At 41.9% G+C, this 115,343-nt stretch carries 88 protein-coding genes (1 of these 88 cut by a window edge); 32 read left to right on the top strand and 56 right to left on the bottom strand.

Annotation, left to right across the window (positions count from 1 at the left end; all coding sequences use genetic code 11):
- Nucleotides 1–148: 148 nt before the first annotated feature.
- Both FAM09_RS10935 and FAM09_RS10930 read left to right on the top strand, forming a co-directional pair.
- On the top strand, nucleotides 149–1,714 hold the full coding sequence (locus tag FAM09_RS10935) for a hypothetical protein (RefSeq protein WP_136577126.1): 1,566 nt from the start codon (nucleotides 149–151) through the stop codon (nucleotides 1,712–1,714).
- A 143-nt stretch (nucleotides 1,715–1,857) separates the two neighbouring features.
- Nucleotides 1,858–3,420 carry a hypothetical protein gene (locus tag FAM09_RS10930; protein WP_136577125.1) on the top strand — a complete coding sequence of 521 codons (1,563 nt, stop codon included), beginning with the start codon at nucleotides 1,858–1,860 and terminating at the stop codon, nucleotides 3,418–3,420.
- A gap of 94 nt (nucleotides 3,421–3,514) precedes the next feature.
- Here FAM09_RS10930 and FAM09_RS10925 read toward each other — a convergent pair whose 3' ends face one another.
- The 3 genes from FAM09_RS10925 to FAM09_RS10915 are packed head-to-tail and all read right to left on the bottom strand — an operon-like array spanning nucleotide 3,515 to nucleotide 7,372.
- On the bottom strand, nucleotides 3,515–4,189 hold the full coding sequence (locus FAM09_RS10925; RefSeq protein WP_136577124.1) for a hypothetical protein: 675 nt from the start codon (nucleotides 4,187–4,189) through the stop codon (nucleotides 3,515–3,517).
- Nucleotides 4,190–4,207: 18 nt separating this feature from the next.
- Nucleotides 4,208–6,412 (bottom strand): hypothetical protein, encoded by a 2,205-nt coding sequence (locus tag FAM09_RS10920; protein ID WP_136577123.1) that lies wholly within the window; start codon nucleotides 6,410–6,412, stop codon nucleotides 4,208–4,210.
- Nucleotides 6,413–6,457: 45 nt separating this feature from the next.
- The gene (locus FAM09_RS10915) at nucleotides 6,458–7,372 is read right to left on the bottom strand and encodes a hypothetical protein (protein WP_136577122.1); all 915 of its coding nucleotides are present in this window, start codon (nucleotides 7,370–7,372) and stop codon (nucleotides 6,458–6,460) included.
- A 277-nt stretch (nucleotides 7,373–7,649) separates the two neighbouring features.
- Here FAM09_RS10915 and FAM09_RS10910 point away from each other — a divergent pair, with 277 nt between their 5' ends.
- From FAM09_RS10910 to FAM09_RS10895, 4 genes are all read left to right on the top strand, one after another.
- Nucleotides 7,650–7,919: a hypothetical protein gene (locus tag FAM09_RS10910; RefSeq protein WP_136577121.1), complete on the top strand. Its 270-nt coding sequence runs from the start codon at nucleotides 7,650–7,652 to the stop codon at nucleotides 7,917–7,919.
- 84 nt (nucleotides 7,920–8,003) lie between these two features.
- A complete protein-coding gene (locus FAM09_RS10905; protein WP_136577120.1) occupies nucleotides 8,004–8,339 on the top strand; it encodes a serine hydrolase in 336 nt (111 codons plus the stop codon).
- A gap of 680 nt (nucleotides 8,340–9,019) precedes the next feature.
- The gene (locus FAM09_RS10900) at nucleotides 9,020–9,667 is read left to right on the top strand and encodes a hypothetical protein (RefSeq protein ID WP_136577119.1); all 648 of its coding nucleotides are present in this window, start codon (nucleotides 9,020–9,022) and stop codon (nucleotides 9,665–9,667) included.
- 535 nt (nucleotides 9,668–10,202) lie between these two features.
- A complete protein-coding gene (locus tag FAM09_RS10895; protein WP_136577118.1) occupies nucleotides 10,203–10,802 on the top strand; it encodes a hypothetical protein in 600 nt (199 codons plus the stop codon).
- 327 nt (nucleotides 10,803–11,129) lie between these two features.
- Here FAM09_RS10895 and FAM09_RS10890 read toward each other — a convergent pair whose 3' ends face one another.
- From FAM09_RS10890 to FAM09_RS10880, 3 genes are read right to left on the bottom strand one after another with little or no spacing between them, the layout of a single operon-like run.
- Nucleotides 11,130–12,206, bottom strand: a complete 1,077-nt coding sequence (locus FAM09_RS10890; RefSeq protein WP_136577117.1) for a hypothetical protein — start codon at nucleotides 12,204–12,206, stop codon at nucleotides 11,130–11,132.
- A gap of 21 nt (nucleotides 12,207–12,227) precedes the next feature.
- Nucleotides 12,228–12,488, bottom strand: a complete 261-nt coding sequence (locus FAM09_RS10885; RefSeq protein WP_136577116.1) for a helix-hairpin-helix domain-containing protein — start codon at nucleotides 12,486–12,488, stop codon at nucleotides 12,228–12,230.
- Between the two features lie 33 nt (nucleotides 12,489–12,521).
- The gene (locus tag FAM09_RS10880; RefSeq protein WP_208025536.1) at nucleotides 12,522–13,007 is read right to left on the bottom strand and encodes a hypothetical protein; all 486 of its coding nucleotides are present in this window, start codon (nucleotides 13,005–13,007) and stop codon (nucleotides 12,522–12,524) included.
- 613 nt (nucleotides 13,008–13,620) lie between these two features.
- Between FAM09_RS10880 and FAM09_RS10875 the strand changes: the two genes are divergently transcribed.
- Nucleotides 13,621–14,250: an alpha/beta hydrolase gene (locus FAM09_RS10875; RefSeq protein ID WP_166437095.1), complete on the top strand. Its 630-nt coding sequence runs from the start codon at nucleotides 13,621–13,623 to the stop codon at nucleotides 14,248–14,250.
- A 115-nt stretch (nucleotides 14,251–14,365) separates the two neighbouring features.
- Here the strand turns inward: FAM09_RS10875 and FAM09_RS30670 are convergent, their stop codons facing one another.
- From FAM09_RS30670 to FAM09_RS10860, 5 genes are all read right to left on the bottom strand, one after another.
- Complete coding sequence (locus tag FAM09_RS30670) at nucleotides 14,366–14,539, bottom strand: ABC-2 family transporter permease (protein ID WP_153825448.1); 174 nt, start codon at nucleotides 14,537–14,539, stop codon at nucleotides 14,366–14,368.
- Between the two features lie 148 nt (nucleotides 14,540–14,687).
- Nucleotides 14,688–15,002 (bottom strand): ABC transporter permease, encoded by a 315-nt coding sequence (locus FAM09_RS10870; protein ID WP_136577113.1) that lies wholly within the window; start codon nucleotides 15,000–15,002, stop codon nucleotides 14,688–14,690.
- Nucleotides 14,999–15,157: a hypothetical protein gene (locus FAM09_RS30665; RefSeq protein ID WP_153825447.1), complete on the bottom strand. Its 159-nt coding sequence runs from the start codon at nucleotides 15,155–15,157 to the stop codon at nucleotides 14,999–15,001. The genes FAM09_RS10870 and FAM09_RS30665 overlap by 4 nt, the downstream gene beginning before the upstream one ends.
- 198 nt (nucleotides 15,158–15,355) lie before the next feature.
- Nucleotides 15,356–17,278, bottom strand: a complete 1,923-nt coding sequence (locus FAM09_RS10865; RefSeq protein ID WP_136577112.1) for a T9SS type A sorting domain-containing protein — start codon at nucleotides 17,276–17,278, stop codon at nucleotides 15,356–15,358.
- A gap of 692 nt (nucleotides 17,279–17,970) precedes the next feature.
- Nucleotides 17,971–18,606, bottom strand: coding sequence for a hypothetical protein (locus tag FAM09_RS10860; RefSeq protein ID WP_136577111.1), 636 nt, complete (start codon nucleotides 18,604–18,606; stop codon nucleotides 17,971–17,973).
- A gap of 564 nt (nucleotides 18,607–19,170) precedes the next feature.
- On the opposite strand from FAM09_RS10860, the gene FAM09_RS10855 reads away from it, so the two are divergent.
- From FAM09_RS10855 to FAM09_RS10845, 3 genes are all read left to right on the top strand, one after another.
- Nucleotides 19,171–19,665 carry an RNA polymerase sigma factor gene (locus tag FAM09_RS10855; protein ID WP_136577110.1) on the top strand — a complete coding sequence of 165 codons (495 nt, stop codon included), beginning with the start codon at nucleotides 19,171–19,173 and terminating at the stop codon, nucleotides 19,663–19,665.
- The gene (locus tag FAM09_RS10850) at nucleotides 19,649–20,293 is read left to right on the top strand and encodes a hypothetical protein (protein ID WP_136577109.1); all 645 of its coding nucleotides are present in this window, start codon (nucleotides 19,649–19,651) and stop codon (nucleotides 20,291–20,293) included. The genes FAM09_RS10855 and FAM09_RS10850 overlap by 17 nt, the downstream gene beginning before the upstream one ends.
- Nucleotides 20,294–20,825: 532 nt before the next feature.
- Nucleotides 20,826–22,919 carry a zinc-dependent metalloprotease gene (locus FAM09_RS10845; RefSeq protein WP_136577108.1) on the top strand — a complete coding sequence of 698 codons (2,094 nt, stop codon included), beginning with the start codon at nucleotides 20,826–20,828 and terminating at the stop codon, nucleotides 22,917–22,919.
- Nucleotides 22,920–23,002: 83 nt separating this feature from the next.
- Here FAM09_RS10845 and aac(6') read toward each other — a convergent pair whose 3' ends face one another.
- Entirely contained in the window at nucleotides 23,003–23,440 is a 438-nt protein-coding gene (aac(6'), locus tag FAM09_RS10840; RefSeq protein WP_136577107.1) for an aminoglycoside 6'-N-acetyltransferase, read from the bottom strand.
- Nucleotides 23,441–23,538: 98 nt separating this feature from the next.
- Between aac(6') and FAM09_RS10835 the strand changes: the two genes are divergently transcribed.
- From FAM09_RS10835 to FAM09_RS10820, 4 genes are all read left to right on the top strand, one after another.
- A complete protein-coding gene (locus FAM09_RS10835; protein WP_136577106.1) occupies nucleotides 23,539–24,102 on the top strand; it encodes a Crp/Fnr family transcriptional regulator in 564 nt (187 codons plus the stop codon).
- Nucleotides 24,103–24,196: 94 nt separating this feature from the next.
- Nucleotides 24,197–24,664 carry a RidA family protein gene (locus tag FAM09_RS10830; protein ID WP_243751648.1) on the top strand — a complete coding sequence of 156 codons (468 nt, stop codon included), beginning with the start codon at nucleotides 24,197–24,199 and terminating at the stop codon, nucleotides 24,662–24,664.
- Nucleotides 24,665–24,902: 238 nt separating this feature from the next.
- Nucleotides 24,903–25,673: a M57 family metalloprotease gene (locus FAM09_RS10825; protein ID WP_136577105.1), complete on the top strand. Its 771-nt coding sequence runs from the start codon at nucleotides 24,903–24,905 to the stop codon at nucleotides 25,671–25,673.
- 339 nt (nucleotides 25,674–26,012) lie between these two features.
- Nucleotides 26,013–28,694, top strand: a complete 2,682-nt coding sequence (locus FAM09_RS10820; RefSeq protein WP_243751647.1) for a T9SS type A sorting domain-containing protein — start codon at nucleotides 26,013–26,015, stop codon at nucleotides 28,692–28,694.
- A gap of 133 nt (nucleotides 28,695–28,827) precedes the next feature.
- Here FAM09_RS10820 and FAM09_RS10815 read toward each other — a convergent pair whose 3' ends face one another.
- From FAM09_RS10815 to FAM09_RS10710, 22 genes are all read right to left on the bottom strand, one after another.
- The gene (locus FAM09_RS10815) at nucleotides 28,828–29,424 is read right to left on the bottom strand and encodes an HAD-IB family hydrolase (protein WP_136577103.1); all 597 of its coding nucleotides are present in this window, start codon (nucleotides 29,422–29,424) and stop codon (nucleotides 28,828–28,830) included.
- Nucleotides 29,425–29,472: 48 nt separating this feature from the next.
- A complete protein-coding gene (locus FAM09_RS10810) occupies nucleotides 29,473–31,212 on the bottom strand; it encodes a hypothetical protein (protein WP_136577102.1) in 1,740 nt (579 codons plus the stop codon).
- A complete protein-coding gene (locus tag FAM09_RS10805) occupies nucleotides 31,193–32,086 on the bottom strand; it encodes a UbiA prenyltransferase family protein (RefSeq protein WP_136577101.1) in 894 nt (297 codons plus the stop codon). Before FAM09_RS10805 ends, FAM09_RS10810 begins: the two co-directional genes overlap by 20 nt.
- Before the next feature lie 286 nt (nucleotides 32,087–32,372).
- Nucleotides 32,373–33,722 carry a glycosyltransferase family 25 protein gene (locus tag FAM09_RS10800; RefSeq protein ID WP_136577100.1) on the bottom strand — a complete coding sequence of 450 codons (1,350 nt, stop codon included), beginning with the start codon at nucleotides 33,720–33,722 and terminating at the stop codon, nucleotides 32,373–32,375.
- A 33-nt stretch (nucleotides 33,723–33,755) separates the two neighbouring features.
- Nucleotides 33,756–35,933, bottom strand: a complete 2,178-nt coding sequence (locus FAM09_RS10795) for a peptidase domain-containing ABC transporter (RefSeq protein ID WP_136577099.1) — start codon at nucleotides 35,931–35,933, stop codon at nucleotides 33,756–33,758.
- Nucleotides 35,934–35,935: 2 nt separating this feature from the next.
- Entirely contained in the window at nucleotides 35,936–36,814 is an 879-nt protein-coding gene (locus FAM09_RS10790) for a hypothetical protein (RefSeq protein ID WP_136577098.1), read from the bottom strand.
- 9 nt (nucleotides 36,815–36,823) lie between these two features.
- Complete coding sequence (locus FAM09_RS10785; RefSeq protein WP_136577097.1) at nucleotides 36,824–37,702, bottom strand: hypothetical protein; 879 nt, start codon at nucleotides 37,700–37,702, stop codon at nucleotides 36,824–36,826.
- Between the two features lie 11 nt (nucleotides 37,703–37,713).
- A complete protein-coding gene (locus FAM09_RS10780; protein WP_136577096.1) occupies nucleotides 37,714–38,547 on the bottom strand; it encodes a hypothetical protein in 834 nt (277 codons plus the stop codon).
- Nucleotides 38,538–39,803, bottom strand: coding sequence for a radical SAM protein (locus tag FAM09_RS10775; protein ID WP_136577095.1), 1,266 nt, complete (start codon nucleotides 39,801–39,803; stop codon nucleotides 38,538–38,540). The genes FAM09_RS10780 and FAM09_RS10775 overlap by 10 nt, the downstream gene beginning before the upstream one ends.
- 122 nt (nucleotides 39,804–39,925) lie before the next feature.
- Nucleotides 39,926–40,147: a hypothetical protein gene (locus FAM09_RS10770; RefSeq protein ID WP_136577094.1), complete on the bottom strand. Its 222-nt coding sequence runs from the start codon at nucleotides 40,145–40,147 to the stop codon at nucleotides 39,926–39,928.
- A 19-nt stretch (nucleotides 40,148–40,166) separates the two neighbouring features.
- Nucleotides 40,167–40,388, bottom strand: coding sequence for a hypothetical protein (locus FAM09_RS10765; protein WP_136577093.1), 222 nt, complete (start codon nucleotides 40,386–40,388; stop codon nucleotides 40,167–40,169).
- 130 nt (nucleotides 40,389–40,518) lie between these two features.
- The gene (locus FAM09_RS10760) at nucleotides 40,519–42,981 is read right to left on the bottom strand and encodes an outer membrane beta-barrel protein (protein WP_166437094.1); all 2,463 of its coding nucleotides are present in this window, start codon (nucleotides 42,979–42,981) and stop codon (nucleotides 40,519–40,521) included.
- A 123-nt stretch (nucleotides 42,982–43,104) separates the two neighbouring features.
- Nucleotides 43,105–43,830 carry a hypothetical protein gene (locus FAM09_RS10755; protein ID WP_136577091.1) on the bottom strand — a complete coding sequence of 242 codons (726 nt, stop codon included), beginning with the start codon at nucleotides 43,828–43,830 and terminating at the stop codon, nucleotides 43,105–43,107.
- Between the two features lie 46 nt (nucleotides 43,831–43,876).
- A complete protein-coding gene (locus FAM09_RS10750; RefSeq protein WP_136577090.1) occupies nucleotides 43,877–44,776 on the bottom strand; it encodes a polysaccharide deacetylase family protein in 900 nt (299 codons plus the stop codon).
- Nucleotides 44,773–46,638, bottom strand: coding sequence for a biosynthetic peptidoglycan transglycosylase (locus FAM09_RS10745; RefSeq protein WP_136577089.1), 1,866 nt, complete (start codon nucleotides 46,636–46,638; stop codon nucleotides 44,773–44,775). Before FAM09_RS10745 ends, FAM09_RS10750 begins: the two co-directional genes overlap by 4 nt.
- 34 nt (nucleotides 46,639–46,672) lie before the next feature.
- Nucleotides 46,673–48,886 carry a peptidase domain-containing ABC transporter gene (locus tag FAM09_RS10740; RefSeq protein WP_166437093.1) on the bottom strand — a complete coding sequence of 738 codons (2,214 nt, stop codon included), beginning with the start codon at nucleotides 48,884–48,886 and terminating at the stop codon, nucleotides 46,673–46,675.
- Nucleotides 48,867–50,174: a radical SAM/SPASM domain-containing protein gene (locus FAM09_RS10735; protein ID WP_136577087.1), complete on the bottom strand. Its 1,308-nt coding sequence runs from the start codon at nucleotides 50,172–50,174 to the stop codon at nucleotides 48,867–48,869. Before FAM09_RS10735 ends, FAM09_RS10740 begins: the two co-directional genes overlap by 20 nt.
- A 90-nt stretch (nucleotides 50,175–50,264) precedes the next feature.
- Complete coding sequence (locus FAM09_RS10730) at nucleotides 50,265–50,459, bottom strand: hypothetical protein (RefSeq protein ID WP_136577086.1); 195 nt, start codon at nucleotides 50,457–50,459, stop codon at nucleotides 50,265–50,267.
- 88 nt (nucleotides 50,460–50,547) lie between these two features.
- A complete protein-coding gene (locus FAM09_RS10725) occupies nucleotides 50,548–53,019 on the bottom strand; it encodes an outer membrane beta-barrel family protein (RefSeq protein WP_136577085.1) in 2,472 nt (823 codons plus the stop codon).
- 392 nt (nucleotides 53,020–53,411) lie between these two features.
- Nucleotides 53,412–55,394: a RagB/SusD family nutrient uptake outer membrane protein gene (locus tag FAM09_RS10720; RefSeq protein ID WP_136577084.1), complete on the bottom strand. Its 1,983-nt coding sequence runs from the start codon at nucleotides 55,392–55,394 to the stop codon at nucleotides 53,412–53,414.
- 11 nt (nucleotides 55,395–55,405) lie between these two features.
- On the bottom strand, nucleotides 55,406–58,525 hold the full coding sequence (locus FAM09_RS10715; protein ID WP_136577083.1) for a SusC/RagA family TonB-linked outer membrane protein: 3,120 nt from the start codon (nucleotides 58,523–58,525) through the stop codon (nucleotides 55,406–55,408).
- A gap of 574 nt (nucleotides 58,526–59,099) precedes the next feature.
- A complete protein-coding gene (locus tag FAM09_RS10710) occupies nucleotides 59,100–59,318 on the bottom strand; it encodes a hypothetical protein (RefSeq protein ID WP_136577082.1) in 219 nt (72 codons plus the stop codon).
- 259 nt (nucleotides 59,319–59,577) lie between these two features.
- Between FAM09_RS10710 and FAM09_RS10705 the strand changes: the two genes are divergently transcribed.
- Nucleotides 59,578–60,408: an adenylate/guanylate cyclase domain-containing protein gene (locus tag FAM09_RS10705; protein WP_166437092.1), complete on the top strand. Its 831-nt coding sequence runs from the start codon at nucleotides 59,578–59,580 to the stop codon at nucleotides 60,406–60,408.
- A gap of 112 nt (nucleotides 60,409–60,520) precedes the next feature.
- Here FAM09_RS10705 and FAM09_RS10700 read toward each other — a convergent pair whose 3' ends face one another.
- From FAM09_RS10700 to FAM09_RS10690, 3 genes are all read right to left on the bottom strand, one after another.
- Entirely contained in the window at nucleotides 60,521–63,073 is a 2,553-nt protein-coding gene (locus FAM09_RS10700) for a TonB-dependent receptor (protein WP_136577080.1), read from the bottom strand.
- A 628-nt stretch (nucleotides 63,074–63,701) separates the two neighbouring features.
- Nucleotides 63,702–65,141: a SusD/RagB family nutrient-binding outer membrane lipoprotein gene (locus tag FAM09_RS10695; protein ID WP_136577079.1), complete on the bottom strand. Its 1,440-nt coding sequence runs from the start codon at nucleotides 65,139–65,141 to the stop codon at nucleotides 63,702–63,704.
- Nucleotides 65,142–65,151: 10 nt separating this feature from the next.
- A complete protein-coding gene (locus tag FAM09_RS10690; RefSeq protein WP_136577078.1) occupies nucleotides 65,152–68,334 on the bottom strand; it encodes a SusC/RagA family TonB-linked outer membrane protein in 3,183 nt (1,060 codons plus the stop codon).
- Nucleotides 68,335–68,822: 488 nt separating this feature from the next.
- On the opposite strand from FAM09_RS10690, the gene FAM09_RS10685 reads away from it, so the two are divergent.
- Together FAM09_RS10685 and FAM09_RS10680 are read left to right on the top strand one after the other, a co-directional pair.
- Nucleotides 68,823–69,125: a YbaB/EbfC family nucleoid-associated protein gene (locus FAM09_RS10685; protein WP_136577077.1), complete on the top strand. Its 303-nt coding sequence runs from the start codon at nucleotides 68,823–68,825 to the stop codon at nucleotides 69,123–69,125.
- Between the two features lie 231 nt (nucleotides 69,126–69,356).
- Nucleotides 69,357–71,432, top strand: a complete 2,076-nt coding sequence (locus tag FAM09_RS10680) for a S9 family peptidase (RefSeq protein ID WP_136577076.1) — start codon at nucleotides 69,357–69,359, stop codon at nucleotides 71,430–71,432.
- A 121-nt stretch (nucleotides 71,433–71,553) separates the two neighbouring features.
- Here the strand turns inward: FAM09_RS10680 and FAM09_RS10675 are convergent, their stop codons facing one another.
- The 9 genes from FAM09_RS10675 to FAM09_RS10635 form a co-directional block, all read right to left on the bottom strand.
- Nucleotides 71,554–73,419, bottom strand: coding sequence for a phosphoenolpyruvate carboxykinase (GTP) (locus FAM09_RS10675; protein ID WP_136577075.1), 1,866 nt, complete (start codon nucleotides 73,417–73,419; stop codon nucleotides 71,554–71,556).
- 53 nt (nucleotides 73,420–73,472) lie between these two features.
- On the bottom strand, nucleotides 73,473–74,771 hold the full coding sequence (locus FAM09_RS10670) for a CitMHS family transporter (RefSeq protein ID WP_136577074.1): 1,299 nt from the start codon (nucleotides 74,769–74,771) through the stop codon (nucleotides 73,473–73,475).
- A 43-nt stretch (nucleotides 74,772–74,814) separates the two neighbouring features.
- On the bottom strand, nucleotides 74,815–76,308 hold the full coding sequence (locus FAM09_RS10665; RefSeq protein WP_136577073.1) for an amidohydrolase: 1,494 nt from the start codon (nucleotides 76,306–76,308) through the stop codon (nucleotides 74,815–74,817).
- Nucleotides 76,309–76,375: 67 nt separating this feature from the next.
- Entirely contained in the window at nucleotides 76,376–77,785 is a 1,410-nt protein-coding gene (locus tag FAM09_RS10660; RefSeq protein ID WP_166437090.1) for a SusD/RagB family nutrient-binding outer membrane lipoprotein, read from the bottom strand.
- Nucleotides 77,786–77,803: 18 nt separating this feature from the next.
- Entirely contained in the window at nucleotides 77,804–81,298 is a 3,495-nt protein-coding gene (locus FAM09_RS10655; protein ID WP_166437089.1) for a SusC/RagA family TonB-linked outer membrane protein, read from the bottom strand.
- Between the two features lie 152 nt (nucleotides 81,299–81,450).
- Nucleotides 81,451–82,638, bottom strand: coding sequence for a FecR family protein (locus FAM09_RS10650; protein ID WP_136577070.1), 1,188 nt, complete (start codon nucleotides 82,636–82,638; stop codon nucleotides 81,451–81,453).
- A gap of 156 nt (nucleotides 82,639–82,794) precedes the next feature.
- The gene (locus tag FAM09_RS10645; protein ID WP_136577069.1) at nucleotides 82,795–83,382 is read right to left on the bottom strand and encodes an RNA polymerase sigma-70 factor; all 588 of its coding nucleotides are present in this window, start codon (nucleotides 83,380–83,382) and stop codon (nucleotides 82,795–82,797) included.
- A 138-nt stretch (nucleotides 83,383–83,520) separates the two neighbouring features.
- The gene (locus FAM09_RS10640) at nucleotides 83,521–85,254 is read right to left on the bottom strand and encodes a hypothetical protein (RefSeq protein ID WP_136577068.1); all 1,734 of its coding nucleotides are present in this window, start codon (nucleotides 85,252–85,254) and stop codon (nucleotides 83,521–83,523) included.
- A gap of 185 nt (nucleotides 85,255–85,439) precedes the next feature.
- Nucleotides 85,440–86,087 carry an NAD(P)H-dependent oxidoreductase gene (locus FAM09_RS10635; RefSeq protein WP_136577067.1) on the bottom strand — a complete coding sequence of 216 codons (648 nt, stop codon included), beginning with the start codon at nucleotides 86,085–86,087 and terminating at the stop codon, nucleotides 85,440–85,442.
- A gap of 47 nt (nucleotides 86,088–86,134) precedes the next feature.
- Between FAM09_RS10635 and FAM09_RS10630 the strand changes: the two genes are divergently transcribed.
- The 3 genes from FAM09_RS10630 to FAM09_RS10620 all read left to right on the top strand — a co-directional run bounded on the left by FAM09_RS10630 (nucleotide 86,135) and on the right by FAM09_RS10620 (nucleotide 88,954).
- Complete coding sequence (locus FAM09_RS10630) at nucleotides 86,135–86,557, top strand: secondary thiamine-phosphate synthase enzyme YjbQ (protein ID WP_136577066.1); 423 nt, start codon at nucleotides 86,135–86,137, stop codon at nucleotides 86,555–86,557.
- Between the two features lie 249 nt (nucleotides 86,558–86,806).
- On the top strand, nucleotides 86,807–87,766 hold the full coding sequence (locus FAM09_RS10625; RefSeq protein ID WP_208025535.1) for a glycoside hydrolase family 5 protein: 960 nt from the start codon (nucleotides 86,807–86,809) through the stop codon (nucleotides 87,764–87,766).
- A gap of 87 nt (nucleotides 87,767–87,853) precedes the next feature.
- On the top strand, nucleotides 87,854–88,954 hold the full coding sequence (locus FAM09_RS10620; protein ID WP_136577064.1) for a Gfo/Idh/MocA family protein: 1,101 nt from the start codon (nucleotides 87,854–87,856) through the stop codon (nucleotides 88,952–88,954).
- 23 nt (nucleotides 88,955–88,977) lie between these two features.
- On the opposite strand, the gene FAM09_RS10615 is transcribed toward FAM09_RS10620, so the two are convergent.
- On the bottom strand, nucleotides 88,978–89,412 hold the full coding sequence (locus FAM09_RS10615) for a hypothetical protein (protein ID WP_136577063.1): 435 nt from the start codon (nucleotides 89,410–89,412) through the stop codon (nucleotides 88,978–88,980).
- A gap of 218 nt (nucleotides 89,413–89,630) precedes the next feature.
- Here FAM09_RS10615 and FAM09_RS10610 point away from each other — a divergent pair, with 218 nt between their 5' ends.
- A complete protein-coding gene (locus FAM09_RS10610; protein WP_166437088.1) occupies nucleotides 89,631–90,215 on the top strand; it encodes a Crp/Fnr family transcriptional regulator in 585 nt (194 codons plus the stop codon).
- Nucleotides 90,216–90,321: 106 nt separating this feature from the next.
- Entirely contained in the window at nucleotides 90,322–90,765 is a 444-nt protein-coding gene (locus FAM09_RS10605) for a DoxX family protein (RefSeq protein ID WP_136577061.1), read from the top strand.
- Nucleotides 90,766–90,788: 23 nt separating this feature from the next.
- Here FAM09_RS10605 and FAM09_RS10600 read toward each other — a convergent pair whose 3' ends face one another.
- A complete protein-coding gene (locus FAM09_RS10600; protein ID WP_136577060.1) occupies nucleotides 90,789–91,808 on the bottom strand; it encodes an amidohydrolase family protein in 1,020 nt (339 codons plus the stop codon).
- A gap of 164 nt (nucleotides 91,809–91,972) precedes the next feature.
- Between FAM09_RS10600 and FAM09_RS10595 the strand changes: the two genes are divergently transcribed.
- Entirely contained in the window at nucleotides 91,973–93,358 is a 1,386-nt protein-coding gene (locus tag FAM09_RS10595) for a hypothetical protein (protein ID WP_136577059.1), read from the top strand.
- Between the two features lie 24 nt (nucleotides 93,359–93,382).
- Nucleotides 93,383–93,757, top strand: coding sequence for a hypothetical protein (locus FAM09_RS10590; RefSeq protein ID WP_136577058.1), 375 nt, complete (start codon nucleotides 93,383–93,385; stop codon nucleotides 93,755–93,757).
- Here FAM09_RS10590 and FAM09_RS10585 read toward each other — a convergent pair.
- From FAM09_RS10585 to FAM09_RS10565, 5 genes are all read right to left on the bottom strand, one after another.
- A complete protein-coding gene (locus FAM09_RS10585) occupies nucleotides 93,754–96,027 on the bottom strand; it encodes a hypothetical protein (protein WP_136577057.1) in 2,274 nt (757 codons plus the stop codon). The two genes, FAM09_RS10590 and FAM09_RS10585, sit on opposite strands and share 4 nt — an antisense overlap.
- Before the next feature lie 3 nt (nucleotides 96,028–96,030).
- Nucleotides 96,031–97,680, bottom strand: a complete 1,650-nt coding sequence (locus tag FAM09_RS10580; protein WP_136577056.1) for a PP2C family serine/threonine-protein phosphatase — start codon at nucleotides 97,678–97,680, stop codon at nucleotides 96,031–96,033.
- Nucleotides 97,681–97,696: 16 nt separating this feature from the next.
- Nucleotides 97,697–98,656: a vWA domain-containing protein gene (locus tag FAM09_RS10575; RefSeq protein ID WP_208025534.1), complete on the bottom strand. Its 960-nt coding sequence runs from the start codon at nucleotides 98,654–98,656 to the stop codon at nucleotides 97,697–97,699.
- A 360-nt stretch (nucleotides 98,657–99,016) separates the two neighbouring features.
- Nucleotides 99,017–100,468, bottom strand: a complete 1,452-nt coding sequence (locus tag FAM09_RS10570; protein WP_136577054.1) for a RagB/SusD family nutrient uptake outer membrane protein — start codon at nucleotides 100,466–100,468, stop codon at nucleotides 99,017–99,019.
- Between the two features lie 38 nt (nucleotides 100,469–100,506).
- On the bottom strand, nucleotides 100,507–103,554 hold the full coding sequence (locus FAM09_RS10565) for a SusC/RagA family TonB-linked outer membrane protein (RefSeq protein WP_136577053.1): 3,048 nt from the start codon (nucleotides 103,552–103,554) through the stop codon (nucleotides 100,507–100,509).
- A 322-nt stretch (nucleotides 103,555–103,876) separates the two neighbouring features.
- Here FAM09_RS10565 and FAM09_RS10560 point away from each other — a divergent pair, with 322 nt between their 5' ends.
- The 8 genes from FAM09_RS10560 to FAM09_RS10525 all read left to right on the top strand — a co-directional run bounded on the left by FAM09_RS10560 (nucleotide 103,877) and on the right by FAM09_RS10525 (nucleotide 109,946).
- Nucleotides 103,877–104,590, top strand: a complete 714-nt coding sequence (locus FAM09_RS10560) for a polysaccharide lyase family 7 protein (protein WP_136577052.1) — start codon at nucleotides 103,877–103,879, stop codon at nucleotides 104,588–104,590.
- A gap of 294 nt (nucleotides 104,591–104,884) precedes the next feature.
- Nucleotides 104,885–105,958, top strand: coding sequence for a right-handed parallel beta-helix repeat-containing protein (locus tag FAM09_RS10555; RefSeq protein ID WP_136577051.1), 1,074 nt, complete (start codon nucleotides 104,885–104,887; stop codon nucleotides 105,956–105,958).
- Nucleotides 105,959–106,037: 79 nt separating this feature from the next.
- Nucleotides 106,038–106,604: a hypothetical protein gene (locus FAM09_RS10550; RefSeq protein WP_136577050.1), complete on the top strand. Its 567-nt coding sequence runs from the start codon at nucleotides 106,038–106,040 to the stop codon at nucleotides 106,602–106,604.
- Nucleotides 106,601–107,221, top strand: a complete 621-nt coding sequence (locus FAM09_RS10545; RefSeq protein ID WP_136577049.1) for a fibrobacter succinogenes major paralogous domain-containing protein — start codon at nucleotides 106,601–106,603, stop codon at nucleotides 107,219–107,221. The genes FAM09_RS10550 and FAM09_RS10545 overlap by 4 nt, the downstream gene beginning before the upstream one ends.
- 199 nt (nucleotides 107,222–107,420) lie before the next feature.
- Nucleotides 107,421–107,795 (top strand): helix-turn-helix domain-containing protein, encoded by a 375-nt coding sequence (locus FAM09_RS10540; protein WP_136577048.1) that lies wholly within the window; start codon nucleotides 107,421–107,423, stop codon nucleotides 107,793–107,795.
- Between the two features lie 227 nt (nucleotides 107,796–108,022).
- The gene (locus FAM09_RS10535; RefSeq protein WP_136577047.1) at nucleotides 108,023–108,505 is read left to right on the top strand and encodes a MauE/DoxX family redox-associated membrane protein; all 483 of its coding nucleotides are present in this window, start codon (nucleotides 108,023–108,025) and stop codon (nucleotides 108,503–108,505) included.
- Between the two features lie 110 nt (nucleotides 108,506–108,615).
- Nucleotides 108,616–108,834 carry a hypothetical protein gene (locus FAM09_RS10530; RefSeq protein WP_136577046.1) on the top strand — a complete coding sequence of 73 codons (219 nt, stop codon included), beginning with the start codon at nucleotides 108,616–108,618 and terminating at the stop codon, nucleotides 108,832–108,834.
- Between the two features lie 65 nt (nucleotides 108,835–108,899).
- Nucleotides 108,900–109,946: a hypothetical protein gene (locus FAM09_RS10525; protein ID WP_136577045.1), complete on the top strand. Its 1,047-nt coding sequence runs from the start codon at nucleotides 108,900–108,902 to the stop codon at nucleotides 109,944–109,946.
- On the opposite strand, the gene FAM09_RS10520 is transcribed toward FAM09_RS10525, so the two are convergent.
- The 3 genes from FAM09_RS10520 to FAM09_RS10510 all read right to left on the bottom strand — a co-directional run.
- Complete coding sequence (locus tag FAM09_RS10520) at nucleotides 109,927–111,207, bottom strand: redoxin domain-containing protein (RefSeq protein WP_136577044.1); 1,281 nt, start codon at nucleotides 111,205–111,207, stop codon at nucleotides 109,927–109,929. The two genes, FAM09_RS10525 and FAM09_RS10520, sit on opposite strands and share 20 nt — an antisense overlap.
- Before the next feature lie 117 nt (nucleotides 111,208–111,324).
- Nucleotides 111,325–112,695 (bottom strand): RagB/SusD family nutrient uptake outer membrane protein, encoded by a 1,371-nt coding sequence (locus FAM09_RS10515; RefSeq protein WP_136577043.1) that lies wholly within the window; start codon nucleotides 112,693–112,695, stop codon nucleotides 111,325–111,327.
- A 56-nt stretch (nucleotides 112,696–112,751) separates the two neighbouring features.
- Nucleotides 112,752–115,343 carry the 3' portion of a SusC/RagA family TonB-linked outer membrane protein gene (locus FAM09_RS10510; RefSeq protein WP_136577042.1) on the bottom strand. Its footprint extends 1,002 nt past the window's final position, so the window shows 2,592 of its 3,594 coding nt (coding positions 1,003–3,594); the start codon falls outside the window, past its right edge; it ends in the stop codon at nucleotides 112,752–112,754.

Genomic DNA, 115,343 nt, shown 5'->3' with positions numbered 1-115,343 from the left:
TTTGTGAGAAGGGGGGGCGCAAAACATTGTATAGCAATGCATATGTACGTTATTGGCTTGGTATTTGCCATTAATTGCACTCACATGCTATATGATATGAATTTATAATCCTGCACTCATTCACATCATAACAATAAATATATCCGCTATGAAACGTAAGGAATTTTTAAAGAAAGGGGTAACCGGTATCATCGGCCTTTCCTCAATGACCGCACTGCTGAATGCATGTACCAAAACAAATGAACCTGTTGACAAGGATGAGAAAGGTGGCGACGATGATGATGAAGGTGGCGATCCCGTCCCAAATCCCAACCCAACTGGTAAGGTACCTTTAGTAGCAACGCATTGGGTTAGCGCAACGGCTACCGGTTCAGGAAATGGTACTCAACAGAATCCATATACGCTTGCACAGGCATTACGATTAGCCCAACCTGGCTGGCGGGTTTGTTGCGGCCCGGGTGATTATATAGGCGTTAATACAAATCAACGATTCGACCCTTCCTTTCGAATTGCAGCTAATGGCACTGAAACCAATCCCATCATATTCTTTGCACAGAATTATGCTGCATTGAATACTACAGGAAGAAGCACACTAAGACACAATGGAACGCAACAAGGTTATGGATGCCCTGTTTTGGGATTAGAGACCGGTCACCATTGGTATGGATTCTATATTACTGAATCGCTTGCACCAACAACCCCCGATACAGGACCCATCGTATGCACTGGCAAATACAATAGAATATCTTACTTTAGAATTGATCGTGGCCCTACCACCTGGCCTCAGGCACGCGCCGATAATAACCATGCCGCTATTCGTTTTGAAAGCACGAATGGCTGCCAGAACAACCTGGTTAGTGATTGCTGGATTGAAAATTATAGCCGGGAGAATGCATTTGGTAGTGAACAGGGTATTCAACTGTTTAGTCCGCAAGGCGCCAATACAACAACATCTACAGGACGTCTTACAATAGAGAATTGTTATTTTGATAATGTTCAAACTGCTTTAACATCTAAGGGAGCAGGTTCCCTGAGGCCAATACTGGGTGGTATTGTGTTCAGGCGCAATTTAGTAAGAGCCAGCACATTTAATAATGTTACCGGATCTGTTAACTTCATGGATACATCCGGAGAATTAGGAAGAAACCAGGTATACCAGAATATTCAGGTTGGTGGGAATTATCTTGTGATTTGCATGGCTCAGGCAGGTTATCCCCATCGTGACATTGATATTATCAACAATACAATAATCAATGCAGCGATGAACGGGGAAAGAGAAGGTATTCACACCGCATCAGGTGGAGCGGGTACCAGGGGATCGGGTTGGAGAATACACAATAATATAAAAACGGGAACTGCTCCATTATTCAATTTTGCTTACGATGGTCAATCTGACGCAGCAGTACAAAGCCGGTCTCATAATTTAAGTTTCGGACACTCCAGATGGGGCTTTGTAGATTCTCGCGGAACCGGCGTGCAATCATTAGCTCAATGGCAGGCCGCTACCACATTTGATGATTTTTCGTTGCAATCTGATCCACTGTTGGTATCCTCTGTATGGAATAATGCTAACCTGGGTAAATTGCAGACAACATCTCCGGCCAGAAATGCGGGAATTGATCTATTAAACTTAAACGGTGGCGGCACAAGTGCTACATGTCATTTGGGTGCCTATTCAAATGATAATGTGGTCATTGGTATTCGTCCATTATAATGATCAGGTTTAAATTCGCCAACTGGCCGGTCACGAATACAGAAACCCTTACACCGTAAGGGTTTCGTTATGCACATCCACACGTGATGATATGAATTCATAAACCTTACTGATTCACATCATAACAATAAACAATATCCGCTATGAAAAGAAAGGAGTTTTTAAAGAAAGGGGTAACCGGTATCATCGGCCTTTCCTCAATGACCGCACTGCTGAATGCATGTACCAAAAAAACAAATGATCCTGCCGACAAGGATGATAAAGGTGGCGACGATGATGATGCAGGTGGCGATCCCGGCCCAAATCCCGGCATGGCGCGTTTATCAGCAACGCATTGGGTTAGCGCCACTGCTACCGGTTCAGGAAATGGCACTCAACAGAACCCATATACGCTCGCACAGGCATTACGATTAGCCCAACCTGGCTGGCGGGTTAGTTGCGGTCCGGGTGAGTATACGGGTGTTAATACCAGTACAGGATGGGAGCCTTCCTTTCGAATTGCGGCTAATGGCACTCAAACCAATCCCATCATATTTTTTGCACAGAATTATGCTGCATTGAGTACTACAGGAAGAAGTATATTAAAACACAATGGAACACAACAAGGTTATGGATGCCCTGTTTTAGGATTACAAACCGGTCACCATTGGTATGGATTCTATATTACTGAATCGCTTGCACCAACAATGCCAGATACAGGACCCATCGTATGCACTGGCAGTTATAATAGAATTTCTTACTTTAGAATTGATCGTGGCCCTACTACATGGCCACAGGCACGATCCGACAATAACCATGCTGCCATTCGTTTTGAAAGTGTGCATGGTTGTCAGAATAACCTGGTTAGCGATTGCTGGATTGAAAATTATAGCAGACAGAATGCATTTGGTAATGAGGGGGGCATTCAGTTGTTTAGTCCATCAGGTTCAAATACAACAACATCAACAGGACGTATTACCATAGAGAATTGTTATTTCGATAACGTTGAAACAGCATTAACCAGTAAGGGAGCTGGCGCCGACAGATGGATATTAGGCGGAATAATATTCAGGCGAAACCTGGTTCGTGCAAGCACGTTTGAACGTGCTACCGGATCTGTAAACTTCATGGATACATCCGGAGAATTAGGAAGAAACCAGGTTTACCAAAACATACAGGTTGGCGGAAATTTCCTCGTCAAGTGCATGTTACAGGCAGGGCATCCAATTCGTGATGTTGATGTTATTAATAATACATTAATAAATGCAATAGAGAACAGAGATACAGAAGGTATTCATACTGCAACGGGCGGAGCGGGTAATATTGGATCGGGTTGGAGAATACACAATAATATAAAAACGGGTACAGCTCCATTATTCAATCTGGCTTACGATGGTCATTCGGATGCAGCGGTGCAAAGCAGATCTCATAACCTGAGTTTCGGACACACCAGGTGGGGCTGGGTTGATTCCCGTGGAACCGGAACGCAATCATTAGCTCAATGGGTAGCCAACACACCATTTGATGATCTTTCGTTGCAATCTGATCCGCAGTTGGTATCCTCTGTATGGAATAATGCCAACCTGGGTAAATTGCCATCAGCTTCTCCGGCCAGAAATGCAGCGATCGATCTACTGAACTTAAACGGTGGCGGTACAAGTGCTACATGTAATATGGGCGCCTATTCAAATGATAATGTAGTCATTGGTATTCGTCCATTAGCATAATTGACGGCGTTGGAACGTTCCTGTAAGTTTGAATGTAATAAAGGGGAGCCTCAAATAACCATTGAGGCTCCTTTAATTTTCAACCAACCTGTTATTATTGTTTCAGGTAAATGGTATCTTTTTTTATGCCTGAAGCTGGTACACTTGTTGAATCGAACAACTTATATTCAGTTCCTGCAAAGGTGTTTTTGGCTACAAAATAATATTTAACAGATTTTACATTGAAGAGAATAAATGCTCCCTGATCGCTGGTAACGGTATCATGGGTAGCGTATTTGGCAGAGTCTGCCATTGCGGCTACTTTGCTTGTGTATACTCTGAATGGCTGTTTGGGCAAGGGCCCTCCCAGGTTATCTACAAACAGGACATACATTCCATTCGTGTAGGAAGGAACAACTTCCAGTTTTATTGTTTCTCTTTCATCCTCCAGTTCGCTCTTCCCTACTCCTTTAGCTCCTTTGTATTCAATTCCTTCTTTTATAGAACGTGTAAATATGGTGTAATCTTCCTTATCAGATAATGCATTAAAGGTGAAAAATCCTACTTCATCTGTTTTTACCTGGAACAGGTAGGTAGAAGTATCTGTTCCTGTATTGATATAAATTGTCTGATTGGTAAGTGGTACGGGTAGTGCTCCTGAAACGTTGTCTACAAGGTAAGCATGTCCGCTAATTGTCGATTCTCCGCTAAATGCCTTGTACTTGTTGCAGGCCGCCACCGTGAAACAAGTCAATAGGATGCTGTATATGTATGTTTGAATGGATTTCATGTCTCTGGTTTTAAGGGGTTAAAAATTCAGGAATTTGCCCAGTTCAGTAAACATAGACAGGTCTGTAGAGAGCCCGAGATAGAATCCCGGTCTGTATGGCTTTTTATCCTGGAATACTTCTCCGTTTTTATAGTTCTTATAGGTGTATTTGTTGAATACGCACCCAAGGTTCACGCAACAGCCCGGCCATATATCCAACCCCAATCCAGTATACACATTATCCAATGGTTTTCTTGCATCAAAGGCCAGGTTAAAACTGGTCCTGGAGGGCCAAAGTTGTTTTCCGGTGTGGTCTTTTTTTGTAAATATCTTACCGTTCCGGATATCCGTTTTCCGAAGGTAAACTTTTACACCCACTATAAATTTAACGGCTGATTCCTCGTTTATACTAAATTGACTTGTTGAATCCTGGGAGACATTGGTAAATTTAGCGGGGGTCCATGTAATTCCTGCCATTGGAAATATCCTGTACAGCTTATTAATGCGGTAGCTGAATGTATCGGCAGGCAGTTTGTTGATCCTGGCCGAATCGGGGCTATTCTTATCCACCAATTCTGTTTTGAGGTAATAGGTAGCTTTCTTTGGTCCTTTTATCTTTTTAACCGGGTTGGTAACTTCTGAATGGTAGGCCAATGATCTATCTATCCGTTCTTCGATTTCCAATGGCGGGTTGGTTTGGGCCAGGAGGTAATCGATGTATTTATAGTATTCCCGCAATGCTTCCATTTTCGCGATCAATTCCTGCATGCCATCTTCTGCCGATTTGATCAGTTCATCCAATGTAACTGCTCCTGATGAACCTACCCCTAATAAAGCCCCGGATAATTCAGTTATTACCGGTGTCAGTTCTTCAGTCAGCAGAGATGCATCGTTGGTAATCTCAGTCAATGTCAGATGTAGCGATGCGATATCATTAACTTTGAGGTTGTGGGCCAGTATAACAACGCGATCCTTTTCGAGGTATTCATCATTTTCCTGGTCATTTATGAGCTGGAAATTTTCTGCTGCATTGTGATGCCGCATCCAATATATGGTACGCTTTGTGTCGCCCACGAATAATATTCCTTTATTCAGGTCCTGGCTGGTGGTACGGAAAGCAATGGCCGCTTCTTCATTTTTTGCCTTGTTTTCGTCAAACTGTTTTGCTGTCTGTTGTATATCATTCATCCTTTTCTTTATAGAGTAGATCACTGTAAGTAAGGAATCGGCCTGGGTTGTTTTTTCAATAATGTTCTTTAGGTACAATTCCCTTACTTGTAATTTGGTTCTAAGGATGTCAAGTTCTGTGGTATCTGGCCTGTTACCTAATTCAGAAAATCCAAACGGATTGATGGCTGGTATCAGGCTGTTCTGATACCATAACCATTTAAGCATCCAGTCTTTTTTGGCACGCTGGTTAACTGCCGCTGACCTGTTGTTGATCAGCGCATCTATTCTCAAGTTGTAACTGGAACATTTTTGTGCTATATCCTCCAATATGGGGTTGTATTTTGCTATTATTCTATTTTTTTCTCCGCCCTTTGCTTCTGCCTTCAGTTTTGTCATTTCGTGGCGGGCCTTTTCTGCAAAGGGGCTTATTTCCTCTGCCATTTTTTTTATCTCCGCCCTAAACTGGAGCAATACCTGATAATCGATCATTCCCTGATAATCACCTTTTGTTGCATCCAACCAATCTACCACGAGTTTTTTGAAGGGGTCTTTTTTGGTCAGCGCAAAGTTGATCCGGGTTTCTGATCCAAACGGAAGAACTGGAAATGACCTCGATACGTCGTTTGGCGCTATATTTATCGAAGATGTGCCAACTGCTGTATTTTCAACAGTAATGGCAAAGTAATTTTTATCTGCGATCTCAAACCTTGGTACGTTGGTGGTATCTGCTCCATAGAGATCGGTAGTTACCTTAATTAGCTGGTTAATCACTTTGTCTATATCTGCTACATCAATATCATATACCTTTTTCATTATATCTAACTTCTCTCTGTCTGTTTTCAGCTTTGTTAGTAAGCCCTGGGACTGCTTTAGTTTGGCTGTATATTTTTTCAGGTATTTATCGAACGTTTCTTTGGAATCGGAGACGCTGAACTTTACTGCATCGTTCTTGTCGAGCTTTTCAGGTAGTGTAGATTTGATCTTGCCAGCTCCATCAAATTGAATGATGGGTGTTTGTTGCGCCCATCCAATCGAACAGTACATCAACGCTGCACAAAAAATAATAGGCTTCATAACAGTTAATTTGGGGTCTTAATAAATAGTAATTCTGTAGGTCTTTCAGAAATGGATAATAATTTCATCGGGACTCCCCGTCATTTGTCTCAATTCGACATGTTCGCCAATGTTGCTTGCTCCTCCAATTTGCCAGGCGGGTGTAATAATGCTATTTCTATTCCGGACGATGACCTCGGTAACCTCTATGGAAGGATCGGTAGGGTAATGTTGCCGCGTCTTTACACGGGCTGCCTCCAATGTAATGCAGCAATTGGTCAATTCATCGATCGCATTGGTGTCTATGCGTGATGATTCTATGCCTTCAAAGAAACAACTGTAGCGGAATCTATTCCTGTCATTACTCAACAGATTAATAACGGCCATTACGCTATCGCCTGGGTTGACACGGGTTAACACGGATGCTTCCTCAAGCGTAAACTCATCCATTGCCAGGCAACATCCTACTGTCCAAAACGGACCTCCACCTGTCATTTGGGAACGCCCCCACTGTAATATCGGTTGCAGAATACGCCGTCCTAACTGGAGGCCATTAAAGATCATGATTGTTTGTCCTGATTTGGTATCAGGGTTTTCAGGCACTATCATCCTGCACGTGAAGGAAGTAATGGGACTTCCGCCATCATTATCAAATTGTGCTGTAGCCTGCCAATTTGGATTGACCACTTCCAAGGATAAGCGCTCTTCAAGCCGGAATGCCGTCAGATTATTTAATGGCTCAAAGAGTTGTTTTTTTGCGGCCTTTTTACGGGCTGGCATTTTAGCTTTCTTCACTACCTTTCTACTGACAGGCTCTTTGGTTTTCTTCGCTGCCTTTTTCTTTTTAGGTGTTTTTGTTTTAATGCCGGAAGGTTTGGCAACAGTTTTCTTGATCGATTTCTTTTTTAATGCTGCTTTTTTTTGAGGCGCTATGCTGCTTTTTTTCTTTCCGGTCTTTTTTTTCTTCGATTTTGTTTTCATAACATTTTATTGAAGAACTGTATGTAAAAGTTCTTAAAGGAACTATGTAACACTTTGCCATCCCAATGTACCTTATGTAGCAGAAATCTGTATACCAGAAAAACACCCTTTTTGAAGAATAATCTGACCTATATTATAAGTATTTACCTTGGTAAACATTGATTACCGCATCACCGGGGTGTTGTTAGTGCTATTCCAATAATTTATTCAATTTGTAATCTCCACTTCTACCCCGTCGTTTGATACTGTTATTTGTATGACGCTTTTAATTATCAGAATGAATTTTACCACCGTTCGTCAAGCTTTATTTGTATGCCTGCTTTTCATCAGGGCCAGTGTCTTTGCTCAAGAAGAGAAGGAACAATATGATAGTGTAATAAACATCATTCAACATGCGGTGAATGCCGGACAACCGGAAAAGATCTATGGAATGACATCCGAGACCTTTGGATCAAAAATGATTGCTAAACAATTTGCGACCGTCCTGAAAAAGTTTAAGGTCAAGACCGGTGAGAGGAATGGTTTCATATTTAAAAATTCCGATTAAAAAGGGTGGAATTATATAGCAGCATTTGAATTAGCTAGGCAACTGTTCTCGGTTAAATTGGATGAACTGCAGAAAATAGAAAGAATGAATTTTGCGGCGATGCCGGTATCAGTGAGTGAAAAAGATTATGCTGTGCCGGGCAACAATCCGCTTGCAGACACTCTTGATCAACGAATAGAACAGCTTGTACGGCCTTACATTCAAAAAGGGAATACCGCTGGTCTTGTGCTGGCAGTCATCGATCATGGCAAAATCAGGCGCTATAGTTACGGCACAACAGATAAAAATAAAAACGAGTTGCCTGATCTCAACAAAACTATCTTTGAAATAGGATCGGTGACAAAGACCTTTACTTCCCTTTTTCCGGCGGTATTGGTGGGTTCAGGTCATTTGTGGGGTTTAACATCGAACGTCAATTAGCGGTGGTTATATTATCGAATGCGGCAGAAGAGGTTACGCCATTGGCGGGGGAATCTTAAAATAACCAGAGGGTCTTTCAATCAGGCACAATAAGCAACCAATTATTTTCACTACGTTTTTACGTAAAAACGATACATAAATAATTATTTTCCCTACTTTTTTACGTAATAATGGTATCAAAATAATTAAAAACATACTGATTTTACGTAAAAATGGGGCTCCATTAATTATTTTCACTCTGTTTTTACGTAAAAACGATACATAAATAATTATTTTCACTCTGTTTTTAATTACAAATCATGCTCGCTTTCCGCTGCTTGAAATCATAACCAGTTGAAACACAGGAATGAATACAATGCGTACCATTAACACCGTTACTTACTCATTGACTTTCTCACCTCACTAACTCTTATGCGTACTTCTTGTTTTTGATCAATTTCGCATACCCGCAAGATCATTTTTCTAGAAGCGCGCTTTTTTAAATTACCTTTACTATTCCTGCAATTGATTCTCCTGAGTTAGTAAATGGCTTTCCTGATTAGCAAGCTGCAAAAAATCGGAACGCAAGATAGCAAAGCATGCTGCAAATTGATTTACATACCCTCCGTTTTATCCTATTACAACTGAAGTTATTGAAGGCTGCTGATTAGTATTAATCTTAAAGATTAAATACCAGCCATATGTCTACCAATCATCACGAAGTTTATCCTACACTAACAGACAGGGAGCGTAAATTACTTTATAATAAAATTCAGTATCGCCATAAGTTAAGCTGTATGCTCCGGCGTTTTTTGCACAAGGAAACGAGATCACACGGAAAAAGGATGGTTGCCAAACGCGTACGCGCCCTGCTGTATAAGCGGTCCCTTGATCCGCGTGGCGAACCAATGTGTAAAAGACCTGCACCCTGGCGATGTGTCATCAAGGTAAACGATATAGCCTACCTGATGCGTATTTGTGAGCGCTATGCGCAGGAGAAACTCAAAGATTTGAAACGAAAGTTGGGAAAAAGATATGTGACTGTAAAAGAATTTTGCGATGCTTATATGTTCGACGAAGAATATGTGCAACGCCTGTTGAATGATGGAGATGCCAGAGAAATGAACGATCCCAAATGGCAAAAGAAAATAGATGCTATCAACAGGTACTGGGAAGAGGAAATGAGAAAGGTAAAGGAAGCTATGAAAAAAGAGCAGGAAGAGGAAGCGCAAAAGAAAAATGGAGCTGATGAAAAAAAAGAAGCCCCGCAAAAAAAAGATGACAAAAAGAAAAAAAGCATAAAGCCCAATAAACGCAAATCCTTCGATGGCCTTGATGAGGATGAATAGTTATTGATGGTCAATATAAAACCTCTCCCGGGAAGGGGCGCCTGCATTTGGCGCCCCTTCCCTGCTTCCTGCCCTTTATCATATACGGGCCAGTCCTGGCGCCGGTTTCAAACCAGCATTAAAGTATGTAGTTACGATTATTACGTCTATTATGGACAAATACGCCGTTTTGTAGAAAATCCGAGTATTAGTGAGTATTCCCGAGTATGCATTTGAAGGGGGTGTTTGAAGCCTGTATATTTGTTCTTGTAAGGCAGCGATGAATATACCGGTTACACGTAACTGCTTTGCAACTTGATCCACGTATTTGGCTAATCCCGCGCCGGCGCGGGATTCCCATCCGGCCTTGAATCCACCAACGTTCAATGACTGTTCGTCACTCGGCTTTGGCAGTTGAACCAAAGCAATATTACCGGAACACCGGTGGTGAAAGGCAGGTCTTGCCTGGTGTAAGCTGTGCGAGACAATATGAACTGGTTACAGGTTTTGATAGTAGCGCGTACAAACCATTTAATAACTTTTAAAACTTTCTATCATGAAAGCTAAATACCAAAAACGCGAAGATGAATTAGCAAAAATAATTCAACGCGTATTAGAAAACATGGAAAACAACGCAGTTTTCCCCAATCCACCCGCAGCCCTGGCGGATCTTAAAAAGTTGCTTCCTGAGTTACAGGATGCGCTTGTGAAAGCCGAAGGACGCGATAAAAAAATGGTGTCCATTAAAAACGACAAGAAGGCAAAAGCGCTTGATCTGCTGCAGGTAGTGGCTAATTATGTAACGGAAACCGCTAAAGGAGAAAGGACCCTGATCCTGGAAAGTGGTTTTGATGTTACCACCGACCACAGCCGCGGCACCGAGCCCCCTTCGATCGTAACACTGGAAGTTGAACTGGGCCAATCCGGTGAGGCTACCACCCGCGCCAAAAATGTAACGGGCGCCAAAGCCTACGTACACCAGTACACCAAGGAGCCGGCCGGTTCAAACACCGAATGGATTGGGATAGGTAGTTCATCGATCAGCCACACCTTCGAGGGATTAACATCCGACAAGCGATACTGGTTCCGTGTTGTAGTAATTGGCTTTAACAAACAAAAGGCCTATTCGCCGGTTGTTTCGAGAGTCATACAATAACATATCAATCTGTCTTCCTGAGCGCCTTCAGGAATAGATCCAAACGGAGCTGCCCCGATTTATCGGGCCGGCTCCGTTTTAGTGCCTGATACAGTTTAAGGGTGTTGGTTCGAAGGCAGCCGCCCCGACTGTTAAGAAAATGTAAAAGCTCGCTTGAATAGCGAGCGATCCTGGTATTGCGTTGAAAAGGGATTTTCTTTTTAGTTTGACCCGAACAGCCAAACAATTTGAATTTTGCTGAAAGCATTGTCAATATTATTAAAGGATGAAGCCGTTTCATAAGAATAAAATTGGGATTATTATTCAAACGCTTATAGCTTCTCGCTGTTACTGACCTAACGGCCTAGTGATCTCAAAAACTACTGTGTCGTCTATGAATCTTAATGTATTGTTGTTAAGGATGGCACGTTTTCCGAGCGCAAAGTCCAGTTTGATATCTAAATCGATAGTGTCTTTTATAATGGTATACGAGCCTCTATAAGTAGTAAATAGCCAGTGGTCGCTCCTTTCCGCCATCAGATAACCGTTTTCTTTAAAATAAAAACTGGATCCACCATCGCTGCCAATATTAAAATTGCTGGCTGTGAATATTGTTGGAGATTTATCCAGTTTTTCAATGTGTTTGTAATGCCATACAATGAATCCCAGACAAATAGCCGCAACAACCAGAGATGCCAGTATCGCCCTGACAGCATTAGTTTTATAATATAGAATTAGTCGAACCAGCTGAGTGACAGATAGCCCGCAAAGAGCAGTCAGGGGGATATAGTCGATAAAATCAAAGTAGATTGTTTTCTGTGTGATTGACCTGTTCTTAATGTAAATTGCGACAGTTCCAAATATCAGTATGAGTATGAATAATGAAGATCGCAGCCAGCGAGCGGGACTTGTTCTTGTTATGTTTTGTCCCCAAATCTTCTCCGTCAGGTTATTGTTGTGAATGTATTCAGTTGTGACAGCACCACCTTCAATAACCAGTCCAGTCTTGTTGTTTATTATAATTTGACGCTTGCGTACTATGTTCTTATTTAGTTTGAACTGATCAGCGCTTAAATCAACCTCCTTTAATTTATTGTCGGCATCTATAACTTTGATGCTTCTTATTGTATTTAATTTATTCAGGAACGCAAAGCTCTGGTCTATTACACTCGAAGGACTTAAAATGGAGAATCGTAGTGAGAAATTTGTCACAACCCTTTTTTCTGGAGCCAATAGAATATATAGTTCTGTCAGACCGAGATCCGATCTTATTTCAAAATAGAAATTTCGATATGTGTCAATTGGTTCAGTATTGGATTTTCCGGCGAGAAAACTAGCTCCTGCGCTCTCAATAATGTCTTTTATGTCTGTTTGGGGAACAGGGTTTTTAAAACAGACTTCTAGTAAATATGATTCAAGTCCCATTATAAGTTATCTTTTATCCTTTCAATTCCACCATTTCAATTGCTCGCTGTCCTGTTCATTCGCCGGTGTTACTGCAAAATACACAGCACAGCGAAAAACATACAGTACGCACCTGTCCTGAACGCAATCAGCATATTGGTTTGACTTGTCATATAATTGTTGCGGGTCTTTGCCTTTTAAGTCGTCAATACACCTGACGCCAATGTTGTACAGGTCGGTTGCAATAGATTGTCCAACACCTGGTATTCGTGTTAATTTTTTTATTGTTTGTGCGATTGTCATTGCTGCAAAATTGCTGTTGCATGCGTTATCATTTTATGAATTGCCAGTCATTAATTTCGAGATTTGTTCAGCATTTACTATTCCCATTTCCTCAAGTGTGTGTCGAATCCTAAATTCAAAATTGTTTTGTTGTTCTCGAGCTTTTCTTAATTCGGTCTCTAGCTCCAATTGAGAAACTCTAATTAGTATTTCATTTTCTTTAAAGTCTTCAGGATTTGATTCAGCGTAGTTAGAAAATTCAATGATTTTGTTGTCTTTTCTATAGTAGATCCAAGGATGTCCTATCCATAGTTGATTCCATTTAGTTAACTCACTTTCGAAAATACTTTCCCATTCTTTAATATTACCAATATCTCCACAGCAACTTGGCTCTATGTATATCGTGTTATTTTCTTCTAAAACTATTCCACCACATATTCCAATAACTTGTTCATCATAATCCGATAATTCGACGTCTTTAAGCTCACTCTTTAAAATTTCAACAAGCTCATTGTCATTGACTGTTCTAATATCAACCAAATAAGAACCTTTTCTAATTGACTCTAAACGTCTAAATTTTTATCTGAAATGCACTTTTTCCAAAATTGATTCCACTCGTCTGGAAATTTAATCGAACTACCATTAGGATAGTCATATTCTTTGTTAGAGAAATCATACGGGCTTATCTCAATTGTATTTATTAGTTGCATTTCTTCGTGACTTGGTTTTATTCTACCAGTTTTCGAGATTACAAAAATTTGATGAAACAATAGTGAGTATTTTTCACAAATTTTAATTTGGGGCATTGAAAATGCCGAATCGCATAGATATTAAATTTATACAATAAAAATTGCGTTTCACCGGATTACATTCCTGTTTGCCATATTGGCAGCTCATTTAACATTTCATTTCCTAATTGTACATTCCTTCATTGAAATTTACAAACTCCCTTAATGCCTTCAAATCCTTTATTAGCAGGTTCGAAATCCGTCCAGTTGTCCCGACTATTAAGAAAATGTGAAAGCCGGGCGGCCTGTCCTCCGCCCTCCTGATCAGACAAACAATGCCCAAATAGTGTGTTCTATCAGGTTACCAATGTCAAAGGCGTATTGCGAGCTGCAATTACCCTTAATTTTATATTTTTATGGGTACTATGAAATTAATCACCTTATTTCTCATCGCCTTTATTCTCCCCACTATTGTTTTTGCTCAACGTTACCTGTTTTATCTGCATGGGCGAATTATAGAAGAGCAGGGCATTCATGCTGTTGATACTGTTAACGGCTATGGAGCTTATAAATACGAAGAGATCATTGACGCTTTCAAAAAGGCTAACTTCATTGTGTTAAGTGAAGCCAGACCAAAAAGTACCAATCCTTTTGATTATGCTCATAAAATTCAGCGCCAGGTTGATAGTCTCTTAAAAAAAGGCGTTAAACCCAGCTACATTACCATCGTCGGCGCTTCTAAAGGTGCAATTATTTCAATGTTTACTTCATCTTATCTTAAAAACAAAAACGTAAACTTTGTTTTCATGGGAGGATGTGATGATGAAATCCTGAATACATTTCCTGAGATACAATTTTGTGGTAATATCCTTTCCGTTTATGAGAAGACAGATGTAGAAGGCACATGTATAAAGTTCAGGCAAAGAACAAATTTATCTATACCGCATTATAAAGAAATTGAATTAAATACTGGGTTAAAACATGGATATCTTTACAAACCTTTAATTGAATGGATCAATCCTGTAATAAAATGGGGAAAAGGAATATATAAATGAGCTTTATTGAGGGCTGCAGGTTATGATTGTCATGAGGTAAACTCGCTTTTTATGATCTGGCCCGCAATCGCTATAATGGAGTGAAATATACAGTTACTCTTCGATTTTCGGATTATTATTTCTCGTAGTAGGTTTCTTCTGCCCTGCCCTGGTATAAAAATACCCAAACAATACAGCATACTACCGCAATGGCAATAGGTATGATCATGTTCTTAAAGCGGATGCTTAACCAAAAATGAATGGCAAATATTCCCAGTGAAGCTATAAACGAATGAAAGCATGTACTCATCAAAGATAGATAATCGGGTTCATGTGTTGTTAATTGTAACTGAGGTTTAATGAACCCAACAAAGTAGCCGCAGCCTATCCAAACAGGCATATATATCATATAAAACAAAGCAATAAATATAAGTAAGGTCAGTTGCTTGTTTATGTAATTATTGCTCTTTAGGAATAGGTAATGTAAAAATATGTTTCCAGGTATTGTTTTTGTGTTCAATATTTAATGACAAACAAATTAGCAAAACCACAAAGAAAGGCAAGTACATAAAAGTCGTTCCTTTCCATGACATTTCACTGAAATCGTCCCATGGGTTGTGGCTGGGTTGAGGAATCAGCCATTTCCATTTACTTAAAAATACAAATGAAATAAATAGCGGCATAAAGGCTGCGCCGCAAATCACCAGCCACCATGCGAATGTTTTCTTTGATTTTATAAACTCTGTGCTAATGTTTTGAATAAATTGGTTCATTTAGTTTTTGTAATTTCAAAGAATATATTTTCCAGGTCTTTTTTCTCTAATTGTACCTGGTAGATGTCTATATTCTCTTCTACCAGTAATTTGCATATAGCGGCAACCTGCTGTTCATTTTGATAATTAATTGTTATAAGAGCACGCGGGCTCATAGATGTGGTAAACTTTGTGCGGAGAACTTCAAGAGCCCTTTGGTTATTATTTGTGCTAATTTGAATGATAGCCGATTGCTGCTGTAACGCTTTAAGCTTGCTGTAAGGTCCCTGAAAAACTAGTTTTCCATGACTCAGGATTCCCAAACAATCCGCTGATGAAGGCCCGGCACATGGCGGACGGGTTCGTCCTTACTCCTATTTCATTCCAGTGGATTTTACGAAGACTAATGTTTCGTAGCCATGACCGCCATCAAGTCGAAGGAAATAGAGTCCTTTCCCTAACCGATGTATATCCATTGTCAACAAGTTCTCTCCCGGCGCCACCGACCAGATCCGTGTGAGTTGCCTGCTGCCGGAGGCGCTGAATAGAGAAACGATCACCGACTCACTTGCCGACGCATGGAATTGCAGTTTCAATTCTCCGCCGACCACAGGATTGGACAGTATCTTCAGCCTCTGTGAAGCCGATATCCTGACCGACCGGATCATACTGTAGTTTTCAGCCCCGTCTTTTAGCACTGCCCGTAACCGGTAGAAATAAGTGCCCGCGCCACGCTCGGACACCACATACGACATCCCTGCCGGCGGCATTACGGTTGTAAGGGGTAGCTGCGCGATCGGGATAAAAGTAGTGCCATCGGTGGAATGATACACATTGAAATAATCGATGGGAAGATCAGGTGCCGTATTCCAATGAAGGGTTACACTGCTGCCCGCCGCCGAAGCCGTGAACCCCTGCCACCTGTCGGCAAGAACAAACACCGTCGAGGGAACGGTTATCAGGGTAAAAACCACTCCATTGGCCAGTGCACTGGTGCCGGAGAAAGAAATGAGGCTGCCGGTGATACCGGACGCCGGCACATAGGTTTGAGTGCCTGTTGTAAAATTTCCATCCCCATCGTTGTCGATAAGGAGGTAATAATTTGTCGCCACCGAGGCGCCGGACAGCGTCAGCCCAGTCATGTCAAAGCTGAGATTGACGGAAGAAACAGCTCCGGTGTTCTGCGCTTTCCAGGTGCGCACCAATCGCTTGGAGCCGATGGCCGCCGCCGGGCCTATGGCTGCCGTGATCGTTTCCTCCGTCAGCGCCGCGGAGTCCGTGCCGACCATCAGGAATTGACCATTTGTCAATGGGGATAAAGTCTTCAGTACAAGGTTGCCCAACCCGCTTTGTCCTGTCCCGTCGCCGCTGCCCGAGTTGACGCTATTGGAACTGGTTTGTACCAGCCCCGATCCATTATCTGTTCCGATGCCGAAAATGTTATGCTGGTATGCAGCCAGGCCTGTCCAGAAAACGGCGCCCGCCGAAGAGGTATAGCTGATGGGAGAGGTTGCATTCCCAAGCGTAATGCCATACTTAAGGGCTAAGTAGGATTCTACTTTATTTCGAAGCGTAGTCGAATTGGCCGCACTATAGACGACGATCTCGGCGATGTCGCCATTCATCTTGGAGTCCGAGGAAGATCGGTCGGCAATCTGGGGAATATCGGTCATTGTGGTGGAAGTATACCCTCCTCTGACACTGCCTGTACGGGCATCCAGTCCATTCATGTTTAACATGCTGCCGCTGCCGGTACCGCTGGCCGTCAGGACGACAGGAACGTTTGAATCCGGCGAGGTTGCCATTACATAACCCGGGCCGGAGTTGGCCGGCCCGAATCCGACCCACAACTGGGTTTTGGAGGCCGACCAGAAATAATACCGGGAATTACCGCCCCCGCCATTATTGATAGGGGAAAAGAAAGCACCCCGGTTATTCATTACGTTCCCGGTCCAACTACCGGCTACCGAGGCCTCCGACATCGTAATCGACGTATTTCCCAGCAGGCGATAACCGTCGGTTCCTGATCCGGTAAAACGAACCACCGGATTGAAATTAAGTCCGTTGAGAACGACTACGGGCGCCGTTAACCCCGTGCCCGTGGACGTCAGGGAAAAGCTGTTATTGCCTGTCATGTCCGTCCATCCTGTAAGGGTGCCCCCCGAAGATGGGGAAGCTCCACTACCGGCCTTTATCCATAATGTCAGGTTTGAAGCTACCCCGCCGGGACTCTGACAAAAAACCATCCGTCCCCTACATTGCAGGAATACTACCATCAGGCAGAAAATCTTTTTCATAGCCGATTTCAGGGATTGCTGCGACTGGGCTCTTACAGTCCATTTGACAATGTATTTTTGGAAAACGGGTCTCATCAGGTAACGGATTTTTGTTATAAGTATCAGATCATAAACATGCAAATTTGGGCCGGCCGGGGAAATTATTTCTTAGTATTACTTGGATAAGGATTATTCGTTAATTGTATGTTGTGCCCCCTGAATATTCCTCAGTGAGTCCATAGAGGGCTTCTATGTTTCAAGCCGATAGTAAGGAATAAGACAAAAGTTGCCATATCATGTTTAAGTTGCCCGTTATCATAGAAATCTTTTAATGTCCCTATCTGATAAATGCGTGAATTTTGCTATTCTTTTTTTCTAGATAAGGCTGGATGTATTGTTCTTTTTGGCGCCAGTTTTTAAGTATGTATTCAATATGACATGGGTATAAAACTTCTATCAGGTCTTCGATATTAAACGTTATTTCCTCCCTCATTGTAGGGTAATGGGTTATTGTAACAAATCGGGGGAACAATTTTAAATTATGAATCTGGACGGTTTATCGTGCATCTGCTTCTTGTTTGAAATACAACTAAATAAAAATTTAAATGATAGACAATGTAAGAGCCTGAAATATGTGCGGTCCTTCGTCTTGTTGATACGAAGGGTAGCATTTTTCATTCACGGCCGAGGTATGGGGTTACAATGAAGAGGTATCACCCTGCCATTTGCAGTTTTTTGAGCTTGATCTTTCCATTGGGTAAAATAGCGAAGATATAAATGGTGCTACCTTCCCCTGATTCGTATTCTCCGTTACCAATGTCAACTCTGGAGTTACTGTTTAAGTTAAGCGTTAAAATGTTGTCCGTTTTGTCAACAGTGCAATATAGTACGTAGGTGGTAGTACCGTCTTTTATCGACGGGGTTTGATATTTTCCGCTTTTATATAATTCTTCCGTTTTAACTTTCAGCAAACAATTGACGAATTCTTTAAAGAACAGTTTTGAGTAATGCTTTTCAAAGTCCTTTTCGGTAAAGGGTATGCTTTCATCTGTTTGTACATTTGTTTTACTATCATCGCCCACGAGGTACCATATTTCATGGCTTGCTATAGGAAACTCAATAAATGGCTTTACTTTTTCCTTTTTGCGCTGGTAAACCGCATCCCTGAACTCCCGAAAGCTGTTGATCCATTTTGCGGTATCGCTGGTGGCCTGAGCCAGTTGGGCCGTCTCAACTTGGGTATTTCCTTTCATTGCCGGTTGGCCCGTGGGAGCCGGTTGGGTTGCGTTGTTGCCGCATGAAATAATTAGGCAGGAAACGACGAACGCTTGCAGGTGTTTGATTTTCATTTTCAAAGGGGTTAAACAAGAGATAAAGATAGGTATTAGCCTGATTTTATTAAGAAGGAATGTTCCTCTTTTTCTCCTGCCTTGGCCATATTGTAAAAATATACCCTACATAGTTAGGTGCCTAAAAACGTAAATTCCGAAGAAAAACTCAATTCATTATCCGCAACTTTCTCCAGTTCTTCTTTTAATTCCTGAGATACAAAAATTCAGCCTCTTTAGAAATAATTTAATATGTTTTCAGATAGAAGATTAGATTTTGTGACCGCTTAAAGTTAAACAACTAGTTACATGTGATTATTTCCCAATACAAAATGTGCCTTATTTTGACTGACAGTGTGTTAACTGGTTCGAATAACAAACGGGTAACAAACAAGCCGTCTTATTAGTTCCTGCCTGTTTTTTAGGAATAAGATTCATTTATTATCAAATAAATCCCCACTTACTAAAAAAAATCAGGGAGGTGTAATGTTCTTTTAATTTAGCCACTAAATAAAGAAGCAACAGAATTATGAAGAAGTGCTTATTCCTTGCCTGGCGCAAAGGTTAGGTACTAAAACAAACAAAGTGAGTAAAGATTTTTACCCGACTTCGATTTTACCGTTTGCAGCAATCATCATCAAGATTTGCAGGGCATATACCAATTCGCAAGAAGATTTTGAGGACTACTACCAGGAGGTTTGTCTGCAAATTTGGAGAAGCAAAGATAATTTTCGCGAGCAATGCAAATGGTCAACATGGGTTTATCGTATTTCTCTAAACGTGTGCCTAACGCTACTCAAAAAAAAGAAAAGTAATGGACAAACGTATTTCACTTCGGATGTTTTACCTGATGTGATAATAATTGAAAACAGGGCCTTTGAAGACGAGTCCCTGAACCAATTGTATGTTGCCATCAGACACTTGTCAGAAGTTGACAGGGCATTGATCATCCTGTATTTGGAAGAAAATTCTTATCATGAAATTGCCGATATCCTTGGTACAAATGCGAACAACATACGTGTTCGAGTGAACAGAATTAAAGAACGTTTAAAAAAAATACTCGATGAAAAAATCAATTGAAGAAATTTGGAAAGAAGGCTTTTTGAATGAAAAGAGCTTAGTGGCTCCAAAAATTAATGCCTTGTACAACCAAAAATCAAAGGGCCTGGTTGATAAAGTGAAAAGGATGTACAGGATCAACTTAATTGCTATTGTCAGCATGTCAATTGTTTTTCCCATTATGTATTATTTCCTGGATGTCATCTGGCAAGGAGTTGCCGTATCTATACTGCTCCTTCTTACAGCCTGGTACAGCGAACGGCAAAAGCGAAGCATCAAAACACTGGATCACGGAACAACCAGTCTTGACTATCTCAAGTCGTTGGACCGATGGCTTAAAGATAACATCTCGAAGAATGCGAAAATATTAGGTATTTCGTACCCACTTTATTTTCTGATTGTCATAAGTGCTATGTGGTCTGCATGGAATAAAGGCCCAATAACCTCGAAAATGTATCAAAAATACCCGGACGTAATTTTTATTGGGAGTGTTCCATTATTTGTATGGATCATCACGGGAGTGGCTACCCTGCTGATACTTTATTTTTCAGGTAGAATTTACAGATGGGAGGTACGTTTGATGTATGGTCGTGTACTCGACAAGCTGGAAGAAACAATTGCCGAAATGGAAAAGTTGAAACAGGGATAGGTTACACTAATTAACAATCCAAAATTAGAAACTAGAAAAATGAAAATTCAATGCATCGACAGAAAGACATTTGAACTTACTGATAGTTCAAAGAGTTGTTTATATGTTTAGGCCAGCATTGGGGAGGTTTTGCTTTATGGTAATAAAACCTTGCCTGAAAAAAGCATCCCGCTATCAAGATTATTAAGTTCTTGTTTTGTAAATTTTTCTGCTTCTTTTTTCAAAGTTCCAAACCACGATGTATCTGCAGCATCCAGGTATTTTCTTCTCTTTCTCGTAAAATGAAAAAATTGGTCGGCATTCTTCGGATCAGAAGTGCCAATTTTATTTAGTTCGTCTAAAAATATACTGTCATTTGATTCAATGGCTTTGCTTTCCTAAACCATTGGAAGTGCCCATCCAGTGAATCTTACATTGAAGAACGGCATACATTGACGTTATTGATAATCCATTTAATACTAGAAAACAGCTTCCCCAAACACTCCACTTTTGCACGGTTATAATCTACACATTAACAAAAATCCGATACCTGATGAAATTTATTCATTTAAGCTTTATTTTTTTAACCTGCTTTATTTCCCGGTCCTTTGCACAGGATTGCGGCTTTGATGGTTTACATAAGAATTTACTGAAGAATGATCCTCAATACCGGCAACAGGTAATTGAAGCTGAAGCACAGATCCAAAAAGCCATAAAAGAACAGGAGACCCGCAGGTCCAATGCACGTGCGGAGAGTACAATGAGTACCCTCTATTACATACCGGTAGTAGTACACGTAGTGCATACCGGTGAACCGGTAGGAAGCATTAACAATCCTTCCGAGGCGAGGATCATCGGAGCTATTAACTACCTGAATGACGTTTTCGCGGGTACGCATCCCGGCCTGGACCCTTCCGGAGCAGGAAATATTCAGATACAGTTTGTACTGGCTAAAAGCGACAGGAACTGTGAGGCCTTCAATGGTATCGACAGAATTGATTTTTCGGGCAATGCTACTTATGTAGCAAGCGGTGTACAGGACCCGAATCAAAACAGTAAAAACGGTATCTCTGACAACGATTTAAAAAAGGGCACCTTATGGGATCCTCCTTTCTACTATAACATTTGGCTGGTGAATAAAATAAGCGGCAACACTTTGGGTTATGCCACTTTTCCTGGTTTTAATGTATCTAATGCTAATGGTGTGGTTATGGTGGCCAGGGAAATGGACAGCTTAAAAATGGTATTGGTTCATGAAATTGGTCATGGTTTGAACCTGTACCATGTGTTTGAAGGCTCTGCTAACAATACGCAATGCCAGAACAATACAGATTGTACCCAGCAGGGCGACGGAGTTTGCGATACCGATCCCATCACCTTCGAGCGTTCCTCCTGCCGAACCGGTATCAATCCCTGTACAGGCACAAACTACAGCAAGAATACAGAATACAATTTCATGAGCTATTCCCGGTGCAATACATTATTCACCCCCGGGCAAAAAGCCAGGATGCTGGCAGCAATGACCTTACCAAGCCTGGCCGTTCTTGCCAGATCCCCGGCACTTTTGGTTCCTGGGATAAGCAATTTTGCTGAACCACCCCTGCTATGTACTCCCTCCTTCCCTAAACCCCTTCCTAACGGCTACGGAGTTACGAGTGTTTCGGTCAATGACATTCGGATGGAATCCGGTAACGCCCGCTTTGACGGAAACGGATACCTTAATTTTGCGGCTAATTGCAATAGGAGGTTTACCCTGCAACCTGGCGGCACTTATACTTTCACCGTTAGTACATCTGGATATGCTAATGAACAGGTAAGGGCCTGGATCGATTATAATAAAGATGGCGTGTTTGATAATGCAACCGAACAGATCATTCTTGCAAATACTTTATCAAACTTTAGTGGTAATCCTCCTTACCCGGCAGTTTCCGCCATGTTTACCATACCGCCGGGAGCAAAGAACGGAGAAATGTTACGCATGCGGGTAATAGCTGAACCGAGTAATTCGTGGAATGTGAGTCCGATAGGCGATGCCTGTTTTATCCCCAGTTTCGGCCAGGTTGAAGATTACGCCGTCTTTATTTCAGCCTCGGTACTGCCGGCCGTCATGGAATATGTGAAGGGTGAAATGCTTAACAACGCCGTTCGTATCACCTGGAAAACGTCTTCAGAGATCAATACCGATGCGTTTGAAATAGAAAGAAGCTATACCGGTAAAGAATATTCTTCCATAGGCACTGTTCCTGCTTCGGGCCATACAAACGGCGATGCATATGCTTACTCCGATAAAACCTATACCGGCAACGTTATATATTACCGTATTAAACAGGTTGATAAAGGGGGGCAGTTCAACTACAGCACCGTTGTGACCGTTAAGAGAGAAACAGCGCCGGAAAATGCGATCACCATAACAAACAATCCATTTGCCGATAAATTCGGCATCACCGTCGCTACTCCGGTACAATCGAAAGTAAAGATCAACCTGCTCGATATTACCGGTAAACTGCTTTATACCCGATCCGCTGAAGCGTTGGGTAATACAACAATATCGATTACCCCCGATACCCGTAAATTATTGGCAGGCATGTACCTGGTACAGGTAACGATCAATGGAAAAACCACTACGCGGAAAATAATAAAGCAATAACCCCCATTGTTAGCTCTTACTATGTGACTGCCATTGGGCCGGTGACGGGTGTCACCGGCCTTAACAGACTTTATTTTTTCGGTTTATAAATCCATTATGAAGCAGACAATCCGGTTTGCTTCAAAAAATCCCATTCTCTTGTGAAATTCAATACTTGTGACATTATTAAGCTCTGTATCAGAAGCCAATTGCCTGCAACCTTTTTGCCTTCCCCACTCAGTTCCGAGATTGATCATTTTTTTCCCAATACCCAGGTGTCGCCAATTTTCTTTAACATACAGTCCTTCTATGTATGCAACAGGCGAGCTATTCGCCCCTTCTACATAATCAAGTCGCACAGTTAAATGAATAAATGCAATATAAGTTTCCTTGTCCTTAATTAAGTAGCAGACATCATTATCGTTATTCAATATTATTATGCAACTCTCCAATTCTTCATCAAATGAACTGTCTGGCCATAACTCCAGCATCAGTTGAGCAAGCGCTTTTATGTTAGATGTGGAAATTAGTTCAACTGTCATTGAGCTTGTTTTTAGGTTAAAACAACTTTATAAGGATATTCATCCCCTTAAAATGTACAAATAAGCAATGCTTATATTTGCTGTTTACCATATCTGAAATGCAGACAAAGCTAAGGCAACATATTGAAAAAATTATACCGCTAACTGATGAAGAGTTTGCGGTCGTTTTCTCTCATTTTTCGTTCAGGAAAGTGAAAAAGCATCAGTTCCTGATACAGGAAGGCGACTCTGTTAACCATTCTTATTTCGTGGTTTCAGGATTATTAAAGTTATCATATACCGATGCAAATGATAAAGAACATATATTGCACTTTGCCATGGAAGACTGGTGGGTAAGCGATTACAAGGCTTATTTTACAAAAGCTAAAGCCACCATGTCGTTAGACTGCCTTGAGGATGCCAATGTGTTTTGCCTTTCATTGGATGACCATAATAAGTTATGCGGCAGCCTTCCCAAGATGGAACATTTCTTCCTTACAAAATCGCATTATGGTTATATAGCATCTCAACAGCGAATACTTTCTTTGCTTACTACCAGTGCCAAAGAACGTTACGAACAATTGCTAATACAGTATCCCTCGCTTATTCAACGGGTAAACAAAACCCTGCTGGCCTCGTACCTGGGTGTTTCCCGCGAAACCTTAAGCAGATTATCCTCTTAATGTGATCTACATCACGCTGAAATTGTGATGTATGTACAACCAAAATTGCTACGTTATTCGCAGCTTTGCAGTGTAGTGATTTAAAATTGTAATAATGAATAAAACAGCAAAGATCCTGGCGTTAGCTTTAATAGCTAATATGCCAGTATTAGCACAAACAAAAAAAAGTAAAATGGAAAAAAGAATTATTAATCCATGGCAATGGCAGGATCAACGCAGTTATGTGCAGGCCGTTGAAGTAAAACATGCGCAAGGCACACTCTATTGTTCAGGACAGGCAGCGGTAAGCGTTGATGGAAAATCAAGTGCCGCCGACATGAAAACCCAATTAGTTCAGGCCATTCAAAACCTTGAAAAAGTGATCGGTGAGGCAGGCTATGACTGTAAAAATATTGTTCGGTTAAATATACTTACAACCTCATCAGCAGAGCTTTTTACCTGCTTTGATATTTTTCAGGAATGGATAACTAAGCATGGTATAAAGCAAGCCAGTACATTGATTGAAGTAAAAAGCCTTTTCGAAACGTTAAAAATTGAATTAGAGGCCACCGTAGTCAGGTAAATTCCGGCAAATTGTTTAACCTCAACCCTAAGGAACGAAACTCATTGAACTGAACGAATGGGCTGTTGAGCTTGATTACCTGCATATTTCATATTGGCGTTTCTACATCAACGTTGACTACTACCTGATAATAGAAGATCAGTTATAAAGGATTTAAAAATGTGTAAAATATGGCGAATGACTTGCGCATTAAAATTAGTAGTTTTAATGTATTGCCAACCATTTAAAACCTTACAGTATGATTACAAGTCACATGAGAGAATTGAAAACCAATTCTATGCTTTTTCTTGCCGCAGTTTTACTTCTGATGGCTTCCTGCTCTAAAAAATCTAAAGAGCCTGAAGCGCCCAACAATCATGAGAACACGGAAGAAATCATCAGTTATCTTGCCAGCCAGGGATTCGACAAACAGCAGATTGTATTCGACAACGACCGGGTGATCGTAGAAAAGGACATTATTTTAAGTTTTCCCGAATTGCAACAACGGATTGCCAACTGGAAGACCGTTGCAACAGAACAGCGACGGAACAATTACATCGTTAGCAATTCGTACAACAGCAACATTACCATTTACATCGATCCTGCCGTTCCATCCAATTGGAGAACTGCGATCCAGGGAGCTGTAAATAACTGGAATGCAGTGCCCTCATCAAGATTGGGCATGTCTATCGTATCCAGTCAGTCGGGTGCACATTGCCGGGTATTTATGGGTTTTCAGGCCGCCAATTGGATTGCCAGGGCTTATTTGCCTACGTCTAACGGCCGGCCGGGTGTAAGCGTGGAGATCAATTCTAATTACAACAACCTGGCAGCCAACCAAAAATTGTTTGCCATTACACACGAATTTGGTCACACCATTGGTTTCCACCACACCAACCAAACTTCGGGCATACACATTTCTGGTACGCCCACTTCAGATCCTAATTCAGTGATGAACTCATTTGTACTTCCCTGGAATGGATTTACTTCAGCCGATGTGCTGGCTACACAGATCCTGTATCCGCAATAATTAAGTAATTGAATAAAAAAGGAAAGCTGTCCTTCGATGGCTTTCCTTTTTTTATTATCATATAAAAAAGTATTAGCTCGTTACAAGTTAATAACAAATAACGATGCTTATGTTTTTCACAACATATGCGTTTGTTATATATAAAATCAACTCCATACAACATCCAAGTATTTCTATCTCCACATAGGTTCAAACAAAATACCTTGCGGCCCGGCAATACAGGGAATAACGTGAACCAATATTCTTTGTATTCCCTCCAATTCCTAACCAGAAAAACGTTAACAAATGTACCGTACCCCAGGCCAGGTTATGCTTTGCATGCTATTGCTATTTGTGTGCATGCAAAAATCAAAAGCCCAATGCCCTGCCCCCACACCATTGGTTATTAATTCCATCACGGTCACCGAAAGCCGCTGTCAGGCTTCCGGCGTTGCTACGGTGTTGGTATCGGGCGGCTCAACTCCGTATACGTACAGCATTATTGCAGGAACCACTTTATTGCCACCGCAATCCTCGAACATATTACAGTCGCTGGCGCCTGGTAACTATACCGTACAGGTAACCGATAACTGTAATACGTCTGTTACCCGCAATTTTACAATTAGCGGTACATACGCCGTTCCCGCATTGAACGTTACCTCGCAATCGCCCACCTGCCCCGGCAGCAGCGATGGCTCCATAACCATTACTGCCAATGGCCGGGCGCCGCTTACCTATTCATTGATCAGTCCTTCGCCCGTTACCAGGGGCCCGCAAACGGCCAATGTATTTACCGGCCTGCCTGTGGGTACCTACACCTGCCGGGTAAACGATTCCTGCGGCAATTTCCAATCCCGCACGGTCAGCCTCAGTGCGCCCACAAGCACTGTTACGTTGAACACTTCCAGGATGCAATACCTGGCCTGCGATTCTTTTGCCGTTATCCTTACCTTCGATATATCCAACTACAGGCCACCCTATACTATATCGGTATCGCCGCCAACCGGCCCGGTTGTTACGCATGTGCTCACCGCTCCTAACGCCGGTTCTTTCAACGATACTTTCCGCATACGCTTTCATCATACAACGGGCTTTGTTGAGCAAATGCCGGTAACTGTTACCAACCAGTGCGGCGTTTCTTCAACGGGTAACGTTATTCTTTCAACCGACATGGATCTGTCGGTTAATCCAACGCTTCCCGGGGCGTGCGGCAGTCAATATTCGTATATGTTCGATCGTAATCCTGCATCATTGCACTGCGGCACCATTACCTATACACTGGTAAGCCCTTCCGGCGCCGTGTTGGCCACGCAAACCAATAATTCTACGTTCTCGGGTTTTTCACCCGGCACGGGTTATAAAGTGGTTCGGCAGGATTGCTGCAGAAGAGACTCGGTGACATTCAACTGGCAGGCGGCGCCTGCATTTCAGATATCCCATACGCAAAATTTGCCGTACGCTACCTGCCGGGAGGGAACAACAGCCCTCTTAATACAGTTCAACTACAGCAACCAGCCGGCTGATATCGTACTGGCCTCTGGCCCTCCTTCCGTGAGGTTTGCCGACGGCACGGTGCATACCTATACCTACCCGGATACCACAAAAAATTTTGCTTCATATGGCATACTGGGCTATTTTGGGCCCGGTACTTATAAGTTGTACGCCATCAACAACACGTGCGGGCAGAAAGACAGCCTTACTATTACTTTCGGGCCTAATGATGTGCGCCATTCGGTGTTCACGGCCGCGCTGCAAAAAGGATGCGCAGCCGACAACAAGATCCTGCTGAATGCCACGGGTCCGGGATGGGCGCCCGGCCATGTAACCGTCAATTCAATATTTTCTAACACCTTTATAGGTCCGGATGTAAGTATTACCGATTCGCTCACGAACCTTTCAGCCGGAACCTACCATGCGACCTATCAGTATCAACATAACTATTGGACAACATATTTTGGAGGAACCAATCCCGGCTGCGATGTTATCAGGGACACGATCGTAATTCCTGTTTATAATCAACCCCGGTTTAATTCAACTGCTGCCGTAGCGCTTTGCGGCGCTACCCGGCAGGTTGGGTTGGTGCCCGACAGTACCAGGGGTGTTGCTCCTTATCAATGGCAGATCCTCGCCGGGCCAACCACCCGCCCAATGCAGGCAAGCCCGGTATTTACAGGCCTGGTGGGAGGCACTTACACATTCCTGATGGCCGATGCCTGCGCCAACAGTTACTCACAAAGCATTACCATTGATACATTGAGGTTACCCAATGCAGCTACCACCGGTAGTACCTGTGTTGGAGGTGCTGCTACGTTCACCCTGCCGGCCAGTCCTTTCTACAACTATACCTGGCAGCGCCCCAATGGCAGTACCAGTACCGGAAATACGCTTACCCTTAACCCTGTTACTGTATCGGATCTGGGCGCCTATACCATATCGGTCAACTGCACCATAGCTGGTTGTACCAATACAACCAGCAGGAGCCTTATGTTGAACCCCTGCCAGGCATTACCTCAAACGCTGCTGCACTTCAGCGGTCAGCGGAAAAACAGCACCATTCAACTGAACTGGCAAACGGCCGATGAAATAAATATGAGTCATTATATCGTAGAGCGAAGCGCAGCCGGTATTGTGTTTACGCCTGTGCAGCAGGTAGCGGCCAAAGGAGAGGTATTGAATAGCTATACAGCGACTGACATGCATGTTCCTGGTGGGAGTGTTTATTACCGGCTACAATCGATTGAAAAGAATGGCACTATCAACTATAGTAGCGTTATTTCCTTTAATAACGAAAAAGCACGGCCCTTTAATGTATACCCCAGCCTGATCACCGGCAATACAGCGGTTACGGTTACCTGCCCGGTCACCAGCCATACTTCTTTTATACGCGTGGTTGGTGTAGATGGCATAGTATTGAAAACAGTTCCTGTTTATGCAGGTGTAACCAAAACCCGTATTGATGTTACCAGCCTGGCAAAAGGCTCCTACTTCGTTGTTTTCACCAGCGACAACAATGTGATAACAACCCAGATATGGAAAGAATAATGTAACCGGGGGCGACGATTGATTTTTCAGGTAAAATTTAAATAGATCATATTAGAAAGCCCCTTCAAGTCATTGGATTTGAAGGGGCTTTTTGGTTCGATGCCGGTTCCGCATTGCTGCCATCGGCTTTCTATCAGATCTTGTTCATATAACCACGATCGGCAAATAAGATCAGCTCTTTGTCGCCCCGGCTGTCGCCATACGCTTCCAGTATATAGCTTTCCCGTGCCGGATATAAGGCAGATAACCTGTTCACTTTTTCAGGTCCATAACAGTTCTTCGATGCAAAGCGCCCCGTGATATACCCTTGCTGGTCTATTTCTATTTTTGTACCGATCACCGTATCGATCCCATTATTGATGCACCAGTAATGCAACCAGTTTTCTATAGAGGCGCTAACCACCACTACTTTGGCCCCATCATTACGATACCTGGTTATAAGATCACGTGCAGTTGGCCGCACCAATTTTTCAATGTGTTGTGTAAATTCTTTGCACTTTCCATCAAAACGATCAATATGCCAGCCTCTGTAAAACCAGCGAAATACCCTTTCTTTCGCTTTATAATTGGGGATCACGCCTAATTTATATAACACCAGTGTGGGCAGCAATAACAGAAAGCCACTCACCAAACGGGTTGCAGAATGGGTAAATCGTAAAAAAGCGAGAAAAGTATCAGAATGGGTTATAGTTCCATCAAAATCAAAAGCTACAATCGTTTCTTTTTTCATTAGCTTTCTTTTTGAATACATTCACCAATGATTCCCGGTAGGCTTTCCTTATTTAGTTTTGATATAGGATTCCAGCATGCTGAAAAATTTGCCAGGTTCATACGGCTTTACAGATTCGGGTATAAGTATCTCCGATTTCGAGGAAATGGGATTGAACACATAATATCCGGTATATTTTGCGCGATCAGCACTGTCTATACGCTGGTAGTTGATCTGGTATTTTTCCAACCGGTATGCCGTGCTTTTAAACACGCCTGTAACTAATGCTACCTCTTTGCCGCTGCTCTTCATCCAGGCATATTCGCTTCTTATTTGGTTTGTGATAATCAAATTAGACGCCATGCTGATCGCAAAAATAATGCATCCATTGATGGCGGTGAGTACAAAAACAAAATTATTCACAGAGGTCAACATTTTTGATAAGTACCCAGACCACTTGATAAAGATCATTAAGAGCACCGGCAGATACCACAATTGCGGAACATACCGGGCCAGCCAGCATTCCGGATTAAGGAAAATGGTAACAAGCAGGAATAAACACAATAGCAGAAATTCCCTTTTGTTCTTTACAGGCAATGTGAGTATATAAAGAATGAGTAAGAACGATACAATCAAAATACCCCCGAACAACGGCCCAAAACCACCGTATAAAACACTGCCGCTTTTGAAAACAGTGAATTCTTTCAACGACAGAAAAAACGGGATCTTTAATTCCGGCTCCGGCGCTACCAGTGCGCCATGCACGTTACCGGAACGGGAGAAATTGGCAATGAAGAACTTCGAAAACCTGTTCCTGTATTGAAAGGAAGCCGGAGAATTGGGTCCGGCCATGAAGTTGACCGAATGGGTTCCCAGCACCGGGTAAAAAATATGTTTGCCTGATTTAATATTAGTGTAATACGGATTGTTGGAGATCACAAAAATGGATAAACCCAATAGCAGCACATTGAATGCAACAAACTGGAATAGCCTGCTTAAACGAAACCTGATAAACAGCAAATAGGCTCCGGCAAAAAGCTGAAACACGCCCGCGTAAACCAATCCTGTAAATTTCAGATCGATACAGATGGCCAGCGTCAATAACCAGATGAACAACGAAAACCTGGCCTGCTTCAAATAAAGCAAAAAGGAAAATATGAGGATCAGAAAAATTGAAGCTAATTGACCATCTATCAGAAACGTAAAGTTTTGCGTGGAAATAATTGGATTAATGACCAGCAAAAGGGTAAATACAAACCACAATATTTTTTTGCCCGGGAACAGGTGTTTGAAATAGGAGAATGCCAGAAGGCAGGCAGCCGTAACCAGCATAAGACCTGAAACCTTACCTGTCTCAATTTCTCCGGTACATTCAAAAACAGCAGCCCCAAATTTTTCAAAGGCTTTGGGATAATACGTAACAAAAATGTTTGTAGATTCCGTGTGAAGGGGATTCCAGCCGTGGGCCAATTCATCGATCGCCTGCAAATGATATGTTTGACCGTCATAGGTGTTGTCCCAAAATAAAACCGACAGCAATGTAAGCAGCAGCAATATTGCCAGGAATGCACCAATATTAAGAATAGTATCGGTAAATACCGGTTTTGACTGTTTTTTATAGTCAATAAAAAAACCTGCTACTGCAACAGCCAGTAACGACAATACGCAACTGTACTGCAATAACCAATAGCTATTGAATAAGAAACTAATGGACGTTAAAAGCAGAATAGTAAAATAGCAAGCGATAAGATAAAATGCAACCTGAATTATATTGATCCTTTCGAAAATCTTAGAAAAGGCCGTTGTCATAGTATATGAATTTATAAACCGATAAGAACCAAAGAGTCAAACAGACTAACAGGAATTTGTCTTCTAACAGCAGCTTGACCGGATCACCAGATTTTTTATTAACGAATACTGTGTACAGGTATTTTGATAAGCCAAGGATCACGAAAATATCAGACAGATAAAAATATTTACTATAGTTATTGACCACCCAGTCAGAAACAGAATACACGATATATATAAATACCAGCAGAGATGAGTTGATGGTAATGAGCGCATCCAGGAATATAATATTATAGTGCTTTGTATTTGTTCTGATGTTCTGCTCAGAATTCGCCTGCAACAACACATCGTCTCTTCTTTTACCAATGGCAATTAATGTGGCCAAAAAGAACACCGTCAATGCCAGCCACGGTGAAATGGTAATGTCGGTTATAGAACCGCCATAAAATAACCTGATCTCAAAAAATATAGCTATTGAATAAAATTCGATGATCAGCAAATGTTTGAGAAGAAACGTATAAAGCAAATTAAAGAACAGGTAGAACAATAACCATAACATAGCTATCTGATTGCTGAGCACCTGCAATGTGAGGAAAAAAGTACCGCCCAATAGCAGTAAACATATAATGATAGCTGTAGGAACACGCACTTCACCGGCAGCAATTGGCCGGCGTTTTTTTGTAGGATGGTTTCTGTCGGCGGATAAATCAGCCAGGTCATTAATAATATAAACGCAACTGCTCAGCAAACTGAACAACAAAATAGCCAGCAGCAGGTCTTCTGCAACCTGAAATGTTATTTTCTTTTTTCCAAAAAAGGATGGAAAAATAATTAATACGTTTTTTATCCAGTTATTTACCCTCAGTAACCTGAATAAGGTTTTGATCATTTTCATGAAATACAAATAAAACAGTACAATGATGTTACTGAAAAATTATCCACTTTATTGCCCTGATTGCACAATCCGTGCATGGTTCTATAATGTAGGTTGTATAGCACTAATCTCCCGCCACCAGTGCCTGCAGAAACTTATTAAGGAATCCTATTCAATATATTCTTAATAAGTTCGGAACGAAGATACAGAATTTCAATAAATTATCTGCGGATCCAATAATCATGAATGGGAGAACGCATTTTAACAAGGAACATTTACCTTTGAAGCAGACATAATAGATGTTTCTTCAATTAATTCTCATTACCTCAACATTTTTACTAATAGAATACTTTTCATAAACCTGTTGCACTAATGCAAAACGGTTTTCGGTAGCCGGGAATAATGTCCTCGATTCAGCATCCTCTCCCCTATCCCACGTCATATCAGCGCCATCCAATTCATTTTGATTGGCTATAAAAGGGAAAAGCGTCATTTTGTAATTGGTTATGTTAGTAAACAGTTGGCCTACAGTAATATTGTCATCAAAACTTTGCTCCAGAATTTTTTGAAAAATACTTTTATATAATACGAAAAATTGGACAGAATGAAAAGCGTTGATCCAAAACCGGTTTTTTGTTACAGGAATAGCTATACCAAATTCTCCAACTCCACCAGCCAGTATTTCGGTTCGCTGGTAAAAGGCCTCCATAATATTTTGCAGGAATTCTTCCTTTGAATAATAATCAGTGAATGTAAGATCATCTTTACAAATAATGATAACATCATCGCAATTGGCAATAGCCATTTCTACGATCTTTCGAATACTCAAATACCAGTTAACAGCGCCCATTTCGTTTTTATAAGCTTCTACAAGCGTAATGTCAAATTCACCCTTCCCCTTAAATTGCGCTTTTATATAATCTACGCTGCCAGGCCGTTCGGGCATACAAACAACATAAGTTGGAATAGTAAAATTTTCATACGTAGCTGAGTTGCTTTTAACTTGAACGCTTCTTTCGTTATTCCTATAATAATTGCAGATATAATTTATTGTTTTCGCTTTATTCGAACTATTGGCAAACAACCCATCTACTCTTCCTACAGAATTGTTCTTATCCGTTACATCGGAATAGCCAAAATCTTTTTGAACTGAAATAAAGGGAAACAGAAAAAACTTATTTTCGGCCAGTGAAGCTATTTTAAGATCAGTAACATCATCTTCTCTGAAATCGGCGTGCAATATGGTTGTAAAAAAGTGCCGGAAGATAACAGTAAATTGAAATCCGGAAAACTTATCTACCCAAAAAATACTCTCTGAAATAGCTAAAGCATCTGTAAACCAACTTACCCCTCCGCATAGCAGGTCGGCATTTTTTGCTCTTACATTAGCAATGGCGCTAAATAATAGTTCTTTAGAATAAGCATCGGTAAATTGATGATCATCTTCACAGATAATGATATATTCATGCGCTGAGTTCAGTTGTTTTTGTAAAATGGATTGAACCGTATTCCACAAACCCATGGCGCCTTTCTTATGTTCCTGGGCCTCTACAATGGTTACATCAAATTCTTCCCGCTGATTGAATTCTTTAAGGATGTGCTCCCTGCGTTCTATTCTTTTTTTTAGATTAATTACAAAAGTTGGTATGGCATTCATATCTCGGATGTTCTTTGTATTTAAAAATAATAACTAGCCCAGTTCCAATTGGTTTTTTACCAGCTCAAAATACCGGCCCTGATTTTTGGTTAATTGGGCATGGGTGCCCGTTTCTGTAATAACTCCTTTTTCCAGCACAACTATCAGATCAGCATTTTTAACGGTGCTTAACCGGTGGGCGATCACCAATACTGTTTTACCAACAAAATAATCAGCCAGGTTATTCATAATTGCCCGTTCGTTATTAGCATCCAGCGAATTGGTGGCTTCATCGAGCAAAATAATTTTAGGGTTTTTATATACCGCCCTTGCTATGAACAATCGTTGTTTTTGGCCGCCACTTAACTCTATGCCTGTTTTTCCCAGTAAAGTATTATGCTTAAGCGGCAGCGATTGTACAAATTCGTCTAAACAAGCCAGGCGCAGTGCCTGGTATACGCTGTTTAAATTAATGTTCCTGTCGGTCATGGCTATATTCTGGGCTATGGTGGCGTTATAAATGTATCCACCCTGCATTACCACCCCACACGCTGCCCTGAGTTCTTCGGTATTGATATTTTTTAAATTGATATCATCTATACATATCGCCCCATTTTGCGGTGTGTAAAATGCCAGCAATAATTTCATGAGTGTGGTTTTACCACTACCGCTGGTTCCTACAATAGCAGTTATTTTTCCTTTGGGAATAAAAAGATCGATATTCCTGAGCACATAGGGATTATGCGCGCCCGGGTATTTAAAAGAAAGCCCTTCTATTCTAAATCCGCTTTTGAAATGGACCGGAAATGGCATTTTGTCTTCATTGTTCTCATTATCCTTCAATTGGATCTCGTTCAATCTTTCAAAACTGGTTTTTGCATCCTGCAGGTCCTGAAAAAAAAGCATCAGGTCCTGCACAGGCACCGCTAACTGGCCTACGATGTAGCCAATACTTAACATAACGCCAAAGCTGATCTGTTCATTGATCACCCAATATGAACATAAAAATGTAATGAACAGGCTTTTGAGCTGATTGATGGTACTTACGCCGTATTGCTGTAAACCTGTTAGTTTTAGGCTACTTAGCTTAAACCCATAGAGCTTTTGTTGCATTTCGCTCCATTTAATTATTTTGTCATGCTGGGCATTGTTAAGCTTGATTTCGGTCATACCCCCAATAAGGTCGTTCAGGTAGTTCCTTTCCTCCACGGCAAGGCTAAACCGGTGGTAATCGAGCTTTTTTCGTTTATTTAAAAACAAAAAGAACCAGATAACGGAGATCCCGGTAAACAAGAGAAAACTGATCACAATGTACCTGTCTAACCAAAAGAATTGAATGATATATACGGCCATCAGCAACAGAGAGAAAAAAAAGTTGACCAGTTTGGTGCCCAAAAATGTTTCAATACGTGAGTGGTCTGTTATCCGCTGATGGATATCTGCATTGGTTCTGCTATCAAAAAAAGAAATAGGCAACCTGAGCAGTTTAGCAAGAAAATCGGAAATGATGCCTGTACTTAATCCCGTACTTAATTTTGCCTGAATAAGGCTTTTGATGTAATTGGTGAGGGTAAGCGCGCCAAACAATACGAACTGGAAGATCAGCACTTTCCAAATAACAGGTATGTTCTTTTTCTCCACCCCGTTATCTGTCATATACTGAATGGTCTTCGGTATCACCAGGGAAATCAAAGCGGCAATAAGCATAATGAAAACAAGCGCCAGCATTGACCGGGTATGGGACCTTAAATAGTTCCTGAAATGACGGAATATAGAAAGCTGATCTTTTCCAGGGCTGCCTTCTTTCTTACCCTGCCCGCCGTTTGGCTCTAAAAATATAGCAACGCCTTTTTCTCCCGGGCCTTTCCATTCTTTAATAAATTCTTTTTCCTGCAAAATGATCATTCCATAACCAGGATCGGCAATCGTGTATTTACCCGCTTTTATTTTTTGCAGAACAACATAGTGATTATTGCGCCAGTGCAAAATGCAGGGCAATGGCAGGTTATTTTTAAGATAATCGACGGTAGTAAGGAACACTCCGGCGCTTAACCCGGTTTCACCTGCTGCCTGCACCAGTTCTGCCGTGCTGGTGCCATTCCTTGTGGTATGGCACAGGTCCCGCAACTGGTGCATACTGGTTTTAATACCATAGTATGTGGCGATCATTTTTAAACAGGCGGGCGCACAATCCATCGAATCGAGCTGCTTTTGAAATATACGATTAAACATTTTCAGCGTTTGAAAAACCCGAAATAAATAAGTGTAATATCCAACTCTGAGTTTCCGAGGGTTGATCCATCGTGAAAACAGTTATCGGTTGGCGCTATGTAATATTGATAGGGCTTTTGTTGTATCCGTAATACCGGATAATCGGGAAAGTGCCTAAAAAAATAGCTGGAGATATTGCTTATATTGATGTTGTGCGCCCTGATGTCTATTTTCTTTTTCAACATATTCAATGCCTGTATCATCGACAGGTTCACAAACAGGAATCCCCTTGCTTCTTTTCCCAGGTTAATGGAAATTCTGTTACCAAATTTATGGGCTGTATGCACTGTCATTTTGGTTCTACCATCGTTATGGATGCCCATATATTGTACATCCTTTGGATGATATCCTTTGGGCAGCTTTGTAGTTTCGCAGGCCACCATTTCAAGGTTTGGTAACTGGGTACCTATACAGTTAAAATAAAAAGGCTTATTATCTGAAAAAGGCGATAAAAATGCATGCATTTCATTGCTAACAGCTTTCACTTTACCGGCATCGCGATAAAACTTTTCAAACACTTCATCCCTGCTTTTTGAACCGGCCAGGTCCAGTTCCCTGAAACTATTCTTCAGGTGCTCAGGAAGCTCTCCCAGGTAAACGGTATTGTAACTATTGCATTCATCCTTTGGCTGCAATTGCTTTATTTCAGCCGGGGTCAGGCTTCTCCAGTCACGTTTTACAACATAGGCCTCCTCTTCATACTGGGGGCGAAAATGTAAATTCTGAAAATGTACCATCTCGGCTAACTGTTCAGTATGAAAAACCGTTCCTGAATTTATTTTTACCGAATCATAGCCTTCCTGCAATTGATTGTTTATAGTAATACCGTTTATTAATCTCATACTGTATTATTAAAACCTGAAAAAACCAAAATACACCATTATAATATCCAACTCTTTCGTTCCAAAAGTAGATCCATCGTGTAGACAATTATCTGTAGGTGCTATATAGTATTGATAGGGTTGTTGGGTAACTTTTATTACCGGATAATCAGGGAAGCAGCTAAAAAAGTACTTGGAAATATTAATGATGTCGATCCGATGTTTTTTTACATCGATCTTTTGTTTCAACATATTAAAAGCCTGCTGCAGGGTCAGGTTCACAAACAGAAAGGAACGGGCTTCTTTACCCAGGTTAATGGTGAACCGGTTACCTGATTTATACAACTGGTTCAGGGCAACATATTTTGTTCCATCATTATGAATACCCATGTATATTTTGTCTTCTTCCTGAAAACCATTGGGCAGCCGGGTGGTATCGCTGGCCACTACTTCCAGGTTGGGTAAATTAATTCCTAAGTAGTGGAAATGAAATGGCTTGCCTTCAGATCTGGGCTGCAAAAATTCATTTATTGCTGTATTGATCTCGGCCGTGGTCGCTGCCGCATTCCTGAACCTGGTGAATATTTCTTCACTGTTCCTGCATTCATTGAGTTTCAGCGATTCGAATAAACGTCTCATGTGCTCAGGAATATTTCCAATGTAAACAGTATTGGCATCCGTTCTTTTACCAGAGGGTTTCAGCAGTTGGGTTTCCTTTGTTTCCAGCGGCCGCCAGTTCCTTTTGGGAATAAAAGCGTCTGCTTCAAAGGAGGGGACAAAAGAATGATGGCCGTATTCAACCCTGGGAATTTCTACCTGGTTAATTGGCAATACCCCGGAGTTTATTAAAATGTCATCATTGCCTGTACTGCAATCACTATAAAGCATTATACCTTTTTTTATTTCCATAACATACAATTTTATCCGGCCATGTCGAACAGGCCTGTATAAACAATAGTTACATCAATTTCGTTTTTACCAAGCGTGGTAGCATCATGAAAAAAATTATCTGTGGGGGCTATATAATACTGATAGGGCTTCAGCGCCAGTTTTACCACCGGGTACTCAGGAAAATGTTTGAAGAACAGGTACCCTATATTATTGCAATCTATGCTGGCATCAGATAAACCGGTGCATTCCCTGATCATTTTCACAACCTGTAACATAGACAGATTTATAAAAGCGAGGTGCCTGGTTTCCCGTCCCAGATTAATAGAAATGCGGTTGCCCGATTTGTAAGCCGTATACGGTGTAAATTTCCTGCTCTGGTCGATGTGCAATCCTACGTAAATAAATTTTTCACGCACATAATGACAGGTGGTGGTATCCCGGTTTGGCAATGCACGGGTTATGCGGTGAAATTTGTAATTGCTGGTTGATGAACAATTTTTTAGAAAGGCATGCATACTTTTATTGATCTGCTTTACTTCTTCTTCTTTATTTCCGAAAGCAGGCAGTATTTGATCTACAGAAGTACATGCATGCAGGTTCAATTCCTCAAAAGAAGCTTTCAATTGCGATGGAATGTTTCCTACAAAAATGCTTTTCCGGAAGTCTGCTTTTTTGCTGTGCGTAAATAACAGGCTGGATTCCTTATCGTGTAGCTTTCGCCATGAAGTTTTAGGAATATAGGAACCGGAAAGATAACTCAATCCTGAATTTTCCGTAGGCACCATGGTGCCATCGTTTATAGTTACCTGATCTGCCATATCGCTCAGATCACTGGATAAGCGGATACCTTTTTTTAATTGCATAAAAGATCGGGTTGTTTGAAGGATGTTAACTTTTGTTTCAGGGAACTGCTGATCGTAATGTCAGGCGCTTTTTTTAGTTCCTGCAGAATTTCTTCAAACGATACCTTTTCTATTCCACTATTACGGGCAGCATCATATGGCAGGCCATTAATAAGATCGTTTTGAAGGAAACTTATTAACCGGATAATATCCCTGCAGTAAATGGTTGGGTTATCAAAACCGTTCTTATTGGCAAAACGGTTTCCTAAAAAGCCGCCGCCGCAAAATTCATAAACCGGGCAGTTCAAACATTTTTCGCAAACCATCTCGTGCGAATGGTAGTATACATCAAACACCCTGTCGCCGAAGATATCTTCAATGCCGTGTGAGTGAACATTAAAATGATTCCGGGTAATACCTTCATAACAGGCCCGCAGCGAATCGGCCACCTCTATAGCTCCATTTGTTTCTATGATCAACACACCGTTTGTTTGTAAGCCGAAAGCCTGGTTTCCTATATGCTCATCGCCAAGCAAGATCTGCAGCAGGTTTTCAAACAATTTTATAGCCGGCCGTTGTTTGTCATTTTTCCATAAAAGGAAAAGCTCTATCAACCAGTTGGCAAAAGGGGTGTAATCATCATCATCCAATTGTTCAGGCGCCATGCCTTCGGGAAGCCGGTCGTAATGACCATCTGGGAATAGCAGGTTTAAACTTTCAATACCCAGGTTTTTCATTTCCTCATAATATTCCCTGGCGGGAATACGGAGGTTCAATACACTTAAGATCCCCATAAGGCCATTGCCTATTCCCTGGCGAACGGCCCGGGCTACCTGGACATACGAACCTTTTCCATTATGAAATACCCGGAAGGCGTCGTGGTATTGTTGGGGCCCGTCGATACTGATCCCTACTTTCACGTTATGGACCTTCATCCATTCGTACCAGGTTTGATCTAAGTTTACGCCATTCGTTTGAACAATAAAACTGAATGAAATACCGGGCGCTTCATTTTTGAAGATGGCCAAACAACTTTCAAAGTATTCCCGGCCCAGCAAAAGGGGTTCTCCACCATGAAAAACAATTTGCATGCGCCTGATAGATGCCGCCTGGCCGTAACTATGAAGGCGCTTTGCCAGGGCGGTCACCGTATCCAACGACATGTATTTAGGTTGATCTTTGTAGGTAGTATCACCTAAGTTATACATATAACAATAGGAACAATTCAGGTTGCAACGACTTGCACTTTTTAGTACAAAACAGGTTACTCTTTTCATTGTCTGCACATTTGACTGATAAATGAAATGACCGTTTGGATTTAGCTGGACATAAATAACCAGCTTCCTCAACTACCGGTTGAAGAACAGGCAACAAGGAAACTGGCTATTGTCAATTTTTGTTAAAGCGCAACTCTCAGGAATGGATCAAATCTGTCGTAAGCAACAACATCCTCAGTTCCGCGCAACAAATTCATGGGTGAAGCCACGTTACAACCAGAACCAGCAGCACCGCCAAAAATGGCTTTGTAAAGGTCCAGTTGTTCGTTCTCCGAAGCTTCAATGGCTTTTTGGATGATGCTCTTTTGCGCAGCATCCGTTGCGATCTTTACTTTTTTTTTCATAAAAAAGTTTTTGATTCTGTTAAAGCGGAGCTCTCAGGAATTGATCTGTTTTGTCGTAAGCTACAGCATCGTCGCTTCCGCGCAACAAATTGATGGGTGCAGCAACGTTACAATTAGAACCAGCAGCACCGCCAAAAATGGCTTTGTACAGGTCTAGTTGTTCGTTCTCCGAAGATTCAATGGCTTTTTGGATGATGCTCTTTTGTGCTGCATCCGTTGCGATCTTTACTCTTTTTTCCATAAATAATGTTTTTAGTTTAAAAAATAGCCAGCCTATAGGGTGTGGCTTTCACCCTCCCATTTATGTACATTAAATGAAAGCAAATTTGTATTACTCCACGCCGGTACAAGGCGCTTCTGTGGGTACTATGTTATATGATCCGGCTCTTGATATTTTCAAATTCAGTATCCCTGTCTCTTTTTTTCTTTACGGTTGATTTTCCAAAATTATAGCTAAGAATAAATGCCAAACTGCGGGTATCGTTATAATAATGCTGTTTTAACAACAGGTCGCCTGCCTGAACCCGGTATACATCTTTATTGCTTCTGAACAGGTCTGTTGCCGAAAGGGTAAAGCTGAAGGCGCCTGCCGATTTCCTGATCCGCAATTCCGTATCGAGCCGGTTACCTACCCTGGTATTAACAATGGTAAAAGGAAAGGTATTATTGGCTATCAGGTTGCCCGTTAACCGCTGCTTTTTTGAAATGGTAAATGTTTGATTGGTTGAAAAGCTTAATAGAAATGACCGGTTATCAATGGAAATATTACTGCTATACTTCCCTTTTGATACAATATAACCCGTTAATACAGTGGCAGACAATTGCCACCATTTCTTCAGTTGGTTGTAGTATATAACCGCTCCTGAGTAACTGTATTTGTTACCGTAATTAGTTTTTTTATTTATCACAACGCCCGCTGAATCTTCAAAAGGCAGCGCGTAGATCTCGTTGAGCGTTTGGCTTGCCGCCAGTTGAAAAATATAGCTACCTTTTCCGGCATTCAGTGAATGGCTGAGCTCTTCCCGGTAATATTTAGAAGGCGATAAAAAAGGATTCCCTTCAAAATAAGCTTTATTAGTGGTATAGGTCCTGAAGGGATTTACATCCCAATAGCCCGGCCTTGTTATGCGGCTCGATACCGCCAGCGTATATGTTTTTTTCCCGGAGGTTGTATATTTCAGATAACCGGTTGGAAAAACATTGACATAATTCCGGTTTACTACCTTTTCTCCTTCCAGGTATCCTTTGGCAATGGTATTCTCAAGGCGGGTTCCTATCTGGTACGCCCATGTACCATTTATCTTTTGGTTCAGTTGTACATAAGAAGCATTAATATTTTCGTCGTAGGAAAATAAATTACTGCGCGAAAAGTCCTTTGCCCAGGAATTACCTCCTACATAGTTTTCAAAAACAAGATCGTTATCGATTTGTGAGAAGGAGGACCTGATGCCAAAATCAATATTGACACCGGAGCTGAGGGGCCAGTGGAAATCGGCTTTGAACGATTGGTTCTTTACATGCTGCGGCGCGGAACTTCTAAAATAGTCACTTATGTACAACGGATCATAAGTTGCCGCATCCAATGCGTTTGTTCTACTGAGCGAAGTATTCCTGGAAGTATAATTCAGTGCGTCGAAATCGATATTTAACTTTTTTCCGTGCGTATCGAGCCTGCCTTCATAATTCAGGTTCAGCGAATAAGTATGTGAATTCAACTTATCTGTATTTTCTGAATGACTGAGAGAGTCATATCCTGCATAATGATCGTGGCTGCCGGCATTGCGCCTCTTGCGGTCATCATTGCCCGAATAGTCCATTATCAGACCGGCAATATGGTCTTTGTTAAACTGGTAATCAATGCCCAGATTGGCGCCAGCCGATAAGGAACGATTTAAACCGTCAGCGGTGATACGCCTGCTTAACGGTATTTCATTGCCAGGCTGCTGAAAATATACATTATGATCAGATTCTGGTTTTCTTCGCCTGTTAACCAGGTAGCTGCTTGAATAAAGATCCCACTTACCACTACGATTGTTAAAAAAAACATTTGCGCTTTGCGAATTGGTGGCGGTTTGCCTGTCGGTTAAGCTTATGCTTCCGTCGAGGCCATCTTCTTTTTTCTTTTTGGTAACAATATTCAGGATACCGCCTCCCCCCTCGGCATCGTATTTACTGGAGGGGGTAGTGATTACCTCAATGGCTTCCAGGTTATCTGCAGGCATGCTGCTTAAATATGATTTCAACGCAGTACCCGAAAGCACTTTCTTTTTATTATTGATATACACCGCAACGCCCGAAGTTCCGCTGATCCGGATGCCGCCGTCGGAGGAAGTGGTTACCAGAGGCGTTTTTTCAATTACATCCCAAATATTATTTCCTACAACCAGCTCGGTGCCCGTCACATTGAACCGCAACCTGTCTAAATCCATTTGTATCAGCGGCTTCTTACCGGTAACCTCCACCTTTTGCAACATTTTCTCATTATCCAGATGCAGGTTGATGGTAGTGTCGGCCCAAAGGTGCACAGGTATACTGGAGTCTTTGTAAGAACTGTGACTGATCAGTAAATGATAAGCTCCCTTTTGAATATTTTGGAAGCGGTAATGCCCGGTGCTGTCACTTATTGTGGTAGCAATGAGGGATTTGCCCTGACGAATACTTACAGCAATATATGGAAGGGGTTGCCTGTTTTTATTAGCTATATTACCGGTAATGGTTAACTGAGCAGTTGCTAACTGGCACAGTATTGTAAGGAAGAGAGTTGCTAAAGCCATTAGCCTGCACTGAGAAGAAAAATGATAATGGCAGAAAGCCGGCTTTGTTAACAATTTCATATAGTAATAAGGTTTGATCTTACTCATTGATCTGACGTACTCTTTAAAAATAATAAATTTCAGAACATATATTTCCCGACATCGTCATTTTTATTTTCTAACGGTATGGCATATACATTAATGCTACATATTTAAAATCCAGAAACTGTATTTACCAAACTTAGCTTCATCCTGCCACCAGGTATCTCCGGTAAACCAACGTAAATTTTTCATGCCCGCCTGTGATTGTACAGGACATATAACCTCCTTTCCGGAACGTTGTGCTAAAAATGTAGCAGTTTCAGGAAGCACAACAGTTATATGGCCAGCCTCAGATAATACGTTCCTTTGGGCTACAATAATTCCTATAGTCCCTTTATTTGCTAAAGATTGCATTTTAGTTAGATCATATACCCGTTTCCATCCAAAACAGGCGCCATAGGAAAGAAACCAATCGGCCAAAGAATTACAATTCATTTCAAAAATAGTCTTTGCATATACCACAGGCACCTTTAATCCATTCTGAATTGTAAGAATTGATTCTTCATTCCACCATACCCTGGGTAGATATGCCCCTAAGCACCTGGCCACATCATAAGCATAAATATTACAGTAAGTACTTTTTCCTTGCATAGCATACCGCCGGCTTTCTTCTACATCTAGCCATTCAATAACGTTGTATATATACTTTTTCCTGGCATCGGCAGACCTGATCTTTTTTAAATTATCCTTAGGCATACCTTCTTCACTTAATGGGTGCGCCCAACGACGATCAGTTCTGGCATTAATTGCATTATTTGTTGAAAGATCAACCCGAAGCAATTCAGACAAGGGGTTAATACGAAATGCATTTTTAATCCTTGAGATCATATCATCAACTTTTTATCATTTTAAAAATGTAGCTAATGAATCTGAATCAATATTGATCCAGTGTTTTAAAAATTATACCGCGGCCCTTCAGGTAAAGTATTAACGCCCGAAGTTTTTCAGTTTCCTCCGCTTTTCCAGCGAAAGCCATTCCCCTTCTAAAAGCCCGGTCGTGCATTAGTAATACGATCTTATCTTTCTGCAGCTTCAGAACTTTTCCGGCCACCTGCTCCCAGGTTTCTGTGAGCCGGTCTTTCAATACGTTCTCATTTGCATACATGTCTATATCGAAATTCATCAATCGGGAATCCGGGTTATCTTTACCATTCCTGCAGTACAGGTCTTCCTTTAGCTGTAGCGCCTCGTTATAAAAATCAAAGTTCATTTCCCATTCAACATCCCATCCAAATACCTGGTACCCTATATCAAATAATTTCGTTGCCCACCTGCCGGTTTGTTTACCAGGCAGTTTACTAACAAGGTCACTACCGGCATCGCCTGTCTTCTTTGAATAGACCCACGAGTTACTACCCGGCAGCCTGGCCAATTTTACGGTTTTACGAGTTACATGAATATCATTACCATTTGCCCTGAAATTATCTCTGAGTTCCTGCAAATACCACCTCAGCTCATCTTCGTTCTTTTCAAAATCCTGTAGAACAGTTAAACATTTCCAAGTATCATCCACACAAATGCCTTCTTCATAATATTTTCTGTATTCATCGTTTCCATGATAATAACTATGATTACCAATTGAATGATTCTGGTATATTTCATTCAGAAGCCACATACATTTGTGGCGGTCCTTTTCATATGCGTTAAATAAATGTTTCCCGATCAGGTAAAAAGTGGCGGGCACATTCGTTTGTTTCAGTATGCTCAATACTTCCTCTGTTCCAGCCTGGATGCCATCATCAAAAGTCAGATATACTTCTTTTTTAACAGTCATTGCATTTGAACGTTATCGTAATTGTAGTTGGTAAGTATAATAGATCCTGATTGACAAATAATCTCTATATCATGTAAGATCTTCCCCGATTCCTCATTCGTAATAATTCCCCGCGTCATTAACCCGTTAGTTAACCATTGTACATATTTTTTAAGATTCGTAAACAATTGAGCGCTCTGCGCTACTAATGCTTCATAAAAATGAATAGGGCGGGGAATAATGTACATCATTATAATAAACTCTATCATTGATAAGTCAAGCGGTGATTTTTTAAAGTAAAACATAGCCGCTTCCTTAATTCCATATACGTTTGGGCCAAACTCTATAATGTTCACATATATTTCAAGCAACCGGGATTTAGAGATCTTGAAATAATTTTCTATAAGTAATGACAAAATAATTTCTTCTACTTTTCTGTAAATATTTTTTTCATGGTTTAAAAATAAATTCCTGGCCAATTGCATGGTAATTGTACTACCCCCCCTTTTAAATTTCTTTGCGATCATATTTGATACAATGGCACGGCCAATAGCCAGAACATCAATGCCCTGGTGATAATAAAAGTTTGGGTCTTCGCAAACAATAATTATACTGAGCAGCTTATCCTGGAAATGTTCTATTTCCATAAAATTACTATGCGGATCGCCCACTATTATTTCCCTTAAGAAAACATGGTCCTTATAAATTTTGTGAACAAAGGGTTTGTCTAAATATGATAAATCGAACCCGCCATAATCCTTTATTATTAAATCATTTTTTAAAATATTGATATCAAAGAAATGTTGCAGTGGATCGCTCATGGAAAATATCAATCGAAATCTAACCAACAGGGTTCCCTCAGTCGTAATACTTCTGATAGCTTTATTGTGAAAAGCTGGAAAAGAATTTTTAAATAATTCAACGTCTATCTCAACATGAAATACAAGCCTCAAAAAATCTTTTTCTCCTGTATCGTGACTGAATTGAAAAGCGAAAGGTATTTGATTGATGTTACCCCCCGATTCTTTGGTTACTACAAATGAAGTTGGTGTGAAATTGATATGTACTTCTACATCAAAGTTGTTAATTAATAAAGGCGTGGCGCCAATTGCCGGGTGGTGAATACAGAGGTCAGTGATCCTACATTCCCCTCTTATAGCTTTGCGTTTTTGATCTGTGTCGTTTTGAGTAAAGGAAAAGTTTAAATGTGTAAATGAAAAGGGAGCCGGGCAATTGCTCACCGGAAGATCATTGCTGTCAATCGTAACAATTACTGATTTTTCGCTTTTATTAACTGCAACCTCTACAAGGTATTTATTTATATTCTTTTTGAAAGAAGTTTCCAGATCTGCTTTTATTAAATTATTGGAAACGCTGAGAATACTGCCGGCAACAACAATTTCCAGTTGCGGAAACCGGATCTTTACTTCCCGGATCATTAATCGTTCCGGGAAAAAAAGGAAAAATGCATTAATGAACTTCTCATATTTAGGATAGAGTTCGCGCTCCCACTCTTCCCTGACCTTTTTGGTATTTGAGGATACAGGATCGTTTGCACTAATAGCATCTTTGCTTAAAGAACGACAGGTTATTTCAAGTTTATCAAGTTGAACCTTTATTGCATTCTTAAGTGTTCTTTCTTTTATTAACGTCCAGAAATTAAGGAATAGCTCTAATCGCCGGATCTCAATTTCGACAACTGATCTTTTAATGGTAATATTTCTTATCTCATAACGGGCAAGCCCCTTTATCTTCACTTGTTGAACCTGGAGCCTAATATTGTACCTGAGAAATAACCTGTTTATATTGTTATTTCTAATTTTATCGATCCACCTGATCCGTTTAAAAAAGGTGGTCACTATTATTATAAAAAGATTTTTCATCACTTTATTTCAATACTGTCAATATTATTGTGGATCACACGCCCAATTCCAATTGATTTCTGACCAATTCAAAATAATTTCCCTTATTAGTTACCAACAGATCATGATGACCCTGTTCTACAATACGCCCTTTGTCCAAAACAATAATCTGGTCGGCGTTCTTTACGGTGCTTAAACGGTGTGCTATAATAATAACCGTTTTACCATGAAAAAATTCATTCAGATTTTCCATGATCTGTTTTTCATTATTGGCATCTAAACTGCTCGTAGCCTCATCAAAAAACAGGAAATCAGGATTCTTATAAACAGCCCGGGCTATCAATACTCTTTGCTTCTGCCCACCGCTTAACTGGATGCCAACAGACCCTACTTTTGTATTATATCCCATGGGTAAGTTTACAATGAAGTCGTGTATACAAGCCACTTTTGCAGCATATGTAATTCTGTCTTTATCTATAGCCTCATCTGCGATCGCAATATTTTCAGCAAGTGTACCGGCAAAAATATGTCCATCCTGCAGCACAGTTCCACATTGCTTTCTCCATTCCTCGCTGTGTATGGTTGACAGGTTGCTATTATTAAGTTTGATATGCCCTTCAGAAGGATTATAATAAGACAATAAGAGTTTCAACAACGTGGTCTTTCCACTTCCACTGGCGCCCACAATGGCTGTTATTTTATTTTTAGGAATCGTAAATGAAACATTCGTCAATACAAACGGGCTAAACGATCCTGGATATTTAAAGGTAACATGCTCAAGCGCTATTTTATTAATGTTTGTCGGCGCAGGTGCTTTATTACCTGCATTTTCGTCTTTTTCCGAATATACATCGTTGATCCTTTTTTGGGCGATATCTGCATCCTGCGCATCTCTTATATAGTTCACAAGATTATTAACAGGATAAGCTAATTGTCCCAAAATATAAGAGATGCTTAATAGAGCGCCAATAGTTAACTCTCCTTTGATAATTAAAAAAGCACAAATGGCAATAGCAATAAGTTCCTTAAACTTCGAAAGAAATGACATCCCGATATTCTGATACATATTCAGAAAAAGCGACCTGAGTTGTAATTCATTTAACTTTTTTTGAAGATCTGTAAGTTTGGTGATCATGGTATGCTGCGCATTGTTAATTTTTATTTCGGGCATATTCATGATGAATTCATACAAACTATTGCTGTTCTCTGATTGTCGTAAAAAAAGCGAATACTCCAATACTCTTCTGGCCTTTAAAAAAAAGGTCACCCACACTATGGAAACAGCGCTTAGCAAAAAGAAAACAAGAAAAATATATTTATTGATGTTGAACAGGATCGTAATAAAGGCAATGATGTTTAGAACACCTATCACCATTGCAATAGCCCGCCATGTTAAGAAGGTTTGGATCTTAGACTGATCTCCCAATCTTTGTAACGTATCGGTATTCATGCGGGTATCAAAATATTTTATTGGAAGCCGCATGATCTTGTAAAGAAAATTTTGCTTCAGAGAAATACTAAGCCGGAAGTTGAGTTTGGTAAGCACCAGATCGCTAAGCAGTTGAGATACAAAATTTCCTAAAAAAAGCCCTAATTGAGCCAGCAGCAATACCCATACAATATGCAGTGACCCAGTGCCTATACCTTTGTCTATTGTTTGCTGAAAAATGACAGGGATTGCCCAGTTTGCCACCAGGCCTGTTATCATCAATAATATAGAAAAAACATATCGCCACTTATATTGTGAAATAAATTTAAAAACAGATTGCAGGAATTCCTGGTTATAAAACTTTATGCGGGGGACAGGCATTGGTTCCACAAACCCTGCTGAAGCAGGTTGCATTAGTATGGCTACCCCTTTTGAATTAGCCCCCATCCAGCCTTTCATCAGGGTTTCTTCATCTAACTTTATTTTACCGTAACCGGGGTCTGCAATGTAATAGGTTGTATTGCCCCGATGGTTTGCAATATCATATAAAACAACAAAATGGCTTTGCTTCCAATATAAGATCAGGGGCAATGGGGCTGCTGTCACTTCTTCTACAGTTAACTTTACGCCAGCCGCCTCAAATCCCATTTTTCTGGCGCCTCCTAATATATCCTGAACAGCAACACCCATTCTGGTAACAGGGCAAAACTGTTTAACATCTTTTACAGTATACCTTTTTTTATAGTACGATGCTACCATTGCCAGGCAGGCTGGTCCACAATCAGAACCTTCTAATTGGGCAAAGAAGGTTAGCTTGTTTTTACGCCTCAATAATTTCATCCACTTTGGTTTTAACAATTTGCATTTTTTTGTTTTCATCTCCATGATGAACGCAATAGTCAAGGCCAGAAGCAAGGTGTTCCATTGCATGCTGTGAACAGCCGCCATTACACAGTGGCATTATTTTGCAACTTAAGCAGGGCTTATTGTTAAATTTTGCACTCATCCTTCTTTCCAGGTAATTATTTTCCCATACAAGGGTTCCATCATCGCTTAGATAGCCTGCTCTTTTTATAGTGGTAAAATCTCTTGCTGTACATTTAAAAAGATCGCCATTATAGTTAATGACCGCACTATTACGTTTATCGGCATAGCAGGAGTTTTTGACGTTGTTGGGAGAATAGGTGCTTGTAACGTTTACACCGGCATCTGTGATCTTATTAATATTATCATCAATAACGTCAAAGGTATTGTCGATCTTATCGTCTTGCCATACCCTTTGATAATCCATTAACAAGTTTCTTTGTTTAATATCTTTTGGCAGATCATTAAACTCATCCGCAATTTTATGTGTACCAATTATATTTTTATCTGTATAGTTGATGCGCAAGCGTACAGGAAAATTATTTGAAATGAGCAGTTTTACATTTTTTATAATCTCCTCATAAGACCCTTTATTTGCACTAACAAACCTAACCAGGTCGTGTTGCTCTTTGTACCCATCTAAAGTGATCTGAAATCCACAGGAAATACCTTTATTTTTAAAGTAAGCAATGAATTCGTCGTTGATCAAATAGCCATTCGTTGTAAAATAAATACTCGGCTTAAGGCCATTGGCTCTACAGGCATCTACATAAGTATCAATAATAGGGATTACTTCTTTTTTAAAATAAAGCAAAGGTTCTCCACCAAAAAAGGAGAGCGTAAATACTTTTATTCCTTCTTTATTAGCCGTTTTATTAATGAACAGGTTTATTTTTTTGATCATTTCGGCGTTAAGACGGGAATTCTTAACATGCGTTTCATAACAATACCAGCATTTGAAATTACAGTTCATGCTTGGGTTAATTGTCAATAAAAAACTATCCGTATTTTCATCATATTTTTTAACCAGCTTTTTCACCTTATCAACCTCATCGATATTGTTCTCAATAATAAACTCCTGCTTTATAAGATAATTGTAAAAAGTAGGGTGCACCTCATTCAGCGCATCAATATTTTCATTCAATGCAGCCTGCAGAATATCTTTCAACGTTTCTTCAAGAAAAATAACTTTTTGAGTGAAAGAGTTATATAAGGCAAATTTTCCTGAATGAGGAATAATTGCGTTAAACTGACTGAATTTCATAGATCTACTTTTATAGTTTGTTTATATTTTCCCAATCTGGCGTAGAAGAAGCAATAATTGCTGAGTACCAGCAATTATTGCTTCTCTTTTTTAATGACTTCCACATCCGGCTACACAATTGCCACCGGAGCAGTTAGTGTTATGACAGCTTATCAGGTTAGAAGCAGCAGTATCTCCGCCACCCATGATAAAGTTTCCTTCAAAGGCTTCAGAAAAACCACTGATCAATTGTCCTTCTGCATTTTCTGTGAGCTGTTCAAATTGCTCGAAATTTAATTTTTTCATTGTTTAAAAGTTAAATGGTAAATAATCCCTACTCTGTTTAATATGGGCTTTTCGGGAATCGCCCTTCTTTATGCATAAATAATTTTAGTTAGTTTACCCTGTTTCGGATATCCTCATTGGCAGAAGATCTGTTTCCGACCGTCTTTAGTTTATTGTTCCCAAAATTGTATCTGATCTTAAACGCAACAGCCCTGTTATAAGCATTGCCGTTAAGTTCATTTTTCAATAGCAGGTAATTGGGGTATAAACGATAATTCAATTTTGAACTGCCATTATACACATCATTAAAAATCAGATTAAACGAGAAATCTTTAATGACTTTTCTAACTTCTATATAAAGGGAAGACACACTATTAAGCCGTTCTCTGCTTATATCAGTACCCGGACTACTATATCTAAAGGTTACAAAGCCAGTCCATTTTCGCTTTTTAGAAATGTATACATTGTTATTAAAATAAAGATCAAAACTATGATTGGTCACGTCAACAGGTATTTCTGACGTTTTGCCGTAGTATTGATCATAATTGTATGAAGGTGTTATATTAACGTCCCAGAAATTCTTAATAAATGTTTGGCGGATATTAAATAGTAAATTCAAACTTCTTACATTCCCATAATTATAGAAGGATTGTTTCAGTTTGGTTTTGCCATCCTCAACAATGGGTAAAATAAAACTGGCATATTGATTGGAGCTTTTCGCGTACGTTAAGGAAAAAACATATTTACTGAGTAAGGTATAGCTAAACTCTGCGCTATTATATATAACCGGCTTTAAGAAAGGATTATTTTGTAAAAAATAGTCCTGTGAGAAATAGGTTCGCCCGGGAAATAATAATTCAACATTCGGCCGTCTGATCTTCCGTGAAAAGCTCCACCCAAATTGATTATGTTTATCAGGTGAATAACCGAAGGAAAGACTGGGAAACAGATTAATATAATTGGAATCGACAGCAACAGCCTTTTTTATTTCCCGGGTAGAGTAGTTTGTCCCCTCCGCTCTCAGGCCAACTTTGGCGTCCCATTTTTGTTTGAAACCTTTGGCTAAACTAACAAAACCCGCATAATACTTTTCGCTGTACTGATAATGTAAGCTTTGCGTATTATCTATTACATGTTCGTCTCCATTTAAAGTATAGTAATCCTGGTCATTGTCTATTGATGTGGAACTTAATTGAGCCCCTGCAATGAATCTGATATTTTTCAGGATTGTTTTGCCATACTCTAACCTTCCAGACAGATTGAAAAATTTTTGTGGCAGGTTGTTGGAGTACTGTCCAAGCTGATCAATAGGTTTGCCCTGAGCATCGACACGATTAATATTCCAGCTATTTTCACGGCGTTGAAAAAAATGGTTATAGTCAATATTCGCATCTACATACTTTTTCCCGGCAGGATCTATATTCCGATGATAGTTCAGGTTGCCAAAATTATAGATGTAAATATCTTTCCCTTCACCGGGAAGGCTGTGTATAGAGTCTATATAATCATTCTGCCATTTTGAAAATCCTGTAGTGGTTGAGGAATGCGATCTCCCTTTTACAAAAGAGAACCATCCATTATAACTCAATGCGTTTTTCCTGTCGATGTCATAGTCTACTTTCAAACCATTCCCCAATACCTCATAACGCCGGTAGTTCCTGTAATATAAATGATGCCGCATACTATCTGTATAGATCAGATTCGATCCTATAGTAGAATAATTGTAATTGGTACTAATGACAGGTGTAAACTGAAGGCCCACCTTCCCTTTTCTATAATTAAAGTAGCCATTTACTAAAGAGGTGTTATAAGGCCCCTGCTGTGTTGTAAAAGAAACCATTCCCAGCCACCCTTCATGTAATTGACGCTTTATATTAATATTAATAACACCGCCGGATGTATTGGCAGCATATTCACTACCCGGATTGGTAATTAATTCTACATTCTTAATATTTGTAGCAGGCATGGCTCGCAACATTTCTGTGAGCATTTCCCGGGGTATCTCTGTTTTTTTATTATTGATATAAACCGTAGTGCCCGGTTTTCCAATTATTGAAAAAGCATTACTTTTTTCATCGTAATCGATAAGTGGCACGTGCCGCATCAGGTCTATGGCACTATTACCCTCAACTATATTCTTATCAGGAGTATATATAAAGCGATCAGCCTTTCGTTCAAATTCTTTTTGTCCATAAACGGCTACCGCTTCCAAGGACCTATATTTATCCTTCAACATTACATTAATAACGGTATCACCTGCTAAAGAAATAGCAGCGACCCAATCTTTGGCATTTGCATAAGAAACTGTAAAAAGATAACCCTGAGCAGGAAGGTTAGCAATAGAATAACGGCCGCTATCATCAGAAACTACACGGGTAACGATGGCAGTGTCTTTGGATATAATTATTGTAGCAAATTGTATAGGATAATTAGTAGAGTCAGTTATTACTCCTTTGATTGAGAATTGCCCAAAGCTGCTATTTGAAGAAAAGACCAGTACAAATAAAATAGAAAGTGGATATAACTTACCAGACAACCTCAAAAAGGAATACCTGCCATAGGGTAATGACCTACAAATCATAGTTATATAAGGTTTAATGAGTTAAAGGCAATACCAACTCAACATCACAAGTTTCACCTGTTAGTACATACGAACTAAAAACTTGTTATTGCAATATAATTTAATTGAATTCTGTAACAACTATTTTTGATATTCGTGCTATTTTGCCGAATAAGTGTGTCGAATCAGGCCATAAGTGTGTAAAAACCTTTAAAGAAATGGTACCCGCAAAAAACCGCAGATGGATCATTTACACTTTGTCGCATGCAGATAAATTATAATAATGTTCGGTTATTCTTTTCAGGTATAACACAATGAGCGGGTAAACTACTTGAATAAGCGTGCATATCATATAAAAAGAAAAGGCTGCCCCATCAGAACAGCCTTTCTTTTTATTATACTTATAGTTAAGTTTATTGATATCCCGGATTTTGATAGGCTGCTTTTTCTTCAGCCGACAATTCCATACCGTCAATCTGGGCTTGCGGTATAGGCCGGAGATAATGTTTAAGCTCAATGGTACGGGTTACCGTTTGCGGCGTATGATTTCCATAAGCGATGCCGCCAATTTCATAGGTACCTGCAAGTTCACTCCACTTTTGGGTACGCACCAGGTCGAACCAGCGATGACCTTCCCCGAAATATTCCCGCGAACGTTCAGCCAGGATATAATTGATGTCGATAGTAGCTGGTGTAGCAGCGGTCATTGCGGCACTGTTGTCGGCTACAAATGCCGCATTGTTCCTGTTTGAAAATTTCCATTTACCAGCTCTTGCACGAATTACATTGATCAGTTCCCGGGCGCTTTTACCGGCTACCGTTGTAGCGCCTTTTACCGCTGCTTCGGCAGCTATAAAATACAGTTCTGAGAATTTGGCAATTTTGAATGGCCGGGTACTCGTAGCATTTGGCTGACCAAGGCCCGAACCATTATCGGTTCTGTATACGCCCAGTTTCCATAAGTTAGGGAAAACGATCCTGCTGATAGCGCGGGGTGTAACAACCCAGTCGGCCCTGCCCGGTAACTGACCAGCACCTATATTATTAGCAGCAGGTTTGCTGGTAAACGTGGCGCCTGAAGGATAAGTAATACCGGCTGCCAGTGATTCATCATCCAGGAACGTTAAGATGGGCTGCCCCGGCGTTACCGGTAAACCGTTCGCATTGTAAAGCGTTGCGTTCGGGGTTCCGCCTTTGGGCCAATTGCCTCTGAAAACAGTGGTAAAAGTACCATCATAACGCGAATCCAGCGTTTTATCGGCAAAGGTATTCGTAATAGCTCCGATAGTTGGCGCCATACGGGTATAAGGGCGGCCTAAAGGCTGGGCCGCTTCGCGCTGTACTGAACTAACGCCAGCACCGGTACCGGTAGCATCGGGTGAGCTTCTGATCACTGTATAGTTAAAGGTAACCATCCAGGTAGCACCGTTCCTGCCATTGCCGCTTTCAGAATCAAAGCAACTAAGACAGGCGCCATTATAGAACTCGCTTTCCTGTGTATGATCGGCATACAGGATCATTTCCTTGTTGCGGTCATTACCTCCTACGTGCAGATCATAAAACGTAGTTTCAAGACCAAATGAACCGGGACTGTTAATAGCCTGTACAGCTATATCATAAGCCTTTTGAAAATACCATTGTGCATCATGGTTATCAGGATCGGTTCTGTTGGTTTGCGGATAAGTAGGAATGCTGTTCGGGTTTTGTAACCACCAGGCATACGTCAGATACGCTTTTGCCAAATAAAGACGCGCTGCTGTTTTCGTAACACCACCGGTTACCCGGGGCGCATCGGGCAGATCGTTTACTGCCTGTAGTAAATCGGGAAATATTGCTTTGGTATACACTTCAGGCACTGTGTTGCGCACCGATTTTCGGGAAGGGGCCGTGTTAAACTTCAATTCCCCGGCGCCTAAGTCCAGTGGCACGCCGCCAAATGTTTGCACCAGCAGAAAATAATCAAATGCCCGGAAAAACCTGGCTTCAGCTACCAGTGAAGCCGGGATGGTGCCCACAGCGCCGGCATTCTCAATAATACCACTGGCTGTATTGATGTTCGAGAAGGCGGTTCCCCATAATGCATCTGACCGGCTGCTTGTTGGCGTTAAATTTCCAACGCCGCTTAAATCGGCATCCTTAAAATTGGCATCAGCCGACGAGGCCCAGGTATATTCGTCGGTACCGGTCTCCAGCGTATTATAATAATAGGGTTGTCCGTATATGAAGCGAAGGTGGGCATACTGTGATGTTATGCCGCCCTGCACGCCTTTTTCAGTTTTAAAGAAGTTGGGATCATAAAAACTGCGGGGCTCTTCTTCCAATACTTTTTTACACCCTGAAAATAACAGCATGGAACATGCTGATAATATAAGTGATTTTATAAGCAGATGTTTCATAATGTTAAATTTTAAAATGTCAAATTAACGCCAACAATGTAATTACGGGTCGATGGGCTGTTATAACCTACGGTAAGAATGCGTCTCAGCAAATTTTGATTTGAACTGATGGCCCCGGTTGAGGACACGTTTTCATTACCAAACGAGTTGGTTTCAGGATCCAGCCCCGACTCTTTGTGAAATGGCGAGAATAGGACAAAGGGATTTTGAACGGTAAAGTACATCCGCATTTTAAGATTGGGATTTCTTATCAGGCTCTTATTGAAGTCGTAACCCAAAGTTATGGTGCGGATCTTCAGGAAAGAGCCATCGAAGTAGCTGAGCGTGGAGCCATATTTGGGATTATCACTGCTGACAATACCTCCGGGTTTGGGATACTTTGCATTCACATTATCCGGTGTCCAGTAATCTACATTTAAATTATTTCGACGACCGCTCAACATATTTAAATAGCCGCTTGAACCATGTATGGTACTGAAGAGGATGCCCCCATGCCTGTAAAAACCAACAATACCCAGATCGAACCCTTTGTACGCAACGCGGGTATTAAAGCCGCCCTGAAAATCAGGATCCACATCCATGATCTGCCTGTCAGCCGGCCCAATTGCGCGCTCCGGTGTGCCATCAGACTTATAACCACCGGTATATTTCACTTTGATCATACCGATATTTCCGCCTGGCTCCAATGTACTTAAATAGGCATCGTCTTTTTGCCACAAGCCCACTTTCTCGTAATCAAAAATTGCATTGATGTTGTGTCCCACAAACCACCAGTTTGCTTCATCGCGGATTTGCCCGGAAGCGAGAGATACCAGTTTATTTTTGTTTACATAGAAATTAATGCCTGCATCCCAGGTGAAGCCATTTGCATTATCCAGGATGGTTCCATTCAAACCAAGTTCGAATCCTTTGTTCTGCGTTGATCCAATGTTTGCTGTATAGCCTGTTACGCCAGATGTAGGCGGCAGGTCAAGTCCCAGCAGAATGTCTTCGGTCTTTGTAATGTAATATTCGATGGTACCTGATAAACGGTTCCTGAGTATGCTGAAATCAATACCAAAGTTCCAGGTCTTGGAGAACTCCCATCCTAAATTTGCATTTGGCAATTGAGACACATACACGCCGGTTGCATAGTTGGTAGCGCCGAAATTGTAGGGTCTTGTATCCAGGCGTCCCAGCGTTGCATAAGGTGCAATCGCCTGGTTAGAGGTTTGTCCAAAACCTGCCCGTAATTTCAAATTATTGAAGATGGGAAGGTCCTGCATGAAGGATTCATTAGCGATGTTCCATCCTACCGATATGGCCGGATAGGTATGCCATTTATGGCCTGGCGCCAGCCTGGAAGAAGCATCCGAACGAACCGTAGCGGAGATCATATAACGGTTATCATAAGCGTACATCACCCGTCCCATCGCCGACATCAATCCCCATAACTGGTAATCCTGGTTAGCGGGGTCTACAGTTATCTGTCCTGCCGCCTGCCCGATGTTATAAAATTCGAAGGCATCGGCCGGTATGTCGCGTGCCGCCATGTTCGACCTGTTGTATTTATTCTGCTCCACAGAATACAGGGCAACCGCATTAAAGGAATGTTTTCCAAATGTGCGGTCGTAAGTAAGCAGGTTTTCGAGCACATAGTGAAACGTATGCCTGTTATCAACGGAAGCAGCGGAGGCCGTATTCGGATTGAGCGCATCCCCTACCCCGGCCCCGGTATAAGCGCCGTTATTCGTTTGTATATAATCAAGCCCCAGGTTCACTCTATATTTCAACCCATTGAGGAACGGAGCTTTTACTTCGCCGTAAATGGCATTGTACGTAGCAAAACCGCGTGTTTCGTTCAGCCACTGATCATTGTTCTTTAAATTCTTCACCACGTCTTTCGTAAAAACATACTGGTTGTCTGCCGCCATGCGGATGCCTCTTCTCAAAGAGCCGTCTGCGTTGTATGGCGAGGAAATAGGCGTCATGCTTAATGTACTATACAAGCCTACCTGGCTTCCTTCGGTTTGGTTGTAATTGGTATTGGTAGTAAAACCGAACCGGAAGAGCTTACCCACCTGTTGATCGATTGAGCCGCGGAGTGAATAACGCTTGTATTGCTGAGTAGGTATCACGCCCTGGTTGAGGTAATAACCGCCCCCAAAGTTGTAACTACCGGTTTCAGTACCACCCGAAAGGCTGATACTGTGATCGGTTACGATGCCTGTTTGATAAAACAGGTCCTGCCAGTCGGTATTGGTACTGTCTGACTCATCCTGTCCGTTTGGATATTGATTGGCGGCTTTACGCAGTGCTACGAACTGGGGCCCATTCATCATGGGATATTTGGCAAAGACGGTTTGTGCGCCCACATATCCGCTGTAATTGATCCGGGGCTTTCTGTTCTTTGCCCCTTTATCTGTTGTGATCAATATAACACCATTGGCACCACGCGAACCGTAAATAGCCGTTGCCGAAGCATCTTTCAGCACATCGAAGCTTTTGATATCGTTCGGGTTGATGTCGGCAAGAGAACCAATAAAGGGAATACCATCCAGCACGATCAACGGGTTGTTGTCGGCACTCAGCGACCGGGTACCACGAATACGTATTTGCATGGTAGCTCCAGGCCTGGTGGAGGTTTGCGCAATTTCAACCCCTGCAATACGCCCTTGCAGGGCCTGTGAAACGTTGGCCGATGGCACCTCACGCATTTTATCTCCGCTAATGGAAGCAACGGAGCCGGTGACCGCTTCTTTCCGTTGGGTACCGTAACCTACCACAATTACCTCTCCGAGATCGGATGCCAATGGAGAAAGTTGTACATTAATTGTGGTCTCATCGCCCACAATAACTTCTTTGGTGGCATAAGTAACGCTCGATACAACCAATGTGGCGCCTTTAGCCGCCGGAATTGCAAAACTGCCATCCACTCCGGAATTGGTACCAATGTTGGTCCCCTTTACCGAAACAGAAGCGCCAGGCACAGGATCTCCTGTGTTGCTGGTTACTTTCCCCTTAACAGTATTTTGAGCAAACGTATCAGTTCCTGCGAAACAACAAAGCAACACCAGCAACATCATCGCAAGCACTTTTTCCCACAACAGCCTTTGCAGGCTAATTTTTTTTGGGTGTTCAATTTTATTCATAGTCATCTTTTTGAGTTATAAACAATATTGTTAATAATTCCATGTGCCGTCACAATGCAACCAACCGGCATGCTGTAAACAGGATGCTATTTGTTCGGCAATGCTATAGGGGACAGATGCCTGAAGACACTACAAAGGCGAGCATGGGAAAAATTATCCCGAAACCTGGCATACGAAGGAAATGTAATAGCTAAATGGTGTGGATGAAAAGCAATTAGACTGTTGCATATGGCAATTTTTAAAGTGGGTTCAATCGTTTGGCCAGACAATAATGGACCGTCTGCCAAACGAAAGTAGGAAAAAAATCAAACAAATGTAACCGTTTACATTTATTAACTGAAAACTTATCCCTGGCTGCCCCATTTTCAGCCCTGGATCAGGACAGAATAAATAATAATTACTAGTGAAAATTGCTATCCAGCTAAACTGCACAGCGGGTTAATGTAGCCAGGCCAGATAGCAACCGATTACATAAAAAGGCCAAAAAAGGGCCTAAAAACACAAATTTTCGGTTTTTTGACAAGGGGCAACGAGAGGGATTTATGAAGGGGTAACTGGTGGAGTTTTATAAGCCTTAAAGTTTTACGGCGTTCAACAATAGATTGCCAGCTCCTGCCGCCGGCGGAGCTTGCGTTACAGAGGCGGCAAATATTTTTCCTTCTGCATTTGCAAAAGAAACACTGCTATAATTCAGCAGTTTAAAAGGGTTTGGAAAAACCTGTATGTTCTTGCTTTTTAAATTCCCTGTAATTAAATAATAATCAAAATAACTGTCAGTAACAGGTCTTGCCATACCTGTACCTTAGCAGTAAGATTTTCCAACCGCTTAATTCTTCCACATGCGACCAGATTTCGTTAAAAAACTTAAACTGCTGGCATTTATTTGCCTTTTTACATCTTTGGCCGGGGTGAATTTTCAACTTATCAATGAAGAACACCTCAATTATAATAGCGTTTTGTTCGGATTCCCTTTAGGCCTTGTATTTGGCTTGCTGGAATTATTTCTGTTTCCCAGGGCCCAGATGCGGTTTCGGCGGTGGTCCTTTACAAAAATGTTTATATTCAAAACGTTGCTGTATACTGCTGTCATTTACGCGGTCACTGTTACCGCAACAACGCTGATAGGCTTCTATGAAGGCCGTCAACTAAGCGAACTCCAGCCTTATCTTGCATCTCCTGCACAATTGATATTAGTAGTTTATACGCTTTTGATCTACAGTTTCCTTGTATTCTTTTTGCAGATCAATCATCTGCTGGGTGAAGGTGTTTTATGGAAATTCATCCGCGGCAAATACCATAAACCGCGGGAGGAAGAAAGGATCTTTATGTTCCTTGATATGAAATCATCAACAACAATAGCAGAGCATCTTGGACATGTTCGTTTTTATACCTTGCTCAATGAGCTCTTCCACGAAATATCCCAACCGGTGATTCAAACAAAAGCGGAGATCTATCAATATGTGGGTGACGAAGTGGTGCTAACGTGGGAAATGGAGGATGGTTTGAAGAATTCGAATTGCCTGAAGATCTTTTTCATGTTCCAGGAAATACTGCATAGGAACGGTGAAAATTATTTTAAAAAATTTGGCGTAACGCCTGCATTTAAGGCCGGATTACATTTTGGAAAAGTGGTAAGCGCTCAAATCGGCGATCTGAAACGGGAGATCGTATATAATGGCGATGTGCTAAACACAACTGCAAGAATTCAAAATGAATGCAATAAATACCAGCGCGACTGCCTTGTTTCGGGAACACTGATGAATAAACTCAAACAAATGAACGGTTTCCTTTGGGAAAAAATAGATACAGTAACATTACGTGGCAAGGAGTCAGAAGTAGAACTTTTCAGTGTGAGCAACCCAAAACCTTTCGCGGCTTTGTAATTTTACATTTGTAAAGCACAAAAAGGGTGCGCCCGCCTTTAGAGACGGGCCACCCTTTTTATAGTTGTATTATTCGTTAGGAAACTGTTCTACATTTATTTACAATTAGAACTTACAAAGAGTACCGTACTGTAATACCATAAGTTCTTTGATCACCTAACACACCTGCATAATGACCGGCATTACCGGCTGCCGGTAATAATTGTTCAAAATAATCCCTGTCGAGTAGATTGCGCCCCCAAATAAAGAACGATAATCCATTAATAGCCCGGAAACCAATTCTGCCATTCAGTAAGGCATAACCGGAAATGTTTAAATATTGAGAGGGCGATGGGCTTGAAGAAAAGTTAGACCGGAAATAGCTGTCGATCCCCAGAAAAAACCTGCCTGTTTGCGACAAGGCCTTTGTTTGTTTGGACAGCACTTCTCCACCTAATGAACCGGCCCACTTTGAAATACCAGGCAGGCTACCACCTGAAATATCTTTAAAGGCATTGGCTGAGCCGGTTTCTTCCAATGGCACAGGCGCATTAGTAAAGGAAACATATTCACCTTCAGTATAAGCCAACGCACCATTTAATGAAAGAAATTGATTCACGTTAATATTGGCATCCACTTCTGCACCCAGCACTTTTATTTTTCCGGCGTTAGCCAGATAACCACGGTTCACTCCTACTTCTGCCGTTTGCACATTCGTTTGGTAATCGTCTACGGATGTATGATGAAATACTGCGTTTACCGTTGCCCCTGCAAAAGGTTTTGTTTTTACGCCTGCTTCAAAATGCGTTACATATTCCGGTTTTATCTGCGCAAGATCAAGCATTACTTCACCGTTTGCAGTTGGCAATCCGCCCAGGTTCACTCCTATTGGCTTGTAGCTGGTAGAAAATGTTGCGAAAGCATTTATTTTGCCAGAGGCTTTATAAGATACGGTTAATTGTCCCGATAAGTTATTTTCATCCACATCTTTTGTAAATGCCTGGTTGGTATAAACGGCATTCTTTAATGCAATTAACTCCGGATCGGTTGTTTGCAGACCACCATAGGTTTGCCGCTCATAGTCAACTTCTTTTTTGTCGTAGTTGAAACGCAAGCCAGGCAATACGTGCAGGCGATCTGTAATTGCCCAATCAACCTGTGCGAACACAGCCGCTCCCAAACTTTTAAGCCTTGACCTGGTTTGGATACCAAATCCATCAAAAAGACCTGGTGTTTTCCACTTTGAGCTGGTTGAACTTTGTGAGAAACGCCATTGGGCAGAACCGGATTCTTCAATATGAACAGGATCTGTCTTCAGGTCCTGGCTAATGGCAAAAACGCCAATTACGCCACTCAACCGGGAAGAGAAATTCCCTGCATACCGTATTTCCTGTGTCCATTGCTGATGCTTTGAGGTAGCTTGCGATAAACTTAACACTGCCAGCCCGGTGAAGTCACGGTCATTGGAAGGATCCCAATTCCAGTACCGCCAGGCGGTTGTAGATGTTAAAGTACCACCGCCAATCTTTTGATCGATATTAAGAGAAGCACCGCCCAGATCATTTCCAGATCTCCAGGAAGTGTTGTGATCAATGAGCCGGTCGAATGGGTTTCTACTGGGAAGATCATAATTCAGGTCTTTAATAATATTTTCAAACTGGCGGTAGGCTGCACGTTTTGTTTCCACCACACCTGCCACTACCTGTGCATAGCCATCGGGACGCTGACGGGTTGCATCGCCAGTGAGGGTGATATTGGTGCGGGAAGTTGGCGTAAACAGGAATTGCGCTCTTACGCCCAGGTTGTTGATATCATTCACATGTTTCTGCGTGGCCACATTGTAAATGGTGCCATCGCGTTGTGTACCGGAAAACGACAAGCGTCCTGCCAGCTTATCCTTGATGATGCCGCCGGTGATAGAACTTTTTGCCTGCACAAAACCAAAGTTGCCATAGCTTACTTCAAAAATAGCGCCTGGTGTGAATGTTGGTTTGCGGGTAGTAATATTAAATGCGCCGGCAGTTGTATTCTTACCAAATAAAGTGCCTTGTGGCCCGCGCAATACTTCTATCTGTTCAACATCAATAAAATCAAGCGTAGTTGCAGCGGGACGGGCAAAGTACACGCCATCAACATAAAAACCCACGCCCGGATCAATACCATCGTTGGTAAGCCCGAAGGTAGAACCCAGGCCGCGAACATTCAATGTAGTATTACGAGGATTTGATGAATACAACTGCACTGTTGGCACCAGTTCTTTCAACCGGTTCACATTGAATGCACCCGTTTCTTCTACCCTGGCGCCGCCTACAACTGAAATGGGGATAGGCACATCCTGTGCAGTTTCTGCACGACGCCGGGAAGTAATTACCACCTCCGTCAACTCACTGTTAACAGTCAAAACGATCGCTATTGGCTTATCAGGAAGCGCTGTAATTTCAATCTCTTTGAATTTATGGCCTACAGAAGTGATCTGTAATAAAAGTGGTGGTACTTTTTTCGTAGTGAGGCTGAATGCACCGTTGGCATCTGCCACAGCAAACGAACTTGTGCCTTTAATTCCCACTGTAGCACCTGCCAGAACAGCCCCCAGGCTATCTTTTATGGTACCGCTTACAACATGCTGGGCTTTAACCGATCCGGCAATAAATAATAAAGCTATCAATACTAAAAATGAAGATCTCATAAACGTATCAGTTATTTAAGGTTTAAGTCAATTATGTTCAGCTAGATCTATAGTAAAGCCTGCATATGATCTCTCATATGCAACCTTGAGTAGTTGCTCCAATTTTCATGAAGCCGTTATAATATTATGAGGAAATGTTTTTCTCTTAACTACAGGGAAATCTGCCTATATCACGTAGTCATTTTCAACAACGGTAGGAATTGTAATCTGCAATCATGCAGTAACTGAGATGATTGGGCTGACGCCATTGGCCATTAACGTAATAAATAAGAATTGCCTCCATTATTGTACGATTTTAAAGAATCTCCTGCTCACTTTAATAAAGAAAGCTGCCATCTTTATTTTTCGTTCCACACAAAGATACAGGCGCCTTCCATATAACCAAAAATTATTCCACTATTTTAGTAGACTTTTCATAAAAAACCTATATCAGCCGGACATTCGCGTTGATTTTCTACTATTTACATAGACTAATAAATTATACAGATAGGAGCAACTGAATGAACCCCGGGCTTCAATAAAAAAAAAGCCGCAGTAGAAACTGCGGCCCTGCTGAAACGAAAAATAATCATTACGTCAAAATTGCTCCTTATTATTACGAATCATGTAGTAATTGCCGGTCTTCTATCTAATATCTGTCGAACCATAATTTCGTCAGCAGGTTATCTGCACCCTGGTTCGCTACCGCTAACTTGTAATTGTTGCCATTGAGCGACTGTTCGGAACCGGGATAAATGAACCTTACTGGAATTTTCTTATCCAATACACCAGCAACTGCCGGGGTTAACTGCGGATAATCTAGACGGCGCCATTCTGCAAATGCTTCTAATCCCTGTCCATATAATGCAATCCACTTTTGTTCACCAATGGATTTCTTAAAGTTGGCGGCATCGTATTTCACAGCAGCCTGCGCTAAATAATTATTAATGATCGTACCATCGGTTATACCATATTGATTGAAGGATGCAGTAATGGCTGCATTGTACAAGGCGTTGGCATCTTCTGTCGTAAAACCCCTCGCCGCAGCTTCGGCCCTATCGAACAACACTTCGGCATAGCTAATGATCACGGCCGGTGACTGCGGTGCAAAGAAATAAGAACCGGGACGTGATGTTTTTGCAAAGCCCAGGTTATTGGCATCACTGGTAGTTAAACCACTTGGCACTCCTACATAGGTAGTTACTGATGCATCAGTAGGTTTATTGGCATATACAGGTATGCGGGGATCGCTTAATGCAGTCAACTTATCCAATGTAGTTTTTGCAATGCGAAACTCATCGCGCGTATCAAACCAGGCGCTTACCGGGTTTTGCTGGGGAGAGGTGCTGTAAACAAACTGTGCAGTTTCAGTATTGCTGCTGATCAATCCACCCGCATCGCCCAGCACTTCATTGATGGTTTGCTTTGCTTTATCAGGCTCCCGGTCTGCTATGCGCAGGGCAATGCGGAAACGCAATGCATTGGCAAGTTTTTTCCAGCGATCAATTTTTCCTGAATAAATAATATCACCGGCAATTGCATTGCCAGAAGTTGTCAAAGCCGCAGATGCTTTTTTCAGATCTTCCAGCAATCCGAAATACACCTCTTTTTGCGTATCGTAGGCAGGGGTAAGATTGTTTTTAATATCACCGGCCTGCTTATAGGGAATATCGCCATAGGCATCTGTCAGCAAACTGAACACCCAGGAACGCAGGATCAATGCAACGTTCTTATAATTTACATTTGCCCTTTCGTCGGGCAATTGTATAATGGTATTGAGGTTGGTGATACTTTGCGCATAACCTGTATTCCATAGCGATGTAAAACTGCTATTAGAAAAAATATACCGGTCTGGCTCTGTATACTGGATCTTTGCCCAATGCTGAATGATCAGCAAGGCGGAATTAAAGTTATTGTCTGCGCCCCAATACAGATCAGCAGAGATCTTTTGGGAAGCGGTGAGCAGGTAATCGGGTTGCGGGTTTTCCGTAGCATTCGGGTTTTTGTTGATCTCAGCCAGATCTTTTTTGCATGATACGGCCATCATCACTAACCCTGCAATAAAAATCCTGTTTATATTATTAGTCATTGTTTTGCTTTTAGAATTTTAAGTTGATGTTCAGGCCATAGCTTCTTACGGTGGGGTTTGTCAAATCTTCCAACCCTTGTGCATTCCCATTGGTAAATGCTGTTTCCGGATCAATATTGGGCACATCTTTGTGAATGATCCAAAGATTGCGGCCTACCAGGGAAACGGTAGCGCTTACCAGCTTTATCTTCCTGACCCATTTGGCAGGAATGCTGTACCCCAGTTTTACTTCCCGAAGTTTAACGTAAGATGAACTGTATACAAACTGTTCTTCAATACTTCTGGGCGCTTTATAATATTGCGAAGCAGGAATAATAGCTGTGTTGGCATTGCCGTTGTTGGTTACCCCTTTCCAGATCATTCCGTCCTCATAAACTGCTTCTCCATTTGGCGCACTACCCCCTTTTGGCAAGGCCACCGTTCCATTCGCTTTATTATTGCCGGGATAATAGTAATATAATCCGCCATGATCTGCATCCCGGCCTGGCAAGGTCATAGCCAACACACCAGTATAGCTACCGGTTGAATTGGAACCTGCAAACATCGATCCGCCAATGCTGGCATCTACAAGGAACGACAATCGAAAATTATTGTATGAAAAATTATTATTGATGCCGCCTATCCAGTCGGGGGTATATTTTCCCAGCATTTTCTTATTGGGATCAGCCTGCGGAATACCGCTATTGTTGACTATGATATTGCCAGCAGCATCGCGCAGGTATGCATTACCAAACAAGGTGCCATACGCTTTATCAACTGACGCGATCACCTGCACATTCCGGTAACTTCCCAATACATAGTTCTGCAATCGGCCTTCATCATCCAGCTTCAAAACCTTGCTTCTATTAGCGGCATAATTCACATCAACATCCCATTGAAACAATTTTGTTTTCAGGGGTGTAATGCCCAACTGCACTTCAATACCCTTGTTGTTGATCTTTCCTGCATTCAACAACTTTTGCGTATACCCTGAAGTAGCACTTACATCTACTTTTAAGATCTGGTCGATACTATTGGTATTGTACAAGCTTACATCGAGCCGCACCCTGTTATTCCATAAGCCGGCTTCAAAACCAAGCTCTGTAGAATTGGTGCTTTCAGAACGCAGGTTGGGATTCAGGTCAACACCAGAAGTAGTTAATTGCGGGTTGCCATTGAAAGGCGCATTAAAGTTGTACGTGTTTATCAATTGATAGGGATCGGCATCTGCTCCCACCTTCGACCAGCCACCCCGAATGCGGGCGTAGTTCAATACGGAGCCTTTTAAATTAAAGGCTTCTGACAGCACGAAACTCGCATTTACTGAAGGATAGTAATACGACAGGTTTTGCTCAGGCAAGGTAGATGAACGGTCGTTACGCGCCGTAACATTTACGAATGCATAATTTTTATATCCTATTTGTGCCGATGCAAACGCACTGTAGGTTTTTAATTTCGAATAAAAATTGGAAGACACCAACGGATCTCTTGAATTGGAAAGCGTATATACGTTTGCTACTGCCAGCCGCGGCGCCTGCTGGTCATTCTCTTCATAATATTTCGTACGTATATTACCACCTGCCAGCACATCGATACTGAAATCTTCGTTTATATTCTTATTATACCGCAAGGTTACCTCAGTATTATTTTCATTTACGGTATACCCGGTTTCCTGGTAAGAACCATATGGGGTGCCGTTGGTGCCATAAGCTACGCGAATTTTCCGCCGGTCGTTGTAGTAATCACTGCCCGTTCGGAAACTGAAATTCAGCCCTTCAAGTATCGCATAATCCAGTTTAATGCCGCCTATCAGGTGATTGCGACGCTGGCTCACGGTATTTTCATTCGCTACCCAAAACGGATTGCTATAATAGCTGTTGTTCCAGTTAAACGTATTGCCATTCGCATCTTTATAGTTGCGTAATTGTTCAATATCTACCTGCCGGCCAAACCAGGTAAATTGCAACATGGTGCTGGTGGCTCTTCTGCCGCCTGAACCGGGTAAGTTAGGCGCATTGCTCACGATGTAATTGGCATTAACCCCGATCTTTATTTTTGGCGTAACCGTAAACTGTGCGTTAAAGGTTACATTGTTCTTGCGGGCTTCGCTATTGGGCACAATACCGGATTGCTTTTCATTGCCGAACCCGATACGGTAATTATAACTGTCACCTGCACCTTCCAATGCAATACTGTTATTAAGCGTAACACCAGTTCTGAAGAAATCCCTGACGTTATTGGGATGCGCCACAAATGGCACAGGCGTTCCATTTGAATAGAATTGGGGAATAAGTTGTCCGTTTAGCTTGGGTCCCCAGCTTTCATCCACACCGTCATTAATACCACCACCCTTTCCATCTACATAACTGAATTTTCCTTCCGATCCCTGGCCAAAAACATTCTGGTATTCCGGAAGGATCAACAGGCTCGACAAAGTAGTGTTGGAGTTAATGGTTACGCCCAATCCCTGCTTTTTCCGTCCATTCTTCGTCTTTATAAGAATAACGCCATGCGCTGCTCTTGAACCATACAGGGCTGCGGCATTTGGCCCTTTCAAAACACTGATGGTTTCTATATCCTCTGCATTCAGATCGGCGATGGCATTGCGATAATCTCTGCTACCGCCGGCGCCCAGTTGCGAGTTATCGACCGGAATATCATCCACAATAAACAAGGGCTGGTTATTGCCCGCAATAGATGTTTCTCCGCGAATGATAATTCGCGATGATCCCATATCGCCCTGCGTATTGGTTATGCGAACACCTGCTACTTTACCGGCCAACGAATTTACCAGGTTGGCTTCCTTTGCCTCGGCTATATCGGCCGATCTTAATTCCTGTGTGGCATACCCCAACGATTTCCGCTGCCGCGAAACACCCAGCGCTGTTACCACTACGGCGTCCAGGGATTTTTCGGATGGCGATAACTCAATCACTAAATGATCTGTTGTAGAATCAACAACAACCTGCTGGGTTTCGTACCCGATATAAGAAATGGTGATTAGCGAAGTCTTACTTACTGTAATGGAAAAATTACCGTCGGAATCAGAAACACTGTTGTTTTTTATTGTATTGCCCAACACCGTAACACCTGCCAGCGGCAGTTTCGTTGTTTTCGATTTCACAACGCCGTGCAGCGTTCTCGTTTGCGCAACGATAAATGTGGGCAATAGAACAAATAGAGCAAAAGCAGTAAACCTAACAAATCTTGTCATTTTATATAGTTATAGTTAACAGTAGTTCAATATTTACTCCGTTTCAGGGAATAGAAGGTCATGCCCCTAAGAAAGGAAGCATTTCAAACAATCATTGCAATGGGAAATAAGTCAGCAACAACAGTACGGGCTGGAATAAGCACCATACCTGATAAGCTGGAGTGTATACGACAGTACAAAGATATACGCTGTAAAAGTATTGTCAAAATTATTCTACAATTTAAGTAGACTAATATAACGGTAATAAAAATACCAACCCATACTGCCAGCTTATATGTTGCAAACAACTAATATCTAAACAATCAGACATCCTTCCAATCGACAGCACTAGGAAGAAATATGACTCCGCGGAGGTTTATAAAATAAATTTTACGAAACCTATCAATAGGCTTTACGACCTCAAAAGCACTACCAAAAAAGCAGATCCCGGGCACAAAAAAGCTGGTAATGCTGAATCCATTACCTTTGTAGTCTTAAAATTATAAGCCATGTTTGATCTGTTAAGCAAATTGCAGGAAGCGCAACAGAAAATGCAGGAAGGAAAGCAAAAACTTTCCGATAAAGTTATTGAAGGCGAAGCCGGTGAAGGCGCTGTTAAGGTATCGGTGACCGGAAACAGAGAAATAAAAACTATTTCAATAGATAACCAGTTACTTGCTCCTGAACGAAAGGAAGAACTGGAAGATCTGCTGATCACTGCTCTAAACCGCGCACTTCAGAATGCCGAACAAATGTGGGAAGAAGAAATGAAAGGTGTTGCCGGCGGCATGCTGGGCGGTATGGGAATGTAAACCGGTTTGAAAATAGCACCAGCAGTGTCATAAAGATTTTCATAATACAAAACCCGCTGCCGGAGCGGGTTTTGTATTTTCTATTTTGAGTTCCTGGTTTCTTTATGAACGGCAGCAATGGTTGCGTACGGATTCCGTATTTTCAACGCAACCGAATAGTAACACATGAGAAATATTTTATTATTGCTAATCGCTGCTCCTTTGGCGGCCTTAAGTCAACCATCCCTTTCTATGAATACATTTCAATGGCCTGGCGGAGTTACACCTCCTACAGTGGAAAAAGAGCCAAAAGAATTTGTTGCGCATGGCGATAAACGAATTGATGATTATTACTGGCTGAACCAGCGCGACAATCCGAAAGTGCTGAACTATCTGAAGGCAGAAAATGCCTACCTCGACACAATGATGAGCAGCACAAAGGACCTGCGGGAAAAGCTATTTAATGAAATGAAGGCCCGCATTAAAGAAAAAGATGAATCACTTCCTTACAAAGACAATGGTTACTGGTATTACTCCCGCTTTGAGGAAGGCAAACAATACCCCATTTTCTGCCGCAAAAAAGAAACGCTGGAAGCAGCAGAAGAGATCATGCTCGACCAGAACAAAATGGCAGAAGGGTTCAGGTATTATTCCATTGGCGGCCGGGCTGTAAGCGATAACAATGAACTGCTGGCATTTACAGTGGATTCTGTAAGCAGAAGGATTTATGGCCTGCGGATCAAAAACCTGGTGACCGGCACTATTTATCCCGAGAATATCGCTAATGTAGAGGGCAACAGTATTGCATGGGCTGCTGATAACAAAACCATTTTCTACATCAAAAAAGATTTGACCACTTTATTGGGCTACCAGGTATGGCGGCATGAACTGGGAACCGACCCGGCCAAGGACGTAATGGTATTCGAGGAAAAAGACAATCGCTTTTATATTGGTGTATATCGCACCAAATCGAAGAAATACGTTGCTATTTATTCCAGCATGAACCAGGTTTCCACTGAATACCGCCTGTTGGAAGCGGCCCGCCCAACCAGCGATTTCAAAATATTTGAACCACGGCAGGAAAATCTTCAATACACCATCGAGCATTTCAACAACAAATTCTATATACGTACCGACTGGAATGCGCCGAACTTTAAACTGATGGAAACACCTGAAACAAAAACAGGTAAAGCCAACTGGAAAGAGGTGATCCCGCACCGAAAAAATGTATTTATAGCGAGCCTGCTGGTATTTAAAAATCACCTGGTGCTTGGTGAAATGAAAGATGCCCTGAACCAGCTCCGCGTCATTAATATGACGAGTAAAAAAGATTATTATATTACTTTTCCCGAAACCGTTTATTCTTCCTTTCCGAACGTAAACCCGGATTACAACACGAATGTGCTTCGCTTCTCCTATACATCGATGACCACGCCCACTTCCATCTTTGATTTTAATATGGACACCGAACAACGTGAATTGAAAAAACAGACAGAAGTGCTTGGTGGATTTAAGAAAGACGATTATACGGCTGAGCGCTTATGGGCTACAGTAAGGGATGGGGTAAAAGTGCCTATTTCGCTGGTGTACAAAAAAGGGGTGAAAAAAGATGGCAGCAATCCATTGTTACTGTACGCCTATGGTTCTTATGGCTCCAGCACGTCGCCTGCGTTTAACAGCAATATCATCAGCCTGCTCGACCGCGGCTTTATATACGCCATTGCGCATGTGCGGGGCGGACAGGAAATGGGCCGCCAGTGGTATGACCAGGGTTATATGTTCAATAAGAAGAATACTTTTTATGACTTTATTGATTGTGGTGAATTCCTCATCAAAGAGAAATATACCGTCAAAGACCACCTGTATGCCCATGGTGGCAGTGCCGGCGGTTTGCTGATGGGCGCTATAGTCAATTTGCGTCCCGACCTGTGGCATGGTGTATTGGCTGATGTGCCTTTTGTAGATGTGATCACCACCATGTCGGACCCCAGCATTCCCCTTACCACGGGCGAGTATAAAGAATGGGGCAACCCGGCTGTAAAGGCGGAGTATTTATATATGAAGTCCTACTCTCCTTACGATAATGTTGAAAGAAAAGCATATCCTAATATGCTGGTAGCAACTGGTCTGCACGATTCGCAGGTACAGTATTTTGAACCGGCCAAATGGGTGGCGAAATTGCGGGAGCTGAAAACCGACAACAATAAACTGTTCTTCAAGACCAATTTGGAAGCAGGGCATGGCGGCGCTTCGGGCCGTTTTGATTACCTGAAAGATAAAGCCTGGCAGTATGCGTTCTTATTGTCGTTGGAGGGGAAAGTAGAATAAATCGTCAATGGAGAATGGTCAATGGTGAGTGGTGAGTGGGCTCGCTCAATTTTGAGCCTCGCTATTATTCTTGAAGCTCGCCCAGTAGGGTATTATTCACCACTCACCATTCACCGCAAAATCATCTTTCAGGTTGCAAGCCCCAATGTTCCGGCGAACGCCATAAAGCAGATAACAACAATTCCCGCATATAAATAAATTCTTTCGGCAGCTTATCGTACATACGTGCGAACAATTCTTCATGGCTTAGCAATTCCCCTTTCCAGGCCTCCCTGTCTACTTCGATAATTTCCCGGTATTGTTGCCGGGTGAAATCCAAACCTGTCCAATCCATATCACGATACCGGGGCACCCACCCTATGGGACTTTCAATAGCAGACGCATTTCCATTAACTCTTTCAATGATCCATTTTAATACTCTCATATTCTCTTTAAACCCGGGCCACAAAAAATTTCCATCTTTATCTTTTCTAAACCAGTTAACGCTGAATATACGGGGTGCATTTGGCAGGTGGCGCCCCATCTGTAACCAATGATTAAAGTAATCGGCCATATGGTAGCCACAAAAAGGCAACATGGCAAAAGGGTCTCTTCTCACTTTACCCTGCTCTCCAAATGCAGCGGCTGTTGTTTCTGAACCCATGGTGCTTGCCAGATAAACACCATAGTTCCAGTTAAAAGCCTGGTAAACCAATGGAATAGTTGTTGCTCTTCTTCCGCCAAATACAAATGCACTGATGCGTATACCTTCGGGGTTTTCCCATTCACTGTCAATAGAAGGGCATTGCGATGCAGGTGCTGTAAATCTTGCATTAGGATGAGCAACGGGTTTGCCACTTTCCGGGTCATGTACTTTTCCCTGCCAATTGATAATACCGGCGGGGGGAGAAGGAGTTAATCCCTCCCACCACACATCGCCATCAGCAGTAACGCCAACATTGGTAAAAATGCTGTTACTACGCATAGCCGCCATTGCATTGGGGTTCGTTTTTTTGTTGGTGCCGGGCGCCACACCAAAATATCCATACTCCGGGTTAATGGCATACAGGTACCCATCTTTTCCGGGTTTTATCCAGGCTATATCGTCACCAATGGTAGTCACTTTCCATCCGTTCATTGCGACAGGCGGTATCAGCATGGCAAAATTTGTTTTGCCACAGGCGGATGGAAATGCTGCGGCTATATATGTTTTTTTCCCTTGCGGATCTTTCACGCCGAGTATCAGCATGTGTTCCGCCAACCAGCCCTGCTCTTTTCCCATTACCGATGCGATACGTAATGCCAAACACTTCTTACCCAACAATGCATTGCCGCCATATCCCGAACCATAGGAAACAATGCTTTTTTCTTCGGGATAATGCACAATATATTTTGTGGTTGGGTTGCAGGGCCATTTACTATCCGGCTCACCTTTTTGCAACGGTGCGCCGGATGAGTGGAGGCATTTTATAAATTCACCATCGGAGCCCAAAGCGTTCAATGCTTTATTGCCCACCCTTGTCATGATATGCATATTCACCACTACATATTCGCTGTCTGTTATCTGCACCCCAATCTTTGAGATCTCCGACCCAACCGGTCCCATGCAATAAGGAATTATATACATTGTTCTGCCTTTCATACTGCCTCGCAGGAGGTCGTTCAGGATGCTTTTCATGGCGGCGGGTTCCATCCAATTATTGGTAGGCCCTGCATCTTCTCTTCTGCGGCTGCAGATATAGGTACGATCTTCTACTCTTGCCACATCACTTGCATCACTGAAACAGGCATAACTGTTGGGCCACTTTTGTTGATTGAGTTTTATAAAAGTTCCTTTTTTTACCAACCGGGCGCATAGCGCATCATATTCTTCTTTGCTGCCATTGCACCAGTAAACTTTATCAGGCTTACATAACGCTACGATCTCCTGTACCCATCGTAAAAGTTCGGCATGCTCAACCGGAGCAGTTCTCTTTTTCGTTAAAGTGATCACATTATTTGTTTTCATTCGAAAGTATCTTTTTGAATTTCAATCAATATAATTTGACAATACTACCACCATCACATTCTTACAACCACCGACCCTGTTAGTATACAAAAAAGCAGCATGACCAATACGGTACCTATTGCCCATTTAAGGGTAAAGCGTTGATGGCGGCCAAAATCAACACCAGCCATGCCTGTTAGTAAATAGGTGGAAGGCACCAGGGGACTAAGCAAATGAACCGGTTGCCCAAGCAGGGAGGCGCGGGCCATTTCCGCGCTGCTGATATCAAACGAGGCTGCGGCTTTTGATAAAACAGGGAGTATTCCAAAATAGTAAGAATCGTTGTTCATAAAAAAAGTGAAAGGCATACTGGTTAGCCCGGTTATTAAAGGAAAGTTGGGCCCTAATGAATGCGGCACCAATGCTACTAAACTGCCTGCCATTGCATCAACCATTTTAGTTCCGGTGAGAATGCCGGTAAAAATGCCGGCAGCAAAAACCATGGAGGCAACTGATAACGCATTGGCTGCATGTTTACTTATTCTTTCCCGCTGCTCCGTTAGTTTTGGATAATTAATAATGAGGGCCAGGCAAAAGGCAATCATAAAGAGCACAGCCAGGGGAAGTATATTCATCACCAGGGAAATCATCAGTAAAATGGTCAATATTAAATTCACCCATAATAATTGAGGGCGGCTGGTATTTTTATTTTCTGTTCCGATGCTATTCTCAATTGACTGTTGATGTTTGAGATCAATTATCCCCAAACGCTTCCTTTCTTTTTTTCCAAGATGCCAGGCTACAAACAATACCCATAACGCACCAAATATCATTACCGGAATTAACGGGGTAAAAACCTGTGCCGGTTCAAGATTTAATGAAGTAATTGTTCTTGCCGTAGGACCGCCCCAGGGCAGTATATTCATAATCCCTCCAGCCAGCATACACATAGCCGTTAATATCAATGGATCTATACCCAACTTTTTGTAAAGCGGCAGCATGGCTGTTACTACAATTATATAGGTGGTAGCGCCATCGCCATCCAATGAAACACAAAGGGCAAGAACGGCTGTTCCAATGGTTACTTTCAGGGGGTCGCCTTTTACTAAATGCAGTATTCTTTTTATCAATGGGTCGAACAACCCGGCATCCGTAATAATAGAAAAATAAAGAATGGCAAAAATGAGCATGATGCCGGTAGGTGCAATGGCTTTTACCCCGTTCAGCATCATGGGCCCGATAGTAGTTCCAAAGCCGCCAATCAATGCAAATAGGATCGGGATAAGGATCAAAGCAGTTAAAGCATAGAGCTTTCCGCTCATGATCAGGTACATAAAAGTTATGACCATTGTAAAGCCAAGAATGGCAAGCATATCGTTTATTTTATTGAATTTGTTTTTATGTATAGCACCTGCATTAATCCCGGTAATTCAATGCCGGCTTTCGATTTCCGATCAGGGGAACGTATTTAAAACTCTCCCCTCTTGCCTTTTGCCATTCCTGCTTTGCATTATCTACCCAATCAGGATGGGTTAGTAAATCAATACCGGTTAGTGTTAAGGTTTTGGCGGCTATAAACATTCCTTTAATTCCTATATCGGTACCGCCGCTGGCTGTTGATTGCCAGCTATGGCTTGAGATGCCTGCAGGCCATGCTGCAGCTCTTAAACCAACTGTTGGCACCACCCAGCTTACATCTCCCACATCTGTTGACCCGCCTGAGTTATTATCTCCACCAGAAAAAGTTTTTTCACTTATGTCTTTATATGGCTGAATAACATACACGCCTGAAATGTCGGGCTTAACCGAATCAAATAATGTTTGTTGTAATTTTTGCGCAAACAAAATTTCTTCGGGCGTGTATTTTACACCGCCTACTTTCACCATGTTATTGTACATAATGCGGGAGAGCACATCGTTGGGCAACAGGTCATATACTGCGCCCGTGATCTCATAACTCATTTTTGTTCCTGTTCCCATGGCGGCGCCTTCCCCTATTTTTGTTAACCGGTCAAACAAACCCGCCAGTACTTCCCGGTTATTGTGTCGCATATAATAATATACTTCTGCAAAATCGGGCACCACATTAGGAGCGGAACCTCCTTTTGTAATTACGTAATGCATCCGGGCATCTGGTGGCATATGTTCCCTCATCATGTTAGCCATAAAATCCATTGCTTCTACAGCATCCAATGCCGACCGGCCTTTTTCAGGATACCTCGACGCATGCGCCGCAATGCCGGTAAAGCGGAACTTTACAGAGATATTCGCCAGCGAAGTATAAGGGTTTGCATGGTTCTTGTTATCGGGGTGCCAGTGCATAACGATATCCGTACCTTCAAACAATCCATCTCTTGCCATAAATACTTTTCCCGAACCGCCTTCCTCGGCAGGTGTTCCATACACTTTAATGGTGCCGCTCAGCTTATGTTTTTTCAAATATTCTTTCAGTTCAATGGCAGCCGCTACAGATCCAACGCCAAATAAATGATGGCCGCAGCCATGCCCGTTTTCCCGTAGTGCATCTTTTTCTTTTTCAGGCACCGCCTTTTGTGACAAGCCCGGCAATGCATCAAACTCTGCCAGCAAACCAATTACCGGCCTGCCTGAACCATAAGTGGCTACAAACGCAGTTGGCATTCCGGCCACATTGTTCTGCACTGCAAATTCATTTTCCCGTAACGTTGTTTGCAGTAATGCGGTACTTCTTGTTTCATGAAAACCCAGTTCGGCATACTCCCATATTTTTAAAGCCCTCTCTTTATAATAGGTATATTTTTCATCGATGCTTTTAATTGTTTCTTCGGCAACTACATCTTTTATAACTGCATTTTTCTTTTGCGAAACAGCGTTAAGCGTTATACATATAAACAGGGCATGCAATGACGCATGGATGACAATTCTCTTCATCTATGTAGTATTAAATAGTCTTAAATAAGATTTGCTGCAAAAAGACAGCAGGCTTCCGGAACTTGAATTACTGATTAACGGGTGTTTTTATATAAATGCCAGGCAAAGGTGCAGGCACATTGGGATTGGCATTAATTTCATTCTGTGCATAAATTAACCTTTCGGGGTATTGAGTGGCTGTGCTTATGTTAAAGGGCACCGGTACATTTATATCATTCTCTGTTTTCCGCAACCGGCGGGCATCATTGAAGGGAACTATTGTTCCATTCAGCGTAACGTATCTTTCTTCCACTATTTCACGAAGCAATGCCCTTAACGGAGTTATATTATCTGCATTGCAAATGCCGCCTGGGTCAAAATCTGTGGCAACATAATCGTTGTATAAAATAGTTCCTCCGGTAGCAGGCATGGCAGCTAATCCAAGATTGGTCCTTAATAGCGCCCTAACTTTATTTAGTTGGGCCAGGCCTTCCGCAAACCCCAATGTTCTTACACCGGCTTCGGCAAGTATCAATAAGTTTTCTTCGTAAGTAACCATTGGCATTGGGGCTGTTTTATTAGCCACCCCCAATTCGGCAGTAGCCGAAGTACCTGTAATTTTAAAGTACTTTGAGCGGGCATCTTCATTTGTTTTAGCATTGTTACGCGTGTTCAGCGTTCCTGCCTTTAATAGAACATCCTGCAAAAAAGCGCCGTTGGTAGATAAGTAACCACCCCTGACATTGATAAATTCGTAAATAAGGTTAGCGTCGGTTGTAGTTACCACGCCCGGCGGATAATATTTCAACGAAAGATTAAGTGCATTAATACCCAGCAAAGCGGAAGCATACGCTTTTGTATAATCCTTTGCTTCCAGGTAATACCGCGCTTTCAGTGTATTGGCAACAGCTATCCATGATGTGCTTTTGCCTGCAAAAAATAAATCTTCCGAAATAGTAGCAGAAGAGGGTACGGATGTTAATTCTGCTATGGCTTCATCAAGTAGTTTTTGTATTCCTGTATATACATCAGCCTGGTTATCAAAAACAGGGTCGGGATAACTTTCGTCTGCTGCCTGCGAAAACGGGATATTTCCATACAAAGCGGTCGTGCTGCCTAATGCATGGGCTTCCAGAATTTTCGTAATGCCGCTGAATGTTTTATTTCCGGGCAGCCCCTGCCTTAACAGGTGTGCCTGCTTTACAACGCCCTGGTAAACTGTTTGCCAATGAAGATTTGATTCATCAGCCGACAGATTATATTCTGCCAGGTTTTTATAGAGCAAGGTTACCCCTTTGTAATGCCCCGTCCACATACCCGTAATGCGTTGTATGTGACCAACCTGAACCATAATATTGGCCAGTTCTATTCCTTTCAGCAAAGTTTCGGGCGACGCTTCCGTTGGTTTATTAGGATCTACATTTTCTCCTTCATACACTTTTGTGCAGGATATAATAATGAATGAAGTGCAGAGTAATATGGTTAATATTTTTTTCATCATAATGATTTTAACCGCTTAATAATTCAGTGTAATGGAAAACAACAAAGAGCGGGTAGATGGGTTGGTAAAATATTCCAGTCCATACCCATTGCTTACACCGGTTTGATTTACTTCCGGATCAAACCCTTTTATTTGAGTCCATAAAAAAAGATTACGGCCCGTAACAGAAAAGCGAAGCGAACTGAACTTTGTAGCTTTTTTAAATTTTTGTGAGTTCAGGGAATAGCCTATTGAAAGTTCTCTTAGCCTTGTCCAGCTTGCATCACTAATAAACAGCTCCCTTATTGAAGATGCGCCTACGCCGGCGCCCCGCGAAGTATACCAGGCCTCATCGAGCAACACATTGCCGGCTCCAAAGTTGGCGATATTACCTCTTACGGCAGTACCGGCTGCAAATGTTGTCCCATTTACATTTTTCAGATTTTCAGTAAGGGTAACTTCTTTGCTGACATCGGCATGCATGCCAAAGCTGTATAACACCGTTTTGGTTCCCTCAGCAATCTGGCCTCCCTGTGCCGTTTCAAAAAGCACATTCAAATCAATGTTTTTGTAACTGACAGATAATCCTGCACCACCTCGCCAATCGGGATTAGGATCGCCAATTACCCCGGGAGAAGGATTTATCTGCAAAAAACCATTTCCATCCAAAGCATACCCACCTTTGGCATCGCGTAATGCTCTTGTTCCCCAAAGCACGCCCATAGGATAATCCTGAACAGCTCTTGAACTTACGCCACCGGTTGTAAGGTCAACTGATGACGAGCCATTAAGGCTGGTCACTTTATTTTTATTGGTACTAAAATTTCCGAATACCTGTACATCAAGATCCTTCGTCTTAATAACACCTGCTTTAAAATCTGCTTCAAATCCTTTATTGGTCATGGTACCGGCATTTTTATACTGGCTGATAAAGCCGGAAGAAGGAGCCAACCCGATGTTTAATAATATGTCCTGTATTTTATTCTGATAATGACTGAAAGAAAAACTATAGCGGTCATTAAAAAAACGAAGATCGGCGCCAACTTCCCATTCCGTTTTTATTTCCGGTTTCAGGTTGGCGTTACCCTTATTACCGCTTAACATATACCCCCCACCAAAATTGGTAGTAGCCAGTACATCATCATACGTGCTATACATCCCTGATTGATATACAGTAACAAAATTATAAGCACCTGGTTGTACCCCAACTTTGCCCCAGGCAGCACGAAGCTTGCCGAAGCTTAAGAACCCGGCATTGGTGAGCGATGCTATTTTAGAGAATTGCCATGCTACATCTGCAGAAGGATAAAAGAAACTGCCTTTGATGGTAGAAGCAGCTTCCACAGCCCCGCTCAGGTTTACAAAAAACTGGTCCATATATTCCAGTGATGCGGTTGTATATCCCCGGTTAGAGCCAATTTTTCTGAATTCATTTTCTGCATGGGTGTTTACATCTGAAGTAATAATAAAATTCTGCAGTGTTGTGTTATCAAAAAAATTGGTTGCGTTCACATATTGTATTTCCCTTTGCCTGTCGTTGATATTTCCGCCCAATACCAGTGAGCCGGTAAGGCCGGTTGATATTTCCCTGGTTATTTTACCAATCAGGTCGAGATTCTTTTCTACTTCTGATATTTTTTCACTTCGGAAGGAACCTGTTACCCTGTCGCCGGCAGTACCAACCGGAAAAAAGTAATTGCGGTTATCATAGTTGGCGTCCAGCCCACCTCTCAGAATAAGTTCTAGCCAGGGAAAGGGATTGGAAGAAACTTCTGATGAAAGCACAAACCTGTTCACTTTACTCGTGTTTTGCTGATTGTAAATGGTAAAGTACGGATTGTTGTAAGTAGGGTTTACATTATCGCCCAGGTATCTTCTGTAACTCCGTTGCCGGTTCCTGAATTGAACGCCAGATGCATTTACATACGTGCCAATATAATCGGTATTATCGAAATCAGGCGAAGTACGAAGCATTCCAAGATACAAACCGGCTGCATTTGAATTTTGCTGAACCCTTTCAGAGGAAACACTAATGTAAGTAGCCTTGTTACTAACTTTGAAATACTTGTTAAGGTTATGGTCGGAATTTAATCGAATTGACGATCTGTTATAATCACTGCTGCTTCTTATAATTCCTTTTTGGGCTAGGTTTTCGAGACTGAAAAAGAAACGGGATCTTTCATTGCCACCGCTAAGGCTTAGTGCATTTTGCCAGTAATGCCCCTTTCCAAAAATGCCGTCAAAGTTTTTATCATTATAAGTTTCCCGGGAATTTTTAGTAATAACAGGATAATATATTGTTCCTGTTTTATCTCCGATAAAGTGAGCGCCGCTTGTATTTACCACATCGGCAGCGCCACTTCGGTTTGCAATTTTATCGCCCCATGAATTAGCAGCTGCCGGGTTATAAATACCTTTATCTCCCTGCCCATATGCCGATTGCAATTCATGTTTGCGGTTTATTTCATCAATAGAATAAGCAGAGTTGTAGGTAATTTTAAGCCCGCCGGCTTTCCCTTTTTTTGTAGTAATTACAATTACGCCATTGGCAGCCCTTGAACCCCATAAGGCAGCGGCCGATGCGCCTTTCAAGATTTGTATGGATTCAATATCATTCGGATTAATATCGTTTAATCTTGATTGTTGAGCTACCCCATTCCCGAATGCTTCTGAGCCAAACCCCTGAATTTCTGTATTGCTTACAGGAATTCCATCCAAAATAACCAATGGTTGTGAAGAACCTGTGATCGTATTTTGGCCACGGATCTTGACAGAGGCTCCGGCGCCCGGATCACCGGTAGAGCGGGTAATAGCCACCCCGGCAGCCTTACCACCCATATTTTGCAATAACCCGGTTTCACCGGCACGAACTACACTTGTTGCAGCTATTCTTGCATTAGATGAGCCTTGCTTGTCGCTTCTTTCTCTGAAGCCTAAGGCATTTACCACCACGCCTGCCAATTCATTCGTGGTTTGTTTCATGGAAACAATTGCGGCATTACGTACGTTCACTCTTGCTTCTTCATATCCAACATAGGTAAAAACAAGCTGTGTGTTTTCGTCGTCTACGGTTATTGAAAACTCTCCTTTATCATTACTTTGTGTTCCGGTCTTTTTACCTTTTACGGTTATTGATACACCTGATAATGGATGGCCGTTTTCATCCATAACAACACCTTTTATTACGATAGGCGAAGGCGGAATCCCTTCATTTTCATCTGTGCCCTGTTGTGTGGATTTTGGCTTTACGATAATGGTTTTATTAATAACCTGGTAAGTGAGCGGCTGGTTTTTGAAACAGATCTCCAATACCTGTTCTACTGTTGCGTTTCTAACTTCAACGGTTATTTTTTTTGCTTTCTGCATCTCCTTCGAGTCGAAGATGAACATGTATCCAGCCTGCTGTTGCAGCTTCTCAAAAACTTGTTCTATAGGGGCGTTTTTAACAGAAAGTGTTATTTTTTGGCCATAGCTTCCGGTTGCTGAAACCTGGAGGCAGGCAAAAAAGATTAAAGCAGTTGTTAGTTTCATAACTAGCAATGTTTGGACTGGCAAAAGGCGGGCGCCTTTGCCAATTCTTTTAAAAAGCATAGCTTTGGTTTGTTTAGGTTAAGAAATAAAGATTCGCGTCTGAAAAATTAGCCTGACTTTTAACTACCCCGGGTGCCTCCGGGGTAGTTGCATTATGGAATTACAGTTATTTTTCTACCTTCAATTTTAAAACGCAACGATTGTGTTTCTTCAAGAAATTTGAGGAAATCCGTTATCCCGATATTTTTAGAAAACACCCCTGTAAAGGATTTATTTATTTCACCAGCATACACTACTTCCACATCATACCACCGGGCAGCCTCCCGCATGATGGCTTTTATATCGGTATCCTTAAACCGAAAGGTCCCCTCTTTCCAGGACATTACCTGGTCAATATCGGGTGAATGGTCAATGGTGAATGGTGAATGCCCGGCGGCTATTGCCTGCTCTCCCGGTTTGAGAATTATCGAATTCTCTTTTGCTTCCGGTTTAGCCGGGACCGTTTCCCGTTTCATGACTCTCACTGATCCTTCTAACAACGTCGTCTTTATAGCAGCTTCATCCTGATACGCATTTACATTAAAATGAGTGCCTAACACTTCTATCAGCACGCCATTGGCTTTTACTTTAAATGGCATATCCTTATTTTTAGCCACTTCAAAATAAACTTCGCCTGTTATTTCTACCTCCCTTGCTTTTCCTGTAAAGGCGCTGGGAAATTTAATAGATGAGGCCGCATTCAGCCAGGCTTTACTACCATCGGCCAATGTTAACTGATATTGCCCGCCCCGCGGAGTGATCATTGTACCGAAATGAATTTGATTATTATTTTCCCTTGCAACGTAAGCCATTTTACCATCGCCTGATTTTGTAACAACGATCCCGTTTGCCTGTGTAACAATTCCATTTTTAGCCGTATCCAATACAATGGCAGTACCATCATCAAACAATAATTTTGCCTTGTCGCCTCCTGGCTGGATAGCGTTATGTTCCTTTTGATCATCATGGATCGCGGCAAGGCCTTTCGTATTGGTTCTGGTAAGCAGAAAATAAATGGCGCCAGAAGCAATCATTAGCATAATAGCAGCAGCTACTGCCCACCTGGGTAAAAAGGACCGCGGTGTTTTTTGTGATGGCATGTTTATAACGGCTCCGCTGCTTACTTGCGATGTTTCTTTTTGCTTACCGGTTTCAGCCCAGGTATTGTCCATCAGCCTGTTGAATAACTGCTCGTTTTCAGGTTGTTTCAACTGCTGTAAAAAATACTGCAGTTCTTCATACGACAAATTGTTTTTAATATACCTATCGTACAGATCTTCAAGTTCCTGGTCATTATTCATCACAAAATAATTTGCCTGTTTTTACAACAGGAATTTAGCAATTCAACTGTCTGTATATATATTAAATACAATTGCCGGAGGCGGAAGGACTAGTGGGAGAAAAAAAAATTTAAAAAAGGCGGCTTGAGCAGCTATATGTAATGGACCGGGGCGACATCAGAAAAAGGGAACTATTAAAATAATTACAGTAGAACCTAACGAGTTACTCATATATCCCCTGATAAATTTAAGCGCCTCTACCATATGGTTCTTCACCGTATTTCGGGAAAGATTCATTCGTTCTGCTATCTGGTCATGGCTAAGCTTTTCATTACGACTAAGGATATATATTATTTTTTTCTGTTTTGGAAGTTTTTCAACGGCTTCGTTATGCAGTTGCATTAATTGCTTTTCCAATAACTGTTCTTCAACTGTATTTGCCAGCAACTGCATGCCTGAAAATATTTTTCGCTGAAGCTGGCTTTCCCGTGCTGCTTTTTTAAGGTAATTAAAAACATGGTTTCGGGTAACCGTTCTTAAAAAGGCTTCGAAATTGAGGGCAGTATCAATTTCTTTGCGCATTTCCCAGAGCTTGATGAACACTTCCTGGGTCATATCCCCCGCAATGTCTTTTGATTTGGTTAACTGGTAGGCAAACAGGAACACCCTGTCAATATAGATGTCATAAAGTTCATTGAATGAAACTTCATCATCCAGAATAATTCGTTGAAGCAGTTCAGCAGTATGGTCTTGTGGTTTTGCCATTTAAAGGCAATGTAAAAGAAAGGAGATTATTTAAAACAAATATAAACAAAATTCATTTTCCCAAAAGCCACCCTATAAATAACAAAAACCCGCTTCCTGAGCGGGTTTTATATTATCATATATACTAAGATAAGTTATCTAATTCGACGCAATCTTTCCTACAGCCAGTTTTGTTTTACCGAATAAACGATCGGTTTTACCCACAATGTACATTTCCTGGCCAATTACCGAACCGTGGCGAGGCATGGCCGTGGGAACTTCTGAATTGGAGAAAAACAGCTTACGCTGGTATTTTCCCGTTACCTCATCTAAAGTAACAATAAAGCAATCAGAATTCCTGAAACCTGCAATGCCTCTCACTTTCTGCCCAGGTTTCAGCACATCGGCGTTTTTCGGATTGTCATTGAAAACGATGTTGATCTGGTTTTTGGCCTGAATAGCACCAAAACCTGCATAAAAGGGTCGTGAGCCCGACTCAAAAAAACCACCGAATCTAATACTGAGCCCGCCTGCGCTTGAACCATCGTTTGTACGGATAACCTCACGCTGCGCTTTGGGTATAATTTCTAACCAACCAATATTATTACTTGCATCGATCTTACACATCATAAGCTCACCACATTCATATACATAATTGGTATAGTAAGTCCACCGGCCAGGCATTCCATTGGTACCAGGTGAATAAGATGAAGTAGTATACGTGTATTGGTGATAATTCTCAGCCAGGAGGACCAACCCGTTATCAGAAGTATAAAAAATGTTACGGAACCTCATGTATTTGGAGAAGCCTTCGCCTTCATCTTTGATCTTTGCGAGCTTTTCCCGTTCCTTTCTTTCCGCTTTGCTGTCACTGTCTTTATCATCATCCTTATCTTCTTCGGCTCCTTCTTCGGTCAGCATGGAGTAATTAATTTCTTTTTCAGCAGTGCTGATCACCTGGCCTGTAGAAGGATCGATGCGTTGAACCAACAACCCGTTGGTAGCGCCTTTCTTTTCCTTGCTGTAGAAACTGGCCAACACCAGGTCTTTCCCTTTACTCATCATCAGTTTGGTATTGGTGAGCCATTTGCCATTGATATTGGTATTGATCTCGCTCACCTGTTTGCCCTTATCATTATAGATACGGATATTGTAATTGGCAAAATCCAGGAATTTATCTTTCTTTTTCTTACCCTCCTGGTATTCAAATACCCGGCCTACCAGAATTATTTTCCTGTCGGCAGTATATAATACATCTTCCAATTGGTAAGTCTTGGCTTCAAACTCATTTGTAATAATGGCCGGCTTGGTAGTAGATCTCAGCGTTTTATCGAACTCCTGTACCTGGTAAGTATTTTTTTCTTTCCCAGACACCGTGCTGATGCAAACGATCTTTGAGGTGTCTGCATTTGGTATCAGCTTGAAACTTATTTCATCTTTCTTTTCTTCTTTCAGCAAGCTCGTCATTAGCTTAAAGGATTCGGTGAGCTCGCCTGATGATTTATCAACTTCAGCCGCATACACTTCAAGAGCTCTATCACTTTTATTATAATCGGTAGCGATGATCAATAACTTGTCGCGGAATGCAAAGAATGTTTCGAATTCTTTTCCTCTCAATTCTTTATTGAAATCGCTTCTGTATACTTCCTGCAGGTTCTTATCTAATTTCACCAGGGAAGCAGACTGGCGTGCGGAAGCGCCAATAACGTAATAAGATTTCAAGGCAAGGTGACCTTCCTCCAGGTATACACCACTTGCATCGGTGTACACAACATTAACGCTGGTGCTTCCTTTTCTAAGTTTGAATTCATCACCCCAGGTGATCGATTGTTTTTGAGACCAGGCACAAAGACTCAGGGCCGTTGCAGCCAGTAATAAACAGGTTTTTAACATGTTAGTTCAAGGGAATTTTAAGGTATACAAAGATTGTTGTGCCTGAAACTTTTTTCCTACGATGCCAAAGGTAATAAAACGCTAATATATCGGTTGAAGATTATGCGAAGCCCTGGTTTCGACACCTAACGATGAACTGCCCGTTTTATTGCGAAAGAATAAATCTCAGTTAACAGAATATGTATTTAACGGATAAACCTGGGCGTACCCATGTCGAGCGGCCCCTTATCGGGCCAGGGACCATCGGGAATAATGAGTTCTGTATGCGGCCAGGCAACCCAGTTGTTGCGGGGCATAGCAGCGGCGGTAACAAGATTTTGCAAAACTATATGCAGGTCATCCAGGCGCCAAACATCTTCATTCGGATCCTCTTCCTTACCAACCGAGGCTTCCATCGCCTCCTGCCCTGTTCGCGACAGCACCACTGTTGAACAGGGCGGACTCCAACAACCCAGGCCTCCAAACACGGCCTGCAGCCTTGCCGCTACTTCAATGCCACCCACCGAATCCATGGTCACCGCACAGGCAACCGGCTTACCGAAAAAAGCAGGCGTATTTTCAAAAGCAGTGGTTACTTCAACAAAACGCTGCAAAGCCGAACTCCAGTTATTCCAGTATACACCGGTCACCACCAGGAAACCGTCACAACCAGCCAGCAGGTCGTACACTTCCCGAATTGTTGGCTGGGGATCGGTAAGCGTTAACAGGGTTACCTGTTGCTTTCCTTCATTTACCAGGAGATGGGCTGCCTCTTTTGCCACTGCGCCCGAATTACTGTTTACTCCCCGGAGAGAGCCATTGATAATGAGGATATTTTTTGCCGTAGGTGTCATAGTTCAAAACATTATGCAAATTTGTAAAAATAATAAACAATAAGGTTATGCATATTTACCAGCAAATGATCTCATTACCCGAAAGAGCAAGAGGTTTCCATTTGATAACGCGGGACGTAGTGCGTGCTTTACCGGAAATAGGTAATATCACAAAAGGTCTTTGCCAGGTATTTATTCTGCATACATCGGCCTCGCTTACCATTAATGAAAATGCAGACCCGACTGTTCGTATAGATTTTGAGACTTTCTTCAATAAAACAGTAAAAGAAAACGACCCTGCTTATAAACACGATTATGAAGGATCGGATGATATGCCGGCACACCTGAAAGCATCATTGTTAGGAAGTTCTGTATTGATACCGATCAGCAACGGACAATTAGCTCTCGGAACCTGGCAAGGCATTTACTTATGTGAACACCGTAACCATGGCGGACAAAGAAACTTAGTGGTTACTGCCTGGGGACAATAAGGGAGTGCCAACATATTTATTATTATCACCATGATCAACGGGAAGGTTTATTCAATTGAATCGGTATCTAGAAAAAACGATAGAATGAAAGCAGATAAATAACCTGCAGGAATATATGTGGTGGTGGCTCCGCGACAGATGGTTTGTTTTCTTCATTTTATTACTTTTTTATCCATTTATCAGCTTTTATTGCTCTATTTCTCTTTAACTTAATAAATTATTGCAACTTATATGTCAAAGCTTGTGGATATGAAAAAAATGTATTCAGCCCTGTCGCTCATTTTTATTTTTTCGATTGGGTTCGCACAACCTGTAAAAGAAAATGGCCGGTTGAAAGTGTCAGGTATTAATCTTGTCAATGAAAAGGGCCAACCCGTTGTGCTGCGCGGAATGAGTTTTGGCTGGCATAACTGGTGGCCGCGATTTTATAATGCAGGAACTGTAAGCTGGTTAAAAAAAGATTGGGGCTGCAATATTGTACGGGCTGCCATGGGAGTAGAACCTGAACATGGTTATATAAATAAACCAGCCTGGGGGAAGGAAACAATTAAAGCAGTGATCGATGCTGCTATTAAAGAAGGTATTTATGTGATCGTTGACTGGCATAGCCACAATATAAGGCAGGAAGAAGCCAAAAAATTCTTTACTGAAATAGCTACAGAGTACGGTAAGCAGCCTAATATCATTTACGAAATTTTTAATGAGCCCGAACAGCAATCGTGGGCTGAGGTGAAAGCTTATTCAATTGAACTCATTAAAACGATCAGGGCGATCGATCCGGACAATGTCATTCTCGTTGGTTCGCCGCATTGGGACCAGGATGTTCATCTGGTTGCCGATGATCCTATTAAAGGGTTCGATAACCTGATGTACACGCTTCACTTTTATGCAGGGACCCATAAGCAACAACTGCGGGACAGAGGTGACTATGCCCTTAAAAAAGGATTACCGATTTTTATCTCGGAGTCAGCCGGTATGGAAGCCACAGGAAATGGTCCGCTCAATGAAACTGAATGGAATGCATGGATCACCTGGGCGGAGAAAAACAAGATCAGTTGGATAACGTGGTCAGTATCTGACAAAGATGAAACCTGCTCCGTTTTATTGCCCACCGCTTCATCGACGGGAAACTGGAATACAAAAGACCTGAAACAGTCGGGTTTGAAAACAAGGGAACTTATTCGAAAATATAATGGATTAAAGCCTTGAAGCATCCACATAAAAAAGTCTTAACTTCAGTATGTCGCCACACAACCAGTGGTGCGCCATTATTATAAACCTTCAAATCCTGCTACAATGAGTACTGTTTCACGTAGACGTGTGATTAAAACGATTGCTGCCGGCGGCGGCATCCTGTTACTTTCTCCCCAAATAATACTCACCGGCACCCGCCGTAAGAAAGATAAAATCGGTGTGGCGCTTGTTGGTCTGGGTTATTACAGCACCGACCTATTAGCGCCTGCCCTGCTGCAAACAAAACATTGTTACCTGGCAGGTATTGTTACGGGTACGCCGGCCAAAGCGGAAGCCTGGAAGCAGAAATACAACATTCCCGATAAGAACATTTATAACTACCAGAATTTCGATACTATCGCTAATAATCCTGATATTGATGTGGTATACGTGGTTCTTCCACCATCAATGCATAAAGAGTATGTGATCAGGGCAGCCAATGCCGGCAAACATGTTTGGTGCGAAAAACCTATGGCAATGACAGAAGCGGAATGCAGCGCTATGATCAAAGCCTGCCAAACCAACAAAAAATCGCTGGCAATAGGTTACCGTTTGCATCATGAGCCGAATACCCAGGAATGGCGCCGTATTGTGAAAGAGAAGCAACTGGGAAAAGTCATTAAAGTGAATTGTGCGGCAGGTTACCGCGATAATCGCACCGACCACTGGAAGCAGAAAAAAGAAATGGGCGGCGGCGTTTTATATGATATGGGCGTTTACGCCATACAGGGAGCAAGGCTGGGCACCAATATGGAACCCGTTGCCATTGTATCGGCGCAAACTTCCACCACGCGGCCGGAGATCTATAAAAATGGGCTGGATGAAACAACCATCGCCACACTGGAATTTCCCGGCGGCGTAATGGCCAATATTAAAACCAGCTTTGGAGAAAATGTCAACTTCCTCGATATTACCTGTGAAAAAGGAGAAATAAAGGTACAACCTTATTCTTCTTACAATGGACAAAAGGCAACGAGCCCGCTGGGCACTATTCATCATCCCTACAATATTCCCTATCAGCAGGCCAAACAAATGGATGATGATGCCATAAGCATTCTTGAAAAGAAACCCATGCTGGTGCCGGGAGAAGAAGGCCTGCGCGACATTCGTATTGTAGAAGCCATTTATAAATCGGCTGCTACAAAACAGCGGGTGAGTTTGTAAAGTGGTAAAGCCAATCAAAACTACTATGGGCGACCAGCCCTTCCCTGCTGTACATACTTATTTAATTTGACCTGATTTTCAGCTATCTTATTCTTTAAGCCCTGGATATCCTTGTGTAATTTATCCAATCGGTCTGATTCTTTCCTTGCATCCCTGGCATCACGCCTGGCCTCACTGGCTTTCTTATTAGCTTTTCTTGCCAGTTTCTTACTATCAGGATTAGCGCTTAATTTATCTGCTGCTTTCGAGTTTTTATTTGCAGATCGCTGGGCCTCCGCAGCAGCCTCTTGTTTATTCTTTGTTTTTCGTTCAAGCTGACTTTGTAGCTTTTCCAGCTTCAATTGATCTTCGCTAATCTTCGTAACCAAGGAGAGAGAGTCTGTATTGACATTTTGGGCAGATATAGACATATAAAAACACAACAAACCAATCGGGATCAATAACCATACTTTTTGCATAATGTACTTTTAAATGTTCAATAAAAATTTTGAAACGATAGTTATCATTTAAAGTACAAATCATGATCTTATAGTGTAACCGATTTGATTAGAACTTTGCGGAGAATAGAGAAGAGAAGATGTTATAGTCCGGGGAAAACCCAGGCAAATATACTCAATAAATATCATACAAGAATTAAACTGATTTTCACGATATTGGCAGGAGAATGGAATATTCTATGCTTAATTCTCTGGTTAGCTCATTAAGTAAATATGTTACGTTGACGGAAGCGGAAGTAAACGCAATTGCATCGCTGTTTTCCTTCAAAACCTTTCGCAAACGACAGTACATAATGCAGGAAGGTGAAATTACCCGGCATGAAACGTTTATTGTTAAGGGGCTTACCAGAACTTATGAAGTGGATGAAAAAGGACAGGAACACGTGATTCAATTTGGACTTGAGGGTTGGTGGATAGGGGACCTCTATAGTTTTCTGACTGAAGCGCCTTCCAAATACTATATCGATTGCCTGGAAGACACCGAAGTATTTCAAATAACCAAACCCAACCTGGAAGCGCTCTATGAAAAAGTACCAAAAATGGAACGCCATTTCCGCATAATCATTCAAAATGCGTTTATAGCAGCCACTAATAGGGTCGCTTCCTCTCTTATTAAAAACGCTTCAGAGAGATACGTGGAATTTACTATTCAATACCCGCAGATTGAACAAAGAGTACCTGATAATCAAATAGCTTCGTACCTTGGCATTACGCCACAGAGCTTAAGCCGCATTAGGTCACAGGCGCAGAGAAAAGATAAATAATATCCTCACCTACCCTGCTTGTTAACATAGGTTAATTCAATTTCTTACCATAGGTGATTGGCTGGCCTTCATTTTTCTTCAAATTTTGTATCAACAATTATAGAAAATGAAGAGAATATTATTTTCAACGGACCAATCTATCGCTCCGTTTTTATTGCGTCTTTTTCTTGCCTTCGTTCTTTTTCCGCATGGCGCCCAGAAATTAGTCGGCTGGTTTGGCGGTTTTGGCTTTAGTGGCACGATGGCCTATTTTACTGAAACGGTTAAACTACCCTGGATTATAGGCTTCCTGGTAATTCTAATTGAGTTTTTTGGTCCCCTCGCTCTTTTATTAGGCTTCGCCGTTCGCCTTTGGAGCATTGCAATTGCAATAGTAATGGCAGGCATCATCCTGACCCATTTTACCGGTTATTTCTTTATGAACTGGTTTGGTAATCAAAAAACGGAAGGGATGGAATTCTTTTTGCTTGTTATTGGTATGACAGGAGCATTGATCTACTCCGGGGCCGGACGTTTTTCAGTTGATGCTCGTTTACCTTATAGGAAATAAAACCCGTAATTGCAGGAAGCGAGTCAATGCATTTTTTTTATTTCCGATTCCGTCAATCGTAAAAACCGTGCAGCATTATTAAACAAGATATCCCGCCTTTGGCTTTCGGTAAGAAACTTTGCCTGCTTAATGGTTTGTATACCGGCTTCAATAGCGCCCGGCCAGATCATGTTATCAGAACCGAACATGATCCGTTTGCCAAACCCGGCGTTCACTAATCGCTCCAGGTAATAATAGAACTCTTTTTTTGGAAGCATGAAGCAGATGGCTGCCAGGTCAACATGTAATTGTGGATGCGTATATAAAGTGGCCAGCATATCATCTATCATTGGCCAGCCGGCGTGCATGGCATATACCCTCAATTTGGGATGTTGTAACAACGCTTCTTCTAACCCCAATGCACTATGCAGGCGCGCCCTGTACCGGGTAGTGCCCATATAAGGCGCTCCTGGCGGACCACATCCAATATGAATGCCAACGGGAATGTCAAGCCGTTCAGCCATTTCCAGGTAAGGAGCAAAAGAAGAGTCACTGGGAGAATAGCCTTCATATTGTATTGTGATTTCTCCAAACACTTTAAATTCTCCTGACTTGAAAATCTTTTCCAGGGAGTCAACCGTTAGTCCCCATTGTTGGGCACTGTTAAAATTCCAATACACCGAAGGAATGATCCTATCGGGCGCTTCTTTCTTCCATTGCCTTACGGTTTCTATATCACCGCTGGTTACGCCATATACATTATTATTCTTCATCGCGGCTACCGTAAGCAGCTTTAATGAATCATTTGAACGCGGTGAAGGAAGACAATGGTCGGACCAACTATTTGTTTTCAGAGCGGTTTCGAACACCTGGCCGAAATCATTTTTGGGGTCATTGAAGCCAAGATCGCGGAATGGGGCGCCAATACAGGGCGTTGCTTCCCCTTTATTTTTAACGTGCTCTGCATGAAGATGCATGTCAATAACCGGCAGCGGCCTTGCCTGTGAAAACGAATCTGGTAAAAGAGAGTGCAAAACCATCAAAAGAAATAAGCATTTTTTCATAATACAGCTTTGGCTTACCTATCAGATCGCAAAAAAGGAAATTTCCATAAAGAGCCAATCAGTTACAGCATCTCCCCGTTAAAACACCCTTTTTTTCTCAATTGAATAACATGGGTGTTTTTCCCGGTTATTCAGTCTTGAAAAGCCAATACATTTGAATTACTATGTCTAATAATGTAACCCGTCAATTATGCGCCAGCGCTTATTTAACGCCGGGCCTCAGCGAAAAGATAATCAGCTTTGTTAAAAACCCTTATAAGGCAATAGTGCACCCGCCCGGGCTTGACCCTGTTGTGTTATTAAAACACGCACTCAATGCCCGCAGCAAGGAACGGAGATTTTATGCTTTACTCTTTATTCCTTCCCTGCTTTGCATTCTTACTTTACCGCTTCTACCAATTGCCTTACTGTTTTTAACCATTATTTTTTTAGCGGTATTAGTCCGCTATTATAATAACAAACGGTTCATTAAAGAGCATTTCATTACAGGCAATTTCAATTACAATTTTTCATATGATGGATCAGAAAAAGAACTGATCCATCAACTTCAGGAGAACACCACCAAAAACGTGGTGTACTACAGCGGCTATTCTCCTTTTGTAGGTTGTGGATATGAAGTTGGCGGATGGTCATTTGTAATTGACATAGACAAAGGGAAAACCGATCTGGGTCAAACGTTAGCCCCTAAAAGTTTCCAGGAAGACGAGTTGTATTACATTGTATCGCAGGAACTTTTACAGTTGAAGCTGGAAAATCTTTCGATAGAGAACAAGATCTATTTTAATGGTAAGGATCTTAGGAACAACAAAGACATCTTACCTAATATTTTCAGGCACCCGGTAACGGAAGTAAATTCTGAGTATACAAAGAAAGCCATGAACTATGGCGTAGAGAATGCCAGGTTCTATAAAATGATCCAGGTAACGGGTTGGGAAGGCGACCTGGTGCTTTCCGCCTTCCTGCGTTTCAAGAAAGGAGAAAAGACATTGTTTGTTGAAAACAATTATTACCTGTTGCCGCCTATTAAAGACGAATACCGGGCAGTAGACCGGATAAAGCAAGACTCCGGCATCAGACATTTTTTAAGATTAATGACAAAGTTGTTCCTAATCTCGATAGTAGAAACTATTAGAAGTGTCAGCTATGTTTTCGGTCAAATTTCGAAAGGGATAAAAAGTCTTTTTGGCATATCGCCTGAAGCCAAACTGAGAAAAGAAGTTAAAATTTCTCCCGACTATGATTATGGCGCACATTCTTCCATAAGGGAAATGGTATGCCAATCGCAGTATTTTCAACATTTTCAAAAGCTCGATAAAGAAAGATTCCTGAAAACGATTGATAAAAGAATATTCAATGGCATAACAGAATTCCTGGATAGCAAAAACATAAGCACTGAAGAATTCAAGACCAGGGAAAACATAGTAATGAACAATGGTATTATAGTTCAAAGCGGCGGCGTACTTACCAGTCAGAATGTATCAGCGGGTATCGGCGCTTCCATCCGTAATATGATGAACCCGGGCAACCCGGGCAAGGCTAAGGCTAAATAAACTTCTCACCTTTAATTCTTTTTTATGGGAAACAATGACGGTATTATAATTAACAATGGCACTGTGAACGCCAAAAATATTGCTGTTGGTGCAAACAGTACGATCAACGACAACTCCACTCACACAAATCATGACCTGCAACAATTGTCTGTTCTATTTAATGAACTGTTAGAAAAACTGCATACTTCCCAGGAGCCGATCTCCAATAAAGAGGATATCCTGGACGCCATTGCTGAGCTAAAAGAACAAATAAAACAGAAAGAACCCAGGAAAAGCATGTTGAAAATACTGGGAAAAACGCTTGTCGACAACCTGGGTAATATAAAACATCTTGTTCCGCTGGCACAAAACATCTGGCATCATATAAGTTCTTTTATTGGCAGCGCCGCCGGTGTTTAATTCGTGCTATAACCATTAAGAATGAAATAATCTACATATAGTTCTATATTATTATCTGCATAAATACCAAACTTAAGGCCATCTCTCATATTAAAGCTCTGTTCGTGTATAATTTCGCCATTGACTTTAAAGACAACCTTATCACCTTTTTTATCAATGATCAGAATGTTAAACTTGCCGGGACGAAAATAGGCTGTATTGCCCTGGGCAAGAGAGATCCAGCTATCGTTATTAACCGAATAAATATTATAATTTCCTTTTTTATCGATATTAAAAAGATGGAACCGGGTATCCTGATCATTGCCGCAAAAATAAACACCATAAGTACCGGAAGAAAGCTCAACACCTCTGTTCATCCTTGAAGAAATAGTAAAATCCTGTTCCAGATCGATAGTAAAATTTCTTCCGGTAAGACTAGCCCCATCGCTCTGCATTTTTATATTAAGATTCCCCCCCTCTATATTCCTTTTGACGTATGCGGAAGACTTTAACTCCCATCCATTATAATTATAATCAAAGTCATCAAAGAAATTATTCTCCTTATTTGTCTTGTAAACCGCACTAACCGTACTGTCTGCCGAAGCAATGGTCGTATCGGGAATTGGGGCAGGATAAACAGCAGAATCTACGAGCGGAGGGGCACTGTCAATAATAGCAGGAGCAGTTACTGCAGTGTCTACAGTTGGATCATCAACAGCCGAATCAACTAAAGGCATGTAATCTACGCTTGCTTCGGTTGCTGAGTAATCACCGTCTGAACAACCTTTACCCAGGGCAAACAAGAATAAGGCAATAAAAAGCAAGGGAATAAGAATCCAGGCATAATTGAATTTAGCGGCCCTTACCACGTCAATATCCAATGGCCCTGAATTGTACTGAATAGATGCCTCCTGTGAATCTGCCGTAAGCATCAACGTAGATCTCTGTGGGCCTGCTGTACTATCATCAAAAGGTAATGTTACAAGGAGAGATCCTTTAGCTGTACAATTACTTTTATGAACACTTCCATTCAAATAAAGAGCAATATTCTTTCCGTTCTTTACTTCCCATCGAATAACAACATCCTTCCCCGCCTTTACTTTTTTGACAGAAGCATAGAGTTTGATTTCCGGCTTCGGTTCTACTTTTATTGTTACAGAATAATTGCTGTATTTAAGGATGCCGTTTTGCCGGTAACCAATTTTCAGGGTATGGAGTGCATTGGCGCCGGCTACAAAACTCTTCCTCCCCGAAAACAATTGCGGATCTCCGTTCAGCGTAACAGTATCAACATTGCTGACATTCCATACCAGGTCATACTTTTCTCCGGGCTCGTATATGGTTTTATTTCCTTCGGGAATAAACAGCACTTTAGGTTGCTGAATAACCGCTGCTTTTTTGAGCTGACTGGAAATGAATACTTCTTTCTTTTCAGGAAACAAACAGGTATCGATGAAGCTGGTCAGTATTTCTGGCGTTAATGGCTTTTGGTGTATAACAGTTGAATTCGGTTGTTTGAAAAAGCAGAAGCGCAGTGTGCTTGCGAACAGTTTATGTTTCCGGTTAAAATGATCATTCAATCTTTCAATGGTAGTGGTGGTCAGGTCTTCCCCGTCTTCATACAGGTAAAATGAATAAAGGCACATGAAATAAAGCAGATGAAGCGTATTGAAAGCATCTCCTTTCAATTGTTTCACTTCGTCGCTGGTAAATCCCAACTTGTGGCGGTAATAGTTGTATACGGGCGACCAGTAATCTTTTGAACCAAACATTTTAGATCGCGGCAGTTCTTCCAATGGGTATGTACTATCAAGATCGATCAAATAAAAATCGCCGGCATCCGTTCGGTACAGGTTCTTAGGGTCGAAGTCAGAAAACCAATAACCCAGTTTATGAATACCCTGCAACGCCCTGAACAGATCTTCGCACAACTTCGTAGGTAAAAAGCGGTATCCGGTTCTTTGCAGGTTTTCGAGCGTATTTCCGGGAAGGTATTCTGTAAAAAGGTATAAGACTTCCTTGCTCCCTTCTTTAATTCTCACCACATCATGAACAATGGGCAACCCGGTTATCTTCTTTCCTTTCAGGCGCAATAAAAGCTTATAACCTGAGATGTCATTATCGTGCTTATCGAACCGCTTAATAAAACAATCAGCATCGCCAACCTTTACCGGGAATTTAAAATAATCTCCGGCAGAAACTTTCCAGTTCCTTCGCACATTGCTTTGAATGTCTACCGGGTCAAAATCTGAAATATAATCAACCGACCTACCGTGAATCATTACCTGCATAGATCAGGAGTTTATTATTCTTTCCAATACAATCAATGTTTTATCGTCGTAGGTTTTTTGTGGGACCCTGGAAATATTTTGTTTAATGGCTTCAACAATACCGGGGTTGTTACTGCTGAGCTGGGCTTCCACTACCCTGCCGATACCGTCGGTAAAAACAAATACTACATCAACATCTTCAGCCGTTTCAATAGCCCATTTCATTTCATTGCATTTGATCTGAAAGGCGTCGGCGGCTTCATTATAATCAAGCCGGAAAGCGATGCGATCGTAATCAAACGTTGGGTCCCCGGTAAACCGGAAATCGTTTTTGAGCATGGTTCCGGCGCCATTGCGCTGTACAAAGGGGAACACTTTGGAATCGCCCGACCGCAGCACATGCAGGTTACCATTATCGAGCAGGCGGCCAATAATGACCGTGGTAGAACACAAAGGATTTAATCCGGAAATAATAGGTTGTTTGATCGCTTGCTTTTTATCGGCCGGCAGGGAATTGATACGTTGGGTCCATTCCTGTTTCACATAATCCCTGGCCTGCATCAAAAGCGTATTGAGGGTAATTTGATCGTTGAAGCATTTGGCAATATGCCTTTGTACATACTGACCAATACTTTGCGCCAGGAGCCTGCTTGAAAAGAGATGTGATTCTTCATGCGGAGTAACGCCTTCGCTAATGGAGGCGCAATCGGAAGTTCCATCCATTAACCAGAAGAAAGTTTGCCTGGGCAGGGATAGAACGCCAGCCACATCCTCTCCCAGTTCTGTATCGGCATTGCCGGCATCTTTACGCGGCCCTGCCGATAACATGATCTCTGTTTTGATATGCGTTTGGGGATCAGGCCAGGTAGTGTAAGGAACAAATTGTATAGGACTGGATAAATGACCTGAATTTTCGTAATGCTGTAATTTTTCAGCCAGCTTATGATTTTCCACCAACACTTCCCGTAATTTTTCACGATCGGCTATACGTTGAACATCGCTGGCATCCCTTTCCGCATCTTTTGCTTTATTACTGGCATCTTCATTCAGGTATTTATCAATTAACTCAGTGATCCTTTCTTTAATTATTTTCATTTTATTTCGCACCTCAATATCATTCACATTGAGGTTCTGCATATTCAGAAACCCTCTTTGCACAAGAAGGGCATCCAAGCCGTTTACACCTTCTGTATAGGATTCGATAATTTGTTCCCGCATGGCTTTATTATCTGCCATTTTATTAATTTTTTGTTGCAGTATGATCAGCACAACCAGCATAACCAAAATAATAACAGCAGTAATGCGAAGCCACATCCACAACCAATTTTCATTGGTTTGCAATTGGTGAACCTTCTGCTCCAGAACCTTCTGCTTTTGCTCCAGTTCAATTTCTTCTTTTGATGGCGACCGTAAGTGTGGAGTAAAACCAAAACTGATCATCGTTGGCAGAAGCGTATCCGCCTGCCGGGCCTTTGTTCTTACAGCTTTGGCATTTCGTGCTTTTGTGTGTTGAGTGATGGCTTCACCAGTATCAATGGCCCATTCATTTGGCGCAAGTATGATCTGATCTGGAATATCACCAGGCTCATGGGCCGTATCTGTTTGCTGCGCCACAACCTGGCTACCAAAAAGCGTAAACAAGGCCAGTAGCCCAATGAAAAAACGTTCAAACATACCTGGTGAATTGATGTTAAATATCTCTTATAGCCGTTCCGCTTTCTACAAGGCAATGCGGACAAAAACCACTGGCGCCGCTGGCCATTCGGAACAAACCTTTTAAGTTGGCCACTTTGGAAGGATCATCAAAAAGGAAAAACTGGTCTTGCGAAGGATGACGCGGACATTTACTCACCAGGCTTTTCAATTGATAGTAACCATTCTCCCCACTATTGCCGTAATAGGCGCTCATGAGCAGATCGAATGGCTTACCGTTATATTTTAGGTTCTTGAAGGGACTTGGGTTCAGTGTTCTGTCATCTTCACCCAGATAATGCTCTCCATCAGTGAATAACAAAACACGCACATTGGGTATCTGGTGACTTTGCATATTGTCATCCAGCACTGACTGAATGCGAGGCTTGTAATTTCCTAATGCAGCGATGGAAGAATTGATAAACTGCTGGGTGAAATTAAAAGCTACACTCAGCGCCTGGTTAATATCGGTTGCGCCTTCTTTCTTTGACATTTTCTCGCGCAGCATTTGTTCCAGACCGGCCGCATCCTGGTACTGGTTTACAATTTCCTGAATACTGGTATAAGGTAATAATACATCAATCTCGTGATCGAAGCCGATGATCAATATATAGGCAAATTCCCGTAAAGGATTACCTGACAGAGAGAAGATACCAGCCGAAACACTGCGGGCAACCAGATCTTTTTTGGAAGTTGGGTGATTAGGAAATGCTGATCCTTTCATGGAGCCGGAACAATCGAGCAATAAGATCGCTAATCCAAGATCTTCCTGGGGAATGGAAGGATTATTGTGTATGGTAATACCACCCGGCGATTGCTTTGCAGTAGTTAACTGCCCTTGCGCATTTACCAATATGCCTTCGCCATAAGGACATTTTGGACAAAAATATCCATTCTGTTCAGCCTCCAGTCCATTGTAAATGTGACCAGCATCCTGTACGCATACCCATGAATTCATACCCATGATAGCAAATTTGAAATAAAGGTAGCGGTACAGTAGAAAAATAAAACAGGTGTTTTCACCCAATTGCAAGATGAAATACCTGAATTTATTCAGCCCAAAATTGACCAACATCATCTCTTACGTTACAAAAAAACAACCACGCCGAAGCGTGGTTGAAAAGGATAAGGCGACCCTTCCCGGGAAAGGCCCCCTGGTTAATGGTACAATGATACTGCTAAGTTAGTATGTATATTTCTACAGGAGAAATGCAGTTAGTCACGAATTCCCATTCATATACGGCATTGTATAATGCATAAGGCCGCCCACCAGATGGTAGACGGCCCTGTTGGTCGCTATGACTATACCTACTGCTATTTACTGTGGGTAGCCCAAATTCTGACCGAGATTCCGGTTAATGTCCCGTTCTGTTTGCGGTACGGGCAGCAAGAACTGATGATCTTGCACGGTGGTGCCCAGTGCCTGCATCACCTGTTTGTATCTCTTCAACCGGATCAGGTCGTATCTACGATGTCCTTCAATGAACAACTCACGGGCTCTGTCTTTCACCAGGCTGTCGATGAATGCTTCCTGGGTAGCCGTATTCGTGAAGTTCAGTTGCTGTGCCGGATCTTTTAAGCCGGCTCTCGATCTTACCGAATCAACACCTGCGAATTTTGCAGGATCTGAAGGATTGATATTATTCATTGCTTCAGATTGCATCAGCAGCACATCTGAATATCGCAGCACGATCCAGTTCACATTAGAGTTATTACTGTTGCTCACATATGATGGGTCGCGGTATTTGTAAACAAAGGGGGAAACGTTGGTACTTCCTACCTTGTTGGCCATGTTCCAGTTTTTACGTATGCTGTCGGCCGTGGAATAACCATTCTGGAAAAAATTATTGTTCGCGAAGAAAGCGGCTGCGCCACCCAGTTGGGTTGGAAATAACATTCGCAAGATGATATTTGAAGTGATGCCGGTAGCCACGGGTCCGAACTGCACAGAGAAGATATGCTCACTACCGTTTTTCTTTGCATTGTCAAATACATCCTGGTATTTCGGCAACAACTGGTATACTTTTGAAGCGATCACCCGGTTGAGGGCAGCCAGCGCATTCTGGTTATCCTGGGGTTCGGCAAATGTGGTACTGGCCCTTTGCAGGTATACTTTACCCAGCAACGTGGCTGCAGCGCCGGAAGATACCATACCTTTATTTCCACTGGGAATTTTATTCTCCGCCAAGCAATTGGCTTCAGCAAATGTCAGGTCTTCTATGATTGTTTTGTACACTTCTGCAGCCGGGGCCCGGGAAGGGAACAACAACGAATCGCCGGCTGTTTCAATAGGACGTAACACCAATGGCACATCGCCAAAATTTCTCACCAGGTCAAAATAACCCAGCGCCCGCAGAAACCTTGCATTGCCTACGATATGGTTGCGGTTGGTAACGTCCATATTAATACCGGGCACATACTTGATCACATCATTGGCCCGGTTGATCATCAGGTAAGAGCTGCGCCACCAGTTGTAGATCTCAGCATTGGCAGGCGTCCATTTAAACTGGTTCAGATCGGCGCGCTCCTGCGTAGTGATGCCTACCAGGTTATCAGCAGGTAATTCCGATATGAGCCATACTGTACGCTGGTAGTGCGTTTGCGTCTGCATAGCGCTGAACACTCCGTTAATAGCTGTTTGTGCATCGGCGGCGTTCTTATAAAAGTTAGAAGGCGTAAGGAAGCTAAAGGCTTGTTCTTCCAGTTGCTTCTTGCAGGAGGCCATCATCATAAGGCCGGCGCCTGCTATAAGAAAGATACTTTTTTTCATAATAATTCATTTATAGTAAGCAATACGATCCCCGCAGGTTAAAAGCCAAGCTTCATACCCACTGTATAAGTTTTAATGTTCGGATAAGGATTATAGTCAACATTCAGTGAAGTGTAATTACCTGCTGAATTGGAATAGGAATTCACTTCGGGATCGTAGCCTGAATAGTCGGTGATGGTGATGATGTTCTGCCCGGTAATATAAACGCTCGATGTTTTGAACACAGAGGTCAGTTTGGGAAGTGGCAGGTCATAGCTCAGCGTAATTGTTTTGAACCGCAGGTAACTGCCATTCTCAATTAAATCGCTGGTTACACCAAGGTTACGACGGTACGTGCTAACTACACTGGGCAATGTGTTGCTGGTTCCAGGTCCACGCCAGCTTTGATCAGCAACGTAAGCAAACTTATTGGCGAAGGGAACACCATTCTCCATTTCTATCCTGTTCTCATTGAGAATATCAACCCCCTGCACTCCCTGGATCAGCACAAACAAATTGAATCGTCCTACGGTGAGGTTGCTGGTAAAACCATAAGTGAATTTCGGAAGCGCATGACCTATGATGGTTCTGTCGTTGGTTGCATCCAGTGCGCTATCGCCATTGAGGTCTCTGTAAATAGGATCACCGGGCTTTACATTTTGTTTGGTACCGCTCTTGGTAATATCGGCAGTGCTTTGCCAGATACCGTCGAACACATAACCATAGAATTCACCGATCGGTTTTCCTACCTGCAATATGGAAGAGAAGCGACCGCCACCCGGGAAAAGGTTGGAACTTACGTTGCCGGTAAATTGATAAGGCACGCTACCTAATTCCAGGATCTTGTTACGGTTGGCTGAGATATTGAAAGAAGTCGTCCATTTAATGGCTTTCTTATCGATGTTGACGGTGTTGATAGCGAGTTCAACCCCCTGGTTCTGCACACTTCCTATATTCTGCGTCATAGCAGTGAATCCAGAGGTAGTAGGCAGGTTTACGTCGAACAACAATTTAGTGGTCTTCTTATTATAATAATCGGCGGTTAACTGAACGCGGCCACCCAATATGCTGAGATCAAAACCGGCATCCAACGCCTTAGTTGCTTCCCACGAAAGGGCGCCATTGGGAAGATTACCGGGAGCAAAACCGGTTACGCGGGTGCCATTCAAAACATAACTGTTGGCGCGGTATTGTTTCTGCGATAAATAGGAAGCAATGTCCTGGTTACCGGTAGCGCCATAGCTCGCCCGGAATTTCAGGTCGCTGATGGCATCGAAATCTTTCAGGAAATCCTCTTGCTTCACACGCCAGGCGAAAGCACCCGAAGGAAAATAACCCCATTTGTTCTGCGCGCCAAAGCGTGATGAACCATCAGCCCGGAATGTGACGGTGAACAGGTACCTGTCGAGCAGCCGGTAATTGATACGGCCCAGGAAAGAAGCCAACCTGTTCAGCGTGGTATTTGACTGGCCGGCAGCAGTACCGATCGACAGGTTATCTGTATTCAGGTTATTGGTCGACAATCCTGTTACCGTAGAAGTAACAGAAGCGTTCTTGAATTCCTGGTAAGTAAAACCAGCTACGGCATTAATGGCATGTGAGCCAAATGTCTTATCGAAAGTAATAGTGTTTTCATTCAACCAGTTGTAGTTATTATTAGTAACTACCTGGGCATACCCGTTGTTCTGCGCACCCAGGTAAGTGATACTTGGACGGAACACGTCGTTGCGGAAGTTACGGTATTCACCACCGAAACTGCTTCGCAGCTTCAGTCCACGCACTACTTCATATTCACCAAACACGTTGGCGAAAATGCGCGTGTTCTTGTTCTTGTCGCTGTTCAGCGTAGCTGCTGCTACCGGGTTGCCTACTTCTATGGCATAAGGCTGCGGGCCGTTCCTGAAAGTGAAATTACCGGCGCTGTCGTATACGGGTGTAACGGGGCTCGACAACAGCGCATCCAGTAAAGTACCACCGCCGCTGCCGCCCGTGGTATTCACGTTCGCCTGCAATTGCGATTCGTATGAGATCTGTGAACTGAGGCCCATTTTAATTTTATCACTTACTTTATTGTCGAGATTGAAACGGAGTGTGCCTCGTTTATAATCGGAACCGATGATGATACCATCCTGGCTGAAATAGTTCATGCTCAGAAAATAGCGTGAATCGCTGGTACCACCTGTAAAGCCTAAGTTGTAATTGGAGATGCGGGCGTCGCGGAACAGTTCATCCTGCCAATCGGTGCCTTTGCCCATGGCATCGATCTGGGCATCGGTGTAAGGCTTTGCCAGCGCAGGTGTCATATTAGTAGCCACTTCATTTACGAAGCGTGCATACTGCTGTGCATCCATCATATCCAATTTGTTGGCTACTTGCTGCACACCGGTATATGCATCGATGGTAACAGATCGCTTACCAGCAACGCCTCTGCGGGTAGTGATCATTACAACGCCGTTAGCACCCCGGCTTCCGTAAATGGCCGTGGCGGAAGCGTCTTTCAGTACTTCCATGGAGGCTATGTCGTTGGGATTAAGCGCGGTAATGTCTGCGCCTGCATACCCATCAACAACATACAACGGATCACTGCTTTGCGTGATGGAGTTGGTACCGCGAATGCGCACGGTAAAAGAGGAACCCGGCTGCGAATTCGTTTGGGTTACCTGCACGCCGCTTACCCGGCCCTGTAATAACTGGCCGGTACCGAACACCGGTGTTTTGTCTGTGCTTTGCATACCTACAGACCCAACGGATCCTGTAAGGTCTTTTTTGCGTGATGTACCATAACCAACTACCACCACATCGCTGAGTTCGGTGGAAGCTTCCCGTAATACGATCTGCACATCACTGGTGTTGGTAACTTCTACTTCCTGGGTTGCAAAACCTACAGAAGAAAATACAAGCACCACTTTTTCTTTGTCTGGGACCATGATGGCAAAGTATCCCGTTTTGTCGGTTGAGGTAAGTACATTGGTCCCCTTAAGTTGAACATTAATCCCCGGTAATGGCGCATTGGCCGAAGAAAGGACTTTACCGAAGATCTTTTTTTGTTGTGCTGATACATCCAGGTACGATACTAAGATGAACAGCAGAAAATAGATTTTCTGCATGGCAAATCGAGTATTTTAGATTGTTATGAACGAAACAAGACACTTAGATAGTAGAAAATGATGCAATTTATCTACGGAAACGTTTCCGTAATATATTCACAAATCGTTCATACATGACCGAATATATCAAATAAGGTAATCTGAATGAATAAAATGCCAATAACTGCATACTTTATACTTCGCGTATTGCTAAATTTTGTTAGCAGATATAAATAGCTGCCATAACCGCAGATACAACCTTGGGCGCCTGGTTTATTACATCTTGCCATATCAGCTATTTCTACGATTGCCATAAACACTGTTAATCATTAAAACTTGCCAGATGAAAGGATTACACTTAAAAGCCTGTATAAGCGCGCTTATACTACCTGCACTATTATTGGGCGGTTGCAAAAAAACAGGAACGTCCACTGAAGAAAACCAACCTGACACTTCAACACGCCAGATCAATACAGAAGCCAATCCCACCGCCGGGTGGACACAAACATCCTACACCTATAATATACAATCGCCCTGGAATCTTCCTCAATCGAGCCGGTATAGTTATTCAGGCGGGGAACATCGTTTTTGGATCTACCCAGCCGATGAATGTCAATATGAAGGCTGTTCAACCGGACCTCGTTCAGAATTGCGGATGAATAATAATTATACTTCCGGAAGGCATCAGTTCGAAGGCGATGTATATATTGTTTCAGGTTCAGCCGGAACAGACATTATGCAGGTATTCGGCGGATCTACGCATGCAACTGCCATCATGCTTAAAATTCATTCAGCCAGCAGCGGCACTATAAAACGATACGACAATGAAACATTGATGACGAGCGCATATAATAAATGGATCCATGTTAATGTACAGCATGATGCAGACAACGGCAGAATTTATGTATATCTGAACAACACATTAAAAGGCAACTATGCAGACCGGGGAAATGCAACGCATTACTTCAAATGCGGCGTGTATAACATCTCCGGCTCCAGGTCTGAAACCCGTTGGAAAAATGTAAAATACTGGAAAAACGGTCCTGTAGGTCAATAAGGAGCCTGTTGTTTTTAGGCGCCCGGAAAGGCTGTCTCAAATAAGGCAGCCTTTTCCTTTTTTAACAATTAATATGTGTGTTTGACATTTAAATTTTCATTCATTTATAATACGTATGTAGCTATATCACATGTTCACCCGATAAGGTTGGCCAAACTAACAGGATGGTACAGGTTGCTTTGTAACAGGTCAATAACTTACATTTAGTTTACTGGAAATATTTGCAAATAACATCCACAGACGAAGCCGAAAATCTTAAGAGTAGGCATCCATTAAACTAAACGCTTGCTTATTATGAAAAAACACACACTAACGCTTGCATTGCTAGTCTGTTTTTCAACCGCTGCCATTCTCATAACTGCAGGTTGTAAAAAACAGGTTGAACAAATGCCTGAAGAAAATCAAGGCATTGAAAGAACACCCACTACAGAAGCTTCCGGTGAAGTATTTGTTACCAATGGTACCTGGACGGCCAGGGTCAACGGCGTTACCCGGTATACCGGCCCCGATTACATTGCCGCTATTCAGGCTGCCTGTAATGGTCTTACGGCCGGTCGCACGAGCAAAGAAACGGTAACGATCAAAAACTCAGGCAGCTCGGGCAATTCAGGCGGCGCAATAAAAGCCGTAAACATCCCCAGCTACACCATTCTTGATTTTGTAGGTACAACGTTCAACTGCAACAGCAATGACCTGTTGATTGTACCGGTACAGGGCGACAGAAAGACCCAGATAGAAGTCAGGAACCTGCGCGTTACAGGTAATCCGCGCTATGGCATATGGTTCAAGGGTTGTAACAATATGATCCTTAGTAACATCACTATGTCCCTGTCAACTGGTTTGGGCATTCGCGTTGACCATAGTACTGCATCTACCAGCAATTTGACCATCAATGGAAATATCAACATTACCGGCTCAGGCACCCATGCTATTGAAACCTATGGCGTAAATGGCTTTAACATTGGTAATGTTACCTGTAACAACACCGGTGGCTGCGCCGTATTGTTGAACCAGTCCCGGAACGGTTCTGTAGGAACTGTAACCGGCAGCTACAACAACAACGGTGGTGGTTATGCTACTTTCCGCGTGGCCAACAGCAATGGCCCTAATGTTACCTGCGCTAAAGTATACTCCCGCAACAGCGGACGCGGTTTCTTCAGCGTAACCGGCAGTAATGGCACTACGGTGAATACGGTAGACATCGCCAATAGCACCAGCCATGGCATTTTTCTAGAAGATGCTTCCAACACCCGGGTAAATGCCGGAACTGTTTCCAATGGCAATCCCAATGTGCAGCATGTAAGGACCTCCAACTGCAGAACAGCAGTGAATGGCCAGGTATATACAGCCGCCAACGGCAGATGGTAATTCATTTCTTAACCACATAGGCGCAAAAGCACCCGGGGCTTATTGTGTCTATGTGGTTTTTATAAAACGAACCGGTTATATGATTCGATGGTTATGGATAATAACCTTATGGTTTTTAGCTGCCTGCAATGAAAGGGAGATGCAGGCGCCCCTGGCAACGGCAGTTGCAAATAACATTACTGAACAGGCAACCGCCTTACCCGAGGCATTAGCAGACCACATTAAAACGAATTTTTCTCAATGGCACGTTGTTGAAAAAAACGACTACAGTAAAACCTGGTGGTCTTTTTACGACAGCAGTTATAACCCTTGTTGGGCACGTACCGACATAAACGATGACCAGCTAGCCGATTATGCCCTATGGTTGAAAAAAGACAACCAGTTGCGCCTGGTTATATGTACCGGTACAGCGAGCCATTCATTCGCCAATTATACAGTGAATGATCTCAACGTGCCATTTAATGAAAAAGAACATAACCTGGCAGCAGGCATAGCCGTTGCACCGCCTGCGCAAATTGATGTAGCGTACCCGCGCATACAATCCCTGATACTAAAATCAAATGGGTTTGCCCTGATGGAACTGGAAGAACGCACCCGGATCTATTACTGGGAAAATGGAAATTTGCAAACCTTCTACACGAAATGAAAAAGAAAAAAACCATTCGCCTGCATAGGCTGTTAATAGCGCTACTACTATTCACTCACTGCACAACCAGCAAACAGGATAATACAGTAACTGATATTGACGGTTACGAGTACCGTACCATCACTATAGGAAAACAAATATGGATGGCGGAAAATTTACGGGTGACCCGGTACCGGAATGGCGATACAATCCCCAACATAACTGATACAACGGCCTGGAGCACCTGCACTTCCGGCGCTTATTGTAATTACAACAATGACGCTTCTCATTCAACCGGTTATGGCCGGCTGTACAACTGGCATGCCATAAACGACTCCCGGAAAATTGCGCCGGCAGGCTGGCATATTCCTACTGACGAAGAAATTGCAAGCCTGGAAGCCTGGCTGGAAAACAACCCGGCAGCTGCAGGCAAAATAAATACAAATGGATTGGGAGGCTACCGTTTCGGAAGTGGTGGCACGTATCACACTATGGGATTCAATGGGTATTGGTGGTCGGCCAGCAGAAGTTTTGAAATGTATGACTGGAGCCCTCGCCTGTTTACCGGCTTCGTAGACGTTCAACGGAATAAAGAAGCTGTGACGTATGGATTGGCAGTGCGCTGTATTAAGGATTAATAACTGCAATGTATATATGCCAAAATATATACTCAATATTTTAATATAAAATGTACTAATAAAACAAGTTAATTTGCTCTTCGTATCTCAGGAGGGCAATCTTCTCCCCTATCAAAATTTATTTACTTGCAGTTATTTTGTGATAAAGTGCATATTATTTAAATAGTACATTTTTAACCTTTACCTAAATAAACCTTAAATGAAACTATCAAACGAAGACCTGCAAAAAATTGCGCAGGTAAAAGCCATTTTGGAAAACGAATACAGGCACGCCAATACGCATGCGCATCTTGCCAGGCGCGTAAACACCAATGAAAGTAAATTACGCAAAGGCTTTAAGTACATCAATCAAAAAACAATTTATGAATACCTTATTGAGGTCCGCATAGAAAAGGCAAAAGAGATGCTGGGAACAACCGATGAACCAGTAAAGGCTGTAGCAATTAAAGTGGGCTATGATGTTAGCAATCTGGTAAAGCAGTTTAAAAAAATAACCGGCATGCCCCCCGCCGAATGGAGGAAGAAAAATTCTGGTAACAAAATACCCTCCCTATACCTTTATCCTAAAAGTTAGAAAAACCGGATTCGCCATGATTTTAACCGGATCCGCCAAGCATCATACCGTAATTTGCACACAGTTCAGTTACAATCCAGATATATCTACACTTTTTGAATTGTTATAAACCTCAGGGCAATTAGTAAAGCTCCGCCAGGGAAGGCTCCATATCCTATAAAACAATTCTAAGTTTTCAACTCAAAATAATACATGGCCGTATATGGCCGTTTTGTAAACCTTTTTTTATGAAAAAAGAAATGTTAAGTAGCAGGTACTTAACCAACGGGTCTATTTTACAATCATCAACATTTTATTCCTGGCCGGGTAAAAATGCCATTATAGAAATTATTAGTTCCCTGCTAATAATATTATTCATATACGCTTCATTCAATAAACTTTCAGATTATAAACTTTTCACTGTTCAATTAAGCAAATCGCCATTTATCACTTCATATTCCAGTTTCACAGCCTGGAGTATCCCAGCTATCGAAATATTGATTGCACTTCTTTTGGTTATTAAAAGAACCAGGCTAATTGGCTTATATGCTTCTTTCTTCCTTATGAGCTTATTCACTGCCTATTTAATAATAATGTTGAATTTCAGTTATTACATCCCTTGTTCTTGTGGTGGCGTACTGGAAAAGCTATCCTGGAATCAACATATATTATTCAATGCTTTTTTCGTAATTATTTCAGGAACAGGCGTTCTACTGAAAACAGGAAGTTAATAATCCTATACAGAAAATATTTACGCGTAAGTTAGGGGACACCGAAAACCTAAAAAAGAGTAGGTACCAATAAACTAAAATTTGCTGTTTTGATTAAAACAGGTTGAGTTATGAAAAAAGTAAAAGTATCACTAGCAGCTTTGACACTTATTGTAGCCATTGCCGGAACAACAACTGCCAACACCACTAAAACCCACAAAAACGTACCATTATGTAGCATCGTAGATCCTGGTGGTACTGAATGTTTGAATCAAACTGATATTGAGTGCTGCGAGGACGATTTCACAGGTGAAATAATCACTGCAAAAGTACCTATCGAGAATTTGTAAGAAACTTTTCAAATTGTTTACTAACCACTGACCCAGGTTAGTGGTTAGTATTTAACCCTTTTATTATGCGTAGAAAGAAACCGGCAATGATTTTAGCAACATTATTCCTTGCCGCTTTTGCAATGATCGCCGTACTGGCTTTCCTGTCAAAAAACATTCATGAAAAAAAGAACGGCTTTAACAGACGATTGCATACCGTATTAAAACTTCAAAAACAGATCACATTCCCGGTATCTATCAGCAGAATAATTGGATCACATGAAAACAAGCTGTATTTCCAGGGTAATGACCCCTACAAAATATACCTGACCGATCGTGACCTGAACTTTTTAAAAATTATCCCACTATCCATCTCACCCGACGTCAAATTAAACTCAGGGGTTCGAATGTTACTGAACGGCCATCATATATATTTATCATGCCGAAATATGCCTGGCATAATAGACTATGATCTGGATTCCGGCACCAGTGACAGCCATGTACTAAAATACTTCTACAACAAAGAAGCCGTTTTTTCTAAAGACCAATTTATTCTGAGAACAAAAGACCTGAAAACAAATGATCCGGTATTCATAAAACTTGATTTGAAAAACGAAAACGCAAGAGTTGAAGACCGTTTTAGCGAGAAAAACGGAAAAGGCAGCTTTTCTACCGATGGTATTTTATATTATGATTCAACCTCCCACCTGGCGTGCTATACTTTCTTTTATCAGAATGGGTTTATTTGCATGGACACTAACCTGAACATAAAGTTAAAAGCCAGAACAATTGATACGGTTACAAAAAGAGAAATAAAAGTTGCCCGCCTGGCGTCATCCCTAACCATGAAGGAGCCGCCCCAATTTGTGAACTACACAGGCGCAGTGGCAGGAGGAACGCTCTATTTACATTCTATGTTAAAAGCAGACAATGAATATTCGCTCGACTTTATGGAGAATACTGTGATCGATGTTTACAATTTAATAAACGGCGCCTATAAAGGGAGCTTTTATATCCCTGCACATAAAGGAAACAAACTTCATCAATTGCATGTAATTGATAAAAAATTATATGCGATCTATGGCAAATCGGTTGTTTTGTATGATCTGAACATTACTGCGGATCCTTTATGACCAGCATTTTAACAAGCCTATCTTCATATTGAAGCCGTAACCCATATTTTTTTAATGCCGCATTTAAAGACTCCACGTTATTCATTTCTGCCTGCACTATAATTTCAACATTGCCCGAAATACCGGTTTCATCCAATATTATTTCCTTAGGCAGATAATGTTCAATTATTTCTATAAAATCGGCTAAAGGATAGTTTATCACCGTTACCCCACCGGCATTCATTACCTTTTTAGGAATTGAAGACTTGGTGGTAAGAACAGGTAGGTTCTTTTCTGCAGTCAATACCAAACATTTTTGGGTCCGGTTCTCAAAATTTACCCTACCGCCAAAGTGCCTATTTAAATCATCGAGCATTATTCTTAAAATATCGTTTTGCCTCGCTACCGGCACCGTTAATTCATAACAAAACGTATTATCCCATTTCCATTTTTCAAAATCTTCATTATTAGAAAGAGCATATCTTTCAGGGTGAGCAGATTCGATCAGCGTTCTGCTATACGGTACAGCACCTGATGAATCACCAAAAGCAATCCGGTATAAATAACTAACTGAGGTGTTCGTTGCATACACTTTTGTTCCGACACCTTTCCTGGGGTATTTATACACCCCTTTTACGCCATTCAAATATTTCGTAAGTGATGAATTGTAGAGCACATTGCTGCTATCTATTTCATTGGCTATGGTAACAAGGTATCGTTTATCATCTGCCCTGGTCTTTGTTTCCAGCCCCCTTAAATGGATATTTTTTTTATTGACGAAATCAGCAATATTTTGCTCGGTTACCTGCGAATAATCGGTAATGCCTTTTACATAGCCCTGATCATCTATCCAAACGTATGTTGAAACTGACTTTACCTGAAAATAATCACAAGCTTCCTGATCTGCTGTACATGGCAGCGTTATCGGCTTATTACCCTTTTTCCTGTTTTCATAAAAAAGCTGTGCGCTTTGAATGCCATCTGTAACTGCCATCAGTATCTGCAGGGTATCACCAAATCTTTTTTGCAATTTCTCCAGTTTCGGAATGTCGGCAATGCAAGGCAGGCAAAAAGTTCCCCAAAAATCAATTATTATAAACTTTCCCCTTAAATCAGCAAGAGCTAATTTTTCATTTTTATAATTGATCAGCGTATCAAATACAAAGTTTGGACATAATTTATTTATGGGAGATCCAATCGTTTTAAAGTTTTTAACCGACTGGGAATTGCCCTTTTGTACAAACAATAAAACGAAACAAATTATTGCAGGTATGTTTTTCATATAGTATACTTTTAAGCATACGGTGTACCCTTGCTCAAAATTTTAAAAAAAGGGCACGGACCCCATCAGATCCGTGCCTGGGCTTACTTCGCATCAACCATTGATTCTTCCATGAACCTATCTTTCGTTCTGTGCCATTCCGGAGAGAGAGATCACATCGGGTGGAATTGGCAATACGTACCTGGGATCATTAGGGGCTATAGTATATTGCTGACCATTCGCATTTCTAACTAAAGTAATATTAGCGCCTTCGCTATTCAGCCTCCGCAGATCAACCCATCTTAATCCGCGGAAGGGCGTTTCTTTTCTTCTTTCCTGCAATATCAACGTCAATGCCTCGGTTGCATTGCTGGCAGTAAAAGGCACAAAGGTGCCGGCCTTCCATCGTTTACTCATCAAACTATTCAGGTCGTTCATGGCAGCGACTGTATTACCGGAGCGGGCATAGCATTCAGCCCTGATGAGATATATTTCATCGGTAGCGATCCCGCCGAATGCCTTACTTGCATTACCTACCGTACCACCTGTATAGGTGCCAATAAAGCTTGCCTGGCCAGCCGTGTTCACCTTGTAAAACAATTGCTTTCTCAGATCATTCACATTATAACTTTTGTACAGGTTGGAATCAACAATGCAATTCATGGTCGCCTGCAGGTCATCGGAAATGGTTGCCTGAAAAATAACTTCCTTATTGAGCCCGGGAATGGGATATGTTACATTCGTTTTGAGTGAATTATAATCCAGTAACGAATCATACAATTTCAAACAGGAATCCGCATACAACAATGATTTGGGATAATCATGCATAACAAGATACACCCTGGCCAGCAATGCATATGCGGAAGTTTTTGAAGGCCGGGTTTTATACAACGGCAAATCAGGTAAATACTGAACAGCGCCATGGAGATCATTCAGCATCTGTTGGTACGTTTCCTGCAAACCCGCCCTGGCAGAAGCAGCATTGGGATCAGCACTAAGCCGGAGGGGAATTCCAGGAAGATCAGGAGATGTTAAGCTATAGGGCTTTGTAAACAATTGCGATACGTTTAAAAAAGCATCTGCCCGGTAATAAAGGGCGCTTCCCTTCACATTATTCCATGCTGGGGTATTGATGAACGCCGCCTCCACCTCGTTTATTCCGTCTAAAACAACATTTGCATAAAACACCTGGCGATATGAATAATTCCAGTTGACATTATCTGTATTCGTGTTATTGTAAACATCATTTGACCAGATATACGCGTTCCTGTTATGCGATGCCCATACCTGCCAGATATTATTGGGAAGATAATAATTATCAGCGCTGACTTCTCCCAATGAAGGGTGCACATCATTCATAATGGCCGAATTGTCTAATAAAGCCTGGAAATCCTCTACAGAGGTTGGAACATCCAATGCTTTATTTGATTTTACTTCTATCCAGTCTTTTTTGCAGGAAACGATCATTATACCGGCAAAAACAAACAGTACTATTTTATGATTAAGCATGAGGATAATTTTAATTGATAAACAGGTTACAGGGTTATTCCCGATGACCCAATCCTTTAAAAGTCAAACCTGGCGCCCAGCGTCATACTGCGGGCTTGCGGCAGAACCCGGGCTTCCGTATAGGGAACAGCATCAGGGTCAATACCATATTTATTAGCCCGCCATAAAATACCTATGTTATTAATATTGCAATAAACATGGATCTTTTTAACTATCAATCTTGTCCATTTCTCTTTATCAATGTCGTAACCGATCACAATGTCCTGCAGCCGCACATGATCTGCTTTTTGCGCCAGTATATCGGTATTTGCATAAAACCTGAACTCTCTAACACTATTTATTGTGGGAAGTTGAGCAGGAATGGATGGCACATTAGTAAATGCTTCATCTCCCGGCTTTTGCCATCTTTCGGCGAAATCCTTATTACCCGCCCAGTAATGGAGCAATTGCCCGTAATCAATGGAAGGCCTTCTGAAGTAATGCCCTAATTTACAGGTGATATTTACTGAAACAGAAAAGTTATTCCATAAAAAATCATTTCTGAAAGCACCTACGATCGGCGGGTTTACCGGACCGTTATAAATTAAACCGGCTGGCGTGGTATTATTCAATACTGCTGAGTAATCATTAGTCTTCAGACCTTCTACCACACCCAGGGGATCACCATTGGTGGGATCTAAACCACCCCAGGCATAGCTATAAATACTTAAAACAGGATGACCGATAAACGGAGTAAAGCTGCTTGCATCACCACTACCACCCTGGATCAACGCTGCTGCAGAAAATGCTTTGGTATAATTGGTTACTTTATCAATTGCATAGCTAAATAAAACGTTTGTATTCCAGGCGAGTTGCCCGTTCAATATTTTACCTGTCAATTGCACATCAAGTCCCTTTCCTTTAATATTCGACACATTGCCCCTGAAACTGGTAATTCCGGTGGTAGGGTCCATGACCACATCTCCGATCAGATCATCCCCTTTTTTTGTAAAGTATTCAATGGTACCGGAAAGCAGATTCTTTTTCAAGGCAAAGACAACACCCAGGTTAACCATGCTTATCTTTTCCCATCTCAGTTCAGGGTTTGGGGGGTTAACTACCGTTGCCATGGTAGCCCGTGTTAATACGTCAGTACCATACCTTACTGTTGTATAAGCGGTAAGGTCTTTACTTATATTCCCATTATACCCGTACGTTGCTCTTACAGCCAACTGATCGAACAACGCACTCTGGAAAAACGCCTCGCGCGAAATATTCCATTTAACACCTGTTGACCATAAAGGCACGACCCGTTGATTGCTTTCTATTCCAAAAAAATTGGTATTGTCAAAACGGCCGCTGGCTGAAACAATATACCTGTCATTATAGGAATAAGATGCATTAGCATAATACGACAGGTATCTATCCATCAGGTTGCTTACAGTACGCGGGTAAAGTACGGGGGCAAGTGCTCCATTCGGATTAGTCGGGAACCTGGTCACATAATCAACCGGCTGACTGACAATAACGTCATCGCTATACCCATATAAACGGCTTTGGTTACTTTTGGTTTCCTGTTGCTTTACTTCAAACCCGCCAATTACATTTACTCTATGCTTTTGCCATGTTTCATTAAAGTTTACCTGCGCCCTGCCCGTATGGCCTTCCAGTTCAGCATCAGTTTGGTCCAATATGCCGCCTAACGGAACCGGATATTTAATGGTTCCCGTTGGATTGTAATACTGATTGATCAGGTTCCTGGTGAAATAGGTTTCCTGAACCATCAGATTATCTCCTTTCCTCAATTGCTTTTCATACTGGTATTTTAATTCTATATTAAAGTTGCTGCTAAATGTTTTCCTGATCTCCAAATTTACCCTGTTATACTGCTGCTGCGTTGTATTATCAGCCAAATTGAGCTCATCCAGGGGCCGGTACTGCCAGTCGAGAAAACCCTGGCTTTCCTTTAACGATTTATAAGTATCCCGATAACCGAAATTTACCGGAAGTGCATAGCCGTTCTCATCAGCCAGTTGGGCGTAGGGGTAAAACTTTCTTCCATACACTGAAATGAATTCATTTATGCCAGGATTATTATTTACAAACCTGGTGTTGGTATATATAAGACCTGTATTAATATCTATATTCCTGAAGGGGGTAAAACTGTTTGTAGCGTTTACAGAAAACCGGTTAAAGCTATTCCTTTCAAAACTACTTTGGTCCTTATCGAAACTTAATGCTAAAAAGTACCGGGATTTATTTCCGCCACCACTCAAAGACAAAGCATTCTGTGATAATACACTATTCCTTAAAAAATATTTTTCAGCCTGGTCCAGTACATTGTACCTTTTAAGGTCTTCAATTTGCTGATCAGCTTCGGCGGCGGTTATCAATCCATCCCTTTTTTTAATTAAAAGTTCTACCGCAGGCGTTAATGGCGACTTCAACACACTATTTTCCTGAGCGGTGTACCAACCTTTTGAAAAAAATATTTTCTCCGCTTCAATAAAATCATCAGATGACATTAAAGGGAAATAATGCAGATCCGGTTTGGCGCCTATAGTTATGTTTGTATTTAAGTGCGCTTGAACCGGCTGGTTTACAGTTCCTTTTTTGGTGGTGATCACAATAACGCCATTTGCAGACCTGACACCATAAATAGATCCGGC

This window comes from Niastella caeni (genome assembly GCF_004834005.1).
Taxonomy (GTDB): Bacteria; Bacteroidota; Bacteroidia; order Chitinophagales; family Chitinophagaceae; genus Niastella; species Niastella caeni.
The sequence above is the reverse complement of the archived record's forward strand: the minus strand, read 5'-3'. Positions and strand labels throughout refer to the sequence as shown.

What these genes read in the sequence shown, in the direction of transcription:
- FAM09_RS10890 (WP_136577117.1), bottom strand. Translation starts at nt 12,206, where the DNA reads ATGGGACTTGAATCATATTTACTAGAAGTCTGTTTTAAAAACCCTGTT.
- FAM09_RS10700 (WP_136577080.1), bottom strand. Translation starts at nt 63,073, where the DNA reads ATGAGATCTTCATTTTTAGTATTGATAGCTTTATTATTTATTGCCGGA.
- FAM09_RS10835 (WP_136577106.1), top strand. Translation starts at nt 23,539, where the DNA reads ATGCAGACAAAGCTAAGGCAACATATTGAAAAAATTATACCGCTAACT.
- FAM09_RS10515 (WP_136577043.1), bottom strand. Translation starts at nt 112,695, where the DNA reads ATGCTTAATCATAAAATAGTACTGTTTGTTTTTGCCGGTATAATGATC.
- FAM09_RS10860 (WP_136577111.1), bottom strand. Translation starts at nt 18,606, where the DNA reads ATGAAAATCAAACACCTGCAAGCGTTCGTCGTTTCCTGCCTAATTATT.
- FAM09_RS10750 (WP_136577090.1), bottom strand. Translation starts at nt 44,776, where the DNA reads ATGACTGTTAAAAAAGAAGTATATCTGACTTTTGATGATGGCATCCAG.
- FAM09_RS10560 (WP_136577052.1), top strand. Translation starts at nt 103,877, where the DNA reads ATGAAAGGATTACACTTAAAAGCCTGTATAAGCGCGCTTATACTACCT.
- FAM09_RS10645 (WP_136577069.1), bottom strand. Translation starts at nt 83,382, where the DNA reads ATGGCAAAACCACAAGACCATACTGCTGAACTGCTTCAACGAATTATT.
- FAM09_RS10640 (WP_136577068.1), bottom strand. Translation starts at nt 85,254, where the DNA reads ATGTTAAAAACCTGTTTATTACTGGCTGCAACGGCCCTGAGTCTTTGT.
- FAM09_RS10680 (WP_136577076.1), top strand. Translation starts at nt 69,357, where the DNA reads ATGAATACATTTCAATGGCCTGGCGGAGTTACACCTCCTACAGTGGAA.
- FAM09_RS10830 (WP_243751648.1), top strand. Translation starts at nt 24,197, where the DNA reads ATGAATAAAACAGCAAAGATCCTGGCGTTAGCTTTAATAGCTAATATG.
- FAM09_RS10565 (WP_136577053.1), bottom strand. Translation starts at nt 103,554, where the DNA reads ATGCAGAAAATCTATTTTCTGCTGTTCATCTTAGTATCGTACCTGGAT.
- FAM09_RS10910 (WP_136577121.1), top strand. Translation starts at nt 7,650, where the DNA reads ATGAATTTTACCACCGTTCGTCAAGCTTTATTTGTATGCCTGCTTTTC.
- FAM09_RS10695 (WP_136577079.1), bottom strand. Translation starts at nt 65,141, where the DNA reads ATGACTAATAATATAAACAGGATTTTTATTGCAGGGTTAGTGATGATG.
- FAM09_RS10780 (WP_136577096.1), bottom strand. Translation starts at nt 38,547, where the DNA reads ATGCAATTAAAAAAAGGTATCCGCTTATCCAGTGATCTGAGCGATATG.
- FAM09_RS10715 (WP_136577083.1), bottom strand. Translation starts at nt 58,525, where the DNA reads ATGAATAAAATTGAACACCCAAAAAAAATTAGCCTGCAAAGGCTGTTG.
- FAM09_RS10735 (WP_136577087.1), bottom strand. Translation starts at nt 50,174, where the DNA reads ATGAAATTCAGTCAGTTTAACGCAATTATTCCTCATTCAGGAAAATTT.
- FAM09_RS10520 (WP_136577044.1), bottom strand. Translation starts at nt 111,207, where the DNA reads ATGAAAAACATACCTGCAATAATTTGTTTCGTTTTATTGTTTGTACAA.
- FAM09_RS10540 (WP_136577048.1), top strand. Translation starts at nt 107,421, where the DNA reads ATGAAACTATCAAACGAAGACCTGCAAAAAATTGCGCAGGTAAAAGCC.
- FAM09_RS10925 (WP_136577124.1), bottom strand. Translation starts at nt 4,189, where the DNA reads ATGAAATCCATTCAAACATACATATACAGCATCCTATTGACTTGTTTC.
- FAM09_RS10875 (WP_166437095.1), top strand. Translation starts at nt 13,621, where the DNA reads ATGAAATTAATCACCTTATTTCTCATCGCCTTTATTCTCCCCACTATT.
- FAM09_RS10580 (WP_136577056.1), bottom strand. Translation starts at nt 97,680, where the DNA reads ATGTTTGAACGTTTTTTCATTGGGCTACTGGCCTTGTTTACGCTTTTT.
- FAM09_RS10755 (WP_136577091.1), bottom strand. Translation starts at nt 43,830, where the DNA reads ATGATCTCAAGGATTAAAAATGCATTTCGTATTAACCCCTTGTCTGAA.
- FAM09_RS10575 (WP_208025534.1), bottom strand. Translation starts at nt 98,656, where the DNA reads ATGAATTCATGGGTATGCGTACAGGATGCTGGTCACATTTACAATGGA.
- FAM09_RS10610 (WP_166437088.1), top strand. Translation starts at nt 89,631, where the DNA reads ATGCTTAATTCTCTGGTTAGCTCATTAAGTAAATATGTTACGTTGACG.
- FAM09_RS10690 (WP_136577078.1), bottom strand. Translation starts at nt 68,334, where the DNA reads ATGACAAGATTTGTTAGGTTTACTGCTTTTGCTCTATTTGTTCTATTG.
- FAM09_RS10935 (WP_136577126.1), top strand. Translation starts at nt 149, where the DNA reads ATGAAACGTAAGGAATTTTTAAAGAAAGGGGTAACCGGTATCATCGGC.
- FAM09_RS10555 (WP_136577051.1), top strand. Translation starts at nt 104,885, where the DNA reads ATGAAAAAACACACACTAACGCTTGCATTGCTAGTCTGTTTTTCAACC.
- FAM09_RS10615 (WP_136577063.1), bottom strand. Translation starts at nt 89,412, where the DNA reads ATGCAAAAAGTATGGTTATTGATCCCGATTGGTTTGTTGTGTTTTTAT.
- FAM09_RS10825 (WP_136577105.1), top strand. Translation starts at nt 24,903, where the DNA reads ATGATTACAAGTCACATGAGAGAATTGAAAACCAATTCTATGCTTTTT.
- FAM09_RS10785 (WP_136577097.1), bottom strand. Translation starts at nt 37,702, where the DNA reads ATGGAAATAAAAAAAGGTATAATGCTTTATAGTGATTGCAGTACAGGC.
- FAM09_RS10590 (WP_136577058.1), top strand. Translation starts at nt 93,383, where the DNA reads ATGGGAAACAATGACGGTATTATAATTAACAATGGCACTGTGAACGCC.
- FAM09_RS10535 (WP_136577047.1), top strand. Translation starts at nt 108,023, where the DNA reads ATGAAAAAAGAAATGTTAAGTAGCAGGTACTTAACCAACGGGTCTATT.
- FAM09_RS10570 (WP_136577054.1), bottom strand. Translation starts at nt 100,468, where the DNA reads ATGAAAAAAAGTATCTTTCTTATAGCAGGCGCCGGCCTTATGATGATG.
- FAM09_RS10895 (WP_136577118.1), top strand. Translation starts at nt 10,203, where the DNA reads ATGAAAGCTAAATACCAAAAACGCGAAGATGAATTAGCAAAAATAATT.
- FAM09_RS10530 (WP_136577046.1), top strand. Translation starts at nt 108,616, where the DNA reads ATGAAAAAAGTAAAAGTATCACTAGCAGCTTTGACACTTATTGTAGCC.
- FAM09_RS10545 (WP_136577049.1), top strand. Translation starts at nt 106,601, where the DNA reads ATGAAAAAGAAAAAAACCATTCGCCTGCATAGGCTGTTAATAGCGCTA.
- FAM09_RS10685 (WP_136577077.1), top strand. Translation starts at nt 68,823, where the DNA reads ATGTTTGATCTGTTAAGCAAATTGCAGGAAGCGCAACAGAAAATGCAG.
- FAM09_RS10845 (WP_136577108.1), top strand. Translation starts at nt 20,826, where the DNA reads ATGAAATTTATTCATTTAAGCTTTATTTTTTTAACCTGCTTTATTTCC.
- FAM09_RS10595 (WP_136577059.1), top strand. Translation starts at nt 91,973, where the DNA reads ATGTCTAATAATGTAACCCGTCAATTATGCGCCAGCGCTTATTTAACG.
- FAM09_RS10885 (WP_136577116.1), bottom strand. Translation starts at nt 12,488, where the DNA reads ATGACAATCGCACAAACAATAAAAAAATTAACACGAATACCAGGTGTT.
- FAM09_RS10905 (WP_136577120.1), top strand. Translation starts at nt 8,004, where the DNA reads ATGAATTTTGCGGCGATGCCGGTATCAGTGAGTGAAAAAGATTATGCT.
- FAM09_RS10660 (WP_166437090.1), bottom strand. Translation starts at nt 77,785, where the DNA reads ATGAAAAAAATATTAACCATATTACTCTGCACTTCATTCATTATTATA.
- FAM09_RS10620 (WP_136577064.1), top strand. Translation starts at nt 87,854, where the DNA reads ATGAGTACTGTTTCACGTAGACGTGTGATTAAAACGATTGCTGCCGGC.
- FAM09_RS10740 (WP_166437093.1), bottom strand. Translation starts at nt 48,886, where the DNA reads ATGAAATTATTGAGGCGTAAAAACAAGCTAACCTTCTTTGCCCAATTA.
- FAM09_RS10760 (WP_166437094.1), bottom strand. Translation starts at nt 42,981, where the DNA reads ATGAAATTGTTAACAAAGCCGGCTTTCTGCCATTATCATTTTTCTTCT.
- FAM09_RS10770 (WP_136577094.1), bottom strand. Translation starts at nt 40,147, where the DNA reads ATGAAAAAAAAAGTAAAGATCGCAACGGATGCTGCGCAAAAGAGCATC.
- FAM09_RS10775 (WP_136577095.1), bottom strand. Translation starts at nt 39,803, where the DNA reads ATGAAAAGAGTAACCTGTTTTGTACTAAAAAGTGCAAGTCGTTGCAAC.
- FAM09_RS10900 (WP_136577119.1), top strand. Translation starts at nt 9,020, where the DNA reads ATGTCTACCAATCATCACGAAGTTTATCCTACACTAACAGACAGGGAG.
- FAM09_RS10805 (WP_136577101.1), bottom strand. Translation starts at nt 32,086, where the DNA reads ATGAAAATGATCAAAACCTTATTCAGGTTACTGAGGGTAAATAACTGG.
- FAM09_RS10920 (WP_136577123.1), bottom strand. Translation starts at nt 6,412, where the DNA reads ATGAAGCCTATTATTTTTTGTGCAGCGTTGATGTACTGTTCGATTGGA.
- FAM09_RS10550 (WP_136577050.1), top strand. Translation starts at nt 106,038, where the DNA reads ATGATTCGATGGTTATGGATAATAACCTTATGGTTTTTAGCTGCCTGC.
- FAM09_RS10605 (WP_136577061.1), top strand. Translation starts at nt 90,322, where the DNA reads ATGAAGAGAATATTATTTTCAACGGACCAATCTATCGCTCCGTTTTTA.
- FAM09_RS10745 (WP_136577089.1), bottom strand. Translation starts at nt 46,638, where the DNA reads ATGAAAAATCTTTTTATAATAATAGTGACCACCTTTTTTAAACGGATC.
- FAM09_RS10930 (WP_136577125.1), top strand. Translation starts at nt 1,858, where the DNA reads ATGAAAAGAAAGGAGTTTTTAAAGAAAGGGGTAACCGGTATCATCGGC.
- FAM09_RS10800 (WP_136577100.1), bottom strand. Translation starts at nt 33,722, where the DNA reads ATGAATGCCATACCAACTTTTGTAATTAATCTAAAAAAAAGAATAGAA.
- FAM09_RS10810 (WP_136577102.1), bottom strand. Translation starts at nt 31,212, where the DNA reads ATGACAACGGCCTTTTCTAAGATTTTCGAAAGGATCAATATAATTCAG.
- FAM09_RS10585 (WP_136577057.1), bottom strand. Translation starts at nt 96,027, where the DNA reads ATGCAGGTAATGATTCACGGTAGGTCGGTTGATTATATTTCAGATTTT.
- FAM09_RS10525 (WP_136577045.1), top strand. Translation starts at nt 108,900, where the DNA reads ATGCGTAGAAAGAAACCGGCAATGATTTTAGCAACATTATTCCTTGCC.
- FAM09_RS10915 (WP_136577122.1), bottom strand. Translation starts at nt 7,372, where the DNA reads ATGAAAACAAAATCGAAGAAAAAAAAGACCGGAAAGAAAAAAAGCAGC.
- FAM09_RS10665 (WP_136577073.1), bottom strand. Translation starts at nt 76,308, where the DNA reads ATGAAGAGAATTGTCATCCATGCGTCATTGCATGCCCTGTTTATATGT.
- FAM09_RS10655 (WP_166437089.1), bottom strand. Translation starts at nt 81,298, where the DNA reads ATGAAACTAACAACTGCTTTAATCTTTTTTGCCTGCCTCCAGGTTTCA.
- FAM09_RS30670 (WP_153825448.1), bottom strand. Translation starts at nt 14,539, where the DNA reads ATGAGTACATGCTTTCATTCGTTTATAGCTTCACTGGGAATATTTGCC.
- FAM09_RS10720 (WP_136577084.1), bottom strand. Translation starts at nt 55,394, where the DNA reads ATGAAACATCTGCTTATAAAATCACTTATATTATCAGCATGTTCCATG.
- FAM09_RS10795 (WP_136577099.1), bottom strand. Translation starts at nt 35,933, where the DNA reads ATGTTTAATCGTATATTTCAAAAGCAGCTCGATTCGATGGATTGTGCG.
- FAM09_RS10790 (WP_136577098.1), bottom strand. Translation starts at nt 36,814, where the DNA reads ATGAGATTAATAAACGGTATTACTATAAACAATCAATTGCAGGAAGGC.
- FAM09_RS10630 (WP_136577066.1), top strand. Translation starts at nt 86,135, where the DNA reads ATGCATATTTACCAGCAAATGATCTCATTACCCGAAAGAGCAAGAGGT.
- FAM09_RS10675 (WP_136577075.1), bottom strand. Translation starts at nt 73,419, where the DNA reads ATGAAAACAAATAATGTGATCACTTTAACGAAAAAGAGAACTGCTCCG.
- FAM09_RS10635 (WP_136577067.1), bottom strand. Translation starts at nt 86,087, where the DNA reads ATGACACCTACGGCAAAAAATATCCTCATTATCAATGGCTCTCTCCGG.
- FAM09_RS10625 (WP_208025535.1), top strand. Translation starts at nt 86,807, where the DNA reads ATGAAAAAAATGTATTCAGCCCTGTCGCTCATTTTTATTTTTTCGATT.
- FAM09_RS10670 (WP_136577074.1), bottom strand. Translation starts at nt 74,771, where the DNA reads ATGCTTGCCATTCTTGGCTTTACAATGGTCATAACTTTTATGTACCTG.
- FAM09_RS10725 (WP_136577085.1), bottom strand. Translation starts at nt 53,019, where the DNA reads ATGATTTGTAGGTCATTACCCTATGGCAGGTATTCCTTTTTGAGGTTG.
- FAM09_RS10730 (WP_136577086.1), bottom strand. Translation starts at nt 50,459, where the DNA reads ATGAAAAAATTAAATTTCGAGCAATTTGAACAGCTCACAGAAAATGCA.
- FAM09_RS10600 (WP_136577060.1), bottom strand. Translation starts at nt 91,808, where the DNA reads ATGAAAAAATGCTTATTTCTTTTGATGGTTTTGCACTCTCTTTTACCA.
- FAM09_RS10870 (WP_136577113.1), bottom strand. Translation starts at nt 15,002, where the DNA reads ATGAACCAATTTATTCAAAACATTAGCACAGAGTTTATAAAATCAAAG.
- FAM09_RS10650 (WP_136577070.1), bottom strand. Translation starts at nt 82,638, where the DNA reads ATGAATAATGACCAGGAACTTGAAGATCTGTACGATAGGTATATTAAA.
- FAM09_RS10865 (WP_136577112.1), bottom strand. Translation starts at nt 17,278, where the DNA reads ATGAAAAAGATTTTCTGCCTGATGGTAGTATTCCTGCAATGTAGGGGA.
- FAM09_RS10850 (WP_136577109.1), top strand. Translation starts at nt 19,649, where the DNA reads ATGAAAAAATCAATTGAAGAAATTTGGAAAGAAGGCTTTTTGAATGAA.
- FAM09_RS10815 (WP_136577103.1), bottom strand. Translation starts at nt 29,424, where the DNA reads ATGAAAAAAGAAACGATTGTAGCTTTTGATTTTGATGGAACTATAACC.
- FAM09_RS30665 (WP_153825447.1), bottom strand. Translation starts at nt 15,157, where the DNA reads ATGAGCCCGCGTGCTCTTATAACAATTAATTATCAAAATGAACAGCAG.
- FAM09_RS10820 (WP_243751647.1), top strand. Translation starts at nt 26,013, where the DNA reads ATGCAAAAATCAAAAGCCCAATGCCCTGCCCCCACACCATTGGTTATT.
- FAM09_RS10705 (WP_166437092.1), top strand. Translation starts at nt 59,578, where the DNA reads ATGTTTATATTCAAAACGTTGCTGTATACTGCTGTCATTTACGCGGTC.
- FAM09_RS10765 (WP_136577093.1), bottom strand. Translation starts at nt 40,388, where the DNA reads ATGGAAAAAAGAGTAAAGATCGCAACGGATGCAGCACAAAAGAGCATC.
- FAM09_RS10710 (WP_136577082.1), bottom strand. Translation starts at nt 59,318, where the DNA reads ATGGCAAGACCTGTTACTGACAGTTATTTTGATTATTATTTAATTACA.